General features: G+C 28.4%; 97 protein-coding genes, 5 tRNA genes, 2 other RNA genes and 1 riboswitch (1 of these 105 running past the window's edge). Of the genes, 72 read left to right on the forward strand and 32 right to left on the reverse strand.

The features are described 5' to 3' along the window. Window positions 1-374: 374 nt before the first annotated feature. A riboswitch (Lysine riboswitch) is annotated at window positions 375-542 on the forward strand. Between the two features lie 97 nt (window positions 543-639). The 10 genes from pepF to VBM90_RS00765 all read left to right on the forward strand — a co-directional run bounded on the left by pepF (window position 640) and on the right by VBM90_RS00765 (window position 15,496). Next, window positions 640-2,490 (forward strand): oligoendopeptidase F, encoded by a 1,851-nt coding sequence (pepF, locus tag VBM90_RS00720; protein ID WP_323176493.1) that lies wholly within the window; start codon window positions 640-642, stop codon window positions 2,488-2,490. A gap of 10 nt (window positions 2,491-2,500) precedes the next feature. Next, window positions 2,501-6,370, forward strand: coding sequence for an OppA family ABC transporter substrate-binding lipoprotein (locus VBM90_RS00725; RefSeq protein ID WP_323176494.1), 3,870 nt, complete (start codon window positions 2,501-2,503; stop codon window positions 6,368-6,370). A gap of 14 nt (window positions 6,371-6,384) precedes the next feature. Beyond that, entirely contained in the window at window positions 6,385-7,545 is a 1,161-nt protein-coding gene (locus VBM90_RS00730) for an ABC transporter permease (protein WP_323176495.1), read from the forward strand. Between the two features lie 12 nt (window positions 7,546-7,557). Further along, on the forward strand, window positions 7,558-8,907 hold the full coding sequence (locus tag VBM90_RS00735) for an ABC transporter permease (RefSeq protein WP_323176496.1): 1,350 nt from the start codon (window positions 7,558-7,560) through the stop codon (window positions 8,905-8,907). Between the two features lie 11 nt (window positions 8,908-8,918). Further along, the gene (locus VBM90_RS00740; RefSeq protein ID WP_323176497.1) at window positions 8,919-9,971 is read left to right on the forward strand and encodes an ABC transporter ATP-binding protein; all 1,053 of its coding nucleotides are present in this window, start codon (window positions 8,919-8,921) and stop codon (window positions 9,969-9,971) included. After that, on the forward strand, window positions 9,964-12,342 hold the full coding sequence (locus VBM90_RS00745; RefSeq protein WP_323176498.1) for an ATP-binding cassette domain-containing protein: 2,379 nt from the start codon (window positions 9,964-9,966) through the stop codon (window positions 12,340-12,342). Before VBM90_RS00740 ends, VBM90_RS00745 begins: the two co-directional genes overlap by 8 nt. Next, window positions 12,342-12,821, forward strand: coding sequence for a DUF3899 domain-containing protein (locus VBM90_RS00750; RefSeq protein WP_323176499.1), 480 nt, complete (start codon window positions 12,342-12,344; stop codon window positions 12,819-12,821). The genes VBM90_RS00745 and VBM90_RS00750 overlap by 1 nt, the downstream gene beginning before the upstream one ends. A 336-nt stretch (window positions 12,822-13,157) precedes the next feature. Then, window positions 13,158-13,241: transfer RNA gene (locus VBM90_RS00755), tRNA-Leu, on the forward strand. 121 nt (window positions 13,242-13,362) lie between these two features. Beyond that, a complete protein-coding gene (gene holA, locus VBM90_RS00760) occupies window positions 13,363-14,316 on the forward strand; it encodes a DNA polymerase III subunit delta (RefSeq protein ID WP_323176500.1) in 954 nt (317 codons plus the stop codon). Next, window positions 14,267-15,496 carry a hypothetical protein gene (locus VBM90_RS00765; protein WP_323176501.1) on the forward strand — a complete coding sequence of 410 codons (1,230 nt, stop codon included), beginning with the start codon at window positions 14,267-14,269 and terminating at the stop codon, window positions 15,494-15,496. Before holA ends, VBM90_RS00765 begins: the two co-directional genes overlap by 50 nt. Before the next feature lies 1 nt (window position 15,497). On the opposite strand, the gene VBM90_RS00770 is transcribed toward VBM90_RS00765, so the two are convergent. Then, window positions 15,498-16,433, reverse strand: coding sequence for a nucleotidyltransferase (locus VBM90_RS00770; protein ID WP_323176502.1), 936 nt, complete (start codon window positions 16,431-16,433; stop codon window positions 15,498-15,500). Window positions 16,434-16,555: 122 nt separating this feature from the next. On the opposite strand from VBM90_RS00770, the gene VBM90_RS00775 reads away from it, so the two are divergent. The 11 genes from VBM90_RS00775 to rplA all read left to right on the forward strand — a co-directional run bounded on the left by VBM90_RS00775 (window position 16,556) and on the right by rplA (window position 26,335). After that, window positions 16,556-17,035 (forward strand): hypothetical protein, encoded by a 480-nt coding sequence (locus VBM90_RS00775; protein ID WP_323176503.1) that lies wholly within the window; start codon window positions 16,556-16,558, stop codon window positions 17,033-17,035. Between the two features lie 139 nt (window positions 17,036-17,174). After that, window positions 17,175-17,375: a 50S ribosomal protein L32 gene (gene rpmF, locus VBM90_RS00780; protein WP_257088893.1), complete on the forward strand. Its 201-nt coding sequence runs from the start codon at window positions 17,175-17,177 to the stop codon at window positions 17,373-17,375. Window positions 17,376-17,466: 91 nt separating this feature from the next. After that, window positions 17,467-17,772, forward strand: a complete 306-nt coding sequence (locus tag VBM90_RS00785; protein WP_323176504.1) for a hypothetical protein — start codon at window positions 17,467-17,469, stop codon at window positions 17,770-17,772. Next, window positions 17,726-18,070, forward strand: coding sequence for a hypothetical protein (locus VBM90_RS00790; protein WP_323176505.1), 345 nt, complete (start codon window positions 17,726-17,728; stop codon window positions 18,068-18,070). The genes VBM90_RS00785 and VBM90_RS00790 overlap by 47 nt, the downstream gene beginning before the upstream one ends. Further along, window positions 18,042-18,998, forward strand: a complete 957-nt coding sequence (ruvB, locus tag VBM90_RS00795) for a Holliday junction branch migration DNA helicase RuvB (protein WP_323176506.1) — start codon at window positions 18,042-18,044, stop codon at window positions 18,996-18,998. The genes VBM90_RS00790 and ruvB overlap by 29 nt, the downstream gene beginning before the upstream one ends. 65 nt (window positions 18,999-19,063) lie before the next feature. Next, window positions 19,064-21,661 carry a protein translocase subunit SecDF gene (gene secDF / locus VBM90_RS00800; protein WP_323176507.1) on the forward strand — a complete coding sequence of 866 codons (2,598 nt, stop codon included), beginning with the start codon at window positions 19,064-19,066 and terminating at the stop codon, window positions 21,659-21,661. Window positions 21,662-21,782: 121 nt separating this feature from the next. After that, window positions 21,783-23,048: a GTPase ObgE gene (gene obgE, locus VBM90_RS00805; RefSeq protein WP_257088887.1), complete on the forward strand. Its 1,266-nt coding sequence runs from the start codon at window positions 21,783-21,785 to the stop codon at window positions 23,046-23,048. A 68-nt stretch (window positions 23,049-23,116) separates the two neighbouring features. Then, window positions 23,117-23,854 (forward strand): triose-phosphate isomerase, encoded by a 738-nt coding sequence (tpiA, locus tag VBM90_RS00810; protein ID WP_323176508.1) that lies wholly within the window; start codon window positions 23,117-23,119, stop codon window positions 23,852-23,854. 2 nt (window positions 23,855-23,856) lie between these two features. Further along, entirely contained in the window at window positions 23,857-24,882 is a 1,026-nt protein-coding gene (locus VBM90_RS00815; RefSeq protein ID WP_323176509.1) for a hypothetical protein, read from the forward strand. 164 nt (window positions 24,883-25,046) lie between these two features. Next, a complete protein-coding gene (gene rplK, locus VBM90_RS00820; protein ID WP_323176510.1) occupies window positions 25,047-25,637 on the forward strand; it encodes a 50S ribosomal protein L11 in 591 nt (196 codons plus the stop codon). Between the two features lie 2 nt (window positions 25,638-25,639). Continuing rightward, a complete protein-coding gene (gene rplA / locus VBM90_RS00825; RefSeq protein WP_257088879.1) occupies window positions 25,640-26,335 on the forward strand; it encodes a 50S ribosomal protein L1 in 696 nt (231 codons plus the stop codon). A 104-nt stretch (window positions 26,336-26,439) separates the two neighbouring features. On the opposite strand, the gene VBM90_RS00830 is transcribed toward rplA, so the two are convergent. Genes VBM90_RS00830 through VBM90_RS00840 form a run of 3 tightly spaced genes read right to left on the reverse strand, consistent with a single transcriptional unit; the run spans window position 26,440 to window position 27,822 of the window. Beyond that, window positions 26,440-26,853 carry a hypothetical protein gene (locus tag VBM90_RS00830; RefSeq protein ID WP_323176511.1) on the reverse strand — a complete coding sequence of 138 codons (414 nt, stop codon included), beginning with the start codon at window positions 26,851-26,853 and terminating at the stop codon, window positions 26,440-26,442. Next, window positions 26,834-27,340 carry a hypothetical protein gene (locus tag VBM90_RS00835; protein ID WP_323176512.1) on the reverse strand — a complete coding sequence of 169 codons (507 nt, stop codon included), beginning with the start codon at window positions 27,338-27,340 and terminating at the stop codon, window positions 26,834-26,836. Before VBM90_RS00835 ends, VBM90_RS00830 begins: the two co-directional genes overlap by 20 nt. Then, entirely contained in the window at window positions 27,340-27,822 is a 483-nt protein-coding gene (locus VBM90_RS00840) for a hypothetical protein (protein ID WP_323176513.1), read from the reverse strand. Before VBM90_RS00840 ends, VBM90_RS00835 begins: the two co-directional genes overlap by 1 nt. Before the next feature lie 66 nt (window positions 27,823-27,888). Here VBM90_RS00840 and VBM90_RS00845 point away from each other — a divergent pair, with 66 nt between their 5' ends. Next, on the forward strand, window positions 27,889-28,758 hold the full coding sequence (locus VBM90_RS00845; protein ID WP_257088871.1) for an HAD family hydrolase: 870 nt from the start codon (window positions 27,889-27,891) through the stop codon (window positions 28,756-28,758). An 86-nt stretch (window positions 28,759-28,844) separates the two neighbouring features. On the opposite strand, the gene rpsT is transcribed toward VBM90_RS00845, so the two are convergent. Next, window positions 28,845-29,105 (reverse strand): 30S ribosomal protein S20, encoded by a 261-nt coding sequence (gene rpsT / locus VBM90_RS00850; RefSeq protein ID WP_257088867.1) that lies wholly within the window; start codon window positions 29,103-29,105, stop codon window positions 28,845-28,847. Between the two features lie 55 nt (window positions 29,106-29,160). Continuing rightward, the gene (locus tag VBM90_RS00855; protein ID WP_323176514.1) at window positions 29,161-30,945 is read right to left on the reverse strand and encodes a hypothetical protein; all 1,785 of its coding nucleotides are present in this window, start codon (window positions 30,943-30,945) and stop codon (window positions 29,161-29,163) included. Window positions 30,946-31,082: 137 nt separating this feature from the next. Between VBM90_RS00855 and VBM90_RS00860 the strand changes: the two genes are divergently transcribed. Then, entirely contained in the window at window positions 31,083-32,600 is a 1,518-nt protein-coding gene (locus VBM90_RS00860) for a phospholipase D-like domain-containing protein (protein WP_323176515.1), read from the forward strand. Window positions 32,601-32,706: 106 nt separating this feature from the next. Then, a complete protein-coding gene (locus tag VBM90_RS00865) occupies window positions 32,707-32,970 on the forward strand; it encodes an HPr family phosphocarrier protein (RefSeq protein ID WP_257088861.1) in 264 nt (87 codons plus the stop codon). An 89-nt stretch (window positions 32,971-33,059) separates the two neighbouring features. On the opposite strand, the gene VBM90_RS00870 is transcribed toward VBM90_RS00865, so the two are convergent. Then, window positions 33,060-33,144: transfer RNA gene (locus VBM90_RS00870), tRNA-Leu, on the reverse strand. Between the two features lie 106 nt (window positions 33,145-33,250). On the opposite strand from VBM90_RS00870, the gene VBM90_RS00875 reads away from it, so the two are divergent. From VBM90_RS00875 to VBM90_RS00935, 13 genes are all read left to right on the forward strand, one after another. Then, window positions 33,251-34,330 (forward strand): M42 family metallopeptidase, encoded by a 1,080-nt coding sequence (locus VBM90_RS00875; protein ID WP_323176516.1) that lies wholly within the window; start codon window positions 33,251-33,253, stop codon window positions 34,328-34,330. Window positions 34,331-34,390: 60 nt separating this feature from the next. Then, a complete protein-coding gene (locus VBM90_RS00880) occupies window positions 34,391-34,636 on the forward strand; it encodes a YneF family protein (RefSeq protein WP_323176517.1) in 246 nt (81 codons plus the stop codon). 207 nt (window positions 34,637-34,843) lie between these two features. After that, on the forward strand, window positions 34,844-36,415 hold the full coding sequence (locus VBM90_RS00885; protein ID WP_323176594.1) for a potassium transporter TrkG: 1,572 nt from the start codon (window positions 34,844-34,846) through the stop codon (window positions 36,413-36,415). Window positions 36,416-36,429: 14 nt separating this feature from the next. Next, window positions 36,430-37,107 (forward strand): potassium channel family protein, encoded by a 678-nt coding sequence (locus VBM90_RS00890; RefSeq protein WP_257088853.1) that lies wholly within the window; start codon window positions 36,430-36,432, stop codon window positions 37,105-37,107. 311 nt (window positions 37,108-37,418) lie between these two features. Continuing rightward, the gene (locus tag VBM90_RS00895) at window positions 37,419-39,824 is read left to right on the forward strand and encodes a P68 family surface lipoprotein (protein WP_323176518.1); all 2,406 of its coding nucleotides are present in this window, start codon (window positions 37,419-37,421) and stop codon (window positions 39,822-39,824) included. An 88-nt stretch (window positions 39,825-39,912) separates the two neighbouring features. After that, on the forward strand, window positions 39,913-41,328 hold the full coding sequence (locus VBM90_RS00900) for a thermonuclease family protein (protein ID WP_323176519.1): 1,416 nt from the start codon (window positions 39,913-39,915) through the stop codon (window positions 41,326-41,328). A 70-nt stretch (window positions 41,329-41,398) separates the two neighbouring features. Next, the gene (locus VBM90_RS00905; protein WP_323176520.1) at window positions 41,399-43,477 is read left to right on the forward strand and encodes an ATP-binding cassette domain-containing protein; all 2,079 of its coding nucleotides are present in this window, start codon (window positions 41,399-41,401) and stop codon (window positions 43,475-43,477) included. Continuing rightward, window positions 43,461-44,528: a sugar ABC transporter permease gene (locus VBM90_RS00910; protein WP_323176521.1), complete on the forward strand. Its 1,068-nt coding sequence runs from the start codon at window positions 43,461-43,463 to the stop codon at window positions 44,526-44,528. The genes VBM90_RS00905 and VBM90_RS00910 overlap by 17 nt, the downstream gene beginning before the upstream one ends. Continuing rightward, on the forward strand, window positions 44,485-45,474 hold the full coding sequence (locus VBM90_RS00915; RefSeq protein WP_323176522.1) for a carbohydrate ABC transporter permease: 990 nt from the start codon (window positions 44,485-44,487) through the stop codon (window positions 45,472-45,474). Before VBM90_RS00910 ends, VBM90_RS00915 begins: the two co-directional genes overlap by 44 nt. Before the next feature lie 3 nt (window positions 45,475-45,477). Then, window positions 45,478-45,750 (forward strand): hypothetical protein, encoded by a 273-nt coding sequence (locus tag VBM90_RS00920; protein WP_257088842.1) that lies wholly within the window; start codon window positions 45,478-45,480, stop codon window positions 45,748-45,750. A 6-nt stretch (window positions 45,751-45,756) separates the two neighbouring features. After that, window positions 45,757-47,799: a hypothetical protein gene (locus tag VBM90_RS00925; protein WP_323176523.1), complete on the forward strand. Its 2,043-nt coding sequence runs from the start codon at window positions 45,757-45,759 to the stop codon at window positions 47,797-47,799. A 175-nt stretch (window positions 47,800-47,974) separates the two neighbouring features. Then, on the forward strand, window positions 47,975-49,780 hold the full coding sequence (locus VBM90_RS00930) for a hypothetical protein (RefSeq protein WP_323176524.1): 1,806 nt from the start codon (window positions 47,975-47,977) through the stop codon (window positions 49,778-49,780). A gap of 107 nt (window positions 49,781-49,887) precedes the next feature. Beyond that, window positions 49,888-50,631, forward strand: coding sequence for a hypothetical protein (locus VBM90_RS00935; protein WP_323176525.1), 744 nt, complete (start codon window positions 49,888-49,890; stop codon window positions 50,629-50,631). Window positions 50,632-50,672: 41 nt separating this feature from the next. On the opposite strand, the gene VBM90_RS00940 is transcribed toward VBM90_RS00935, so the two are convergent. The 5 genes from VBM90_RS00940 to gap form a co-directional block, all read right to left on the reverse strand. Further along, on the reverse strand, window positions 50,673-51,443 hold the full coding sequence (locus VBM90_RS00940; protein ID WP_323176526.1) for a hypothetical protein: 771 nt from the start codon (window positions 51,441-51,443) through the stop codon (window positions 50,673-50,675). Between the two features lie 75 nt (window positions 51,444-51,518). Further along, window positions 51,519-52,874: an asparagine--tRNA ligase gene (gene asnS / locus VBM90_RS00945; protein ID WP_323176527.1), complete on the reverse strand. Its 1,356-nt coding sequence runs from the start codon at window positions 52,872-52,874 to the stop codon at window positions 51,519-51,521. Between the two features lie 13 nt (window positions 52,875-52,887). Further along, window positions 52,888-53,349: a YhcH/YjgK/YiaL family protein gene (locus VBM90_RS00950; RefSeq protein WP_323176528.1), complete on the reverse strand. Its 462-nt coding sequence runs from the start codon at window positions 53,347-53,349 to the stop codon at window positions 52,888-52,890. Window positions 53,350-53,503: 154 nt separating this feature from the next. Further along, complete coding sequence (locus VBM90_RS00955) at window positions 53,504-54,274, reverse strand: hypothetical protein (protein ID WP_323176529.1); 771 nt, start codon at window positions 54,272-54,274, stop codon at window positions 53,504-53,506. A 94-nt stretch (window positions 54,275-54,368) separates the two neighbouring features. Then, entirely contained in the window at window positions 54,369-55,370 is a 1,002-nt protein-coding gene (gap, locus tag VBM90_RS00960) for a type I glyceraldehyde-3-phosphate dehydrogenase (protein WP_323176595.1), read from the reverse strand. A gap of 197 nt (window positions 55,371-55,567) precedes the next feature. Here gap and VBM90_RS00965 point away from each other — a divergent pair, with 197 nt between their 5' ends. The 18 genes from VBM90_RS00965 (at window position 55,568) to VBM90_RS01050 (ending at window position 73,846) form a co-directional block, all read left to right on the forward strand. Then, window positions 55,568-56,344 (forward strand): class I SAM-dependent methyltransferase, encoded by a 777-nt coding sequence (locus VBM90_RS00965; RefSeq protein WP_323176530.1) that lies wholly within the window; start codon window positions 55,568-55,570, stop codon window positions 56,342-56,344. A gap of 108 nt (window positions 56,345-56,452) precedes the next feature. After that, the gene (locus VBM90_RS00970) at window positions 56,453-57,496 is read left to right on the forward strand and encodes a heat-inducible transcriptional repressor HrcA (RefSeq protein ID WP_323176531.1); all 1,044 of its coding nucleotides are present in this window, start codon (window positions 56,453-56,455) and stop codon (window positions 57,494-57,496) included. Between the two features lie 36 nt (window positions 57,497-57,532). Further along, complete coding sequence (grpE, locus tag VBM90_RS00975; RefSeq protein WP_323176532.1) at window positions 57,533-58,429, forward strand: nucleotide exchange factor GrpE; 897 nt, start codon at window positions 57,533-57,535, stop codon at window positions 58,427-58,429. Between the two features lie 102 nt (window positions 58,430-58,531). After that, window positions 58,532-60,334, forward strand: a complete 1,803-nt coding sequence (dnaK, locus tag VBM90_RS00980; protein WP_323176533.1) for a molecular chaperone DnaK — start codon at window positions 58,532-58,534, stop codon at window positions 60,332-60,334. A gap of 211 nt (window positions 60,335-60,545) precedes the next feature. Beyond that, a tRNA-Cys gene (locus VBM90_RS00985) sits at window positions 60,546-60,620 on the forward strand. 5 nt (window positions 60,621-60,625) lie between these two features. Further along, a tRNA-Arg gene (locus VBM90_RS00990) sits at window positions 60,626-60,702 on the forward strand. Between the two features lie 94 nt (window positions 60,703-60,796). Continuing rightward, window positions 60,797-60,870 (forward strand) — tRNA-Gly (locus tag VBM90_RS00995). A 124-nt stretch (window positions 60,871-60,994) separates the two neighbouring features. Further along, complete coding sequence (locus VBM90_RS01000; RefSeq protein ID WP_323176534.1) at window positions 60,995-62,428, forward strand: hypothetical protein; 1,434 nt, start codon at window positions 60,995-60,997, stop codon at window positions 62,426-62,428. Window positions 62,429-62,532: 104 nt separating this feature from the next. Further along, window positions 62,533-62,976 (forward strand): transcription antitermination protein NusB, encoded by a 444-nt coding sequence (locus tag VBM90_RS01005; protein ID WP_257088813.1) that lies wholly within the window; start codon window positions 62,533-62,535, stop codon window positions 62,974-62,976. Then, window positions 62,976-63,494, forward strand: a complete 519-nt coding sequence (locus VBM90_RS01010; protein ID WP_323176535.1) for a hypothetical protein — start codon at window positions 62,976-62,978, stop codon at window positions 63,492-63,494. The genes VBM90_RS01005 and VBM90_RS01010 overlap by 1 nt, the downstream gene beginning before the upstream one ends. After that, window positions 63,494-64,648, forward strand: a complete 1,155-nt coding sequence (locus tag VBM90_RS01015) for an aminotransferase class V-fold PLP-dependent enzyme (RefSeq protein ID WP_323176536.1) — start codon at window positions 63,494-63,496, stop codon at window positions 64,646-64,648. The genes VBM90_RS01010 and VBM90_RS01015 overlap by 1 nt, the downstream gene beginning before the upstream one ends. Continuing rightward, a complete protein-coding gene (sufU, locus tag VBM90_RS01020; protein WP_323176537.1) occupies window positions 64,638-65,060 on the forward strand; it encodes a Fe-S cluster assembly sulfur transfer protein SufU in 423 nt (140 codons plus the stop codon). Before VBM90_RS01015 ends, sufU begins: the two co-directional genes overlap by 11 nt. After that, the gene (locus VBM90_RS01025) at window positions 65,044-66,258 is read left to right on the forward strand and encodes a DNA polymerase IV (RefSeq protein WP_323176538.1); all 1,215 of its coding nucleotides are present in this window, start codon (window positions 65,044-65,046) and stop codon (window positions 66,256-66,258) included. Before sufU ends, VBM90_RS01025 begins: the two co-directional genes overlap by 17 nt. Before the next feature lie 5 nt (window positions 66,259-66,263). Beyond that, entirely contained in the window at window positions 66,264-67,388 is a 1,125-nt protein-coding gene (locus tag VBM90_RS01030) for a nicotinate-nucleotide adenylyltransferase (protein ID WP_323176539.1), read from the forward strand. Next, a complete protein-coding gene (locus VBM90_RS01035) occupies window positions 67,388-68,107 on the forward strand; it encodes a pseudouridine synthase (RefSeq protein ID WP_323176540.1) in 720 nt (239 codons plus the stop codon). The genes VBM90_RS01030 and VBM90_RS01035 overlap by 1 nt, the downstream gene beginning before the upstream one ends. Before the next feature lie 373 nt (window positions 68,108-68,480). Beyond that, window positions 68,481-70,868: a DNA gyrase subunit A gene (gene gyrA / locus VBM90_RS01040; protein ID WP_416234925.1), complete on the forward strand. Its 2,388-nt coding sequence runs from the start codon at window positions 68,481-68,483 to the stop codon at window positions 70,866-70,868. Between the two features lie 142 nt (window positions 70,869-71,010). Continuing rightward, entirely contained in the window at window positions 71,011-71,436 is a 426-nt protein-coding gene (locus tag VBM90_RS01045; RefSeq protein WP_323176542.1) for an MscL family protein, read from the forward strand. A 556-nt stretch (window positions 71,437-71,992) separates the two neighbouring features. Further along, complete coding sequence (locus VBM90_RS01050; RefSeq protein ID WP_323176543.1) at window positions 71,993-73,846, forward strand: transglutaminase-like domain-containing protein; 1,854 nt, start codon at window positions 71,993-71,995, stop codon at window positions 73,844-73,846. Between the two features lie 69 nt (window positions 73,847-73,915). Here VBM90_RS01050 and whiA read toward each other — a convergent pair whose 3' ends face one another. Beyond that, window positions 73,916-74,788, reverse strand: coding sequence for a DNA-binding protein WhiA (gene whiA, locus VBM90_RS01055; protein ID WP_323176544.1), 873 nt, complete (start codon window positions 74,786-74,788; stop codon window positions 73,916-73,918). Between the two features lie 472 nt (window positions 74,789-75,260). Between whiA and infC the strand changes: the two genes are divergently transcribed. The 3 genes from infC to rplT all read left to right on the forward strand — a co-directional run bounded on the left by infC (window position 75,261) and on the right by rplT (window position 76,412). Continuing rightward, window positions 75,261-75,809 (forward strand): translation initiation factor IF-3, encoded by a 549-nt coding sequence (gene infC, locus VBM90_RS01060; protein ID WP_416234926.1) that lies wholly within the window; start codon window positions 75,261-75,263, stop codon window positions 75,807-75,809. 1 nt (window position 75,810) lies between these two features. Next, complete coding sequence (gene rpmI / locus VBM90_RS01065) at window positions 75,811-75,999, forward strand: 50S ribosomal protein L35 (RefSeq protein WP_257088789.1); 189 nt, start codon at window positions 75,811-75,813, stop codon at window positions 75,997-75,999. A gap of 62 nt (window positions 76,000-76,061) precedes the next feature. Next, a complete protein-coding gene (gene rplT, locus VBM90_RS01070; RefSeq protein WP_257088787.1) occupies window positions 76,062-76,412 on the forward strand; it encodes a 50S ribosomal protein L20 in 351 nt (116 codons plus the stop codon). Between the two features lie 120 nt (window positions 76,413-76,532). Here rplT and VBM90_RS01075 read toward each other — a convergent pair whose 3' ends face one another. Then, window positions 76,533-77,186, reverse strand: coding sequence for a hypothetical protein (locus VBM90_RS01075; protein WP_323176545.1), 654 nt, complete (start codon window positions 77,184-77,186; stop codon window positions 76,533-76,535). Between the two features lie 456 nt (window positions 77,187-77,642). Between VBM90_RS01075 and rplJ the strand changes: the two genes are divergently transcribed. Beyond that, window positions 77,643-78,140, forward strand: a complete 498-nt coding sequence (gene rplJ / locus VBM90_RS01080; protein WP_257088783.1) for a 50S ribosomal protein L10 — start codon at window positions 77,643-77,645, stop codon at window positions 78,138-78,140. Between the two features lie 31 nt (window positions 78,141-78,171). Continuing rightward, entirely contained in the window at window positions 78,172-78,543 is a 372-nt protein-coding gene (rplL, locus tag VBM90_RS01085; protein WP_257088781.1) for a 50S ribosomal protein L7/L12, read from the forward strand. 129 nt (window positions 78,544-78,672) lie between these two features. Here rplL and ffs read toward each other — a convergent pair. From ffs to VBM90_RS01100, 3 genes are all read right to left on the reverse strand, one after another. Continuing rightward, window positions 78,673-78,767, reverse strand: an RNA gene (gene ffs / locus VBM90_RS01090) — signal recognition particle sRNA small type. 15 nt (window positions 78,768-78,782) lie between these two features. Then, window positions 78,783-79,493 carry a pseudouridine synthase gene (locus VBM90_RS01095; protein ID WP_323176546.1) on the reverse strand — a complete coding sequence of 237 codons (711 nt, stop codon included), beginning with the start codon at window positions 79,491-79,493 and terminating at the stop codon, window positions 78,783-78,785. A 1-nt stretch (window position 79,494) separates the two neighbouring features. Next, a complete protein-coding gene (locus VBM90_RS01100; protein ID WP_323176547.1) occupies window positions 79,495-80,772 on the reverse strand; it encodes a hypothetical protein in 1,278 nt (425 codons plus the stop codon). A gap of 219 nt (window positions 80,773-80,991) precedes the next feature. Here VBM90_RS01100 and VBM90_RS01105 point away from each other — a divergent pair, with 219 nt between their 5' ends. Beyond that, window positions 80,992-82,863: a ribonuclease J gene (locus VBM90_RS01105; RefSeq protein WP_323176548.1), complete on the forward strand. Its 1,872-nt coding sequence runs from the start codon at window positions 80,992-80,994 to the stop codon at window positions 82,861-82,863. Window positions 82,864-83,035: 172 nt separating this feature from the next. Further along, window positions 83,036-83,941 carry an SPFH domain-containing protein gene (locus VBM90_RS01110; RefSeq protein WP_323176549.1) on the forward strand — a complete coding sequence of 302 codons (906 nt, stop codon included), beginning with the start codon at window positions 83,036-83,038 and terminating at the stop codon, window positions 83,939-83,941. A 57-nt stretch (window positions 83,942-83,998) separates the two neighbouring features. On the opposite strand, the gene VBM90_RS01115 is transcribed toward VBM90_RS01110, so the two are convergent. Continuing rightward, entirely contained in the window at window positions 83,999-84,652 is a 654-nt protein-coding gene (locus VBM90_RS01115; RefSeq protein WP_323176550.1) for a chromate transporter, read from the reverse strand. Then, window positions 84,652-85,299, reverse strand: coding sequence for a chromate transporter (locus tag VBM90_RS01120; RefSeq protein ID WP_323176551.1), 648 nt, complete (start codon window positions 85,297-85,299; stop codon window positions 84,652-84,654). The genes VBM90_RS01115 and VBM90_RS01120 overlap by 1 nt, the downstream gene beginning before the upstream one ends. A gap of 153 nt (window positions 85,300-85,452) precedes the next feature. Between VBM90_RS01120 and rnpB the strand changes: the two genes are divergently transcribed. Continuing rightward, an RNA gene (gene rnpB / locus VBM90_RS01125) (RNase P RNA component class B) lies at window positions 85,453-85,730 on the forward strand. A 61-nt stretch (window positions 85,731-85,791) separates the two neighbouring features. Here rnpB and VBM90_RS01130 read toward each other — a convergent pair. The 9 genes from VBM90_RS01130 to dnaE form a co-directional block, all read right to left on the reverse strand. Next, window positions 85,792-86,382, reverse strand: a complete 591-nt coding sequence (locus VBM90_RS01130; protein WP_323176552.1) for an FMN-dependent NADH-azoreductase — start codon at window positions 86,380-86,382, stop codon at window positions 85,792-85,794. Between the two features lie 164 nt (window positions 86,383-86,546). Further along, window positions 86,547-87,428 carry a GTPase Era gene (gene era / locus VBM90_RS01135; RefSeq protein ID WP_323176553.1) on the reverse strand — a complete coding sequence of 294 codons (882 nt, stop codon included), beginning with the start codon at window positions 87,426-87,428 and terminating at the stop codon, window positions 86,547-86,549. Between the two features lie 2 nt (window positions 87,429-87,430). After that, window positions 87,431-88,303 (reverse strand): cytidine deaminase, encoded by an 873-nt coding sequence (gene cdd / locus VBM90_RS01140; protein WP_323176554.1) that lies wholly within the window; start codon window positions 88,301-88,303, stop codon window positions 87,431-87,433. A 73-nt stretch (window positions 88,304-88,376) separates the two neighbouring features. Further along, on the reverse strand, window positions 88,377-89,225 hold the full coding sequence (gene fmt / locus VBM90_RS01145; protein ID WP_323176555.1) for a methionyl-tRNA formyltransferase: 849 nt from the start codon (window positions 89,223-89,225) through the stop codon (window positions 88,377-88,379). Window positions 89,226-89,232: 7 nt separating this feature from the next. Further along, window positions 89,233-90,141 (reverse strand): hypothetical protein, encoded by a 909-nt coding sequence (locus VBM90_RS01150; RefSeq protein WP_323176556.1) that lies wholly within the window; start codon window positions 90,139-90,141, stop codon window positions 89,233-89,235. Window positions 90,142-90,156: 15 nt separating this feature from the next. Next, on the reverse strand, window positions 90,157-91,119 hold the full coding sequence (locus VBM90_RS01155; RefSeq protein WP_323176557.1) for a hypothetical protein: 963 nt from the start codon (window positions 91,117-91,119) through the stop codon (window positions 90,157-90,159). A gap of 59 nt (window positions 91,120-91,178) precedes the next feature. Then, entirely contained in the window at window positions 91,179-91,742 is a 564-nt protein-coding gene (locus VBM90_RS01160) for a hypothetical protein (RefSeq protein WP_323176558.1), read from the reverse strand. After that, a complete protein-coding gene (locus VBM90_RS01165; protein WP_323176559.1) occupies window positions 91,723-92,634 on the reverse strand; it encodes a 5'-3' exonuclease in 912 nt (303 codons plus the stop codon). The genes VBM90_RS01160 and VBM90_RS01165 overlap by 20 nt, the downstream gene beginning before the upstream one ends. Beyond that, entirely contained in the window at window positions 92,627-95,542 is a 2,916-nt protein-coding gene (gene dnaE / locus VBM90_RS01170) for a DNA polymerase III subunit alpha (protein ID WP_323176560.1), read from the reverse strand. The genes VBM90_RS01165 and dnaE overlap by 8 nt, the downstream gene beginning before the upstream one ends. Window positions 95,543-95,920: 378 nt before the next feature. Here dnaE and VBM90_RS01175 point away from each other — a divergent pair, with 378 nt between their 5' ends. Next, window positions 95,921-98,167 carry a hypothetical protein gene (locus VBM90_RS01175; protein ID WP_323176561.1) on the forward strand — a complete coding sequence of 749 codons (2,247 nt, stop codon included), beginning with the start codon at window positions 95,921-95,923 and terminating at the stop codon, window positions 98,165-98,167. Window positions 98,168-98,222: 55 nt separating this feature from the next. On the opposite strand, the gene VBM90_RS01180 is transcribed toward VBM90_RS01175, so the two are convergent. The 4 genes from VBM90_RS01180 to VBM90_RS01195 all read right to left on the reverse strand — a co-directional run bounded on the left by VBM90_RS01180 (window position 98,223) and on the right by VBM90_RS01195 (window position 108,330). Beyond that, window positions 98,223-100,796, reverse strand: coding sequence for a UU173 family protein (locus tag VBM90_RS01180; protein WP_323176562.1), 2,574 nt, complete (start codon window positions 100,794-100,796; stop codon window positions 98,223-98,225). 114 nt (window positions 100,797-100,910) lie between these two features. Then, window positions 100,911-104,117, reverse strand: coding sequence for a type I restriction endonuclease subunit R (locus VBM90_RS01185; protein ID WP_323176563.1), 3,207 nt, complete (start codon window positions 104,115-104,117; stop codon window positions 100,911-100,913). Window positions 104,118-104,193: 76 nt separating this feature from the next. Then, complete coding sequence (locus VBM90_RS01190; protein ID WP_323176564.1) at window positions 104,194-106,734, reverse strand: restriction endonuclease subunit S; 2,541 nt, start codon at window positions 106,732-106,734, stop codon at window positions 104,194-104,196. An 18-nt stretch (window positions 106,735-106,752) separates the two neighbouring features. Next, entirely contained in the window at window positions 106,753-108,330 is a 1,578-nt protein-coding gene (locus VBM90_RS01195; RefSeq protein ID WP_323176565.1) for a type I restriction-modification system subunit M, read from the reverse strand. A 685-nt stretch (window positions 108,331-109,015) separates the two neighbouring features. Between VBM90_RS01195 and VBM90_RS01200 the strand changes: the two genes are divergently transcribed. The 8 genes from VBM90_RS01200 to atpD form a co-directional block, all read left to right on the forward strand. Beyond that, complete coding sequence (locus VBM90_RS01200; RefSeq protein WP_323176566.1) at window positions 109,016-109,471, forward strand: hypothetical protein; 456 nt, start codon at window positions 109,016-109,018, stop codon at window positions 109,469-109,471. 20 nt (window positions 109,472-109,491) lie between these two features. After that, window positions 109,492-110,271, forward strand: a complete 780-nt coding sequence (locus tag VBM90_RS01205) for a F0F1 ATP synthase subunit A (protein ID WP_257088739.1) — start codon at window positions 109,492-109,494, stop codon at window positions 110,269-110,271. Window positions 110,272-110,290: 19 nt separating this feature from the next. After that, the gene (atpE, locus tag VBM90_RS01210) at window positions 110,291-110,593 is read left to right on the forward strand and encodes an ATP synthase F0 subunit C (protein ID WP_257088737.1); all 303 of its coding nucleotides are present in this window, start codon (window positions 110,291-110,293) and stop codon (window positions 110,591-110,593) included. A 5-nt stretch (window positions 110,594-110,598) separates the two neighbouring features. Beyond that, window positions 110,599-111,144, forward strand: coding sequence for a F0F1 ATP synthase subunit B (gene atpF / locus VBM90_RS01215; RefSeq protein WP_257088735.1), 546 nt, complete (start codon window positions 110,599-110,601; stop codon window positions 111,142-111,144). Window positions 111,145-111,206: 62 nt separating this feature from the next. Next, window positions 111,207-111,767, forward strand: a complete 561-nt coding sequence (gene atpH / locus VBM90_RS01220; RefSeq protein ID WP_323176567.1) for an ATP synthase F1 subunit delta — start codon at window positions 111,207-111,209, stop codon at window positions 111,765-111,767. A gap of 3 nt (window positions 111,768-111,770) precedes the next feature. Further along, window positions 111,771-113,351, forward strand: a complete 1,581-nt coding sequence (gene atpA / locus VBM90_RS01225) for a F0F1 ATP synthase subunit alpha (protein WP_323176568.1) — start codon at window positions 111,771-111,773, stop codon at window positions 113,349-113,351. Window positions 113,352-113,356: 5 nt separating this feature from the next. After that, a complete protein-coding gene (gene atpG / locus VBM90_RS01230; RefSeq protein WP_323176569.1) occupies window positions 113,357-114,214 on the forward strand; it encodes an ATP synthase F1 subunit gamma in 858 nt (285 codons plus the stop codon). A 19-nt stretch (window positions 114,215-114,233) separates the two neighbouring features. After that, window positions 114,234-115,343: the 5' portion of a F0F1 ATP synthase subunit beta gene (gene atpD, locus VBM90_RS01235; protein ID WP_323176570.1), read on the forward strand. 327 nt of this gene lie beyond the right edge of the window; 1,110 of the gene's 1,437 nt are visible here — the first part of the coding sequence; its start codon is at window positions 114,234-114,236; its stop codon lies beyond the right edge, outside the window.

The following is a 115,343-nucleotide window of genomic DNA, read 5'->3' on the forward strand; positions in this document are numbered from 1 at the left end:
ACTTTTGATGATCTTAGCAAAATAATTAATGAGTTTATTTTTTGATACAATAATGGAAGAATTCAATCAAAATTAGATTGAAAAACACCCCAACAACATTGAGGTGTTATTATGTCTAATTAAACCTTCTGTCCACTTTTAGTGTCCCAGTTTAGTAATGCTATTTTTTATTTATACCTTACTCACATATATAAAAATATTTTAATTTTTAAAAATAAATCAATATTATGGTTTATAATAAAAAAATGAAAATGCAGAAAAACAGAATTATTAATATCACCAATATTCGTTGATTTCATATTAACGTTTAATTTGGTGTATTCTGTTAACAAAAACATAACAGATTACATTAAAAATGAAATCTGTTATGTGATAAATACTATAGAGGAGCTTTTAATAAAAGTAAATATTCTAGCAGGCATGCAAAGATGAATATTGAAAGGATATAAAAGCCGAAATATAGAGGTTGGCAAACTTCTATGTTGGTAGAAAAGCATAAAAGATTTCTACTCTTTGGTTTAACCATTGGTGCTATAGATTTACATCCTTTTAATAACATTAATTTATTTTAAATTTTGTATTAAAGTTTTGTAGATTTATAGTTCTACAAAACTTTTTATTTTATTATTTGGAGTTATTATGAAAGCAAAACAATACAAAAAATATGAAGATGTACCTAAAAAATATCGTTGAAACTTAGAAGACATTTTACAAGGTAAAAAATTAGACGACTGAATCAATGAGTATGTAGCACTATACAAAGAAAGAATTAAAAATAAAGATTCAAAATACGACTCAATTGAAGCATATTTAGAGGATTTAAAAGTTAGTGAGCAATTAACACTTATTAGTAACAAGGTTTCTAATTATTTAAGTAACAAGCAAAATGTTAATTTAATTGATCCTGAAATTATCAAAAAATCACAAGATGTTGAATTTTTAGATAATCAACTTGAAACTGAATTCGGTTCTGAAATTAATAGATTTTATGCAAACTTAGACAAAATGAAAGTTTGAAAAGATGATCTAAGATTAGCAGATTACAAAATGCAAATTGAAGAAACAATTGAACAACATAAACATAAATTAAGTGATGATGTTGAAGAATACATTTTACAAACATCATATGGAGAACCTGATCCACACAACATTTTCTCAATTATTACTAATTCAGAATTAGATTATGGATATGTTGATTTATCAGACAAAAAGAAAATTAAATTAAATAAAACAAATAGAAATCAATTACTTAAATCAGATAAAAAAGAAGTTAGAAAGCAAGCTTTTGAAAAGTTCTGAGATGCTTACTACAAACACAAAGATTCATTAGCAGAAACTTTATTCCAACACTTTAAGAGCTTAACCGTAGCTGCAAAAGTTAGAAAATACCCATCAGCAGTTATGATGTTAACTAATTCAGATAAAGTTACTGATGAAATCTTACAAACATTATTTGATCAAGTTGCTTCAAACATTAAAGTATTAGCTAAATATTCAGAAGCATACAAAAAATTCTATAAAGCTAAATATAAGTCAAAAATGGAAAAATGAGATACATTAAGAGAACTTGTAAATGTTAAAACCTCATACACAGTCGAAGAAGCGGTTGATTTAGTTAATGAAGCTGTAAAACCGTTTGGCGAAGAATACGCAAACGAAGCTAAAAAAGCGTTAACAGAAAATTGAGTTGATTTTATGAGTGTCCAAAACAAACGTTCAGGAGCTTACAGTATCGGTGGAACTTATGGAATTGATAAGAAGTACATTTTAATGAACTTTGATGGTCAATTAGATTCAGTAGAAACTTTAGCTCACGAATTAGGTCACTCAATGCATTCATATTTTGCAACTAAATATCAACCATTACCACTTAGCTCATATCCAATTTTCTTGGCTGAAATTGCATCAATTTTCAATGAGTCAATGTTATATGACTACTTACTTAAAACATCTAAAAACGATCTATTTAAATTTGAAATCTTATCAAAAATTATTCAAGGGTTTATTGGTACAGTAGTAAGACAAGTTGAATGAGCTTCATACGAATACAACTTGTACAAAGGTATAGAAGAAGGAAATGTTGCAGGAAGCTATGAAGCAATTTCAAAACTTTACCACGAAAATTCACTTAAATTCAAATACAAATCTAAGAAGGGTAAAAAAGCTAAATATGTAGCTAAAGAAAACTTGGGCTCAATTTATGTGCCTCACTATTACTATGGTTTTTATGTATATAAATATGCAGTTGGGCAATTAACAGCAAATTACTTCTTTGCTCAATATAAAGAAAAAGGTAAAGAAGCATTAGATAACTACATTCACAATTTCTTAAAAGCTGGTGGAAGTGATTATCCACTTGAAATTCTTAAAAAAGTTGGAGTTGATTTACTTGATAAAAACTTCTATAAACAAAGTTTTGATTACTTATCAGATTTAGTAAATCAATGAATTAAATTAGGAAACAAAATTTTCAAATTAGATAAAAAATAAGGAGGTATCCGTGAAAAAATACAAAAAATTATTATTAGGTGCTTTATCCGGTTTGTCCATAATATCACCATTAGTAATTGCTTCGTGTTCGAATACAGGTGATAAACCAAAAAAACCACCTTTGAGCAGTGAAGAGAGAGCGAATTATCAAAGATTATCTGTCCAAGAAACAAATCTTGCTAATGAAGCTTGAGCAAAATATCAAGATTATTACGCTAAAAAAGAAGCTCTTTATGAACAATTACACGATACTGAAACTGAATATAGAGCTGCTAAAAATGAAAATACAAATTCATTTAGAAAATTAGTTTCATTACAATCAGAAAAAAACTTTTATAGCTTGGTGTCTAGCTCAAACGATTTGTCTGCGTTAATTTTAGCAGTTGATAATTTACCTAAAAACAATGATGTCAACTTAGAAGTTTTAGATATATTAGGGAACTACACAAATAAATCTTATAAAGTTGTTTTAGAAGAAGGTTCAACACCTAAATCAGAACAATATAACGCAACACTTTCTAATATTGAAAAATTAAAGCAAGAGTTAGAAAACCAAAATATTAATCTTGATATTAATAAAAAATCTTTTGCAGAAAAAACTGCTGAATATAAGAAGTTAGAAGATAAAAATTCAGAAGAGGCACAAAAATTCAAATCAGCAATTAGTCAACTAGAACAAAATATTCAAGATTTAAACGAGCAAATTGAAGATATTAAATCTAAACAAGAAATTGCGAAACATACATTAGATAAATTAACACAGTTAATTAATGAAGATGTCTTAATGGGTTCAAGTTTTGCAGAACAAAGACAACAAAAGCTAAACGAATTAACAGAACAAGTAAAATCTGCAGAAGCTGAATACAACAAAACCAGCGAAAAATTCAATGCTGCTGATAATGCCTACAGAGCAAAACTTGTCGAAATCGAAAATCAATTCAATTCTCAATATGCAGAACAAATGAAGGTTGAATTAGAAAAATTCAATCTTCATAATAAATTAGCTAGAAATTATCAAGCTCAATTAATTGAAGATGATTTAGCTTCATATAGACAAGATTATGTTGATGAAAATGCTGGTCAAAATAACTTTTTAACTAGTGAGCAAGTTAAAAACATTCTTTATCCTAATATTGAATTCAATAAATCTAAAGTTAGTGATAGATTCGCTCAAAAACAAATTTATCAAGAAGTATATAACTCAGTTTATTCATCAAACACATATCCGTGAGATGTAAGTGCTGGATATGGTAATCCAGTTGACCCATTACTTTGAACAACTTATTCATCTCTTATTTCTTTAGAAAGTTCAGGTAAGGCAAAATTTATTAACACTGAAAAATCAGCACTTTCTGAAGATGGAATTACAAACAAGAAAACAGAACTTATCTTACAACCTACATTACAAAGATTTAAATTAGATTTAGCTGATGCAATCATTCTATATCTTCAAAAAGAAGAAAACGGAACTAAATTAACTGACCCAAATGGTAAGCCAATTTTAGAAGCTATTGTTTTTGATCAAGATGACGCTGGATTAGTTCCTGGACCAACTGAACACGATGATGTGCTTAATGTAGATTACTACACAACAAGTATTGTTAAAAGAACTTCATCTAATCCACGCTCTATTAACTCAGCTAACTTCTTCGAAAAAGTTGGTTTAGCTCACAGAATGGAATTTAGAATTAGAAATGGTGTATTTTGAGTTGATTCAAACGGTAATAAAACACAATATCCTGTTGTTGCAGATGACTTTTATATTTCAATTCTAAGAACAAAAATGAATGACACACTATTCAGAAGACAAAATGGTGGAAGCAAAACTGCAGATGATGATATTAGATCGATGTTATCTGAACCAAACAAACTTTTTGATGATAGACAACAATATACAAACTCTTATTTATTTGATTTATTTAATGTAAGCTTAGACAAAATATTAGATCGTTCAAATTCAGTTGTTAACAAAGATGGACGCTCATATTTCGGACTTGAACGTCTTAATGAAAACGCAGCTGCATCATTTGTAAATATTTTAGATATGATAACTAAATCATATGAATTTGCTGCAGCTCCATCTGAATTTATTAAAGATAAAAACAGAAGAAATGATCAGGACATAACTCCACAAACTAAAGAAGATCAAAGTAATGAAGTCAAAATTAACAAAATTAGACAATCAGTTCAATCGATTGATGGACTTGCAAAAGATTCAGGTATCTACTGATATGGATTTTCACAGGATAAAACTTTATTTGCCGGAAAATACTATGGTTCTAAATTTAATTCAGACACATTAACTCAATCAACATTTAAAAATATGCATTATTGAGATTCAGAGTTTGTTAATAACCCAACAACGATTAATCAGTTCTCTTCAAGATTTCAAAACTATTTAGTTGATGCTGCGATTTTTGATGATTCATCATACAATCAATATTTATTTGGTCAAAAAGCATCATATTCATTTACAGGCTTAACTCAAAAAAGAAGAGATGCAGTGTTACAAGATCCAAATGACTATGGACTTAACTCAGTTAAGTTATCAAATAAAGGTTCATTAACAAAAAACTTTATTTGATCACTTTTACCAAAAGAAGGTTCATCAACAACTTACTTTAATGATGCTTATTCATATGTAATGTGAAATATGTCAACTGCCGAAGCAATTTCTCAATCTTCTAAAAATGCAATTAAATCAGTATCTGTAGGTACAGGGGCTGAATTTAAAACAATTTTATCAGCTGCAATTGACTGAAACACAATCGGTATGATGCAAAGAAAACCACAACCTGCAGTTGGTTGAGTAAGTTACCTTGCACCTGATAATGATATTAATTCAAACGCTTTAGATAACTCAACTGCAAACAGTTTAAGAAGCAATAGCGATATTGTTAACGCATTTTTTGTAGTTGATTCACAAACAGGACAAAGAGTTGATTTCGGTGCAATTGGAAACTTAATTAATCCGAGCGATACTCAAAACATTAATACAACAGCTGATGATTCAGTTAAGAGTGTTGTTTATGAGCAACTTAAAGCAAGAATGAAAGACTTACTCGATAGAGTTTATGCTCAAAACCCTACTCTCCTAGGCAAAACAGTAGATATTAGTATCTTTTATAGATTCTTCAACTATCCAACTTTAGCCATTAATGCACTTGATTTACTTATTAAAGCTTGAAACGGTTTAGATCCTAGATTAAACATTAAATTAATCAAACCAATAGATAAAGATGAGTGAAGAGGATTCTGAACTACAACACCATCTCCGGTAGACTTAATTGGATGAGGATACGACTACAACGGAATTGGTTCAGGTATTACAGGAGTCGCACAAAGAGCTCATATAACTACTGCAATGCTTGCAATTTTAGCTGACCCTGAATATGCACAAAAAATGCAAGCTTTATATCCTCAACTTTATAAAGCAGCACAAAGACTTGGTGAATTTATCAAAATTGATGGAAATAAATTATCAATTACACCAGAGCAAGTTACATTCAATTTAACAAACAGTCAAGTCCAACATCTTTCAAACATTATGGGTATGTACAAATGAGATGGTGAAAAATTAATCAGAATGGATGAATCAGACAACTTAAGTTCATATACATCTTGAGATAACTTAAACGCAAACTTCTGATTAGATTACACACAAAATCCAGATCCAGTTACAGGTGAAATGGTTTCAAAATTAGATTTAGTTCATTTAGCACAAGAAATTGGAAACTTTGTTGGAGCAGTACCAAGTGCATTCTCATATATGAGTACATCAATACTTGCTAAAACACTTAAAAACCCTAACTATTTAGTTCCTGAATTTGAAACAGAAATTCCATATTGAGTAGATATTAGAACAGTTAATGGAAAATAATTGAAAGGAGAAAAATGCTTAAATACTTATTTAAACGTATAGGTTTTGCTATCGTTACTTTGTTTATCATTATAATGGTAGTTTACCTTATGGTTGCACAGTTTTCAGATAATCCATTTGCTAAAAAAGCACTTGAGCAAGCTGGTGAAAATAATTCTTCAGCAGTTAATGCAGGTGAGATGAAAAGGTTATTTGAAAACTCAGTTAAGTACCATTTAATACCTGATAATTTGATTTATGAGAATGTTAAAACAGAATGATTTAATATGAAACTAAATCCAGTTATCAGATTTGGTTACTGAGTTGGAGATTTATTTAGCAACCCATCAAACCCATTTGGATATCCATTCAATAATTCACTTTTAGAAAATGCAGACGTTAAAACAATTCCTGAATATTTCTTTAAGTACCTTAAATACTCTATCATTATCACATTACCTGCTTTCTTAATTTCTTCTCTTATCGGAATTACTTTAGGAATAGTTTCAGGGTACAAACGTGGAACAGTTGCTGATGCATCAATTAACTTCTTTGCACTTGTCTTTATAGCGCTTCCATCGTTTGTTATCGCGCCTATTATTATTTCAATCTTGTTCTCAATGAACTTTCCACCAAATTTCATTAACTTTAATAACCCTGCTGAAGTTGAAGCCTATGGTGTAGGCAAAATGATATTAAGTTGACTTCCACCAATCTTAGTTATCGTGCTTGGTTCACTATCAGGGTACATTACTTACACAAGAAACCAAGTTATTACAGTTCTTACATCAAACTACATTTTAATTGCTAAATCTAAAGGTTTAAGCAAAAGAGAAATTTTCTTTAAATATGTTTTAAGAAATATTTCAATCCCACTTGCTGCAATTTTAATTCCATCTTACATTCCTCTTTTAAGTGGTGGAATTGTTATTGAAACTTACTGAGGAGTACCTGGTACATCCCAAGTTATTACGCAAGCATTCCCTAATGGTGAAATTAACATCATTATGTTCTCAACAGTGTTCTTCACATCACTTAGTTTATTTACAACAATACTTGTAGATATATCATTTGCTTTCTTAGATCCTAGAATTAAATACTCTGCATCTAACCCATATAGTGTTACAAGATTTATAAGAAACTACTTCTTAAGAAATAAACAATTTAAAGAAAATGAAAAAATAAAACAATCATAGAAAGGAGCAAATATGAACGCAAGAGAATTTGAAAAGAAATATAAATTATCTTTAGATAGCATTCGTCCAGCCATTTCACAATTTGCTCCTAAAGATGATAGTACGCTTAATTCAATCGCTGGTAAACCTAAAAAACTTTTAGTTGAAATCATTAAGCGTTTCTTTACAAACTGAGTTGCAATTGCTGCATTAATTGTATTTATAACTATCTTAGTAATTTCAATTTTTGTAACTGAAACTGCAAAGTATTCAGCTACAAAACCACTTTATAATTCAGTTGGAATTTGAACAATTGATCCACAAACAATGCAAGTTGGTAAATACATTGATTCATCAACAAGTAACATCATAGGACTACCACCAATGAGCAGTCCTTGATATCCTGCTCAAGGTCACATTGATAACTATGAGACATTAATTAATACTTGAGCAAGTAGAGATTATTATGGTGGAGTTTTATGAAGAGACTTTATTTACTTTGGTGAAAATAATCCTGCTAATGCAATTAAAATTGTTGATATCTCAGATTCAACGAACAAAGTTTTAGTTAATGCTTACGTGTTTAACAAACTTCAAAATATCGGTATTGCTTTAGAAAAATCGCAAATTGACCCATCAGTTTCAGCTGAAAAAGCTAGAGAATACATTCAGGCTATCTTAAATCACAATCCACAATTTTCATTATCTACTTACTTAGGAACAAACCAAGCTGGAGTTGATATATGAACACAGTCTTGAGTTGGAACTTGAGAAGCAATTAAATTAGCTTTAATAGTTGCTACAATTCAAACAATTATCGGGGTTGCAATTGGTGCTTATTTAGGTTTCCATGTTGGAACTTGAATCGATACAACAATAATGAGACTTATTGATATTTTTATGGCACCACCAACAATGATTTGATTATTAATCTTTGCCGCTACATTCGGTACATCAAACTTAACTTTAGGAATAGCACTTGTATTTATTGGTTGAGTTAGATCGGTTGGAAGCACAAGAATGTTCATAATTACTGTTAAAGATCAAGAATACATTACATCTTCACAATCAATCGGTGCATCAAAAGCTAGATTAATTTACAAACACGCATTACCTGCAATCATTGGAAAAATTTCAACAAGCTTCGTTGCATCTATTCCATCAATTATTATGCAAATTTCATCACTTGCATTCTTAGGATTCTTCAAATCAGATAGTGCTAACTTAGGAACAATTTTATCTAACGCAGCATCACAAGCAGGGGATAACGCATTTATCTTAATCTTACCTGCATCAATCTTATTATTAATTTCAGTTTCACTTCACTTTGTTGCATTAGGAGTTCACGATGCTCTTGATCCAAAAGTTATTAAAACAAGATAGGAGGTAGATTTATGGAAAACAAAGATTTATTATTAGATGTTAAAAACCTTAAAGTCTCATTTAAATTAAGAAGAAATAAATTTATCACTATCGTACGTGGTGTTGATTTAAAAATCAGAAAAGGTGAAATAATAGGTATTGTAGGTGAATCTGGTTCAGGGAAATCAGTTACATCCAAATCATTACTCAACATAAATGAGAATTCATTTATTACAGCTGATAAAATGGAAATTGATGGAATTAACTTACTCAGTAGCGAAAAAGATAAATTCTGAGAAACAATTAGAGGACATAAAATCGGTTACATTCCTCAAGACCCACTTACATCACTTAACCCAACTAGAAAAATTGGTAAACAATTATTAGATGCACTTAACAAAAATTATGAATGAAAAAAATCAACATATTTAGAAAAAAGAGAATACTTAATTTCGCTACTTAAGCGTTTTGGAATTCGTCAAGCTGAAGCTGTTTTTGATATGTACCCACACACACTTAGTGGTGGTATGAAACAACGTGTCGTTATTACAATGGTTGTTGCACTTAAACCAAGTTTAATTATTGCTGATGAACCTACAACAGCACTTGATCCTACAGTTCAAGCTTCTGTGTTATCATTATTTGAAAATATTAGACAAGAATTCAATATTACAATTATCTTAATCTCACACAACATTTCAGTTGTTGCTAAATTCTGTGACTACATTTATGTAATGTACGCAGGAAAAATAGTTGAGAAAGGAACAAAAAAGGATGTTTTCACAGAACCAAAACACCCTTACACATGAGCTTTAATTTCAGCTATTCCTGAAAATAGAGAAGATAGATTATATTCAATCAGTGGAACACCACCTGATATGAACAACTTACCTTTAGGAGACGCATTTGCACCAAGAAACCAATATGCATTAGAAATTGATTTTCTTAAAGAACCTCCTTTATTCGAAGTTTCACCAACACATTGAGCAGCTACTTGATTATTGCATCCAGATGCTCCAAAAGTTCAATTTTCAAAAGAATTACAAGCTAGATTAGAAAGTTTTAAGAAGGTGTTTAATGAGTAAAAAAACAATATTAGAAATTATTAATCTTAAAAAATACTTTGTTAACAAAAACAATGTTAACAAAGCTGTTGATGATGTTTCTTTTGATTTAAAAGAAGGTGAAATAGTAGGTCTCATAGGTGAATCAGGTTCAGGTAAGACAACAATCGGACGTTCATTATTACGTTTATATAATGACTACAACGGTTTTGTTAGATTAGATGGAAAAATCATTTCAGGAAAAAGAATTTCTAAAAAACGTAAGAAATTTATGCACAAAAACATCCAAATGATTTTCCAAGACCCAATGGCATCGCTTAATGGACAAAATACAATTTTCAGTATTTTAAAAGAACCATTAATTGTTAATGGAATAATTAAAAATAAAATTAAAAACATTAAAAAAGATTTAAAAGATGTCACAAATAACTTCAGATACACATTTTTAGAACAAGAATTATTGTTAAGACTCGAAAACCTAAAAATAATTAACAAACTTCACATCCCATTAATTAAAAAATGAGAAAAGTTATCTGAAAACATTCAATTTGACATTGAAAACAATATTGATGATCAATTTAACTCATATTTTTCATATTTAGAAGAGAGAACAAAAATTAACTCTCAAGTTATTAACAACCTTTATAAAAATAATGAAAAGTTAATTCAATTATTTGAGCAAAAACAATCTGACTTTAGACATAGAAAAATCGACTTAGATGAAATTGATCTTGAGGAAGCTAAACTTAAATACAAAAAAGTTAAACAGCTTGCAAGTTTTAGTCCAGAGTACTTTGAATTAAAAGATTTATACAATGATCAAAAAGCCTACTACAAAGAGCAAAAAGTGAATTTCAAGGATACTGTGTCAATTTCAAAAACATCAATTAAAAACTTTTTAGCAGAAGTTAAAAACGAATACACAATGCACAAAAATGATGCAAGAAGTACAACATTTTTAGACTTATATTTTCACGAATACAAACTTTATTTAATTAACTATAGCTTATATAGACAGTTAAAACAAAATTATCGTTTGCTTAAATTTTTATCATTTGAAGATTTAGTTGAGCTCTCAGATGAGTTTAGAGATTACTCACAAGACTTTTATACAAAATTAAATGTTGATACAAGATTTAAATCATCAATCAAAGAACTTCAAAACATAGTTTCAAACGAATACAATTTTGATCTTTCAAAATTCATTCAAAGATCACAGCATTTAGGTTCTAAGTTACTTCAAAACTACAAGGAAGCTAAAAAAACGAAAAATAAAACATTCTTTAGAATGTTTGTAGAATTCTTTAAAGATCCTCAAGATGTAAGTGATCAAATCAAAGTTGCAAAAGAAGAACTTAAACAAAAACAAGAAGTGTTTAATTCCGAACTTGCAAAATACTTACAAGAATACTCAAACAGAATTTATGACATTAGAGCAGAAATTGATGAAGCATTAAAATTCCAACAAGAGTTAAGAAGTAAAGATAATGTGATTTTCGAAAACTTTAAGAAAAATCACGCTAACTTTATCAAGTTTTACAAAGAAAACTTAATTGAACCACTACTCAAAGAGCCTAAAGCATCTAGAAATAATGCTTTAATTAAACAAAGACAAATTGATTTAAATATCTATAAAACAAATGTTTCAGATAGATTAAATGGAATTGAATCATTCAAAATTGAAACTAAATATTTAAATGCAAACTTAAGTGATATTAGATTGCTTATGGGAATTTCAAGTTTAGATATGTGGCTTCAAAACAGATGATGTGCTAATTTTGTTAAATTCTTAATTGCTCCATATCGTTTCTTAAGAGTAGGTAACTTATATGTAAGAAATATAATTTACAAATCTTTGGAAGATGTTGGGTTGCTAAAACAATTTGCTTACCGTTATCCACACGAGTTTAGTGGTGGTCAAAGACAAAGAATAGTTATAGCAAGAGCATTAATTACAGAACCTAAAGTAATTGTTGCTGATGAACCTATTGCTTCACTTGATATTTCTATCCAAGCTCAAGTTGTAAATCTTTTAAAAGATTTATGTAAACAAAAAAATATTGCTATGATTTTTATAGCACACGATTTATCAATGATTGAATATGTCGCTGACAGAGTTCAGATTATGCATTTAGGTAAAATTGTTGAATCAGGACAAACTGAAGAAATCTATGCAAAACCAATTCACCCTTACACACTTAATTTATTCAAAGCAATACCTAAAATTTCAAATGCTAATGAAAAATTCCAAGATGTTAAGTTTGAATTATCATATTTAGATGAACAACAATTCCCTAATATTCCGACAATTCATACAGTTGAGAAAAATAAACATTATATTTATGCAACTGATGAACAAGCTAAAAAATGAAAAGAAGGTAAATACAATTAATGAAAAAGTTAATATATAGAAGTTTAAATAAATTAAAATTTGAATTTGCAACACTTAGATTTTATTTAATATCACTAGCTTTTCTAGTTATATACTTTGTGATAGCTGGTGCATATTTAGGAAAAAATAATGCATTATTAGCTGAGGAAAAATATCATTACAACATACTCATAAACGGTTTTTCAATTCCAGCTTATGTTACTTGTTTAGTGGCTTTATTATGTATTATTTTCAAACTTGGTTTTTTAGAAAAAAGTATTGAAAAATTCAAGATGTCTTGAACTAATCTACAAGATGCTAAAGAACAAAGAAGACTCAAGTCAATGACTAATGAAGAAAAGAAGACTTATCTTCATACAAAGGAAAAAACAAAAAAAAGACAAATAGACAAACCTGCACCATCTAAGTTTCCGTTTGTATTTAACTTTTCAATTTATTTACTTTTATCAATTATCTTCACAATTATTATTTATGCCTAATAATCCTTGCACATAGCTTTAAAACTATGTGCATTTTTTATACCCTTTCACTAAATGAATATTTTCCAAAAAGTCAAATTTACGATATTAAAGGAACATGCTTATTATAAGTAGGTAAAATGGTAATTATCTTTTTCATTGATTTTTACAAAAGAGTAAAAAGATAAGAAATTCTTATTGTTAGTTCAATTCTGAATTATAAAATACCTTAAGTCAGAAGTTTTGTTTTTACAATTCTTATTATTTATCACTTTCGGTTTAATAGTAAATTTAACAAGCTGATTATTCAGTTTGTTTTATTTTTAGATGGTTAAAAATTGATATAATAAATAATATGCCTTAGTGGTGGAATGGCAGACACCGTGGACTCAAAATCCACTGGAGAAATCCGTGCAGGTTCGAATCCTGTCTAAGGCACCAACTTACTGCACTTTGTGCAATTTTTTTATACCTTTTTAGTACTCATGCAGTAATAAAGAGCTAATAGAACATTTGAATATCTTTGTATAATAATTTTAATATTTGAATTTAAAGGAATGATATGAAGTTATATTATGGAACTGATTTAGAATACATTAAGTCAATAATTAAATCTGAGGAAAAAGATGTTCTTGAAAGAGATGTTTTTATTTTTGATAACAACTCATATTTAAGCTCGTTTGATACATTAAATGAGATTTTGTTAAGCAATGGTTTATTTTCTTCTAGAAAACTAATCATCCTCGAGAATATTAGTTTTAGCAAACCTGCAAAATCTAAAGATAATTCTAAAAATGAGTATTTATTAAATTTATTGAAATCAGTTGATTCAAATATTAGTGTTTATTTAATTTACAAAACAGAAATAATAAATAAAAGAGTTATAAGTGACGATGCATTAAAACTATGCGAAAAACCTAAAAAAATAGCTGCATTATTGCCTACACAGCTTGCAGACTATGTTATAAGTGAATTTGCGAGAAATAATATTGCTATAGATAAAACGACTGCATTGGTATTTTTACAAAAATTACCTAATGACTGAAAAATTATTAATAATGAAATTAATAAGTTGTGCTTATTAAACAAAACAATTACAGAAGATATAATTGAGCAAACCATTGCACCTTACCCATCAGATGATCCTTTTCAATTTTCTAATGCCATTTCAAGAGATGATTTTCAAGCTATGTATAAGATCTTTGAACAAAAGAAAAACGAAAACACACCTGTTATATTATTGTTTGCAAACTTTGTTTCAACGTTTACATTAGTAAATAGAATTTACTGATATCAAAGTTTAGGACTTAATATCTCTGAAATTTCACAAGCTTTAAATATGAATGAAAAAAGAGTTTTTGTTCACGTGATGATTTTAAAAAGATTTGGTTTTGATAGAGTGCAAAAAATAATTGAACAATTAGCTAAAACAGATAAATTATTAAAAACTTCAGGAGTTGATTCATATGATATTTTCGAAATGTTTATGATCCAAAATTTCGCCAAAAATAAATAAAACATTTATTTACTTGGATTCTCAAATTGTTAAATCACAAAATATTGAAGCTATTCAAAATTACTATGAGCAAGTACTAAAAGTGATTACTTCAAACATTGATGAAAAATTTGTTATTGTTCTACCTGATTTATATTCTCTATATAACTTTGATTTATTATCATCAAAAACAAATACAGAGCAAATTTTCTTACAGAAAATAGATAAGTTGAAAAGTTTTGTTTTTAATTTAAAGAAATTAAATATTGAAATTCAAGGAATTATTAAGTTTGATAATATAACTTCGTTTGCAGAATTATTAAGCAGACATAATGGTTTCGATGTTCAAAAAAATTTGAATAATGGAACATCATCAGATGAGACAAAGTATGTTGATTTATTGAACACACAAATGATGGATTTAGAATCTCTTGCAAATTCAGATAATCAGTTACATAAAGATTTTGAAAAAATTTATAAGTGACTTGAAATTGAATATGAAATTTCTAGTGTTGTCATTTCAGGTTTATTTGATTTTCTTAATGATAAGCAAAATAATATTCGTAAACCTCATATTCAATTAATCAAAAAAGCAATTGATAATTTAGCTGTAACCGTAACTCAGATTACTTTATATGAAAAGTACTACGACAAAGCTTTAAAAGTATGTAAACTATTCAACAATTATGATGTATTTACTAAGTTGGATACACATAAAGTAAGAAACATTGGAGACTATGATAAAGTTGTTTTTGCTAAAAATAATTTAAACTTCATATTCGACCCTAATTCATTCATCAATAAGTTTAATGATGTTTTAATTTACAAAACAGAATCATTATCAAACATTTTAAATTTATTATTAATATCACCTAAATTATTTGGATATCAAATTCCATTTAAGTCATTCAATAACAATGAAAATAATTTAAATTCAGTTATTAATTGAGAAGATAGATTTTTTGATTTATTCAACTCTTCAATTTTCAAAAGATACAAGATTCTAAAATACAATCCAAAACTTAAAAAGATTTTTGTCTCTACGTTTAAGACTAAAAAGTTAATTTGAAAAAAAATTATGTGCAACAATGTTACACATAATGTAATTATTAATAAAACAAATGGTTATGTAAGAATAAAATTCTTATTTAAAAAATTTAATAAGAAGAAATTAGAACCTTGAGGATTTTATATTTATTAAATTAATCTTTTTTAATATTCAAGAATATACTAAGATATGCTCTTTTTATTCTGCTTGCTGTGTATCTTTTCGATACACATGCATCAATAAATGAGTAATAATCATCATTTAAATTAACTTGTTTTTTAAATAAATTTTCCATACCCTCATCAATCATTTTAATTGAAGCTAATTGTTGAGGTGTTTTTTTATTTACTATTTTCTTAAACTTTTTATAAGTACTTGCAATATCATTTTTTGACTTATAAACTAGTCTCATAGGTGTGAACGCAGAAACGCCTTCATTGTTTTTAATCATACTTCTAATTTTTGAAGCACTTGCAAAATTAGACATAGTTTCATCTGAATGAAATGGAATTGTTCTTTGGATTGAAATTGCTTTAATATCTAAATTTGAATTAACAATTTCTTTAACATACTCTATTCCTAAAATATCATTAGGTAAAGTTATGCTTACTCCTATTAAATCAGATAAAGCTTGGGAAGCTGCTCTAGGAAATCCTGTTCCATTTTGCTTTAAATAGAACTTAATTTTCTTATTGTATTCATCAATATTATCTTTTATAGTTGTTGCGATTTTATAAAACAAATCAATATCATTTGTTTCAGAACCAAAAACTAAGTATTTTATTTTATGTTTAGCAAGCTGTTTTACACCATTTGATGCAAAAATATGAGCTGCTTGAATTGATTTTTCATCATCAAGCTTAATAACTTTATTAACTCCATATTTTTTTGCTATTTTAGCTCTTTTTCTGAATGATGTAATAGGGAATTCTCCACGTTGAGTGTATTTGTTTGTCATTCCAACAACAATATAAGCATTAGGAATATTTTCTTTAATTCAATTTATTTGATAAATATGACCGTTGTGAAATGGGTTGTATTCAGCCACAATTCCAACAATGTTCTTTTTTCTTGCAATAAAACTTTTCATGAATAAAATTATTATAATATAAATATATGAGTTTTTATAATGCTAATAAATATAACTACTTATATATGATTTAAAAAATACTTGGTTACTAAATATGTTTAGTAACCTGAAAGGAACATATTATGTTAAGTATTATTAAAGAACTCAAGCCAAAATTAGCTAAATTCAACATAGCAATTTTAGTTATTTCTATATTTGTGCTTGTTTCAGGCTTTTCATACTTTGCATTTTTAATGGCACTTACAAATTGCAAAAAATCAACTACTTCATCAAATGCTGTAATTTCACTTTTAGATTTGGGTGCACTTATGTCTCAATGATGATTAGTAACATTGATACTTATATTCGGAATTCTTAATGTAATTTGCATAGTGTTTATGCTAGATATTAGAAAATCTATTTTTGCATTAATTGCAAATAAAAAATTAGATTCAAAATATGCATCACTATTTAGAAAACATATTATTTTACAAATTATAGGTTTCTTATGTGCAGTAATTCTTCCAATCGTTACATCAGTGCTATTGAAAAAAGAATTAATCACACTTGATCAAGTGCTTCAAAAATTAGATTCTTCAACAGAAGTTTCACTTATCAAATAATTAAAAGTAGCGTTTGCTACTTATTTTTTTACATTGGAAAATATCACCAAAAAATCTAAAAATGGACTATTATTTTTTACCTTTTATACTATAATATAAAAGCTTTTAGACTAGTCAAAATATTAAAAAGGAGGTAACAATGGCCATTGTTCCAAAACGTAAAACGTCAAAACAACGTAAACACAAAAGAAACAGTCATTCAGCATTAGAATTACCTAACCTTGTAAATTGCAAGCAATGTTCAAACAAAATTGAACAACATGTTGTATGTAAATTCTGTGGATTTTATAAAGGTAAAAAAGTACAAGGGTACAAAGCTTTATTAGATCGTAACAACTAATAATTTAATTAAATTTATAAACTAGAACAGGTAACTGTTCTTTTTTTGTTCCTTTTTGAGAGTTTTTACTAAATAAGTGGAGGACAAAAAAATGAAATTATATTCAATCGGAGAAATAGTTTATAAAAACAAATCAAACATTATTTTAGAATCAAAAGGAGATGGATACATAGTAACTGTTGCTGACGAGAAAAGATGAGAAGTTGGACAAAAGACAAAATTATATTTATTTGAATACAGAACAGATTATATGACACACACTTATGGGTTCAAAGAATTTAAAGAAAGGTTATTATTTATCGACCTTATTGGTATAGAAAAAGTAGGGGCTAAAATTGCGATGAGCGTTCTTGAAAAAGGATGAGAATTATGTAGCTCACTTAATCGTTGATCATAAAACTGAAGAATTAGCATCAATTCCATTTGTTACTGAAAGAATGGCTAACTTAATTTGTTTTGAATTAGGTAATAAATGAGCAAAAATATTAACAAATGGAGATGCTAAAAAAGCTGAAAAATTACAACTGAAAGATGAGTTATATCAATCATTATTAGTTTTAGGATTTACTAAAGGTCAAATTGAAAGTGCAGTTAAAAATGTTAAATTAAATCAATCACTTGAAGATATGGTAGAAGAAAGCATTAAATTTATAGCAACTCAAAAAGATGAAGACAATAGATTTAAGACCGCGTAGTTTTGAAAAATTCATTGGTCAAGATAAATTAAAACAAACACTTTTAGCAATGATACAGAGTTCTAAAGTTCAAAATAAACCTTTAGATCACATTTTATTTTATGGAATGCCTGGTATGGGTAAAACAACTTTAGCAACTATCATAGCTAACCAAAAAGGTAGCAAAATCCACTTTGTACAAGGCACAAACATTGAAAAGAAAGCTGATTTAATTAGTGTTTTATCAGTTGTAAATGAAAATGATATTGTGTTTATTGATGAAATTCACAGCATTAATAAAAATGTTGTTGAATTTCTTTATGCTGCAATGGAAGATTTTGTTTTTGACTTAATCATAGGTGTAGATGGAAATTCTAGACCGATTAGAATGAAATTAAAACCATTCACATTAATTGGAGCAACTACAAAATTCAATGAAATTTCACAACCTCTTAAAGATAGGTTTGGTTACATTGGAAGATTAGTTAATTACACATTAAAAGATATTTGCAAAATCTTAAAAATTACTTGTTCAAAGTTAAATTTAAATTTAGATGACGAACTAATTAAGTACATTGCTTCTTATTCAAGAAATACACCTAGGTTAGCAAATCACTTAATTTATAGAGTTTTAGACTTTGCACTTTCTTCAGAAAAAGGTGAAATTACAAAGCAAATTATTAAGAAAACTTTTAAATATCTTGACCTATATGAATATGGTTTAACAAAGGATCATATTGAATATCTTCAAATTTTAAAAGATGGATTTGAAGAAAAATCAGTTTCATTAGACACTATTGTCGGTTTAACCTTACATAACAAATACGATATAGTCAATGAAATAGAACCAATCTTATTGCTCTTAAAATTAGTGCAAAAAACTTCTAGAGGAAGAAAAATAACATCTTTAGGAATAGATTATTTACTAAGACAAAACTTTTCAATTTAGTTTTAATTTCTTTTTATCTTATAGATAAAAAATAAAGCATATTTTTGGTAGAATTAATACTAATTATGAAATTAAGAAGCAGAATATCAGAATTTTTTAAGTTAAGCAATTGAAAGAGAATTGTGATAAGCACTATCACAATTATTTCAACAATCTTAGCTATTGTTTTTGGTAGTTTATTTTACATTGGTAAAAATGTAAATAAATCTATTGAGTATGGTGGAGGAATTGAAGTTTTAGTCCAAGTCCAAAAAGATAAAAAGAACGCAGACAATCAACTTACAAATCTTGTTAACACATCGTTATATAACAGACTTAATAGTACCGGTTTAAATGGAATTACAGTTAGTTCTGAAGGTGATGGAAAAATAAGAATCACTAAATCAGGTCAATTAACCGATTCAGAGAGAATTCTTTTCCAAAACGAAATTGTTGATAAACCATTATTAACAATTACTGATGGACAGTTAAGACCATTATTCTATGAAGGTTCATTTAAAGTTGGTGAGCCTATTGGAGTGGATGGTTCTCCTACAGATATACCTGCTTCAAAATGAATTCCACCATTTTTACAAGATTCTGCAACATCACAAGCAAATACATCGAATGGTAAAAACTCAGTTAGTCTAAAACTTAGGCCAGATAGTCAAGTTGAATGAACAAAAGCAACTGAATATGTTTCAAGTCAACAAGACAAACGTGTTTTAATGTGATTAAATATTGAAAAATTATTATCAATTGCACAAAATGAGTTTCCTGAAGATTGAGATCAATCAGGACATAATTTATGAAACTTTATTCACGTTACAAACCAAGCTTACTCAATTGATAATTCAACCGGTTACCCTAGAAGAGTTGAAAATGCTTTAAAAGAGTTTGAATTTAATGCAACTGCTTATATGATTTCAAACGCTTCAGTTAATGAACCATTAAATGGTGAAAGCGTACAAATCTCGGGTAATTTCACAGCTCAAGAAGCACAACACTTAGCTAACCAAATTAACTTTGGTTTAAGTGATTACGAGTTAGAAGTATTATCAAATGTTTATGTGCAACCTGATTTAAATAATTCATCATTTAACTATGCAATGATTGCTGGAATTGTTATCTTCAGTTTAATTTCAATATTTATGTTAGTTAACTATGGATTACTTGGTGCATTATCAACAATTTCAATTGCTCTTTATATTTTCTTAACATTACTAATCTTCACAGTATTAAGAGGAGAATATTCACCGGCTACATTAGCTGCCTTGATTATTGGAATTGGTATTAGTGTTGATGCAAACGTTATTACTTTTGAAAGACTAAAACAGCAAGTTTACACAGGTGACTCGCTGAAGAAGTCCTTCAGGAATGCTAATAAGCTAAGTATGTCATCAATTATCGATGCAAACGTTACAACTTTAATTGTTGGATTTATCCTATTCTACTTTGGTACAAAAGATGTGAAAGGATTCAGCATTACACTTGTATTATCTGTTTTATGTACATTGTTAATTATGTTAGTCTTTTCAAGATTTTTAGCGTCAATGTTAGTTGGAACAGGTATGTTCGATGACAAACTTTATATGTTAGGTATTAGAAAAAGATACATTAACCATAAAACTAAGATTGGTGAAATGATTGAAAACTTTGATTACTTGAAACAATCAAAATGATTTGCACTTGGTTCTGTGATATTTGTTCTTATTGGATTGATTGTGTTCATTTCACTTTCAGCATCTAATCACAATATTTGAGGAGGATTTAATAAATCACTTGAATTTGCTGGAGGAACAAATATAACTGTTCAACCATCAATTGGCTCTGCTATTACATTAGAAGATGCTGAATCTATTAAAAAAGTAATTGCAGATAATGCTGCAAAATACAATATTGAAAATGTTGACCAAATAGTTTCATTCTCAAAAGCAAGTGCTTCAGGAAATGAATATGTTGCAATGATTAAAACAAGTCAATCATTATCAGCAGATGTTGTTGAAAAAATTAGAGCTGATATTTTAAGTAATAATGCAAACGTTGAAATTATTAGTTACACAATTTCAACAAGTGAAGCTAACAAATTAGTATTAAATGCAGTTTTAGCTACTGTAATCAGCTTTGTTGGAATTATTGTTTACTTATTATTCAGAATGAGCTGAACTTACTCAATTGCGGCAATTATTGGTTTAGTTCATGACTTCTTAATGGTTATTGCTTTCATTGTAATTACAAGATTACAAGTTTCAACAATCATAGTTGCAGCTATGTTATCAATTTTAGGTTTAAGTATCAATGATACTGTTGTTACATTTGATAAGATACGTGAAACAATTAAAACTAAATTCAATGGAAAAATTCTTAAAAAAGATGATATCAAGTCAATTGTTAACCACTCAATCGCACAAACATTCAAGAGAAGTTTATATACATCGGGAACAACAATTCTAGCTATTTTAGTTCTATTATGCTTTAACAATGCTACAAATATGTCATTTAACATTGTTATGTTATTTGGAATTTCAATTGGAGTTTACTCATCAATCTTTATTTGTTCTTGAGTATGAGCAATGTTAGAAGGGCACAAACAAAGAAAAATTCAAAAGAGAATTGATACAGGTTACTGAAACGTTAACCTTCCAGATGAGCAAACATTCGCTGGAGTAAATGATTATCTTTAAAATTTCAAACTCACAAACGTGAGTTTGTTTTTTAACAAAAACAAATGCATTTGCATAACTTAATTATATTTTTAGAATATAATTACATTAATTTAAATTAATTGCCATAAAGGAGGAAAATATGGCTAAATTTATAGATGAAGTTTATGTATCAATTCAAGCTGGACGCGGAGGGAATGGTATGGTTTCATTCCGAAGAGAAGCACACGTTGATAAAGGTGGTCCAGACGGTGGAGATGGAGGAAGAGGAGGAAATGTTTACTTTGTAGGTGACTTAGGTAAAAATACTCTTTTAACTTTCTACCAAAACAAACGTATTGTTGCAAAAGATGGAGTTAAAGGTGGTCCTAAAAACCTTTATGGAGCCAATGCAGAAGACACATACGTTAAGGTACCTGTTGGGACATTGGTTTACGATGGTAAACGTTTAGTTGCTGATATTATTGAACCACATAAGCCATATTTAATAGCTTCTGGTGGTAAAGGTGGTAGAGGTAACACTAAATTCAAAACAGCTAAAAATACAGCTCCAAGAATTTCTGAAAATGGATTACCTGGAGAAAAATTTGAAGCACACATTGTGTTAAAAATTCTTTCAGATGTTGGTGTTGTAGGTAAGCCATCAGCAGGAAAATCAACATTCTTAAATGCTGTTTCAAATGCAAAAGCTAAAGTTGCTGAATACGAATTCACAACTCTTGTGCCACAATTAGGAATGGTTAAATATTTTGATGATTCATTTACAGTTGCTGACTTACCTGGATTAATCAAAGGCGCTGCATTAGGTAAAGGTTTAGGAATTCAATTCTTAAAACACATTGAACGTTGTAGAGTTATAGCTCACATTATTGACTTTGGTTCAGAAGAAAAAAATCCGGTTGAAGATTATGAAGTTATTAACAATGAACTTAAGTCATACAATTTAAAATTAGAGCAAAAGCCACAATTAGTAATTGCTAATAAAGAAGATTTACCAGCTTTTAAAGCACACTTAAAAGAATTCAAAGCTAAATATCCGGATGTTGAAGTTGTTTCAATTTCTGCAATCAAACGTGAAAACTTAGAAGAAGTTAAAGCTAAATTATGAGACTTAATTATCAATAACAAAGCTCAACCAATTGAAGAAAAAGAAGAAGAGGAAAAAGTTATTGAGTATGAACCTGATTTTGTTGTGACAAATCCATATCACGGATACTATGAAGTTTCAGGTAAAAAAGTTGAAGAATTATACAACCGTATTCCAATCAATACATTTGACAACCTTGTTAGATTTAACAATATCTTAAAGAAAATGGGTGTTTGAGAAGAGTTAATTAGAAAAGGTGTTAAATATGGTGACACTGTTTCTATTTACGGTTTCCAATTTGAATGAACAGATGAAGAGTAATCAATAATTTAATTATTGATTTCTTTTTATTTTCTTTAAATAAAATAAAATAAATAAAAGAGGTAAATATGAAAGATTTTTTAATAATCGGAAACTGAAAAATGAATAAAACTTATACTCAAACATTGAGTTATTTAGATGATTTAGTTTTATCGCTCAAAGAATTAAACATTCCTAAAAGCATTAAAGTCGGAATTGCAGCGCCTTATCCAAGCTTACCTGCATTCACAAGTGCTATAAGTAAATTTGTACTACCAGTTGCTCAAAATATGTCTATTCATCAATTCGGTGCATTTACAGGCGAAGTTAGTGCTCTTATGCTGAATGATTTAAACGTTAGATACGTTATTTTAGGACACAACGAAAGAAGATTACATCACTTTGAAACTAATGAAAGAGTTAATGTTAAGGCAAAAATTGCTATTGAACACGGAATCACACCTTTAATTTGCGTTGGTGAAAGTTTAGAAGATTATCAAAACAATAAAACTAAAGAAATCATTAAGCAACAAGTTTTAGAAACAACTAAAGGTCTTGATTTAGATAAATTCATCATTGCTTATGAGCCGATTTGAGCCACAGGAACAGGTCATTCAGCTACTCCTGAATTTGCAAATGAAATTTGTGGCTTCATTTCGCAATTGCTAGATAACAAAGTTATTGTTCAATATGGAGGAAGTGTTACAAGTCAAAATATTGAACAATTGTGTGCACAACCAAATATAAATGGATTTTTAGTTGGTAAGGCATCATTGCAATTAGATAACTTTGTCGAAGTAATCAAGCACGCTTTAAAGACTAGGTAAAAATGAATAAGAAAATAGAAATATACATTGACTTCGAAGCAATAGATAGAAGACATGCTCTTATTTATGATGAATTAAAGACATCGAAGTTTCATTCAATTCCGTTTGCATACACAATTGGAAAATATCAAAATAATGATAAAAACCAAGAAATGCAAATAAAAACAAATGTTATTAACTTTAGAAATTACGATAAAAAAGAATATTTCAAAAAATTCAGAATTAAATTGTTAGCTGATATAGCTAAATTAAATGGAATCAAGGTTAAAGATTTAACTGTTAATAATATCAATGAGAAGTTTGTGTTTTATGGCTGAAATCCCGTTTTAGAAAATACAATCATAAAAATGGTTTTAGGCAACGAAACAATTTGTCATAATGCAAATATTTTTAAGGATAAATTTACATCTAAACAAGAAATTTCATTAAAGTGAATGTCTAAAGGTTACGAAGATAAAAGCTACTTTAAAAATACAATAGAAATTCTTAAGAAAAAATCAATTCGCAAGATTACTGATGAGTCAGATCCTGGATTAATTGCCTCTTTAGCTGGTTTCGCTCTTTTTGAAGCACAATATAAGAAAAAGAATAAGAATTTTCTTAATAATGCAGAAGTCACAACAATATTAAATGAATTAAGAATTTATAATTCAGATGATATTCGCAGAATTGATTTCATTTACAAAAATTCAAAAACTCTTAATCATAGGATAAAAGCTAAAAATGTAATAACAACTGAATTAAAATCAGTTGATAAAAAAAGAATGCAGACACTCAATAAAATTAATTTATTTAGTCAAATTGATAACATTGTAATACTTGATAAAATTTCTAAATCAATTGCAAATGGGGACTTATTAGAAATTCTTAAGAAAAACTTAAGATGACTTGAGAAAGCAATTGAATTAGTTAATGAAGCAGAATTTAATGGAGAAAACATTAAAAAATATTTAGAACGTCTATCAGATGATTATGAAAATCTTTCTAAAAAAACACAGAATCTAAGAGATAAAATTAAAAACATTTAAACCATACACACAGCGCTAAAAGTCTAAAAATCAATCACATTAAAATCATTATCAAAAATGATTTTTTTTATTATAATAAAAAAGCAATATACACAATATTGCCAATTAATGTGGGAGATATAAAAAATATCGTTTGACCACCATATCGAAAGGATACAGAGTTTATGGCAAAAAAAGAAATTCAACGTATTGCTAAGTTGCAATTCCCTGCTGGTAAAGCTAAACCAGGTCCAGCTCTTGCTGGAGTTGGTGTTAACATGCCAGAATTTACAAAAGCTTTTAACGATGCTACAAGAGATAGAGGGGACGAACCAGTTCCAGTACAAATTACAGTTTACAAAGACAAATCATTCGAATTCAAATTATTCACAGCTCCTGCTTCATACAAAATTAAGCAAGCTGCAAAAATTCAATCAGGTGCTTCAAACGCTAAAACAACAATCGTTGCTACAATCTCAAAAGACCAATTAAGAGAAATCGCTGAATACAAATTACCTGACTTAAACACAGATGATGTTTACGCTGCTATGGCTACAATTGCTGGTACAGCTAAACAGATGGGTGTTTTAGTTGAAGGATACGACGACATTTTTAAAGCTAAAAAAGAAGCTGCTGCTGCAGCTAAAGCAGAAGCAAAAGCTGAAGCTAGAGAAGCTGAATTAAACAAAGAAGCTGAAGAACTTGTTGCAACAAAAGGTGAAAGAATCGAAGTTAACGTTATTTCACACGAACACAACGAAGAAGGGGCAGAATAATTATGGCTAAAAGAGTTTCTAAAAATTTAAAAGCTGCTAGAGCTGCATTTGACAGAACAGTTGCTTACGATTTAGCTGAAGCTATTGAGCTTGCTAAAAAAACTTCTTACGCAAAATTTGATGCTTCAATCGATTTAGCTTTCAACTTAAACTTAGACGTTCGTAAAGCAGACCAACAATTACGTGGAGCTGTATTACTTCCAAACGGAACAGGTAAATCAATCAGAGTTTTAGTAGCTACAAACAATGTTGAAAAACAAAAAGCTGCACAAGAAGCTGGTGCAGATATTGTTGTTGATGCACAAGCATTAGAACAAAGAATTAAAGAAGATCAATTTGATTTCGATGTTATGGTAGCTGACCCAGCTATGATGCCTTTATTAGGAAAATATGGTAAAAAATTAGGGCCTAAAGGTCTTATGCCAAACCCTAAAACAGGTACAGTTACTCCAACACCTGAAAAAGCTGTTGAAGAACTTAAAAAAGGTAAAGCTAACTACCGTACAGACAAAGCTGGTATTGTACACTCATTAATCGGAAAAGCAAGTATGTCAACTGAAGCATTAGTAGAAAATGCACAAACATTAATCTCATTAATTAAAAGATTAAAACCTGCAGCTGTTAAAGGAACATATATGTTAAACTTAACAGTTTCAGCATCAATGGGACCAAGTGTTAAAATTAAAATTGAAAAATAGTTAATTTATAAGTCATAGGGCAACCTATGATTTTTTTTATTACTATGTGCAAGGCAAATAAAAAAATGAATGAAACTTTTTTAATTCAGTTTCATTCATCCATTTTATTCAATAATTTGTTTAATAACTTCGATATCATTATCAGTTATTTGAGTTTGCTCTTTAAACTCTTTTAAGAATTCAACATTTCTTGAAATCTTATCTTTATATTCGTTTGTCTTGTTTGTTATAGCCAAGAAGCTTTGAATTGATACAAGCATTGTTATGATAACAGAGAATAAAGCAATCGCAACAAATAAGTCCATTGTTTTATCAGGCAAGATATTAAATCTAATTGAATATAAGTTTAGAACAATAATTGAAGCAGATAAGAAAATAGAAATAACGTTTAATAATGTAAATAAAGTTTTACTTGTAATGTATTTAAAATAAACTCTATTTTTGACCTTATCAATATCATTAATGTTGTTGATTTGTAATTTATTTTTCTTTTGTTCTTTAGTTTTGTTTTTGTCCATTATTAACCTCTTTTTCAATTTCGCTTGATTTATATCTATCTATTTCTAATATGCTCATTGTTCTTTTAAATAATGTAAAGTTTGCTTCTTTATTATTTAAATCCTTATATATGTGTAATTTAGATTTGTATAAAAGGTGTTCAAGTTGAATTGCTTTAATTTTTGTTTGATAAAAGATTGCTTTTTTATTAATAACAAAGAATGATAATATACCTGAAGTAAAAGTGATTATTGCATTAACAATTGTTAACAAGATAATGTAGTTACTATTTGAGTTTAAAAAACTTGTGTATGGATTAGTAATACCGTCAGGATAATAAGAAGATGCTCCTGCAAGGAATAAAATAGCTATCACACCGTTTAAAAGTGTAAACAAGATTATTGATGTATTTAGAAAATAATATAGAACTGAATACACAATAAGCTTAAGTTTCGTTTCTCTATAAAGCTTGAAATAAGCATTCAATGTAATGTTTTTCTTTTTCATTATTTCTTACCTCCTGATGGTGAGGTAATTTCATCCTGAATAACTTCTAAGATCACTAATTTCTTGAATGATTTAGCTTCAGTGTACATATAGTCAATGAATTTAATTAAGTTTTCTTCTGAAATTAAACCATTAGCATACTTAATTTCAAGATATTCTAAGCTCTCATAAACTTTCTTATATGTTGACATCTTAGTATTGCTGCGATAAATAGCTATTCCAATGTTTAAGAAGAATAGAATAATCATAAACACACAAAGTAAGATAACTGAAATGTATGATGAGTTTTTTTGTAATTCATTATTTCCATTTGTTTGTCCATGTGACACAATGATTGAAAGTGCAATTGCAGCTATGATAATTGATGAAATATTAAGCAGTGCAATTATGATAGAAAAACTGATATCAATAATCTTATAAGTAAGCAGTTTTTTCTTATCATGCTTAAGTCTTTTGTTTAAATATTTAATAATATCTTTCATGAAATATATTTTAATTGAAAATATTATTTTTAGCTATATTTTGATAGTTTAATTTATAATATTCGCATGAATAAATCATTTGCAGTTTTTAGTGATGTGGATGGAACAATTTACGGATTTCCACATAAAAAATTATCAGAAAAAGTAAAAGAACAAGTTTTAGATTTATCATCTAAAAATATTCCATTTGTAATCAACACAGGTAATCCTGTTTTAGAAAAAATCAAACGTTTAGCTAGAGAACTTAATTCAAGATATTTATCTTGTTCAAGTGGTGCGATTATTTATGATATGCAAGAAGAAAAACCATTGCACATTGAAATAATTGATCCTAATGAAGCTAAAAAGGTTTGAGATTTAGCACTCAAAGCCGATGTTACATTATATTATGCAGGTGTTAATCAATTCTACTTATACAATGTTCACGATGATATCTATGAGTTTTTAACATCATTTAATGAATATGATAAGTGAATTACAGATGGAACTATTCCTGCTGATTTACACAGAATTGAAGCTTATGGGACAAAAGAACAATTAGAAAAATTTGTTGATTTATATAATCAATCAGATATTAAATTAGACTTAGTTAATGTAGATTATTTATATATCGAAATGTCTAATCCTGGAGTAAATAAAGGTTCAGGAATGAAATGATTATGTGAAAACATTTTCAACGCTGATTTAGCTGATGTTATGACAATTGGAGATAGTCCAAACGACATTCCGATGTTTAAATTATCAGGATATTCATATGCAATGGATAATTCTGACCAATATACAAAATCATTTGCAAAATATTACACATCAGATGTGCTTCAAGATGGATTAGCTGAAGCTATTGTTGATTATTTATATCGTGGAGATTATGAACTTAAAAGAGCTGTTTCTCAAATGGGAAATATTGCAAAAACAAATAAGAAAATTATGTACTAAAAAACTTTTATAACTTGCACACTATTGTAAAAGTGTAAAAGAGAAACAAAAAAGCGGACATTAGTCCGTTTTTTATGATGTTTAAACTATTTGTTTTTGTTTACAAATTCATCTAAACGTGAACGTTTTCTAGCACCTTTGTTTGGGTGGAAAACACCTTTAGAAACAGCTTTAGCAATTGTTTTGTGAGCAAATGCAACTAATTCAGCAGCTTTTGCATCTTTAGCTAAAACAGCTTCTCTAGCTTTACGTATAGCTGTTTTAACTCTTGATTTCATAGCAGCGTTTTTAACACGAGCTTTTTCCATCTTAGCTATACTTTTAACTTTAGATTTAATGTTAGCCATAAATCCTCCCTTTTTCTAAATGTATGTGAAAAATCTTTTTTATTATACTATATTTTTAGCTTTTGAATTTTTGGTTATATGCAATTCCGATTTTTGAAGATAAGTTGTCATCTACACCATTTATCTTAGTGTGTGTGACTTTTTCGTTTGGATCATTTTCAATTTGATAAATGTATAAGGCACTATTATCTAATTCATTGTCATCTGTAATGAAGTAATTTCTTTTAACTAACTCATATTCAAATCTTGTTGGAGGAGTATAGTTAACAAAGTCGAAGTTATTAAGTTGTAAGTATTTTTTATTCATTATTTTAACAAATTTACTATTAGCAAAATCGATGTGATTTACTATAAACTCAATCTTTTTCTTAAATTCATCTTCATCATTGATATCGACTGCATTTTCAGGATCTTTATTATTTAAATCTTGAATCAACCTTACAAAAACATTTTTAGTTTCTTGAATACTAAATAATTCTTCAACTTTTGCTTTATATGAACTAAGTGTATTGATATCGATTAATGTAGCTTTATAAAGCTCGTGTAGTTGACTCTTGAAATCATTATATTTATTTAGATCTGTATAGTAGTCTCTGAACACTAAATCAATATATTCATCATACATTTTAAGTGAATAATTATTTAGACCTTCCTGAATATCATTTTTAAATTGTTTTGTGAATCTATATAACTCACCCATATTTGAATAAATTGATGAATTTAATGTTTCGTAAAGTTCATTAAGAGTTCCTTGTGATGTGTTTTTAGCAACTACTAATCCATCTATGAGTAAGATGTTTTGTGCAATTTTAAATGATTGTACTGTTCCGTTTTCAACTTCTTCATAGTTGTTATCTGAGAAGTAAGCATCCAGTGCATCACCATTATACATAACAGCTGAATCAGCTTCTGGATACTGTGGATTAATTAATTTATTTAAGATACCTTGACCATCACCATCATATGTGATGTACTTGCTATCATTTGGATTTTTTCCAGTACCTTTTTGAACAAGTGAATAGAAGTTATCGATAAACTTTGTGTAGTTATCTTTAGTAACATCGTTATTTGTGTTTAAGACTACACCGGTAGGTTTAAAGTCATAAAATGAACCATATAACATATTAGCTCTAACAGCATCTGTAATAGTTAAGTTAGAATATCCATTATTAAACAATGTATTTAATTGGTTATATAAACTAAGTGAACCGAACTCTTCAAGGTTTGTTCCATTAGCTTGTAATTTTGTTTTATTTTGGTCTAATAATTCTTTTGTGATTGGTTGTGCACCGTTAGTTTGTTTTTGTTTCTTTGTGTTAAATGCAACTACTGCATCTTGCATAAAGTATGGAACAAAGTATTCTCATAGGTGTCTTGGTTCCTCATATTTTTTACCTGATTGATCTGTTTTTAGATCTTCATCATAACTTGCTAAATGTTCAAACACAATAGGTGTGTAAATAGTTTGCAAGATGTTTTTAAGCAACTCCTTATCAGGTTTGTCTGATAAATTTAGCAACTTTTTAAAATCAATTGGTGCTAATAGGTTTTTTTTGATTAAATTAACTGCTTGGAAATCACTTCCAATTCCAGCAATTGCTTTTGAGTTTACAAGGGCAACTGTGAATTCGTTAATTTCATCAAATGTTTTGTAAGAGAAGTTTTCTTGAATTTTATCCCTATTCTCATCTGAGATATAAGACTTGTAATTAAAGAAGGATGGTTTAAATCTGTTACTCATTTTTACACCGACTAAAGTGAAGGTAAAAATTGAGACTAAAGCAATTATAATAATTGCTGATCAAGCCTTGAGTTTTCTAAGTAAATTCTGCTGTTTCATAAATCCTTTTTGTCTTAATTTTAATTATTTAAAATAATGTTTATTTTATACCAAAACCAGATTTATTTTTGTGATTAAAATATTTTTTAAGTGCTATTTTTTAGGACAAAAAGAATAAAATGATATAAAATTAAATCATGATTACTAAAAATAACTTAAAGTGATTAATTTCATTTATTATTGCATTTTTCATTGTTACATTAACGGTTGTTTTTGTATCGTTTTTAGTGCTTAATATTTATAAAGAAGTTTCATATTTTTTCATCTTCTTGTTCTATGTAATTAATGTCACTTTTGTCTTTGTTATTTACAGTCAAAAGAAGCAACATGAGTCGAAATTTTCTTGAATTTATTTAACGATGTTATTACCAATAATCGGACATGTTATTTTTATCGTTTATGGTTTCCATTGAAAAAATAAAAATGAAATTAAGGTTAATAAAAATCCGATGTACTGTTTAAAACAATATGTTCCATTGTTTATGAAAAATCAAAATCAATTAAGTTATAAAAGTAATAATTTAACAGAGCTTACAAATCTTAATAATAATGTTATCCTACCTGCGAACATTGAATTCTATGAAGAAGGATATAGATTCTATGATCACTTATTTAACGGAATCAATAATGCAAAAAAAACAATTTACATCATTACATACATAATTAAAAAATCAGAAATCTCAGAACACTTCTTAAGCTTACTACTTAAAAAAGCTAATGAAGGTGTAAAAATTAAATGACTTGTTGACGATTTTGGTGCTACGCCATCACAAAAAAGAAAGTTATCTAAATTATCTAAACATCCAAACATTGAGTTTGCCTATATCGGAAAAATTTATTATCCATTTATTAATGCAAGTAGTTTCTCAAGAAACCATGAGAAGTTTATTATTGTAGATAACAAGATGGTTTTCTCAGGTGGGAACAACATTTCAGATGAATATTCATCAATGTCAAAAAAATATGGACACTGAATTGATCTTAACTATAAGATTACAGGTCCATATATAAATACATATATAATTCATTTTATTAAGTTTTGAAAAATAATAACTAATAAAAATATTGAAATTAGAAGTTCATTATTTATTGATACTAGTGATCAAGAATATGAAAATAATTCATTTTTAATTTTAGAATCACCTAATTTTGACTATTCAGAATCAGAATTTTTATGACTAAAATTAATTGCGACTGCTAAAAAGTCAATTCGTATTTGTACACCATACTTTTCAGTTACTAATGCACTTAAAAAACAATTGATTTTAGCATTGAGAAATAATGTGAAAATCACAATTTACTTCCCAGGGTTACCAGATAAGAAGCTGGTTTATAAAATCAGTTTATCTCAACTTGAAGAATTAATTCCATATGGTTTAGAGGTAAAAGTTTATGATGACCATTTTTTACACACTAAAGCAGGGATAGTTGATGACAAAATCGCTTGAGTTGGAACAACTAACTGAGATAGTAGAAGTATGTTTTCACAATATGAAACAATGGATGTTTTTGAAGGAAAATCAGTCCAAAAACTAATTCAGATTTTTGATGAATATGATAAAAAATCTGAAAATATGAAAAAAAACTGTAAAAATAAGAAAAAAAGTAATCTATTTAAGAAATTTGTTTTTGATATAACTAAACCATTGATATAATAAGAGTATATTTTGGTTAGATAAACTACTTTTTTTAATTTTATTTTGTTAAATTTTTAAATAGCATTTTATTAAAATCAATTGCAAAGGAACAAAGGAGAAAACAATGAAAGAATTCACAGCTAAAATTATTGATCCAATTGGTTTACATGCTAGACCAGCAACTTTAATTGTTTCAACAGCTACAAAATTTAAATCAGATTCTAAATTAATTTACAATGGACGTGAAGCTAATTTAAAATCAATTATGAACATTATGGCTTTAGGAATTAAACACGGAGCTGAAATTACAGTTAAAGTGCTCGGAGAAGATGAAGAAGCGGCAGTAAAAGCTATTGAAGCTGCTTTAAAAAATCATGGTTTAATTTAATTGTTCTGAAAATCGCTGCAATAATGGCGATTTTTCTTTTTGCCTTTTGTACAAAAAGAAAATAAAAAAAGACACTTTTTAGTGTCATATGGTGCGCGAGACAGGACTTGAACCTGCATGGGTCGCCCCACTAGAGCCTTAATCTAGCGTGTCTGCCAATTTCACCACTCACGCAAATAGCAAAAATATTATAAAACAAAATTAAAAAAATTTATAAAGATTTATATAATTTAAATTATTTTTTTAATTTAAAGCCATTTTTACAAATTAGAAGGTGTTTATGAACAACGAAGAACAATTTAAAAATCAATTAATTAAATACTTGGAAATCGAAGCTATGTCAAGATATGAAGAACCTGTAGCAGATGAATTAAGAAAAAACATTTCATCAGTTTATCAAATTTCAAGAGATAAATTAGGTTCAATCATTTTCCACAAACCATCTAAAAATTCAGCTGCTCCAAAAGTTATGATCGCAGCGCATATGGATGAAGTAGGTTACATTGTAAGAAGAATTGAAAAATCAGGACAATTACTATTAAGTCCAATTGGTGGAATTTGAGCTTCAACGGTTATTGGGACAAAAGCTAAATTAATCACAGCAAACAAAGAATATTTAGGTGTATTTGGGCACACAAGTATTCACATTATGGAAAATTCTAAAGTTTCAAAAGCTATGACTAATAATGAACTTTATGCTGATTTCGGATTTAAAAACGAACAAGAAGCAATTGATGCAGGAGTAACAATTGGTGATAGAGTTCAAATGAGTGGAGAAACTATTTTATTTGATAATCCTGATTTAATCGGTGGAAAAGCAATGGACAATAGAGCAGGCGTTACTGTTTTAGAATTTATTGCAAATGAAGTTGCTAATTTAGATCTAGATGTTGATTTATATTTAGTTGGAACAGTTCAAGAGGAAGTTGGAACAAGAGGAGCAAGAAGTTCAGTTGCACTTGTTAATCCAGATGTTGCGATTGCACTTGATACAACTTCTTCACACGATACACCAGATGTAATTCCGGGATCAACAGCATTATTTAAAGGTGCTGCTCTCAGAATTAAGGATGGTGGAACATTAATGGATACAAAATTAGTCCAATTCTTTGAAGAAGTTGCTGCTAAATATGAAATCCCAGCTTACAAATTTGTTGCAATGGGTGGTGGAACAGATGCTCATGAACTTCAATTTGCAAAAGGTGGAGCTGCAACTTTAACAATTTCACTTCCACAAAGATACTTACATAGTCCTATTGGTGTTTGTTCAATTTCTGATTTAATAGCTGCTAAAGATTTATTGGTTAACTTTTTAAAAGACTTTAAAAAGTCAAACTATGATAAAATAAAATATATTTAATTTTATTATCTATATTGGTTATTAAAACTCAATTACAAAATTTATTTTAAGGAGATAATTATGGTTGAAATGTCAACTGGAGCATTCGTTGGGATGATGATAGCTGTTATAATTTTCGTAGTTGTTGCAGCTGCTTTAGTAACATTCTTTATTGCTAAGAGAATGTTTGAAAAACAACTTAGAGAAAACCCACCTATTAATGAAAAAATGATTAGAATAATGTTCAAACAAATGGGTAGAACAGCATCAGAAACACAAATTCGTCAAATTATGAAATCAATGAATGCTGAAAAAAATAAAAAATAATTTAATAAATTCATTTTAATAATGAATTTTTTTAATTTAATATAATTAAATTACATTTAATAATGTAAGTTTGGAGGAATTTTGAGTAGGACTTCTTATGGTATCAAGTTAAGGATTCGGAACTCGAAATTAGCAAAATCAATTAGAAAGTTTTGATATTGAAAAAATAACATATCAAAACTTAAGTATTTATTATTTATTTACTTATTGATTATTCTAGTTTCCAGTTTGATTTTATTCTCGCCAATAGCACAAAATCCTGAAGCTGCACGTGTTAAATATATTGATGCATTTTTCACAACAGCTAGTGCATTTAGTGATACTGGTCTAGTAACTGTCGATACATTTAGCCAGTGAAATGATTTAGGTCAAGCAATTATTGCTATCTTGATTTTAGCTGGTGGAATCGGTATTTTTGCACTTAAGTTTTTTGTTATTAACTACTTATTTGGTAAAAAAACATCCACCCTTGCTGAAATTAAAATTATGCAAACTGAACGGGGTGTATCTGATGTAACACAGACTACAAAAGTAATTATTTCATCAGTTAAATTTATTTTTATCTGTATTTGTTTATTCAGTGTTATTCTTACATTTTATTTTTATTTTGCAACACCTAAGCATACAGAAGGAATGAAACAAATTTTAACTGATGGTTCATTCAAAAATCCTCAAGGTAATTTTGTTCTTTCATTAAAATATGGAATTTTCCATACTATATCAGCTATTAATAATGCTGGTTTCGATATTATGTCAAGCTCCTCACTTATGCCGTATTATCAAAATTACTTCTTACAAATTTGCTTTATTATCTTACTTATTATTGGTGGATTAGGTTATCCAGCACTTCATGACATTGTGTCTTATATCAAAGGCAAACTTAGAAGAAAGGATACACAATTTAAATTTTCAATATTCACCAAAGTTTCACTTACAACTTATGTAATTGTATTTTTAATTGGATTTGGAATTTCCTTAGGATTTGAACTTTCATCTTCAAATCCATATTCGTTGTGAAACCAATATCACTTACCTGTGGGTGTTGGTAATGAAACTCACAAAGCTTACATTGAATGATTCTCAAAAGGTGCAAATGTCCAAGATTTAGAATTAGAAAAATTCTCAAATCTTAAGCAATACATTGAAAAAGGTCAATTATACGGAAATACATTTGATAAATTCTTTGCAGTATTCTTCACATCTCTTTCAACAAGAAGTGCTGGATTTGCTACTGTAAATATGAAACATTTTACACACGGTTCAACCTTTGTGTTTATCTTTATGATGATAATTGGTTCAGCTCCTGCATCAACTGGTGGAGGTATAAGAACCACAACTTTAGCTCTTATAATTCTAGGTCTATATAGAATTTTATTTGGTAGACCGAGAGTTAGAGTGTTCAAGAGAGCTATCAACCAAGACACTGTTAATATGTCTGCAAAAATATTAACAATTGCAACAATTATTATTCTTATTGCTTCAATGATTCTATTCAGTTCATTCCAAGATTATGGTGGAAAAATCGAAAATGCATTCTTGCAAGATCCTAATGAAGGATTCTCGATGGAGAATTTAATTTTCGAAGTAGCAAGTGCCTTTGGAACAACTGGTTTATCATCAGGAATTACAAAAAACTTAAATATAGTTTCAAAATTAACATTAATTATTGTAATGTTCATTGGGCAATTTGGAATTAGTTCAACACTTAATGTTTGAAAACGTAAAAAAGATTTTAGTCGTACCTATGAATATGTTGAAGCTGACATTATCATTGGTTAATGATTGGAGAAAATATGAAACTCAAATATGAAAATGAAATAGTAGTTATCGGAACAGGAAGATTCGGTCAAGCTGTTATCGATCAATTAATTAAACTTAAAAAAGACGTTGTTATTTTAGATAAAGATGATGAAAATGCGAAACTTTATGCAGATGAAGTTGACAAAATTATCATTGGTGATGCAGCTGATACAAGAACACTTCAAGCTATTGGTATTGACCAAATGGAAACCGTTGTTGTTGCTGTATCAGACAACATCGAAATTGTTGCTGCACTTTTAGAACTTAAAGTAAAAAACATTATTGCAAGAGCATCTACAAAACGTCATGCAAGAGTTTTAAAGCAAATTGGAGTTAACGTTATTATTCGTCCTGAGTTTGAATCAGGTACAAGAACAGCATTAATTGCAGCTAACAAAAACTTTATTAGATATAGTGAAACACTTCAAGAAATTGGAGGAAACTTTGTTGTTGGTTCAACAAAAATTAAGAACCAAAACTTATTTAACAAACAAGTTAAGGAAATTGGTTTAAATGAAAAGAGTATCACTATTGTTTTAATTCAATCAGCTGATAAGGTTTTTAAACTTGCAACAGGTGATGTTACATTACATAAAGATGACAATATTACAATCATCGGTGAGATAGGTGATGTAACAACTGCGCTTGAATGATTTAATAAAGTAGACTAAAATTTCAATTCCACGTGTAAGTTATCCACATGTGGAATTATTTTTTTCTTAATTTTTCACAAAATGTGAAAAAAATAAGTAATTTTTGAAAATATTTATAAATAAATTTATTTATTTATTTATAATAAATACGAAATCTAATATACAGAAATTAAATTGACTTTTTTTCAATTTTAGAAATTAGAAATTTCCACATTCATATTCGTAAAAAATATTTGTGTATATTGATTTCTAATAGAATCTCATAACAAAAATATCTAAACAAAACAATTTAAATTTATTCAAATTTTTATTTCAATATAGGAGATAAAATGACAAAATTCAAAAAATTATTAATTAACGGAGCAGCTTTATTAGCTCTTACAGCTCCAGTTATTTCAATCTCTTGTGGTAAAGAAGGTGGTGTAAGCGCATCTGGTGAAACATTTACTCAAGAAGAAAAAAATGGATCAGAAATTAATGGTTCAACATTAGGTGACAGAATTTTAAACAATGAAACACCTAACATGTCATCGACTGAACCTTACACAATTACAGTTGGTGACAAAATTCTTATTGGTCACACATTCTCAGATGGTGGTGTTCAACAAAAAGCTTTAGCAGCTTTAGTTGAAAAATACAATACAGAAGTTGCACCAAAACTTAAAGGTTCATTACCAGTAGGACTAAAACGTTTAGGTTCAGGATACTCAGCTGGTAAAGATATTGTTACAAAAGGTCTTTCATCAAGACAAAACTCAGACTTTATGAACCTTATCTTAAACTATAGTACAGTTGCTTCAGAGTTAGCAAAAGCAAAAATGCTTTTAAGTTTTAATGATAACTTAAAATCAGCAAGTACAGATTTATCACAATTCTCAGAAAAATTCATTACTTCTAACTTCCAAACAGAACATATTGATTTACCATCAACATGAATTTTACCTGCGTTTAAATCAACAACAATTTTCTCAATTAACGCACCGGTTCTTTCATACATTCTTGATACTTTAGTAGAAAAAGGCATGGTAGTTGCAGAAGATTTCCAAGAAGAATACAACAACATTAAAGCAAAAGGTCAAGGAGACCGTGAAGGTGTTAAGAAAATCTGAGGAGAACCTGTTGCAAACGTTGAAACAATTGTTAACGAATACAAAGGAACAGGTGGTAATGTTAAGAAATTAAGTAAAGCAATCTTTAACTCATATGCTGAATTACTTGATTTTGCAGCTATGGCACAAAAATTATTTGTAAACTCAGCTGCAACAAATTCAACATTACACGTATTTGGAGTAGACGACTATACAGCTTTATACAACCAAGCTTTATATAGTGCTTTACTTAAAGAACAAGTTGATGCAGCTAAATCAGCTGGAACAACATTAACTCAAGAAGATGCCCTTAAACAAGCTTCAGCAGCAATGATTGAATCAGTATCAAGAAATGGTGGAAAATTATCTATCAACTATGATGTTCTTAAAAAACAAAGTACAACAGCTTATGTAAAAACACAAGAAATCTTTAACAAAACAAAAGCTGCTATTGAAACAGGAGGATTAAAAATCTATCCTGGTGGTCAATATTCATCAAATGACCAAACAAAACACTACATGGCGTTTTCAATCGGTTCAACTGCTGGATATTCACACAACTATGTTTCAGGTGAATCATCAAATTTAATTAACAGTCTTAACAAAGGTGCATCATTAAAAATCGATGAAAAAGGAAGCTCATTAAAACTTTCTAAAAACAAGAGCACTCCAGGATTAGTTTTATTATCAAAATTAGAATCTGGAAAATTAGCATTCGGAAGTTACAACAATGCAATTCACAGTGCATCAGAAGCAACATTCCCTGATGGTAAAAATGCTAATTATGAACTTCAATTTGTTAATGCAGCTGAAGAAACAACATTTACTAGTGCATTAACAGATGAAGCATTACCAAAAGCATCATTAATTATAATTAACAAAGATGGTAGCGACCAAATTATTGAAAAAGCTAAAGCACAAAACGTTCCAGTTGCTGAATTGAAAAAGAAAAATGGCACAAAATACTATGGTATTTTACTTTTAGATTCAGTTGATAACAAATCACTTAAAAGCACTGACGAAGCTCTTGTTGCTAAATTAACTGCAATGGGATACACAATTAAAGTGGCTACAGCTCTTGAATTATTAGGTAAAGAGGAATTAATTTCTCAACCAGTACCACTTAGATGAACTTCTGAAGATCCATATAATGTTGTTTATGTACAAGGACCATCAATGATCGGTGTTCATACAACTGAAGCAGGTGATCTTGCAACAAAATTATTTGTAAACTGATTAATGACATCAGAAACCACATATGAAAGATTCACAATTCAAGGTAACGGTGGAGCAGAAGAAGTTATTGCTGAAAACTTAACACCACGTGACATGTTCCAAAGTGCTATGGGATACATTCTTCCTTACAAAGGATTTGAAAAGAATACAGATTTCCCTACAAAAGGAAAACTTAACCCATACTTAAAAACAGCATTCGAATTATTCTCAAACGTTGCTAAGTCAACAGATGCAGATGAAGTTCCTTATGTAACATTTGAAGAACCAGGATCAATTTTTGCTGATTCATTCAGAAGTGGAGTTCAAGGAGCATGAGACTCATTACAAGCAGGAATCGATTCAAACAAAGCAGATTCTTCACATGCAAAACCAACATTTGAGGACTTTATTAGAAACGCTACAGTTAAATAACAAAAATTCTCATACATTAAAAAAACAAATGAAAATATAGTTTTAATTATGTTAAAACTATATTTTTGCTTTTAAATTAAGGAGAAACATGAAGCTAAAAAATAAATTAATACCTTTAGTATTAGGTTCAGTATTATCATTAACACCAATTGCAATGAGTGTTTCATGTGGTTACGACAATAAAGCTACTGTTGTTAAAGTTCGAGAGGGTACTAACATAGTGGATGTAGAAGTAGGTGGTCCTGTTCTAACTTCTTTAAAATTTGAAAAAAATAAATTTACTAAAACAGCACAAGTTGTTCCGGCAATTGAATCTATAGATTCAAGAGTTGAATTCGCTAAAGCTGTTGATTCTATTAAAGATGTTATTGGTGCTGATCTTAATAATGAGATGACTTCTGGTTTCAGCATTAACCCTGAAATAGTTGCACAATCACAATATTTAATTCCTTCTAATTCAGCTGTATCATATGAAGAGTCATTCATTAATAAAGAATATACATACTTTATTAATGATATAAATGCAGGTAAAAAATATGAAGTTATTGTAAAAATAGATAAAAAAAATCCATATTCAATGGGATTAAATACAAAAAGTGATTATTTCAAACAAGATTTACCAAATAGAGAAACTTTATTACAAAATATGACATCTATTCCTGTATTAATTAACTTTAATTTCGAAGTTTCAATTAAATTAGATGGTCAATTATGAAAAGTGCCTAAATTTAGCACTGTTGCACAAGCTAGCGGTTTAAACGTTTCTTCTACAATTACGCCTAAATTCTCTGATTTCGAAGTAAAACCATCTTATACAAAAATGAAAAAATTATCTATTGATTGAAACAATAAACTCATTGATATGAACTCATTTAGAGCTAAAGTTATTAGCGTATCAGATGGTGATACAGCAACTGTTGTAGCATTAGAAGACAAGAAAATGATTAACACTTCTATAACAAAAGGATCAAAATACACAATTAGATATTCAGGAATTGACACACCAGAAAAAGCTGTATCAAGTACTTTATCATGTCCATTCGAATATGGATTTGCATTATTATCATCAAAATTTGGAAAACAAATCTTATTTAATGATGATCCAAATTCAGAATTCTATAATGTTAAAAATGAAGTTAAAATCGGATTCACATCTGGTTCTGACTCATATGGTAGATTAACTGCAGATATATTCTTTGGTGAGGATTTTGGATATTCATATAACGCAGAGATTACAAGAGAAGGATTAACATTACCATATGATTCATTCGCTAACTGAAAAGCAAATTACAATGAACCAAAAACTTCTCCAAACTACGTAAACAGCATTTATCCAGAAATTGCATTAGCATTTAACCATGCTCGTGAAAACAAATTAGGATTTTTCCACTACTTTGAACAGGCAGAACAAATTGAAAAATATGTTTATATAGCAAAAAGAAATAGTAAATGACAAGCATTTGAGGAACTTTACAAAATCTTACAAAAAAATAATGAGGCTTAGAATTAATAAAATTAACAATATTGATTTAAGCAATTTTAGTTTTTAAATTTTCTTATTAAGAAAGGATAAAATGAAACAAAAAGAAAATACAACATTTTCATCAGCTCACGAAGCAGATATTCGTAAAATTAATCAATATGTTTCAGAATTAGAAGCAACTGATGTTGATTCTATTCCTGCTATTGAATTAAAAAACTTAAACATTGACTTCGGTGAAACATTAGCTGTTGATAATGTTAGTTTTAGAATTCCAGAAGGAAAATTAGTTACATTACTTGGTCCATCTGGTTCAGGTAAAACAACAACTCTTAATGCTATTGCAGGTTTATTAACAGTTACATCAGGAAAAATTCTTTTCAGAGGTAAAGATGTTACTGACTTCACACCTCAAAACAGAAAAATTGGGTTTGTTTTCCAAAACTATGCTTTATACCCACACATGAGTGTTTACCACAATATTGCATTCCCATTAAGAAATGACTCAGAATGACAAAGAAAATTCTATTTAGAAAAAGAAGAAGCTAAAAATGGAATTCGTTCTATTTACTTAAGAAAATTAGGAGCTTCTGAAGCAGAAATTGAACACTTAAATAAAGCATTCAAAAACTATAAATTAGTTAAAACTGAAATTTCACGTCAAGTTAGTGAAGCATACTCAAGAATCAGTAACAAACTTGAAAAAGCACACACTGATTATTCAGTTTCAGTAGTTCACGAAAATGCAGAAATTTCAGTATTAACAAAGAATGTTATTAAAACTAACAAAAAAACAAAACAAGATTCAGCGACAAAAATCCAAGACATTAAATACAAGTTCGCTCATGATAAAGCTAATGGGTTAATTAATGAAAATGAATTAAAACAATCAGAATTCTTAGCTTCATATGACAAGAGCATTCTTAAATTCTCAAAACCAAAATCAGAAGAAGAGTATCAAGAAAGAATTAATAGTTTACAAGATTTCACAGCTGAGTTAGTTCAACTTGATTTAAGTGAATTAGTCTTAAAAGACAGAATAGCAATTATTAAATTAGAACAAAAAGCTATTAAATTATTAACTCGTTACAAATTCTTATTAAAACAAAAAGAAATCATTGCTAGATACCAAGTAGAAAAAGCAGAAAAAAAAGCTGCATACTTAGACGCTAAAGCAGAATACAACAAAACAATGAAAGAAGATGAAGAATACTTAGGATTAGTTTCTGATGAAAAGAGATTACCAAAAGTAGCTGAAGAACACTTCTACAGTATTGTTGAAGAACTTGAAGACAAATATTCTGTTAAAGAAGCAATGAAAAGAGAAAGAAAAACTATTGGTTTTGCTTTATTATCAGATGAAGACAGAGAACAAATTAGAGAATTATCTAAGAAAGTTATCAGTCTTAAAAAAGCTATTCACAACGAAGTTATGGAAGTTGCTAAACGTGTAGAAATCGTTCACATCTTACAAAAGAAACCTACTCGTTTATCAGGAGGTCAACAACAACGTGTTTCTATTGCACGTGCTATTGTTAAAAAACCTCAAATTCTTTTAATGGACGAGCCACTTTCAAACTTAGATGCTAAATTACGTATCTCAACTCGTCAATGAATTAGAGAAATCCAACAATCATTAGGTATTACAACAGTTTTCGTTACACACGACCAAGAGGAAGCTATGTCTATTTCAGACATTATCGTATGTATGTCAACTGCTAGAGTTCAACAAATGGGTACACCAATGGAACTTTACTCAAAACCAAGAAACCAATTCGTTGCAAGATTCCTTGGTATGCCAGAAATGGGATTATTCAAATCAGAAGTTAAAGATGGTGTAGTTACAATGGCTGACGTAAAACTTCCAGAAATCAAACTTCACGACAATAAAGACAACATCACATTAAACATTGGTGTTCGTTCAGAAGATTTCATTATTAAATCAAAAGAACAAGGTTCTATGTTCAAAGGTAAAGTAGTAGTGGTAGAAAACTTCGGAAAAGAAAGTAAATTAGTTGTTTTAGTTGAAGGAGTAGGAAGAATTAACTTCTTATTAGACAACAACTACTCATTTGCTAAAAATGATGAAATTTACTTCGATGTACCATTGAAGAAATTACACATTTTCGATGCTTTATCTGAAGAGAGAATAGAATATGATATCAAGAAATAAGTTTCATAGTTTTATACAAGAAAATTTTCCTTTCTTGTTTAATTGATCTATAAAAAAACAAGCGAAAAGAAAATCTACTTTATCACACACAATTTTAGATAAGAAAACACCGTTTTGAATTCCGATGTTATTCTTATTACCAGGTGTTATATTGTTATCATTATTCACAATTACACCTTTATTCATTAATATTTATGAATCATTAACAACAGAAACAGGATCATTAACAGGACAAAACTATGCAAGTGTTTTCACAAACCAATACTTTGCTGTTGGGGTTAGAAACTCATTTATCTATGGTTTATTTGTTCTTCCATTTGTTATGATGATTGCCTTAGTAGTATCATCAGTTATTGCTAAGCTTTACAGAAAGTGAGCTAGAGGATTTTGACAAACAGTATTCTTCATGCCTTATGTTACAAATGCCGTTGCTGTTTCTTTAGCATTCATTCAATTATTCAGTACATATGGACTTGTTAACCAATTAATCGGAAAAAATATTCCATGATTAACAACAGGTGATCCTTACACATTCAATGCTCTTGTAGCTATGATTATTAATGGTATTTGAAGTGGTCTTGCTTTCAATATCTTAATCTTCACAACAGCTATGTTGGGTGTTGATAAAAACTTATACCGTTCAGCATCAATTGATGGAACAGGTGAAGTTAAACAATTTTTCGCAATTACATTACCATCAATTAAAAGTACAATTAACTTCTTAATTACATTAGGAATTATTGGTGGTCTTAAAGTATTCCCATTAGCATTATTTGAAAACAAACCAAATAACGCTTTAAACAACGGGGGTTCATCTCTTATGATGTTCGTGTACTACGCTACATCTACAGGGGACAGACGTTTAGCCGGAGCAGCAAGTATCTCGCTATTCGTGATCGGGGTAATATTCTCATCAATGATCCGTGGAGGATTCTTCTTGATGCAGTTAACATTAAATAACTTAGGAGAAAGAAATGTTTGAGTTAAAGTTATGAATACACAAGCGCATGATGCAAAAGAAATTGCGCAAAAATCAAGAGAAGTCAGCTAGTCAAGTTAAAGAGACTTCATTTTCAAAAGTTCTTACCTCATCAGCATTAAAATTATTCTTACTTGCATTATTTGGAGTTATTATCCTATTCCCATTCTTCTACATGATCTCAATTTCATTAATGAACGATGGTGAATCTCAATCATTAAAACAACAATTTAAATTCTTACCTTCATTTGCAGAAGGAAAAACATACATAGAAGGGCACCTTGTTATTGCTTCATGATCTGAAGTTGTAGCTAACACTTATAAGAGAGCATTCTCAACAGGTTATGGTAAGGCCTTTGTATTCACAATGTTCAACGTTATTATTTCAGTTGTACTTAAAGTCTTTGTTACATTCTTAATGGGTTATGCATTCTCACTAAGAAACTGACGTGGAAAAGGACTTGTGTGATTTATTGCCCTTGCTTTACTTGTGTTACCAGAAGTTGCCTTATTATCAGGACAATACTTAATTGTTCTTAAAACAAAACTTTACAAAACTTACATTACATTCTTATTAGCAGTTGCGTTCCCATTCACAGCAAGTATTTTCAATACAGTTATGTATAAAAATGCTTTCGAAGCAATCCCCGGAAGAATTAAAGAAGTTTCACTTGTTGATGGTGCTGGAGGAATGAAATACTTATTCAAAGTTGCATTCCCAATGGTTATGCCAACAACATTAACAATCGTTATTCTTACATCTCTTGCTTCATGAAACTCATACTTATGGCCAGCTCTTATTTCTACAATTGGTGGTCAAGACTTACAAGTTATGTCAGTGTGATTATTCAAAGCCGGATTCGATCCAAGTGATCCAGAATCAGGAGCAAACACAATGCAAAACGTTAAATTAGCTGCATCACTTCTTTCAATTATTCCTGTGTTCTTATTCTTCTTAATCTTTAGAAAACGTATTATGGCATCAATCAGTAGACAAGGTTCAACAATTAAAGGATAGTATATGAAAAACGTTAGAACAAAAGTTGTTATTTGAGCAATATTAACAGTGGTTGCATTAGTTGCAATTATTGGTTTATCAATTTTAATTAATAATGTTCAATCATTACTTGATATTAAAAAAACTACCTTAGATGCTAAAATTTTACAATCATATCAATACACAAAAGCTTATTCAATAGGAGGTTTAGCATTTTCATGCTTATTATTCTTGATGGGTTCAGTCATAACATATGCTGGAATTAAATCTTGAAGATATTCTGAAATGCTAGGATAGTTATTTATGAAAAAATTATTCTCTAAAAAAGCTTTCCCATTTTTACTAGGAACAGCTGCAGTTGTAACAATGCCACTTACAGCAGTCTCATGTTTATATGAAGATGATGTTACTGTAAAATTTGCTAAAAACTATGATGTCAATAACTCATTTGTAAAAAGAACACAAGAGAGAAGTAAAGATGCTGATGTTATAGCTAAATTTAAAGAATGAGAACAAAAACCTGCTTTAATTCAATTATTTAAAGAACTTGATAACAGTAATGTTATGACTTATACATTCACATACTGAGATTTCTTATTCAAAAATTCATTCGATATTAAAAACGATGATGTAAAAATTGTTGCTGATAAGTTATATACAATTAGCGAAAACCACAAATCAATTTCAGTAGATGAAAAAGTATTTTCAGAAACATTAAAAGATGCAAATAATGATGCAAAAGATAAGGCACGTACATTAGTTGGTAGTGTTGCAACATTACTTAATGACTATTACGCTTCAAAAGATACAAACACAAAACACCCTACTGAAAAAGTTGAAGATTTCGAAAAAGTTGCAATTCAAAAATTAGCTGCTAAAGAGTTAGAAGCTGCTGGTTATTCAGAAAAACAAATTGCAATCATTTCAAAAATTGATTCATTAATGAAAGTTGTTTTCTTCAACGAAGATCCTGCCAAATTCATTTCATTAGAAGATGTTAAAGAAGCTCTTAAAATTTACTTTAAAAATTCTCCATTTATGGATGCTATTATTGAAGATGAAACAAGAGATTCAAATAACAGAATTCTTAAACAAAATGCAGCTGATAGAAGTTACACAATCAATTTCTCAGTAGTTAACAAAACTAATTCAGGTATTTCTTCATCACTTTTCCAATCATTCTTTAAAACAATTCAAGGTTCATTATTAAACTTTGATTATGATTCAACAATTTCTAAAGAACGTGATATGGTTTCTAATATTGTTAACTTATTAATACAAAAATCGCAATCATTCACAATTAAAAGAGATAAAGATGGAAACATTATGACTCAATCATTAATGGGAGTTGGAGGAGGATTTTCACCTTTATACTTCATTGATGGATTAAACCCAGATACAAATGAACCATCAGATGATTTCAAAATCTTCAAACAAATTTCAATTGATAACATTAATAAGATAACATCTCATAATATTACAGAGTTCAATCAAACAGCTCTTACACCTGAAGAGGCATCTGAATTTAGTGGTGACCCACTTAAATTCTTCCAAACACACAAATATTTAGCTTGATTTGGTACAGAACCTCTTACAGCATATGGATACTTCACATCATTACAAGGACAATACCAAAATGCTAGAATGAAATTAGAAGCATCAACAACTAAAGCCAAAGATAGAGAAACATTCCAAAAGTATCTTGATCACTGTCAACCAATTTATGACCAAATGATGATGGATATTGCAAGATTAAAAGAAATTGAGCTTCAAAAAATTGCTTTATTAAAAGCAAATAATGGTGTTGAAAATGATGAAACTAAAGCTATTGATAAAGAAATTGATGCAATCATGACTCATCAATACAAGTTACCTAGAAGAGCAACAAACTTAGAAGCAACAATAGATGTAACTTTACAAGAAGGTTATGAACAATCATTCAAAAAGTTATTACAAGGAAAAGCTAAAGTTGGTACAAACGTTCAATCATTTGCAGAATTATTTGCAAAAATTGGATTTACATTAGGTATCACAAACATCCAAGTAATTCGTGGAAATTCACCAGAACTTGCAAATAGTTACTGATTAGAATTCCAAAATAGAAAAACAGGTGAATGATACTTCTTAGATGTATTTAAACTTTACACAGAATTCTATTACACAAGCAATGAATATGTAAATGAAGGTGAAGGGGAAAATGCAACTAAGAAATTAGTTAACAGTATTGGTTCAAGAAAAGATATTTCAAACTTATCAGTTGAATACATTAATAGTCAAATTCAAACTTCATTACCAACAGGATACACAGTATCAGCTGAGTATCTTCCATATGCAAATATTAAATAAGAATTCAAAAAAGTTGAAAAACAAAGGCAAAATCTTAAAAAGGTTTTGCTTTTTTAATTTTCACAAAATGTGAAAAAAATTAATTAAATTTGAATTTAACCTTAACAAATTTCGTAAATTTATTACAATTAAAAGTATGTAAAGTTCATATTAAATTAAGTTAAGGAGGCACAATATGCAAACTAAATTTAAATTACTTTTAACTTCACTTATTTCAATACCAACAGTTGCCACTGTCGCTGTTTCATGCAAGTCAACAGAATCAGATAAACCAGCAACTCCAGTTGATGGACAAAACCCATCTAATCCAGAACAACCTAAACCATCATTATCAGTTCAACCTCTCAGTGTTTCAGTTTCATTAGATAATACAAAAGAAACATTAACAAACTATGTAGAATCATTAGATCAAAACAACACAAAAGAAGTTGAATTTGATTTAACATTAGATGATGATGGTAATGTTTTTGTTAAAAAAGGAACTGTTAAAGAATTTGTTTTTAGATTCGACAGAAGAAAACATGACTTATACAGAAATGAAACGGATGCTAACAATAAAAGATTAAGAACAAAGAAAATTAGATGTAGATTTAACAAAAAGGATAAAAAGGTTACTCTTCGTTTCTGAGATAAACTACACAACAAAGGTGGAGAACAAGTCTTCTTATTTGGAGAAGAAACAACTACAACTCCAGCAGAACAACCAACTACTCCAACAAATAACCCAGGTACTCAAAATCCTCCTGTAGAACCAACAAATCCACAACCAAACAATCTTAATCCAGGAAATGAGAATCCTAACCCTCAACCTGATCCTGAAACTCAACCAGAACCTGTTAATCCAGAAGAACCTGAAGGATACATTATTAATAGCGAAAAAAGAACAGTATATGTTAGACCACCTTTTGGAGCACAATTTAAACTTAAAAATGACAATACATACTTCACAACAATTTTCGCCCACTTAGACTCTCCAGGTGTTGCTAAAAATGCTAAAGATGAACAATCAATAAATACAGACTACTTCAATATTAAAACAGCAAATGGTAAACCAAAATCAGCAGGAGCTCAAGAAGTTTCTGAATTTTTAGGATTACCAAATGTAGCAAGACATTTTGAATCAATTTCACAAGATAATAGTTTTGTTATTTTTGGTGGTGATACAAACATTAGTGCTGATTTCTTCAGTATTCAAAATCTTTATCCAGAAAGCTATAAATTTACAATTACTAATTTAGGCGAAGCTGACGATAAGACTCACTACACATCATTAGGTAGAACAAATGGTGTATATTCACAACCATATGATAAAATGTTCTTTAAGAACAAAAATAAACAATATTTAGAAACATTGACACAAGTTAATACGCCTGAATTAGCATTTAAATTTGATATTTGAAGTTCATTTAGAAACAATGTGCTTGCACCTGAAGATATGAACTTAAATTACTACACAAGTAATAAACCTAAAGAACCAATTAGAGCTAGATTATCAGATCATGCCCCTGTATGAACTGATGTTAAAGTTAAAAATAATGTTACTTTACCACATTCAAACCATTCTATAGATTTACATAGAAAAGATGCTAACGCACTTCGTATAGCTCACTGAAATGTGTTAAACTATGGAACATCTGATGATTATGAAACATTCCTAAGTACCAGAGATTTCAAATATATAGCAATCTCAAAAATTATTAAAGCATTAGGATTTGACATAGTTGGTTTAACTGAAATTAACTACGACAGGGCAGATAAAGTTCAAGCTATATTAGATGAATTAAATAAAGATGGTTCAAATTGAAAAATGATTGCTCAAGATAGAGAAGAGGCAGTATATCCCCAAGATAGTAAATGAGCTAAATATGACTCACAAAAAGAGCAAGTTGTAATTATCTATGATGCAAATATCTTTGATCCTACAAGTTTTAAAAACAACAAAATTGGAGATTCATTCAAAGCTGAAATTCCATTAATATAATGATTATATAAATTTGAAAAATAGCTAGATTAATCTAGTTATTTTTATTTTAATTTTAATAATGTAAAATTATTAAAATAAATATCATTAAACCAAAAGGGGGTCTTATGTCAAGTGTATTTTTTTGATTAGCAGTTGCATTTAGCAGTACAGGACTATTGCTGTTTGCATCTATTGCTATTATTTATGGAAACTTCATTAATCATACAAAAATGAATGCAGTACATTTTCAAAATAATGAAAAATTCTTTAATTCTTACAAAATTGATGAAAGAATGAATAAATATTGAAACTTTCATTACATTATGTTAATTATTTTAATTTCGCTGCAATTTATTTTTAATGTATTTGCAATTTGTCTTGCATCAGTATATTTTTTAAAAGATTTTTTAGGAACAAATACTGACAAAGGTATTACTAGAATAACAAACTTACTTATTATCATTGCTTTAATCTTAATGAACGGATACTTCTCATATTTATTATTTAAAAACTTCATTGTAGTAGCTCGTGTATGACATAAAACAATGAGAGGTTGAGAAATTATTGATATAACAGAAGAACATAAAGATCTTGCAGATTATTTCTATTCAAAAATTTCAACTAAAGAATTTCCTAAAAAAATGAAATTAGACAAATTAATAATCAAAAACAGAGCAACAACACTCTCATATAGACTTCCAAATTTCACAAAATTATATAAAAACGCAATATTACCTAAATGATTTAAAGAGGGTAAGGTTCTATACTATGCATTATTTGACACTCAATATGTAAATGTTGATTCAATGCATGTTGATGATACAAATGTTATAGAATCACTTTACCAATTAATTAAAAAGTTTTATTAATTAAAAAAATCAACTAGAATTTTTATCTAGTTGATTTTCATTTACTTTTGATTTAATTCTTTTCAAGTTTTAACATATGAATCATTTTCATTAACTAAAAATTCTTCGATATCTTCAAAATTAAATACAAAATATGTAATATCGCTGTAAGTTTCTTTGTTTCATTTTCACAATTTAGGAGCAAACAACTCTCTTGCACCTTTGACAGCTAATCCTATAACACCATTATTCATAAATTTATTGAAGTCGCTATTTGCGCCAATATTTTTAAGTTCAAAGTCGGTTGAGCTTCCATTATTGTCATATGCTTTAGTGAATAGTTTTGCATTTTCTTTTCATTGTATTTTGCTATTTTTAATTTGTTTAAGTAATTTAACAAATTTTTCATATTGTATAGAATACATAACAATATGAAAAATGAACATTAATGTGATTATTATGCAGCTGCATGCTATTATTAATGTATATAAAACAGATGTATCAAGTGAATCACTAATACTTAATTCTCTAGCTGAATATACTATATCCATAATAGAAAAGACAAGTGAGATAAAAATTCAAGCAGAAAGCATAACAAATGGTATAGTGATATATTTAAAAATCTTTTTAGCTCCATCTAAATACTTTTTATTCACAACTTTATTTTCTTCACTTCATTTTTGAATTTGTACTTGTTTATATGAATTTGTTAATCTTACAGTTTTTTGAATGAAAGAATGTGCAAAAGTTAGTATTACAATTAAAATTGCAAAAAATACGGCTAAGATGAGTAAGTGAGCTCCAATTGGCAAATCGTTAAATATTAATTTCATTAAACTCCTTTATTTAATTATTATATTATTTACACGTCTTTTTTAAAATAAAAACACTCATAAAGAGTGTTTAAATTACATTTTGATGCTTCCGTTTGATCTTGGGTATGGAATTGTTTCTCTAATGTTTTCTGTACCAGTGACATACATAACTAATCTTTCAAATCCAATTCCAAATCCTGAAGTTAACATATGCCCAAATCTACGTAAGTCTAAGTATCATTGTAAGTCTTCTTGGTCAATGCCTAATTCTTTTACACGTGTAACTAATTTATCATAATCAGATTCACGTTCAGAACCACCAATCATTTCTCCTACACCAGGTACTAATAAATCAAATGCAGCAACTGTTTTATTATCTTCGTTTTGTTTCATATAGAATGCTTTGAAATCTTTAGGGAAGTTAATTACTGCAACAGGCCCTTTATAAAGTTTATCTGTTAAGTATTTTTCGTGTTCTGAAGCTAAATCTAAACCGAAGTAAATATCCTTGTTTTCAAATGTATCTGCAACTTTTTTAAGTTCTTCTATTGCTTCTTTATAATCGATGATTTTTAAAGGTGTTTCAACAAAGTGTTCTAATCTTTTGATTAAACCATTGTTTGTTACTTTATCTAAATATTCAATTTCAGTTTTGTTTTTAGCTAATGTGTTTCTTACAACAACTTTAAGCATATCGTCTGCTAAATGAATAACATCTGATAAGTTGTAGAATGCAACTTCAGGTTCAATCATTCAGAATTCTGCTAAGTGTCTTTTTGTGTTTGAGTTTTCTGCTCTAAATGTAGGTGCAAAAGTATAAATTTTGTTCATTCCAACTGCGTAACTTTCACCGTGTAATTGTCCAGTAACACCTAATGTAGCTTTCTTAGATTTTCCAAAGAATGGATCTTTTGATTCGTTATCTGAAACTATAAAAGTTTCTCCAGCTCCCTCCCCATCGTTACTTGTAATAATTGGAGAAGCCATTAAGAAGAATTCTTTTGAAATAAAGTACTTGTGAATTTCGTGAGCTAATGTTGATCTAACAAGCATAATTGCTTTAATTAAGTTTGTTCTGTGTCTTAAGTGTGGAATTTCTCTTAATGTTTCAAGGTTGATTTCTTGGTTTTGAATTGGATAATCTTCATCAACTTTTTTTACTGTAACTTCTGTAGCTACTAATTCAATTGGTTGAGGTGCATTTGGAGTTGCATGCAATGAACCTTTAATAATGATTGCTGAACCAGGTTTAGTTTGGTCTAATAAGTCAAAATCAAAAGCTTCGCCTTTGAAGACAACTTGCAAGTTTGAAATAGTTGAACCATCGTTTACTTCGATGAAACGAATTTTTTTGTTTCCTCTGTTTGATGAAACTCACCCTTTAATAGTTACATCAGTTCAACCGTCAAAAAACTCAGGTCTTAATAATATTTTTTTAATTGAGTACATAAATTTCTCCTAATTAATTATTGGTCTTAATTTTAATTATTATCTTGTCTTTTGGACTATTTTTGTCTAATAAATCAAACATATGTGTCTCATTCTCAAAGAAAAGAACAAACTCATTTTTGTTTAACATTAATTTATTATCGTATGAATTCATTTGAACGAATTTAACATCATTATCTTTATTTTCATTCAAAATTTCATTGTTTATATTATTTGGATTTAAATCATAATAAACAATTTCTTTTCTATCAAGTAAATTAATATGAATATCAATAGTGCTATTATGAATTTCACCAAATAAATGGTTATAAAATGGTGTGTAATTAAGTTTCACTATTCTAATATTTTCATCAATATTAGTTACACCATATGGTAAATTATCAAAATCATATGAATTAATTAAATTCATGGCTTTACTTAAACTACTATTGCCGTAATCATATTTACCTGCGTTGACAAACTTGTCATATATCATTTAACCCTCCTAATAATATAATATTTTAATATTATATTATTTTTTACAACTTATGAACTTAAAGAAAATAAAAAGTGTTTTCAGTTAACTTGATAATAAGAAAAACTAGTTTTAAGCTAGCGAGCAAGCTTTAAAAGTAGTTTTATAGTTTAATTTATAAGAAATTTTGAGTTTCAAATAATGCTCTATATACTTTAACATAAACTTGCTTATCTTCTGATTTGAGCCAATCTCCAATTGAATCGAAGTTTAATAAAAAGTATGATAATTTTTCAATGTCAGCTCTGTTTTTCATTTTTCTTGAAACTATATTAATAGGGAAAATTGAACTAAATGATTTGGCTTTACCATAGAACACAATAGGTTTTCAAATAATTAATCTAGGGTTTTTATCATTAAATTTGAATAAGTTTATGTCAGACATTTGTGGTTCAGTTAATTCAACTCCTTCAAACATTTCTACATTAGGACTAAATCTAACTTTCTTAGCTTTCTTGAATTCATCATTTAACCTTTTCTTGAACACAAAAAAGTAAGGAATAATAAACAATGAAAAGAATTGTAAATAACTAATTGGTATAACAACTATCGGGGATAATGTTTTATATGTTTCATTAAAACGATCATTGCCAGGTAGTAAAAATAGTTCTAAAAATAAAACAACATATAAAGCTACATGAACGAAAAATAGCACTATTGCAGGAATAATAACCTTGTTTTGGATAGTTTTCAATAGATAATCTTTACCTTCAAGATATTTTATGTTTACCACTTTGTTTTGTTTATTTCAAGTTTTAAGTTGTTCAATTTTTGCATTAGTTAATTTTAGAAGTGATTTGTAGAATAAAAGACCAGATTTTTCGAAAATAACAAATCAACCTAAGATAACTTGAATTATAGAAATTGCGATTAATGTAAAAGGCATATTTTTTCCTTAATATGATTAATATATCATTAATTATATTAAGTTTTTGAGATGAGTAACAAAAAACACAGCTGTATAGCTGTGCCATTGATTATTATAATTTAGCGAAGTGTTCTACTGTTCTAACTAATTGTGAAACGTATGACATTTCGTTGTCATATCATGAAATAACTTTGTAAAGTCTTCCATTTTCTGTTTCTAAAACGTCTGTTAATTGAGCATCAAAGATTGAACCATATGTAGCACCAACGATATCTGAAGATACTAATGGAGCTTCTGTATATAATAATGTTTCACTTGCTGCTGCTTTAACAGCTGCGTTTAATTCTTCAACTGTTGGTTGTTTGTCTAAAACAACTGTTAAGTCAACTACTGAACCTGTAATTGTAGGAACTCTAAGAGCTGAACCACTTAAAACACCTGTAGCTTCTGGAACTACTAATCCGATAGCTTTTGCTGCTCCTGTAGATGTAGGAACAATGTTTTGTGCTGCTGCACGTGCTCTTCTTAAGTCTTTGTGAGGAGCATCTTGTAATCTTTGGTCAGCTGTGTAAGCGTGAACTGTTGTCATGAAACCACTTTTAATTCCAAAGTTGTCAACTAAAACTTTAACAACTGGAGCTAAACAGTTTGTTGTACATGAAGCAGCTGAGATTAATTTGTCTTCGCTTGTTAAGATGTTGTGGTTTACGTTGTAAACGATTGTTTTAACATCTTTATCTGATGGAGCTGAAACAACAACTTTTTTAGCACCTGCTTTTAAGTGTTTTTCTGCACCTTCACGTTTTGTGAAGAATCCTGTTGATTCAACAACAAGGTCAATTCCTAATTCTGCTCAAGGTAAGTTTTCAGGGTCTCTTTCTGATAAAACTTTAATTTCATTTCCATTAACAACAATAGCACCTTCTTTAACTTCAACATCAACTGGTAATGTGTGGTATGCTGTATCGTATTTTAATAAGTGAGCTAATGTAGCTGGATCTGTTAAGTCGTTAACAGCAACAACTTGCATATCTTTTGAGTTTGTTTGTAATAATCTACGTAAGAATAATCTTCCGATTCTTCCAAATCCGTTAATAGCAACTTTTTTCATAATTTTGCTTCCTTTCTATATCTAAACTAAACTTTTGATAATTTATAAAGCTATTTATAAATTGCTTATATATTATACTTTTTTTAAAAAAGTGTATTTATTTAATTTTGTAAATTAAATATTAGCTTTTTATCTTTGTGCAGCTTATGAATTAGTCTAAAAATCGAGCGTGATAATCTAACTTTTAATATAATTGCTTTATGAAAAATTCACAAACTATTACTATGTCTGTTAATGAGTTAACTTCAGTTTATGATACTGATAGTTCACTGAAACATTATTTTGAAGCTATTGAAAATGTTGGTATTTTAAATGCTGAAAAATATTGACTAAAAAATCTAAATATTCCTAAAACTGCAAACATTGCAGATTTAGGAACAGGTACTGGACGTTTTATATTTGGAGCAATTGATTTGGGATTTTTAAACATTGATGGCTATGATATTAGTAAAAATTCAATTAAAAAAGCTAAAGAATATTTAACTCAAAATCATTCAAACAAAACTAACATAAATGTGAATTTTTATGAAGTTGATTTATCAAATTATAAATATCAAAAGCAATACGATTTTATGATCTTCACATTCAATTCATTAATGTGCATTCCTTATAGAATTAATAAAATTAATGCATTAAAAAATGCTTATACTGCACTAAAACCTAATGGATACATGGTTTTTAGTGCTCACGAAGCTAAAGGTGATATTAATAGAGAAAAATTAATTAAGCAGCAAGAAAAAGAAATTAAGTTTAAAAATATTTCTAACTGAGATAAAGGTGACTTTATTTACTATCAAGAAGGACAAAAAGGTGTTTTATCTTATTATGATTTTCATGAAATTATGTCGCTTTTAAATGAAGCTGGAATTAAACAAATTCATAAATATGCACATAGAGATAGTTTAGGAAAAGAAACCCAAAATGCATTAGATTTTAGTGATAATGCTATCTATTATGTAATTAAAAAACAAAGTTAATTGTTAATTCAGCAAATGACTTCTTTATTAAATTAAAGAAGAATTCATTTTGTAAATAATTTTAGCAATTAACTTTGTTTTTTGCTAACTTATGCTAAAATATTTTCTATGGAAACAAAAAAAGAAACTTCAGATTACACAAGATTAAAACCAAAACACGAACCAGTTTTAAGATCTACAGTTCAAGCTTACATTGAAACAGGGAACGCTGTAAGTAGCGCATATTTAGTTGAAAAATATAGTAAGGTACATCCTGAATTAGATTTTTCAAGTGCTAAAATGAGATACATTTTAGGTGAGCTTGAAGAGTTAGGTTACCTTATAAAAGAGTCAGGAACAAGTGGAAGAATTCCTACTTTATTAGGTCTTAATTATTATGCTAAATATCTTGCTAAACCACAGACATCTGAATTTGAAAACAAAATTGAAGCTATATTAGCAAACAAAAAAGTTGATATTGATAATACAGTTGAAAAAGCAGCTCAAATTATTGCAGATATGTCAGGTTATACAATGATTACAACTAATAATATCGATGATCAAACACTTCTTAAAAGTATTGATTTAGTTGTATTGTCACCTACAAAAGCAACAATTGTATTAGTTACATCAAATGGTGATGTATTTTCAAGAATTTTAAATATTGAAAATAACGAATTTAAAATGACTGATGTTAAAACAGCAGTAAGAATTTTCAAAGAAAGATTAGTTGATAAACCACTTTGTGAAATTCCTGAAACTGTTGCAATTTTAGAACCTATTTTAAAAGAAGCGGTTCAAAAATATCAAGAGCTTATCAACTCATTTGTTAGAAATGTTTTTGGTAACTTCAAGACTAGAACAAGAAATAAAAATAATGTTTATGGAAAAAATAACATTATCTTGAGTCAAAATATTCAAAGAGAAGACCTTTCAAAAATGATTGAGTTGATTGAAAATCACTCAATTTGAGAAAGTATTGAATCTCAAATTGAAGATGAGGAAAACATAAGAATTCAAATTGATAATTCAGGAACATATATGTCTAAGAAAATTAGCAATCATAATCAAATCACTGAAATAGCTATAGTAGGTGCTACTACTTCAAAATATGATGATATGAAGACTGCGCTTGCGATGTTGGAAAGAATTTTAAGCAATAAGAAAAAATAATCTTGATTTAAAAAATAGGAGCAAAAGAGGAGAAAAATGAATAATTATTTAACAAAGGGAAAGATTTTTGAGGGTAATAAAATTACTGCTGAATTTGAGCTTTTCTTAGATTCAAAAGAAATTATTGAATTTAAAGGTAAAAAAACAATCACAGTTGGCAAAAATGAATACTTACCTGATTTTGACAAATATTTAATTGGTCAAAAATTTAATAAAAAATTAACTATCAAATTAGTGTTTCCAAGTGATTACGTTTTTAAAGACTTCCGTGCTAAAAAAGCTTATGTTAATTTAAAAGACATAAAACTTCAGATTTCACACATTAAAAAAGAAGAATCAAAAGCTAATGATAAAGAGAAAGAATTATTAGCTGCAGAAATTGAAAAACTTAATGCAGAAAAAATTCAATTATCTTCACAAATTGATTCTTTAAATGCAAAAGTTAAAGAATTAGAAAATAAAATTCAATTAGATCAATATACATACAAATTAAAACTTCAAGAATTAGATGCAAACTTCAAGCAAAAATATGAAGAATTAGTTACAAAAACTAATGAAGCAAAAAAACAAGAAGTTTTAGAAAACAAAAAATATGCATTATCTAAGTTTTTAGAAGAATTTATGGAGCCATATAACAATTATATGGGTGCTATGAATGCTGGTTTAAATTCAGATAATGAAGTTGTTAAAAACTACTGCTTTGGATTTTCAATTGTTGCAAAACAATTTGAAAATCTATTTAACGAAAATGGTGCTCAATTAATTGACCCAATTGTAGGTTCAGAATTTGATGCTCACACTCAAGAAGTTGTTCAAATCGAACACGATAATAATAAAGCTGACAATTCTATTATAAGAGTAGTTAGATATGGTTTAAAAATTGGTAATAGAGTAGTTAAACCTGCATCAGTTGTTATCTCAAAAGTAAAATAAAAAAATTTAGCAAATAAATTATTGTTTTGCTAAATTTCTGTTATAATATATTCACATTAAAAAGAGGATAAAAAAACATTTTATTGCAAAAGGAGATTAAATATGGCTAAAGAAATAGTATTAGGAATTGACTTAGGTACAACAAACTCTGTTGTTACTGTTATTGAAAATAAACAACCTGTTGTTTTAGAAAACCCTAATGGGAAAAGAACAACTCCATCAGTAGTTGCATTTAAAGGAGATGAAATTATTGTTGGTGATGCTGCTAAAAGACAAGTTGAAACAAACCCAAACACAGTTGTTTCTATTAAAAGATTAATGGGAACAGATAAAACAGTTAAGCTAAATGGAAAAGATTACAAACCTGAAGAAATTTCAGCAATGATCTTACAATATATGAAAGATTATGCAGAAGCTAAATTAGGTAAAAAAGTAACTAAAGCTGTTATTACAGTTCCAGCTTACTTTGACAATGCTCAACGTGAAGCTACAAAAATCGCAGGTAAAATTGCTGGATTAGATGTTCTTAGAATTATCAACGAACCTACTGCAGCTGCACTTGCATTCGGTTTAGAAAAAACTGATAAATCAATGAAAGTTCTTGTTTATGACTTAGGAGGAGGAACATTTGATGTTTCTGTTCTTGAATTAGAAAACGGAACATTTGAAGTTTTATCAACTTCAGGAGACAACCACTTAGGTGGGGATGACTGAGATCACGCCATTGTTGAATGAATGATTTCACAAATTAAATCAAAATACGATTTTGATGTAAGAAGCGACAAAATGGCTATGTCAAGATTAAAAGAAACAGCTGAAAAAGCAAAGATTGATTTATCAAACCAATCAACAGCTGCTATTAACTTACCATTCTTAGCAATCACACCAAACGGACCATTAAACGTTGAATTAGAATTAAAACGTAGCGAATTCGAAGCTATGACAGCTAACTTATTAGATAGAACAAGAAAACCTATTGAAGATGCTTTAAAAGAAGCTGGAATTACAGCTAACGACTTACACGAAGTATTATTAGTTGGTGGGTCAACAAGAATGCCTGCTGTTCAAGAAATGGTAAAAAGAACATTAGGTAAAGAACCTAACCGTTCAATTAACCCGGATGAAGTTGTTTCAATCGGTGCTGCTATTCAAGGTGCTGTTTTAGCAGGAGACATTGATGACATTTTATTACTTGATGTTACACCATTAACATTAGGTATTGAAACACTTGGAGGTATTGCTACACCACTTATCCCAAGAAATACAACAATCCCAGTTACAAAATCTCAAATCTTCTCAACAGCTGCAGATAACCAAACAGAAGTTACAATTACAGTCGTTCAAGGTGAAAGAGAAATGGCTTCAGACAACAAATTATTAGGACAATTCAACCTTTCAGGTATTGAACCAGCTCCTAGAGGAATTCCTCAAATCGAAGTTAGCTTCTCAATTGACGTTAACGGTATTACAACAGTTAAAGCTAAAGACGTTAAAACAAATAAAGAACAATCAATCACAATTCAAAACTCTTCAAAATTATCAGAAGCAGAAATTGAAAGAATGATTAAAGAAGCCGAATTAAACAAAGAAGCTGACAAAAAACGTAAAGAAGAAGCTGAAACAATCGTTAGAGCTGAATCATTAATTGACCAAATTAAGAAAGCTAACGCTGAACAAGGTGACAAATTAGATGAAAAAGCTAAAGCAGAATCTGAAAAATTAATTAGTGAATTACAAGAATTAATTAACAAAAAAGACATTCCTGCTCTTAAAACAAAATTAGACCAAGTTGAAGAAGTTATTAAAAACTTTGCTAATGCATCAGCTCAACAAAATGCTCAAAATGCACAACAAGCATCACAAAATAACTCAGATGAAGATGTTGCTGAAGTAGTTGAAGAATAATTTATATAGATATTAAGACACTATAGTGCAAACTATGGTGTTTTTATTTGCTTTTGTAATTAAAAAAACTTAATAAAACCAATTTATTTCTATATTTATTGTTAATAAATATATGTTTTTATCAGATTTATAAATAGTGCATTAAATTGTTTAAAAATTTAATAAAAAAATTTTCATAGTATAAAAAATATACTATAATAAGTTAGCACAAGGCACCATAGCCAAACGGCCAAGGCATGAGTCTGCAAAACTTTGATTACGGGTTCGAATCCCGTTGGTGCCTCCATAAATGCGCCCGTAGCTCAATTGGACAGAGCGTTAGGTTACGGCCCTAAAGGTTACGAGTTCGAGTCTTGTCGGGCGCGCCAGATGTTGCTTTGCTTTGTGCGAGAAAATAAAAAATTTAAAAAATTTCGTTATAAAAATTAATTGTGTGTTATAATATTTACACCAATAACGAATGCGAGTGTAGTTTAATGGTAGAACTTCAGCCTTCCAAGCTGACTGTGAGGGTTCGATTCCCTTCACTCGCTCCATATCAGCGAGAAATCGCTGACCTCATTTGTTTTTTTGTTATGAAAGACAGCTCCCTTTTGGGAGTTGTTTTTTTATCTTTTTTACTTACTAAAATTTGCTTATTACTTATAATATAAAAAAATTATGAAGACAAAAATATATGAAGACAAAAATATATGAAGACAAAGAACTATTAAGCCAAAATTTATAAAAATATTAGAATATAAAGGTGATCATTGATATATCAATGATTTATTTAGAAGTCTTTTAAATAAAAAGATGATAATTAAATCAATTTCTCAAATAATAACCTTTTTAATAATTGTTACATTTGTTGTTTTAGCAATTTTAGGAAAATCAAATGTAGTTGAGAATAATCAATGATATACATACTTAATTTTTGCTCCAATAATTTGGGTTATTTATTCTCTTAAATCGCTCTACGATACTAGTGAGCTAGCTAAAAAAGTTAAAAATGGTTATTACACCTTTAACCCGAGAATGCATTTTGTATTAAGTAATAAAAAACACCTTATAAATTTACTTTATCTAACAGCAGTAATACCACTTGTTGATGTTATTTACAAAATTCTCTTTATAAACACCTTATGCCTTTCTGATAAGGAAAGAAATTCAATTGAAAAAGTTGATGAATTAATTTATTTAATCAATTCAGAATCTGAAAACAAGTTTTCAAGATTAAAAAATGTTGAATTTAAATTTGATGTTTATGAAATGTCAATTGCCGGAATAACAATGGGACTATTTTTAATAGTTCAGACACTTGTTAAATTTACAGCACTTTCAAAAGTTGGATTAAATTTTGAATATGTGTTTTACATTATCTATGCAATCTTTTTCACAACTTATAAAGCAGCACTTTTAGGAGTTGCATCAGACTTTTTTGCACTATTATTTAATGGTGGAGTTTGATCTTGATATTGAATGTATGCAATAGTTCCAATTGCAGTTGTATTGATTGCAAAACTATTCATTTTTATGTATAAGACAAAATCAATAAAAGCAGTTATTGCGACATTTGTAATGATACTTATTTCACTCTTTTCTACCTTCCTTACAGTGGTTTTAGTATCAAATTCAGATAATCCAAAATTCTTTTTTAAGAATAAAAAAACTAAGTTAATTGAAGGTCTTAAAATCAGTAAAATTTTTGGAGTTGGTGCTCTTACAGATGCAACTTTATACATAATAATTGCAATTTCATTTATTCTAACTTTTGTTCTATTGTTCATAATGCTTTATGTATACACAAAACAAGATCAAAATAAGAGAATTGCAAGTTATTTCATAAACTTATTTATGATTATTGGAATTGTTCTGATTGTTATGATTGTATGTAGATGAATTTATGGGCCTTATGTCTTCATTAATTATGCAAACTTATTCTTAAAACGTAATTACACAGTAGGAAATAATTATCTAATCATTATGATACCAATCATATTCAGAACCTTAATTTCAATTCCGATTTATGTACTTATTTTATCTACTTTATTCTCACTTCTTGAATTAATCAAAAACAAGATTGAAGCAAGAAAAAATGTTAAATATATCTAACTAAAAGTTAGATATTTTTTAAACTTTCTACACCATAGAACTAAAAGCAAAATACACAAAAACATTTTTTTAATATAATTAAAAAAATATTTAAGGAGTATTTTATGAGCAATAAAAAATCAAGAAGAGAAATCAGATTAAATGTTATTCAAGTTCTTTACAAATACGAACTTTTAAATGAAGCAATCGATGTTCCTGCTGCAGTTACTGAATTTGATTTTATTGATATTGAAGAAACAAAAAGATTAAGTTTAATTGCATCTAACTACAAGTTTTTAAGAAAGACTTTATCATCACTTTTAAACAGTGACTGAAGTTGAGAAAGACTTTCTCCAGTAGTTAGAGCAATCATTTTAAACGGTGCTTTTGAGTTGTTCAATAATCAACCTAAAATTGTTTTCAATGAGTCAGTTGAAATTACAAAAATGTTTTTCCCACCAGCATTAGACCAATCAAACGTGACACAAGAAGAAAGTTACTACAAGTTTGTTAATGGTATTTTAGAAAACTATTACAAATTAATTCAGTTAATGGATAAAGCAAAATAATGTCATCAATCAAAATTAACAATCTTAAATTTGTAATTGCATACAACTCACATCTAAAAAAGATTATCAAGCAATTTTATTTTACAATTGAGCAGTTTGCTAACTACAAGTTAATCAAAAAGCAAGCAGATAATTCAGCTTACAGTAAAAAAGAAATGAGTATTTCTTCAAATACACTTAATGAACTTATTGATAAGTTTTTAAGTCACATTGAATTTGAAGAAACTGCAACTAATACTCAAAAACAAATGATTAGCAACTTTTATCATTTTATGTTCTATCAACTAATTGCTAAATATTACAACATTGATAATTTGACTTTTGATATTGAGTATTTAGAAAATAACCAAATTAAGTTAGTTAACAATAAGTCATTATCAAAAAAAGAAACTAAACACGAGTTTGATCTTTTAGTTAATAAAGTTAAAAGAACATACTATTATGACTTTTTAGATGAGTTTCAAAAATTACCAAATTACAACACTGTTTTACGTTCTATTCTAAGGAAGGTGCTTTAATGAAAAATAAAGAAATTAGAGAACAATTTCCAATCTTAAAGTCTATTGTTTATTTTGATTCAGCTGCCTTAGTTTTAAAACCTCAAACTGCAGTTGATGCTTTAGTTGATTTTTATTCTAATAAATCAATTTCATCACGTACAGCAGATACACCAATCGGTAGTGAAGTTAATCAAACAATTTCAAGAGTTCGTTCAAAAGTTGCTGATTTAATCAATGCAAAAGAAACAGAAGTTATATTCACATCAGGAACAACTGAATCAATTAATATGTTTGCTCAAATGATGGGACAAATTCTAAAAGATGGTGATGAAATTTTATTAAGTTCATACAATCACTCTTCAAACATTATTCCTTGATTAGAAATTGCTAAAAAAACAAATTCAAAAGTTGTTATGTCAAATGACATTTTAAGTGACATTAATGAGAAAACTAAACTCATTTCATTTTCTAACGAAACTAACAACTTTAATATTTCGTTAGATATTAATGCAATTTGTAAGATAGCAAAAGAAAAAAATATTGTAATTTTAGCTGATGCAGCACAAGCTATTAGTCATAAAAAAACTTCCTTAAATGATTTTGATGCAATAGCATTCAGCACAAATAAATTTTATGGACCGACAGGAATGGGTGTCTTAGCAATTAAAGATACATTACTTTCACAATTTAGACCAGTTAAATTTGGTGGTGGTTCAGTTGATGCGATCGGTAAAGATAATAATTGAACTATTAAAAAGACAATTTCAAGATTTGAACCAGGGACACCTGATTTAGGTGGTTTCTTTATGTTTGATAAATCACTTGATTTTTTCAACTCAATTGGATATGAAAAAACTCAAGAAATTCTTAAGGATTTATCAACTTACTTACACAATCAATTAGCTACATTAGATAATATTGAAGTTTTCTCAAAACCAGGTGACAACATTGCGCTTATTAATGTAAAGGAAATTAATCCTCAAGATGTTGCTACTTATTTAGGTTCAAAAGGAATTTACACAATAGCAGGAATTTTCTGTGCTCCTTATTTAAGAAACATTCAAGATAATTATTCATTTTTAAGAATTTCACTTGGAATTTACAATTCATATGAAGATATTGACAAACTTATTGAAGAGTTAAAAAATGGAGGTGACTTTTATGCATTTTAATCAAAATGAAGCTCGTGAAATGATTATGGAGCATTATAAAAACCCAGTTAACAAAAAAGATTTAGATGATAAATTTCAAACCCATTACAGCAATACTTGTTCTGACAAAGTTCAATTAGACATTCAATGAGAAAATGACAAAATCAAAGAAGCAAACTTTAACGGAATTGGATGCGCAATTTTTGTTGCTTCAACTGATATGTTCTTAAGTTTAATTAAAAATAAAACTAAAGAAGAAGTCTCAAATCTTATTTCGCTTTTTGAAAAGTTTGTTAATCAAGAACAATTAAGCCATGAGCAAATTACAAAATTAGAAAACCTTTGAGTTTTCTATAATGTTAAATCACACTTAAATAGAGTTAATTGTGCTCTTTTAATCACAAAAGCTTACCAAGATGAGAACAACAGCTAAAAAACCAATTATTTTCCATATTGACTTTGATAGTTACTTTGCATCAGTAGCAATATTAAAATATCCACCACTCAAAGGAAAACCAATTGCAATATGCAAAAGTAAATCACATGCAATAGCTGTATCTATTAGCTACGAATTGAAAAACACAAAATTGGTTCGTGTAGGAATGAAAAAAGAAGAAATTAGAAGACTAGTTCCTGAAACAGTGTTCGTTGATGTTGATATGGATTTATGCATTAGTACATCTAACTCTATTTTTGGTTTTTTAGGTAGAAAATACACTGAAAATATTCATATATCCTCAATTGATGAATGTTTTTTAGATGTAACTAATTTAGTTTATAAAACAAAAGTTTCACCAAAGTTTTTAGCTAGACAAATACAACAAGAAATCTTAAGAGTTTTTGATATTCCGATCACAATCGGTATATCTCACAACAAATTTTTAGCTAAGATGACTACTAACATTTCAAAACCATTTGGAATTGGATTTACTAATGAAGCTAATTTCAAAGAACAATTCTTTCACTTACCAATTGGTGAATTTCACGGAATTGGTTGAAGGTCTGCTCCAAAACTTGAAACAATGGGACTAAAAACAATTGGTGACCTTTACAAAGCATCTACAAATATGTTGCTAATGCAAACATTATTTGGTAAGTATGCTGAAACAATACTTAAAAATTTACAACCTTATTATTATGAAAATATTCAACATCACGAAGAACAACTTCAAGGGTTAGGGAACGAAATTACTTTTAAAGATTACTATATGGATGAAGAAATTAAAATCAAATACTTTGATGATCTAATTAAAAAAGTTTCAGGAAGAGCTATTAAACACAATTTAGTCGGAAATGTAGTTTCTGTTTTAATTAGAACCAAAGAGAAAAAATGATTTACAAAGCAACATAAAATTTCCAAATATATCAACACATATGAAGATTTACATAGAGTTGCTTTTGATTTATTTGATAAACACTTCAGGGATAAAGAATACATTGGTATAGGTGTAAGAATATCAGGTCTTAGAGATGTTTTTGATATTTACATACCAGTTCCATTATTCCAAGAAGCGACTGAAATTAAAAAGTATGAAAACATAAATATTAACTTTGCAAACATTGGTGTAAATAAAAATGTAAACAAAGAAAAAAACAAATTCACCTTACAAGGTAGCTTATACAGAAAGTAGGTATTATGAAAATAGGAATTTTTGGTGGTTCATTTGATCCGGTTCATAAAGGTCATTTAGAAATTGCTAAATATGCAATTAATGAACTTAATTTAGATAAATTAATTTTTGTTCCTACATATTCATCACCATTTAAGACAAATAAAAAAACTGCTTCAGGTGAGCACAGGATTAAAATGATTCAATCAGCTACAGATGGAGAAGATAAAATCGAAGTATCTGATTTTGAAGTTAAACGTGGTGGAGTTAGTTATACAATTGACACACTTAAATACTTTAAAAACAAATACAAAAATGACCAATTATTCTTGCTCATTGGTTCAGACAACTTAATGTCACTTAATAAATGAAAAAATATTGATGAAATTTGTAAGCTTGCAAAAATTGTTGTTTTCAAAAGAAGTAACAATTTCAACAAAATTTATGCAAAAAAATATAATGCTTTAATTTTAAATAACCCAATTAGACCTGAATCATCCACTTTATATAAAAAAGGTGAATTAAACTTTGTTCCAGAAGTTGTTGCAGATTACATTGCAGAACACAGATTATATATAGAGCAAATTATTTTCAATACACTTACAGCACTTAGAGCAAAGCACTCTATGTCTTGTGCTGAATTTGCAGTTGCACTTGCAAAAGCACACGGACTATCTGCTAGAGACGCTTATTTTGCAGGTTTAGTTCATGACATTGCAAAAGAAATTGATCCCGAAGTTTCAATGCAGATAATTAAAGAAAATGAACCTGAATTATTAGATAGTTTTGAAAACCATATGCTGCATCAATACACAGGATACATAATTCTTAAACACGCTTTGAGAATTAAAAATGAAGATATTTTAAATGCAGTTAAATATCACACATCTATGAGAGAAAATATGACGCCACTTGATATTGTGGTTTATATAGCTGACAAAATTTGTCAAGGAAGAAAGTATCCTGGTATCCAAAAAGTAAGATCTCTAGCTTTAAAAGATTTAAAAGCAGGATTTTCACAAGCGGTTCAAGATGCTTATGATTACAACATTAACAAAGGAGTTGTCTTTTCAGATAAGCAACTTGCTTTATATAACAAATACAGAAGTGGTAAATCGCCTTTAGATATAGATTTGAAAGAAGGTAACTAATGGAAATGCAAGAAAGATTACAAAAGATTCTCTCTAAAGCAGGAGTTGCTTCAAGAAGAGAAGCTGAACAAATGATTTTAGATGGAAGAATTTCTGTTAATGGTTATATAGCTAAATTAGGTGACAAAGCTTCATTTAATGATGAAATTTTAGTTGATGGGTCACCAATTAATGGCGAAGAACAAAAAGTTTATTTTGTTCTAAATAAACCACCAAAAACTGTATGTACACTTAAAGATAATTTCAATAGAGCAAAAGTTACTGATTTAATTGATACACCTTACAAAATTTTTCCTGTAGGTAGATTAGATTATGATACAACCGGAGTTCTTATTCTTACAAATGATGGAGATTTAGCTAATAAATTAATGCACCCATCATATGAAGTTGTAAGAGTTTATAGAGCAAGATTAAATGAACCGCTTGATAAAAAAGAATTAGCTAAATTAAACAAACCTGTAATTATTAACAAAAAATTTTCAAACCAACAAGTTATTCACATTGAATCAAAAAGTTATTTTGTTGTTTTAACACAAGGGACTTACCATCACGTTAAGGAATTATTCAAATTAGTTGATAAAGAAGTTATCAATCTTAAAAGAGTTGAATATGGTGGAATTACAGTTGAAAACATTCCTGTAGGAAAATATAGACCACTTACAATCAAAGAAGTTAAAACTTTAAAAGCATGAGTAAACAAACCAAAGGCTAAAAAATAGTCTTTGTTTTTTTACTTTTAAAGCTTGCACACTATTGTAAAAGGTAAAAATAATGTATGTATATAAATTTGTAAAAAATATATAATATATTTAAATTACATTTAAATATATCCTGTTAGGAGTTTGTATGATAGACAATAAAGACAAAGACAATAAATTAATTGAAGAAATTGATGTTACATTAAAAGCTTCAGACGATACAGAATTTGAATATGAAGAAAATAACAAAATGATCTTCAAGAAAAAACAACCAGTAGTTGAGCAAGTTGAAGAAGAGGAAGAATTACCTCAAAACAATGATGAATATCAAGTTCAATCTCAAATCATTGAGTCACCAACAGAAGGATTAATTCCAATTGTTATTGATAACGAAATGAAGCAATCATTCCTTGAGTACTCTATGAGTGTTATTGTTTCACGTGCTCTTCCAGATGCACGTGATGGACTTAAACCAGTTCACCGTAGAATTCTTTACGATATGTCAGAATTAGGAATTACACCTGGTTCACAACATCGTAAATCAGCTCGTATTGTAGGGGATGTTTTAGGGAAATATCACCCACACGGTGATTCATCAGTTTATGAAGCTATGGTTCGTATGGCTCAAGATTTCTCAATGCGTTATCCACTTGTAGATGGGCATGGTAACTTCGGATCAATCGATGGTGACTCTGCTGCTGCTATGCGTTATACAGAAGCAAGAATGTCTAAAATTGCTTCTGAAATGCTAGAAGGAATTAAAAAAGATACAGTTGATTTTGTAGATAACTATGATGGAAGTGAAAAGGAACCTACAGTATTACCTTCAAGATTTCCTAACTTACTTGTTTCAGGTTCATCAGGGATTGCTGTTGGTATGGCAACTGAAATTCCACCACACAACTTAGGCGAATCAATTGATGCAGCTATTGCTCTTGCTAAAAATCCTGAAATTACAGTTAGAGAATTAATGCAACACATTAAAGGGCCTGACTTCCCAACCGGTGCAATTATCCTTGGAACAAAAGGAATTTTAGAAGCATACGAAACTGGAAGAGGAAGTATTCCTGTTCGTTCGAAATGCGAAGTTATTGAGCAACCTAATGGAAAATCAAAAATTATTATTAGAGAAATTCCTTATGCAATTAAGAAAACTACAATCATTGAAAAGATTGCTGAATTACACAAAGCAAAAGTTGTTGAAGGAATTACTGACTTAAGAGATGAATCGAACAGAGAAGGTATTCGTTTAGTTATCGATGTTAAAAAAGGTGTAAATCCACACATTCTTTTAAACAAGTTATTCCAAAAATCAAATATCCAAACATCATTCAACTTTAACTTAGTTGCTATTGTTAATGGAGAACCTAAAACATTAAACTTAAAACAAGCTCTTGAAGTGTTTATCGAACACCAAAAAGATGTTGTTTCAAGAAGACTTAAATTTGATTTAAATAAAGCAGAAGAACGTGCTCATATTTTAGCTGGATTAAAAATCGCTGTATCAAACATTGATGAAGTAGTTAAAATAATTAAACAATCTAAAACAGATGCTGAAGCTCAAGAAAAATTATCAAGCAGATTTAATTTAACTGAAAGACAAACAAAAGCTATCCTTGAAATGCGTTTAAGCAGATTAACAGGATTAAACATTGAAAAAATGGATCTTGAAATTAGTGAATTAAATGTTGAAATCGCTCATTACAAAGACATTTTATCTTCAGAAGAAAAATTAATTAACCAAATTGTTTTAGAACTTGAAGAAATCAAAGAAAAATTCAATGACAAACGTAGAACTGTTATTGATGAATCAGCTGTTGGTGTTATTTCAGATGAAGATTTAATCCATGAAAGAGAAATTGTTATTACATCAAGCTCAAAAGGTTATGTAAAGAGAATCGACTTAGATGAATACAACACACAACGTAGAGGTGGGGTTGGTTCAGTAAGTATGAAAACTTACGAAGATGATGATATTGCAATGATTATTCACGCATCAACACATACAAACTTATTATTATTCTCAAACATTGGTAAAGTTTATGCATTAAGAGGTCACCAAATTCCAGAAGGTTCAAAACAATCAAAAGGAGTTCCTTTTGTAAACATCCTTTCAGGATTAGATGTCGAAAATGGAGAAAAAATTATCTCAATTCTTAATGTTGATAAATTCTCAGATGATCAATATTTAGTAACTGTAACTAAACAAGGTATGTTTAAAAAATCTGATCTTAAATTATTTGCAAACATTAGAAAAAATGGACTTATTGCATTCAAATTAAAAGAAGGTGATCAGTTAGTTAGAGCATTTGTGATTGGAAATGAAGAATCTGTATTAATCGCAAACAACTACAGAAATGTATGTATGTTCAAATCTGATGACATTAGACCACTTTCAAGAAATTCATTAGGAGTTAAGGGAATTAAACTTGATGATAATCAAGAAGTTGTATCAGCTTCATCAGATAGCGAAGGTTCATTAATCCTTACACTTGGTGAAAAAGGATTTGGAAAACTTACAGACAAAGAACAATTTAGATTAACAAGAAGAGGTTCTAAAGGAGTTGCTGGTATTGATAGTAACAAAGCTGGAAACTTAGTATTTGCTAGATTTGTTAATACAAACGATGAGCTTTTAGTAATTACATCATCAGGTTCAACAATAAGAACTCAAATTAACCAAATTTCTGAAACAGGAAGAAATGCTAAAGGTGTAAAAATTATTAACTTAAAAGACAACGATTCAATCGTTGCTGTTGAAGTTATTTCACAAGATAATTAAGAAGTAAAATGATGCTAAAATAAATTAGCATTATTTTTTTATTGCTTGCATTAAGTTAAAAAAGGGTATAATAGCGTCGTTAATTTATTAAAATACAAAACGACAAAAATATATAAAAAACTTAATTTGGAAAGGAATTGAAATGTCTAAAAAACCTTCAATTTTCAAAAAGTCATTAGTTGATGCTAAAAACAATTTAAAACGTGGAAACATTTTATTATTAGCTATTGCTTTCATTTTAGGAGCAGTATTCAGTGCTTTAGTTGCTTCATTAGCAAACGATATTATTATGAACCCAATTTCTAAATTATTAGGATTTGACGAATTAGCAAAAATGGAATCAAATGGTGTTCTTTACGGAAAATTCTTAGCTGCATTATTAACATTTATTATTGTTTCATTTGTTGTATTTGCAATTTTATTAGGATACTTCTTAATTGCCAACGCTATTGCAGCTCACAAAGCTGCCAAAAGACCAGCAGTTGCTGAAGCTCCAGCTAAACCTACAACAGAAGAATTGATCTTAAAAGAATTAGTTAAACTTAATGACAAAATGGATAAAAAATAATTTATTCAAAAATCAAAAGCTACCTTTTAATTAACAAGGTAGTTTTTTTCTGACTTTTTCAAATGAAATTCAAATTGAAAAATAAATAATGGTCAATAGATATTTTCGATATTGAAAATTAGAGTTTATATCATTCATGTTTTTTATTATTTTCAATACTTTTAAACCTATGACAGTGACGAATAGTTGTTTAAACCTATGTGACGTGGGGGTAAGAAATAAATCTTCGCAATAACCAACGGTCTATAATTAAATTGAGGATGAATTTAATAAGAAAATTGAAGATTTAAGAATTAATAAATGTAATTATTTATGTTCTGCATTTAAAGATGTTTCCAAGACTGGTCATTTTAAAAAAACGTTTAGATTTTGAGACTGTAAGGAAAACGATCAATTCAATATAAATCCATGGATTTAAATTTCTTTATTTTTATTAATTTATTAAGTTTTTAGAATAAATTAATTAATTAGGTAAAAATATAATAAATGTTATATCATTTAATTATATAAAGAGTAAGTAAAGTAATTATTTGTTTTTACTTACAGATGGAGACTTATGAAAAAATCAAGTTTATTTAAATTATTATTTTTAGCACCTGCAACAAGTTTGTTGATTTCAGCAATTTCTTGTGGTAATAAAAATACTGAAGAGCCGACGCCTGCTGAGTCAGAAAAACCTACGCCAATACAACCAAAACCTGTAAATCCTGCTCCTGCACTAGATCCAGAACCAAATCCAGTAACACCAGAACCGGATGCTCCAGAAAAATTAAATAGTGTTGAATCATATAAATCACAAATTGAGCAAACAAGAGTTGATTTTAACAATTACTTGAACAATTATGCAAATGTTTATAAAGGACGTGCTGAATCATTTGTATTTCATATGGCTAGACCTGAAGGAACTGATGAGCAATATGGATCTTACAAAAATTTTGCCGATGTGATTTTTAGCAAAATTAATACAGTAATTGATGGGTGAGATACTGTAGTAGGAAATAATGTAGAGTCTGCAAAAGAAGAATATGCAAAAATTAACAAAATGTTTTCGACATTTGTTAAAGGTTTTAATAAGCAATTAGCTGCGATAAATCCTCCTACTTATTCATTAAAATCTGAAATGACAATTGATGAAGTTAGAGAACATTTCAAAGAAGTTGTTCAAAGAGTTGTTGCAGATAAAAATGAAGATCATTCAAACGATGAAAACTACAAACAATTAAATGGAAGAATCAATTATGATAAAAATGGATATTTAATTCCTGCTGATACATATTATGAAGTTGTTAAAGATTTCTTAAAATCAGGTTTTAGAAATTTCAAACAAATTTCGTTAGTTGCAACATCAGCAATTTCATTTGAAGTTACACCAGAGAATAAAGTTTATGGAATTTTAATAAATGCAAATGACTTTAGAAGAAATGATATGAATCAAGTTGTTGATAAATATGTTGAAAATGCGCTTAGTTTAGTCGATAACTCAATGAATACTTATGAAAAAGTCTATGTGCTAGGTAAATACGTTTTAGAAAACTTAATTTATAAAACTAAACCAGGTACAGAAACAATGAACTCACTTGACTTTGCTTACATAGAACATAAAGGTGTATGTAGACATTATGTTGATCAAATGGCATTACTTTTATCTAATGTAAATATTTCATACAAAGTGATGCAAGGTGACTACCACACTTGATTGAATATCCAAAATGAAGATGGTAAATGGTTCTCAACTGATCCAACACATGCAGATACAGGAAAAGCTGAAAAATACTTCCCTCTAGGAAAATCAGGTGAAATCGATTTAGATTTTGAAATGAAAAACTTTTTTAATTATCAAAATGCAGTTACAACAGATTTCACATTATTTGATTTAAAACCAAATGATGGTTCAAATGAAGCAATTAACTTTATTTCTCAAGAAATGCATAATTCATTATTTAATAAGTGAGTTTACAAACTTAAAGATATGTATGCAAATGGAGAAGAAATTTCATCATTAAACTATAACGATCATAAGTTGTATTTTGTTTCGATAAAAGATAATCAACCTAAATTGCAATACGTTGAAACAAACAAAACTATCCCAATTGAAAATATTGAAAACTCAATTCATACAGTTGATGAATTTGGTTCATTAGTTAGTGGACTAAGTTTAAAAGTTTTACCAAAAGCTGCTATGCATGGGGATAAAATGTTCTTTATGGCTCAAAATGATAATGGAAATTATATTTATTCATACAATATTAAAACGTCTGGACTTAAAAAAGAATTTGTATATAGTGGAGACTACAAAAACTTCTTTATCTTCCTGAATAAAAATGAAAACAAACTTGAGTTTTCATTTGGAGATCAAAATTCAGAAAACAAATTAGTTAAGTTATTTGACTTAAATTTACAAGATCAATAGAAATTGAAGCAGACTAAAATGTCTGCTTTTTGATTAAAAAAACATCTCAAGTTACTGAGATGCAAAACTCTATTTTTTAGCATTCTTGTGCTCTGAAACAATTTCATTAAGTTTTCTAAATCAGTGATTTATTCCACTTTTTGAAACATACACATTATGTTCAGTGTTAAGTAAATTTGATAATTCAGGGAGTGACAATCATTTGTTTTCAACTTTTAATCTAAATAAAACAAGTTGATTGTCTGTGAAATGAATATCTAATCCATTTTCAAACATATAGTTAATGTTTTCAATATGCTTAATTGTACTCTTTGCAATCTTATTAATATTACTCATATCGATATTATTAATACGGTTAACAACATTTTCAAAGTCACGAGCAATAATTATGTTTTGAAGCTTGTACCAAGACTTTTTAGCATCAATAGCTGCTAAAAAGTCAATAACTTTTTCCTTATTTTTAAGGTAAATTATGTATTTATTATTTCTATTCAAGAAGTTGAAATTAAAGTCATATTGATTTAGTTTTTCTTGAATTTTTACTAAGTGTCCAGGATTATGTGAAGAAATTTCTAAGTGGTATGAAGTTGATGATTTTCCTGAGATGCTACCACTACCAAAGAATACACCAGCAAAAAAACTTGTAAGTGAATCTTTAAAATCAATTTTCTCAATCATTTCAAAGTCAGAAATCTTAATTAAGATTTTAGTTTTTCATTTTAGATTAATGATTGGTTTAATATTAATTTTTTCAAGTTTTCTAAGCAATTTTGAATAAAGATATTCATTTTTAATTTTGAGAACATAAAACTCTTTTTCAACTTCTGCAGCACAAAAAAGTAAACCACTTAAAAACCTCTTAATTTCGTGTGGTTTAGATAAGTTGTTTATGACTTCTTTTTTTAACTCTCAACTAAACGATGTTTTATGTTCTTTATTCATAGTTTAATTATAAAAAATATAATATTTTATGTAAGTTATTTTTTAACAAATAAGCAATATTTTTAGTTCATAAAAATGCATATAAAAGTTGGATTTAGACATTCAAATAAAATAAATTTATTTATAATTACTTGCATAAATGAAATTGCTAAAACTTTTTTACCTTACACATAGGTATATTAGTTAAAAACTAACATATAACATAGTTATATGTAAGGTTAATCAAAAAATATTTTTTTGATAAAATTAAAAAGCAATATAAAAGTTTAAATTGCAGAAAAGTAGAAGACACTTCTCACCTGATGACCATAGTCTTGGGTTTAGCTACAATTAAACGTATCAAAAATTCTGATACCTTTTTTAGTAGAACAAGGAAGTGGGTAACCACTTTTTTACTTAACATTTATTTAAGGAGTATATTATTCAAGCAAAAGGAAAGAAAACACCTTCAGAACATTACGTAAATTCTGATATTCCATTCAAACAAGTTTTTGTAATCGGAGCAGATCAAGAAAAAATTGGTGTAATGTACACATCTGAAGCAATTGAATTGGCAAAAAGCCAGAGAATGGACTTAGTTTTAATAAGCGTTGAACCTAAACCAATCTGTCGTATTCTTGATTACGGTAAATTCAAATATGACCGTAAAAAGAAAAATAAAGAACTAAAAGAAAAACAAACAATTATTCAAAATCGTGAAGTTAGATTAACTGCGATGATTGGAGAAAATGATTTACTTACAAAAAGTAGAAAAGCTAGAGAATTTCTTTTAAAAGGTGATCGTATCAAAGTTTCATTAAAATTAAGAGGACGTGAATTATTGATGAAAGATTTAGGAATCAAGACTTTAGAAAAATTCTTCGCAACATTAGAAGATATTGCTGAAATCACATCAGAACCTAAATTAATCAATAATCGTTTCCTTGACATGAATCTCCAACCAAATAAACAAAAAGTACTTAGATACCAAAAAGAAAAGAGTCTTGAATCAAAAGATCAAGATGCTAAAGAAGGAGAATAAAATGCCAAAAATGAAAACTAAAAGTGCGTTAAAAAAACGTATTAAAGTTACAGGAACAGGTAAAATCTTAAGAGAACAAGCTTACCGTTCACACTTAGCACAAAACAAAACTACAAAACAAAAACGTCACTCACGTAAAGCTGCTCTTATGTCTAAATCAGACCTTAAAAGATTTAAAGCTTTAATCTAATCTTGTTAAGTTAATTCATAAACAAGATAATAATTAACATTATTTAAGAAAGGAATTAAATTATGGCAAGAGTTAAAGGTGGAACAGTTACAAGAGCAAGACGTAAAAAATGAATAAAATTAGCTAAGGGATATTTTGGACACAAATCAATCGGTTACAAAGTTGCTAAACAAGCAGTTGTAAAATCTTGAACATACGCTTTCAGAGACCGTAAACAAGTTAAAAGAAACTTCCGTAAATTATGAATCGCTCGTATCAACGCTGCAGTTAGAGCAGAAGGAATGAGTTACTCAAGATTTATTAACGGTTTAAAAAGAGCAGGTGTAACAATTAACCGTAAAATGCTTTCAGAATTAGCTATCAACGAACCAAAAACATTTGCAGTTTTAGTTGATATTGCAAAACAAGCTTAATTTTAAATTGCTATTCACACATCCGAATGGATGTGTTTTTATTTTGCTTTTTTTGATGTCTTAAAATTGCAAAATAAAATCTCAGAATAAACATCCGAGATAGTATATAAGCTATATAAATTAATTTTGAGGTTTGTCAACAAAGTTTCTAATGATACTTTTAGCTGTAACATCAACATTAGCAAAGATTGGTTTTCATTCTCAATCTATTAATGTATTTTGAGGAACAATATGATCGAAACTAATGTTTACTAATTTATCAAAACTTGTTTCAGTTGAGTTGTCATCAACACCTTTAACAAATTTTTCAGGGTCAAAGTATTTTTCAATTCTGATTGAAACAATTTTAACTTCATCATCAGGTGAAACCATTTCTCTAACTGAATTAATGTTTCCTTTGAAGTATTCTAACTCATTAGGGAAACGTAAGTCGTCAATGATGAATAAACTGCTTTTACCTGCTTTAGAAGATTCGCTAGCAATTGATTTAATTTTTTCAAAAACTCTTGAACATCAAATGTTTGTATCGATGTTTCTTCCAACTTCCCCCATAGCGATCCAAAGTGGTCTAACAATTTCTTTGTCTTGACCATTTCAATTAATTTCATCTAAGATAGGTTGAGTAATTTGTTTAATTGGTTGTGCAAAAGATAAAATGTGTGTGTTATCTTCAAATTGAGGTTTTAATTGTTTTGAAAGTTCATTACTTAATAAACCTTTTCCACTACGTCTTTTACCATTGATTAAAATAATAACGTGTTTGTTTTTGCTCATATTGTCTCCTTGTATCTATATAAATTTATTGTTAATAGTGCATTAAATTATGCATTTTATGAATCTAAATTTGAAATAAAAACAACGATAGAAATTGATTAATTTCTGATTGCTGTAAATGAATTATAAAGACAAAATTTAAAAACAAAAAGAAATAGCTGAAATTTTCACAAAATGTGAAAAATAGGAAAATTACAATTTTTTTGATTAGCAAAATTTACCAATAACATTAGAAAATTAAAAATTTAATTTTATTTCATAAAAATACTTTTATTACTATGCTATAGGTATAAAAGTATCAAAAGTATTATTCTAATTTTTAAGTTATGCTATATAATATAAAAGCAATACATATAGACAGTAACTGTATAAATGCTTATACTTAATTTGTTACCGAGTGTATCTCATTCCTGTTCAAATTGTATTGCGTAATAGATTTTGAAGGGAGGCACAAGTATGTCAGAATCAAAATTAAAAGCAGCTAAAAAAGAAGTTGTTTTAGAAATTGTTGATAAAATTCAAAACTCTAAAGCTGTTGCTTTTGCTGAATACCGTGGTTTAACAGTTTCTGAATTAGAAGATTTCAGAAAAGAAGCTAAAAAACTTGGTGTTGACATCAAAGTTTACAAAAACCGTTTATTCAACTTAGCAGCACAACAAACAGGATTTGCTGACTTAGCAGAATACTTAGTTGGTCCAAACATTTTCGCATTCTCAAACAATGACGATATGTCAGCAGCTAAATTACTTACAAAATATGCTAAAACTCACAAATTATTAGTTGTAAAAGCTGGAACATTTGAAGGTAAAGTTATCAACGCTGCAGGTGTTAAAGAAGTTGCTACTCTTCCAACATATGAAGAAGCACTTGGAATTCTTGCACGTTCAATGATGGCACCATTACAACAAATTTCATTATCACTTAAATTAGTAAGTGAAGGTAAAACAGAATAATAAAAATATTTAGTTTGAAAGGAAACATATTATGGCTAAATTAACAAAAGAAACATTCATCGAATCATTAAAAGAAATGTCAATTAAAGAAGTTATGGAACTTGTAGACGCTATGAAAGAAGAATTCGGAATCGACCCTACAGCTGCTGTCGCTGTTGCTGCAGCTCCTGCTGAAGGTGGTTCAGAAGAAAAAACAAGCGTTAAAGTTGTTTTAAAAGCTGACAACGGTAAAAAAGTTGCAATCATTAAAGTTGTTAAAGACTTATTAGGTGTTGCTTTAATGGATGCTAAGAAAATCGTTGACACATTACCAGCTGTTGTTAAAGAAAACATTAAACCAGAAGAAGCTGAACAAATTAGAGCAGCTTTAGTTGAAGCTGGTGCAGATGTTTCAGTTGAATAATATAACTTCAATTAATTCAAATTTATAATTAAAAAACCTTACAAAATCTGTAAGGTTTTTCTTTTTTATCTCATTAACTATAAAAAAAGTGAGAGCTCATGGCTGTACGTGAGACTCTCTTTAAAAATATCTAAACAAAACCACCAGACACAGCACTTCCTCATGTGGCTGCTACATTTCTGTCCTGACCAGGTTAGTGGGTTACTGTTCTGATGGCTTAAATATTATAACACCATTTTTTAATATTCTCTATTTTTTAATTTTAAAATTTCATCTTCATTTAAATATCTAAACTGACCTTCTTGTAGTGTTTCCTTTTTAATATCCAAGAAAGCAAATGAAATTCTTTGTAATTTAGTCACTGTTAAATCAAAATGTTTAAACATTCTTTTAACTTGATGGTACTTACCTTCATTTATTGTAAGATTTGCAGAATTATCTGAAAGAATTTGAAGTTTTGAAGGTAAGACTATTTCATTATCTCCTATATCAAAACCTTTTTCGAATTCAGTTATTAAGTTTTGGTGAATTTTGTTATCAACTTCAACGTAGTAAGTTTTCTCAACATGTTTTTTAGGTGAAAGCAAATCGTGAGTTAATTGTCCATCATTTGTTATTAATAGTAGTCCTGTAGTGTCTTTGTCTAATCTTCCCACTGTATGAATATCTTTATATGAGTTAATGTTTTCATCTAATAATTCAAAAACAGTTTTATTTAAGTTATCGTAATTTGCACAAACGTAGTGAGCAGGTTTGTTTAGTAAAACATAAATAAATTCTTGTTTAGGAACAATTAATTTATCATCCAAACAAACTTCTTCATTAATTATATTAATAATTGATTTAACCACTTTGTTATCAACTTTAATTCTTTTAGAGGAAATTAACTTTTTAGCATCAGTTCTACTGATGTTTAAGTTAAATGAAAGTCATTTATCTAATCTGGTCATATTATTTTAGTAAAGCATTATAAATGTTGTGTTTATAAACTTCTACCCCTGGTTGAGATAATGGGTCAACTCCAAATAACAATGAAGATAAGATTGCAACAAACTGGAAGAAAGCAAATAAATGAGCCAAATTATTGATTGAAATTTCATCAAATTCAATAATTAAATCATCATTGTCAAATGCATTATTTTTGATATTAAAATTAGGTTGATTTTCACCTTTTGTGCCTAGGAGACCTAGCTGATCGAATTTTTTATTGTCTTGATTTAAGTTGTATTTTTTATTGTTAAATACAATATTTGTTGTGATTGAAAAATCACTATCCAAACTATTTGTATTATTAACAGAATCCTTAATTGTTAAATAACCTTTTTTTTCTTTATTTTCACTTGAGTTATATAATGAACAAATGTATTCAACAAAGGAATCTAATATAAAATCATTATCATTAACAACTTCAACAGTCTTGTTATTGTATCTTGCAAAAATGTATCTAAAAATAGCTGTAAGGAACACAATATTTTCTTTTATTGGTGTGTTCAAGGTCTTTTCAATAATTGAGACAAATGTCTCGATTAATTCTCTTGAATTAAAATTCAAGAATTCAAGTACAAATAATGATGATGGATCAAATATTGAAACATATCTTTCAGGTATGTTTGTAGGTAATTTCAAGAATAAATAATTATGAATTTTAGCCATCTTATTAAGTATATTATCTGCTTCAGTGCTTGCAACTGTAATAAGTGCATTTAGCATTTCAATACTATCGATTTTTTTTAAGTTAGCTTCAAGTAGTTTTCTATATTCTCTAAATGAAACAGAGCTTTCAATAGAAATCGCACTCTTTGAAATGTAATAGATAGCAAATTTTTGCCCTATTAATGAAGAAAGTTGATTTGTTAAAACTTCAGGAGAAATGTTGTTTTGTGTAAAGATAATATTAAAATCAGGTTTATTATTTAAATAATTATTAAAAATAAAATCATAAATCGCTTTAGTAGTTAAATATGATTCTCCATCAGCAATCACAACTAATGTATCTACTTTGCTAGATTTTAAAAATTCAACTTTAGCTTTAATTAACTCTAAGTTAAATTCAAGATTATCATCAATATACTTAAGCACATTAGTTTCTTCATCGTCAGTGTTTTGAAAATTTAAAACTAAGTTGTTATGAATACTGTTAACTTTTTTAATAATTTCATTAATTTTGCTGTGTTTTAATATTGAATTCACATCCTTAAGTTGGATATTTAGGTTACCGAATTTATACATTTTTCTCCTTATTAATAGTGTTAATTAAATTTTATATTTATTTTTAGAGTTCGCTATCTTAAAACACTTATTTTTATAATAAAATTCGATATTGTCATGATATAAACTAATAATAGTTTATAATATAGCAAGCAAATACATATTTATATGTATTTAACATTATTTTATTTAAATAATTTGATTAAAAATTACATTATTTATTCATATTTTGGAGGTAATATGAGAGAGAAACAACCGACTTACATATTTGGTTTAGGTGGCGTTGAAGAAATTGGTAAATCCACATTAGTTGTAGAACATATGAACCATATTTTCTTAATTGACTCAGGGATTAAATTTGCAGACACTTACAACACTGGTGTTAAAGGTATTATTCCTGACTATTCATACTTAAATCAACCTGGAAAAATAATTGAAGGTTTATTCATTACACACGGACATGAAGATCACATTGGTGGTGTTGTTTATTTAGTTAAACAAACAAAAATCAAAAAGATTTTTGCTCCAAGAATTGCAATTCAATATTTAAAACTTAAATTTGAAGAGCACAAAATTACAAGAAAAATTGATTTTATTGAAATCAATAAATCAGATGTTTATAAGTTTGCAAATGGATGTAGAGCTGACTTTTGAACCGCTCAACACTCAATTCCGGATGCATTTGGTGTTAGATTAACTACCCCAAACGGTTCACTTATGTGTACAGGAGACTTTAGATTTGACTATACACCAATCGGAAACTATACAGACTTTGCAAGATTAGATGAAATTGGTAAAGAGGGACTTACAGTTCTTTTATCAGATTCAACTAATGCTATGAGACCTGAGCATTCACCTAGTGAATCAGATATCTTAACTGACTTAGAACGTCATATGCGTGCTGCAAAAAGAAAAATTATTATTACTTCATTTGCTTCTAACTTAACAAGAGTTAAAGTTATTATTGAACTTGCTGCTAAATTAGGTAAAAAAGTTATTCCATTCGGTCGTTCAATGATCCAAGGGATTAAAATTGGTAGAAAATTAGGTTACATCAATGTTCCGAATGGTGTGATTGTTGATAAAAAAGACTTGCCTAACATTAAAGATTCAGACCTTGTTGTTTTAACAACAGGTTCTCAAGGTGAAGAACTTGCTGCATTATCTAGAATGAGTTATGGTAAGCATGCGACAATTAAAATTGTAAAAGGTGATATGGTTATTTTCTCATCAAGTCCAATCCCTGGAAACAGAATGGTCGTTGAGTTACTTACAAACAGACTTTATAAATTAGGTGCAATTATTAAAGAAAATGGTGTTGATGGTTACTTACATACATCAGGTCACGCTTATGAGTGAGAGCATGATAAAATCTTTAAATTAACTAGACCTAAATATTTCCTTCCATACCACGGTGACTACAGAATGTGTTTGGTTCACGGACAAACAGCTATTAAAAATGGAGTTAATCCTAAAAATGTTTTAATACCTAAAAAAGGTCAAGTGTTTGAAATGTACAATAACGTTATTAAGCCAACTAATAAAACGATTAACTTTGGACCTATTTACATTGATGGAAACACAGTTTTAAACATTTCAGAAAAAATGCTTCAAGAAAGAGCAAAACTTAAAGATAGTGGATTTGTTAATATTGTTTTCTTAATTGATAGAAACAAAAATGCTATCGTTAATAGACCTCAAATCGTAACAAGAGGAAGCTTCTTTGTAAAAACTTCAAAACAATTAATTGAAGAAACAAGGAGAGTTGCTCACGGTGCAGTTCTATACTACATTAAAAATAATCCAGAATGATCTGTTAAAGATTTGGAAAAATTAATTCAAGATAGATTAAGTACATTATTCTACAAGGAAAAACGTAGAAATCCTATTATTATTCCTACAATTATGTTCCTTGACGAACCGACTGATGAAAAATTAGCTAAAGTTAAACTTAACTTCGGTAAACAGATAGATATTGATGAACAATTAAATGATCCTACAACAAAGAATTTAAGCAAATCACTGAAGAAACAATTACTTAAGGTTAAAGAATCAATTTTTGGTGAAGTCGAAAACGATGAATTAGAAATTGATGAAGAAGATGAAATTTAACCAATAACACTTGAGCACATGGATAAACACTCTATGTGCTTTTTATTTTGCAAAAGTAAAATCCTAAATTTTTATGTAAATTTTTCATATTTTTAAGCAAACTTTTCAAATAATATAAGGTAGTAAAATCAAAGGAGTATAATTAAAATAACCAAATTATTAAGGAGGTTATATGTCAGGTATTATTATTGCTGTGATTATAATTGTTGCAGTGCTTGCTGTAGTAATGCTTGTGATTACAAGTTGTCTTTCAGTGAGAATTGTTAGCGAAACTAACTTCTGCATTGTTGAAAGACTTGGTAAATACAAGAAAACAATGACTAAGGGTGTAAATTTTATGGCTCCTTACATTGATAAAATCAGAGTTAAAAATAACTTTAAGGAAAAAGTTTTTGACTACCCTGCTCAACACGTTATTACAAAAGATAACGCTACTATTCAAGTGGACACAACAGTATATTTAAAAATCTTTGATCCAAAATTATTTGCTTATGGAGCTGAAGATCCATTTTTAGCTATTGAGTTTTTAACATCAACAACACTTAGAAACTTAATCGGGGAACTTGAACTTGATGAAGCATTAACATCTAGAGAAATTATTAACGCTAAGTTAACTAAAATCTTAGATGAAGCTTCAGATGCTTGAGGAATTAAAGTAAAAAGAATTGAAATTCAAAACATTATTCCACCAAAAGAAGTTCAAGAAGCTATGACAAAACAAATGCAAGCTGAACGTATCAAGAGAGCTCAAATACTTGAAGCTAGCGCTGAAAAAGAAAGTAAAATTCTTAGAGCGCAAGGGGAATATGAAAGTACAATCTTACGTGCGAAAGCAGAAAAAGAAAGTATGATTGAAAGAGCAACAGGTAAAAAACAAGCAATTGAACTTATTACAACTGCAAACATTTCGACTGAATATTTACAATTACAAAGTATCGAACAATTAGAAAAACTTGCAAATGGTCATGCTACAAAAATCATCATTCCACCTAACTTAGCAGATATTGCTAAATCAATGTCAGTTGCAAAAGAAGTTTTAGATTTACCTTCTAGAGAAGAAGCTAAAGGAAACAAATAGAAATTAAAAACGAACAGTGTAATCATTAAAAAAACACTGTTCGTTTTTTGATTTTAATTATCCAGCATAAGGAGCAAATAAAATAAGTGAAATTGCTATATTTATAAGAATAATTCAGAATAAAGAAATTCTTCTTTTAGCTAAGTAATATGAACCTAAAATACCTATTGGTACATAGATTTTTAACAGAATATTTTTGTATCCCACAAAATAATTATTGCTTGTCCATCCTGCATAACCTTTAGAAGATGAATTAAAGAAAATTTCAGGTACATAAATAGAGATGAATAATTGAATCGCAAGAGCAATAATTATTCCTGAAACAATTGGTTTCATAATGATTAACATATTAGCAATGAAAGTATTAGTTTTAAATTTTTTAATATACTTCATTGCAATTACCATAACGATAATAGCTGGTAAGCAGAAAATTACATAAGTTAAGAAAACTGCTATATAACCTCATCATTGACCAGATGCAACTAGGTAACCTGTGAAAAAGGCGAATTTAGTTGACACAACACCAGGTGTAGTATTTGAAATTGCAAACACATTATTGATTGCATTTTCATCAATATTTGCACCAAAAACTTGTGCTAAAAAGTTTCACAATCATTGGAATATTGGCATAAAAACTTGACCACCACCAAAGATTGAAAGCGAAATTAAAATTAAAAGAGGTAAGCAAACTAATAAAGCAGTAAGTAGCATTATTTACCTCCTTTTTTAATGAAGGTAATCCCATTTTCCTCAAGTGATTTATTTAATGATTGCTTATTGATAAAGTGCTTTTTATTTACTAAAAACACTACAGCAAAGACAAATAAGATAATTACAATTGAGAAAATTGGTAAATTGTAAGGTGATGGAACAAACAAGGAAATACAGATTGAAAAGAGCATAATAATTAATCAGACTGGTAATTTGAGTGATTGTTTAGATTGCTTTATATATCTTTGTGCAAATGCAATCAAAAAAGCAATAATTGAAACAAGTACACCGACTGAAATTATTTTTAAGTACTCGCTAGGTATGTATTTAGTCAAGATAACTAAGAAAATAAATGCAAATATTACGTGAGGTAATATTCCTAATAAAGTAACTAATGTTCCCTTAAATTTACCTAAAAGACTTATAGATATATATGAAATTGTTTGAATAACCGAAGCACCTGGAAGCATATTTGTAACAATTACAATATCATCCATTTCTTCGTTAGTTATTCATTTTTTATTATCAACTGCTTCTTTTTTAATAACTGGTAAAAGAGCATTACCTCCACCGAATCCAATAAAAGTAACTTTGATAATAAATCAAAATAATTCTCAAAAACTAACTTTTTTATTGTTTTTATTCATTATGTCTCCTATTTATTTAGCAATATTTTATAGTTTTTTCAAAATAACTAAACAATAATAAAAAGTTTAATGATTTTTCTCATTAATTTAGACGAATTTAAGAATTTTTAAGATTTTTATGACTATAAAATAAATAAAATGCTATTATATATTTGCATCAGTCGACAGCTGCATTTTATGTAGAGGAAAGTCCGTGCTAACACCATCTGCGATGATGGTAGTGATCGTGCTAAGCCAAATAAGCTTAGGTTATGCATTATGTGTATAAACGACTAGTGCCACAGAGACGAGAAATATGAAACGGGTAAACTCCACGAGTTAGAAACTCAAATTTTGGTAGAGGAATCATTATTTTAGAACTGAATAAAATAATGGAGTGACATTAAGTCATTAGATAAATTGTCGACCTAGACAGAACACGGCTTATAGATGCAAGCATTCAGGCAACTGAATGTTTTTTTATTTAATATAAAAAATCCACCAAATGATGGATTAGTTAAATATTTGATTTACTTGTTCTTTGATGTGTTCATCAACGTGATTTGGTTCAGTTTGATTAATTGGAGAAACTTTTGTTCCAAAGTATTTAATTTCTTTTGAATCATTACCTGTTAAGAATTTAAATGTTCCTTTTAATCAATCAGAGTGATTACCTCAAGTGTATCAACCCTGTGGTGCACCTTGAGTTGAAACTATAACTGTATTTAAGTTAGTTAATAAAGGAATTGCGTCACCTTGCTTTGAGTATTTGTAACTAAATGTTTTATTAGCAACTGAAATAGCATCGATGAAATTTTTAACTATGACACTAGGTCCAAAGTTAATCATTGGGTTTGAAATGATTAATAAATCAGTTTCTTTAAGTTTTTGAATTCATCTATCTGACTCAACATCTGTGTAATAAGTAGTAAATGTTTGCTTAGTTAAAAAATGTTCATTTAGCTTTGTAGTTGATAAGTCCACTCTTTCGATTAATGCATTTTCTTTTGATTTAAGTGCTTCTTCAATGTAATTTAAAATGTTAGTTGAGTATGATTTTTCATTTTGTAAAAGATTTCCATCTAAAATTAATACTTTTTTCATATTTCCCCCTTAAATTTTATAAAAAGTTAATATTTAGTTATTTTTTAGCTTAAAAAATCACTTTTTATATTAGTATATTTTAGCAAACTTTTAATAATAGGTATGATAAAACACAAAAATAATATAAAAAGTTGGTATTAATTAACAAATACCAACTGTAAAAATTATTTAGTAGAGTAACCAAATTTTTCAAGTGCATCTGCATCATCGATTCATTTTTTAGCTATCTTAACTTTTAAAGTTAATGATGTAGGAATATCGAATTGATGCGCAATTTTCTTTCTAGCAACTGTACCTATTTTTTTGATTTTTTCACCGTTTTTACCTATAACCATACCTTTTTGAGAAGCTTTTTTAACATAGATAATTGCATCAATATCTAATCTATCTTCAGATTCTTCAAATTCTAGAACTTCCACAGCAATTGAGTGAGGTAGCTCTTCATAAAGTTCATTAATTGCAGATTCACGAATGATTTCTTTCGCTATAAAACGCATAGATTTGTCTGTGATGTATTCAGGATCATATTGAGCTTCACCATCGTAAGCGTATTTTTCAATTTCAGTAATTAAAGCACTAATTGATTTAGGATCGTTTACATCAGTAGACATAATTGTTTCAAAACCGTGTTCTTTAAGCTCTTTGATTTTATCAAGTAGCTTTTGAGGATCTTTTTTAATTTTGTCAATCTTAGAAATAACAGCAATCTTGTTTTTTACGTGCTTGATTTTTTCTAAAATCATTTCATCACCTTTGCCAATTGCCTCATCAGCAGGTGATAAGAATAAAAGAACATCTATGTCTTTGGTTGCATCATAAGCGTTTTTGTTTAAAGCTTCTCCAAGTTTATTTTGTGGTTTATGGATACCAGGTGTATCAATGAAAATGATTTGTAAATCATTTTCTGTATAGATACCTGTAATTTGGTCTCTGGTTGTTTGAGCTACATTAGTAACAATTGCAACATTGTAGCCGATAATAGCATTAAGAAGACTACTTTTACCTACGTTTGGTCTTCCTAAAATACTTGCAAAACATATTTTCATAATTATTTAATTGTAATTTCTTCAGCTCTAATGCTGTATGGAACTATTTCTTCAACTGTGTTAACTCTTAATTGTTTTCCATCATTACTGTATTGGTAAACTTTTGCATCAAGAGGCATAAATTCAGTCATAACTTGTCTACATCCAGCACAAGGACTAATGATTTCATTTTTTCCACTAATAATGTGAATTTCTTTAAATTTTCCAACTTTTCCACCGTATGCTACTGAACCAAACATAGCACTTCTTTCAGCACATAAACCTGATGGATAAGCAGCGTTTTCAACGTTAACTCCGTAGTATTCTTTTCCATCTTCAGCAACTAAAATTGCAGCTACTGGGAATTTTGAATATGGCACATAAGAGTATTTAAGTAAATCTTTTAATTTTTCAAATGTCATGTCTTTTCCTTCTTTTCTTGTTATTTTTAAAGGATTAAAAATATCATCAACTATTTTATTCATTTGAATTCTTTCTTCTTCAATTTCATGGTCATATCCAGCTAAGTGGACTAATCCGTGAGTGAATAAGTAGCAGAATTCTCTTTTAATTGAGTGTCCAAAATATTTTGCTTGTCTTACAACTTTGTTTCAACAAATAACTAACTCTCCAAGATGAATAAATGGAAGTTCATCATACATAGAACTATCATCAAATCCAAATGAAAGGATGTCAGTTACATAATCTTTGTTTCTGTATTCTTTGTTTAATCTCTTAATTTTTTGAGGAGAAACTAAAGAAACATCAACAATTATTTGTTTTTTGATACCGAAGTATTCTGCAAAATTTTTGATAATCTGCTTCATTTCTTTTTCGAAAATAATTGCATCTTTGATTTTCGAATTAATAGTTAATGATACTTTTACCTTTTTCATACTTTATAATTATACTTGAAATATGTAAACATATTTAGTTGAAGAAAATAAAAAAACTTGAAATTAATCAAGTTTAGTAATTTAATTTAACACGTTTTTTAGTTTCAAATTGATAATCAACTGCTCATAGTTTTCCATCAGTGAATTGAAGTGGTAATCCATTTGGAACTTTGTGTTTTGCAGCATAATAAATTTTGACTCTTTTGTTATCTAAAATAACATAAGCACCCGGGTTAGATGAGAATGCTCTGATTTTATTAAATGCTTGTTCAACTGTTAAATCACTTGTTAAGAGTGCATCTTCTTTTAATAATTTTGGACTCAAAACGACTTTATCTTCATCTTGAACAATTTCCTCAAAATCACCTTTAACGTAGTCTACAAGTCATTTTGTGATATTTTCAGTAGCTAATTTTGATAATTTTACAAACAATGTATCAGATGTGTCTGTGTCTTCAATTGGAATTGAAACCATTTTAATAATGTTACCTGCATCCATTTGTTTTGTCATATACATTAATGAAAGTCCGGTTTCTTTATCTCCATAAAGAAGTGAATATTGAATAGGCGCAGCACCTCTATATTTAGGTAACAGTGAACCGTGAATATTAATTGAAGCTAATTTTGGAAGTGCTAAAACTTTTTCAGGAACATATTGACCAAAAGCACAAGTTAGTAAGATATCAAAATCTAATTCTTTAAGTTCGTCATAAATTTGTCCGATTTTTTCAGGTTGAAAAAGTCTAATGTTATATTTTTGAGCTAATAATTTTGTAGGAGTAGGTAAAAGTGCATAACCTCTATTTGCTGGTTTATCAGGTTGCGAAACAATTCCTACAACGTCAAAGTTTTTGATAACTTCTTCAAAAATAGGAACCGAGAACTCCGGTGTTCCTGCTAATAAAATTTTTGTTTTATTCATTTTTCTCCTATCCGATTGTGATTTCCTTGTAAATTAGCTCTCTCATAACTTCAACAATTTTAGTAAGCATTTGTTCGGTTAATTTAGTCGTTGATTTACTATTTTCATTAATTTCTTTTAAGTGTGTAAACATTTTTTCAGATGTAAAGTATGTTCCAAAGAAAGTAATTTTATTATTGATTGATCTTTGTTCTAAAATTTCCATAATTACTGAATCTCAGAATCAAATACTTAAGTTTTTAAGTCCAATTTCATCTAAAACTAACAAATCAACTTCACTAAGCTGTTTTTTAATAAAATCAATGTCATTTGAGTTTTTCTTATCAAATGTTCTTTTGATTTCTTGGTCTAAATCGTTTATATTGATGTAAGCAACAGTTTTGTTATCTAATGCAAAAGAGTTTGCGATTCTTGAAAGTAAATTACTTCTTTGAGATTTTCTTACTCCAGAAATTAAAAGACCCTTCATTGACAGTTCATTGTGTTCTTTTAATTTTACTTTTAACTCTTCTACATACTTGTGTAAGTCAATATAGTCATCATCATTTATAACTACATTTTCAATAACTTCATCATTAATCGGTTCACTGATGTCTGTGAAAATTAAGTGATTTTCTAATCTTAATTTTCTACCTTCATCATTATTTGCTATTTTTCTGACTAACTGCAATTTACCATTTTCATCTCTTAAAAAATAATTTCTAATAGGTAGATTTTTATCGATAGTTCTTTGTTTATAGTAATCAATTAAATGAACAAAATAATCTCAAATTTCCTTATCTGAGATATTTAATTCATCAATTAGTTGTGCTAATATTTCTTTTTTCTTAATATCAGCAATAATCTGTGCAGGATCTATTTTCAAGTTTTTATCTAGAAAAATTCTTCAATCAAGATTTTGATTATTCTTTGTCATTAATTAAGTCTCCAATTAATGTTTAAGAGCATTCTTAAAAGCTTCTTTTTCATGGAAAATTTTTTGTTCTTTTTGATCTTTAAATTTTCCATCAAAATAAGTTTCGATTGTGTCAAATCTCATAAGACCTGCATTTTTAATTTCAACCATCATTGAGTTTGCATGTTTAAATCACTCGTTAGGAGTTGAAGATTTTTCTTTAGAAATATATAAAACATAGTTAATGATTTTTGAATCAGCAAATTTACTGATTCATTCATCTAATTTGTTTTCAATTTTTTCATTTCTAAAACCATATGAAATTGATTTATAGAAATCTCTTGTGCTTAATTTAATTAAAGCTTCATATTTATTTGAATACTTATATTCGTTTAATAAGCTAATAGGCTCTAACATAGAAAAATCTACTGGTGCAAAATCGGCATTTTGTTGTCTTAATTTACCTAAATTAATTAAATTGTCAACAAATTCATTATTTGGATATTGAGCTTGCTCATTCTCATTATTAAATACATCAAAGAAACTTGCTGAAACGTCTTGGATGTGTGGTGTTTCAATGATGTTTGATTTTTTCAATCTATTATTAACTTTAATTTTGAAGTATGTATCACCAATTTTAGATTTCAACATTTCTGAAATTAAATGGTTATTTTTAATACCAGCTGCATTAAGTGGTTTTTGAATACTAAAGATAGTGATTTTTTGTTCATCATCTCTCAAAGTATCAATTAAACCAACGGCTTCAAGTTGTAATCTAGCTTGATTTAATCTGTTTTCGTGCATATTTAAGAATGTAGTTAGAGTTAAAAAATCATAGCTACTTCTTTTGTATTTGCTATCTTTAACAATATCTAATAAATATTGGTAAAGAAAAACAGGGTCAGCACCTAAAAATGGACCGTAAAATTCACGTAAATTACTAAGGTCCTCCATTGTTATTTCGTTAACTTTTTCAACTGCGAAATATTGATAAATCATCGGTGCTTCCTCCTGTTTTTTCTTGTGTTTGAAATTTTTGGTACTCTAATTTTACTTACTTATTTTTTTAGCTCCAAAAATTCTTTTATTTTTTCTTTACTATCTCTCATATTAATAGGGATATGCACAACCTTTTTTGACCTAAAAAAATCTTTTGTGTCTCAATTGTAGTTGTTTTGGTTGTCTAAAATTTCTTTTGTGAAGTTATCCACACCCCTAATTTTTAAGAATTTTGACCTATTTTCTTCATCTATTTGCATATGATAGACCGTAGAGAAAAAGATTGAAAAATCGACTATTTTTGTATATAAAATTGGTATTTCTACAAAATCGTACTGATTTGATTTAAGGTGCTCAAAAATTACTTCAAAAACATACTTTTCAAGTATTTTTAAGTTATTTGGATTTAAACTTATCCATTGCTTAATAAAAGGTTTTCAAACTTGATTATTTTTGATTAAAAAACTACCGATTTTATTGTTAATTTTGTTGATAAAATCAGTATTTTTTTCATATAAATCATTTACAAATTCATCAAGATTTAATGATTTGTAACCTAATTCTCTTGCAGTATTTAAAAAGTAAGTTTTGCCAGAGCAAATTCTACCTACTATTGCTATCATAATTTAGCATACTTTCTTTTAATCTAACTAATTCAAGTTCATCAAGAATAGACATTGCATTTTGTAGATTAAGTTTTAATAAGTAGTTATCTTTTGATTCATTAAAATCTGGAACATTTGTATATAACTGAGCCATTTTATAACAGAATAACCCTTGGTCATATCCGGATTCTAATTTTGTAATAATTGATTTTGTAAAATTATCAGCTCAAGTATCTTTTTGTTCATATAAATTAATGAAACTTTTGTATTTATCAAGAATACTGATAGCGGTTTTTTTTCCAATACCTTTAATACCTGGCAAGTTATCACTGCTATCTCCTGCTAAACCTTTATAATCAGGAACTTGATTTGGATAAATTCCATATTCTTCAGGATAAATATCTAATGTTAATAAATCAAATTTATTTTTTTTAGGTCTCTTAACAATAACTGATGTGTGTTCATCAATTAATTGATGTAAGTCTCTGTCTTTTGAAAAGATAATTTTCTCTTCTCCTTGAGCGACATTTTTAACATAAGTTCCGATTAAATCGTCAGCTTCATAACCGGTTTGCTCTTTTCAAGGAATTTCTAAAAGAGTTAACATTTCTTTAATTTTGTCCATTTGAACAAATAATTCAGATGGAGCTGAAGCTCTACCGCTTTTGTATTCATCAAAAGCTTCGTGTCTGAAAGTTTTTCCTTGACTATCAAAAGCTATAAAAATGTGTGTTGGATTAAATTGGTTGAATATTTTTAGAAGTTGATGGAAGAATAAGTTGATTGCATTAGTAGGGAAACCTGTTGAAGTTCTTAAAATGTCATTAGGATTTCCATAATATGTTGCATAAAATGATTGAAAACTTAAGTAGTTTCCATCAACTAATAAATGTAAGTTTTTGTTATCCATTATCTACCTCTCTTCAATCACTAAAGTTATAAAATCCTTTACTAATTTTGATTAAAATCAACATTTTTCTAGGTCTTGTATCATTAAGAATTTCAATAGCTCTATTATTAAAGCCAAAAACTGTTACAGATTTTGTTGAATCTGTTACCGATAATCTAGGTCTACCTTTAGCATCCTTAGTCACTTTAGTTAACATAACTTCAATTCACTCATATTGATCTGTAAGCTGATCTAATGTTAATGTATTGTGTTTGTTTGAAATATTTGAATTTAAGTTATAAATGCTTCCTAATAATTGAGATTCATATTGAATTTGTTCATTTAAATCACTTGGTACGAGTTCAAATTCAATTTGCTCAATATTTTGCATTTTAATAAACTCTTGGAGTTGTTGTTTTTTATCGCCTTCAATTTTCTTATATGAAGCAACAAATAAATCATTAAGTTGCTTGCAAATGATCAGTCCATTTAATAAAGTTTGCATTCCATAAAATTCTCTAAATGCATTAGCTTTAATAAGTGTTTCAATATTTGACTCAGTTACATTTCCTAAATTTCTTAATCTAAGATATGCGACTATAAAGTTTTCATATTGGCCATTTTGATTTCTTTCTTCAAGTATTTTTTCAACAGCACTTTCACCAATTCCTTTAATCATATTTAATGGTAAATAAAGTTCATTATCAACAATTTCAACCATATTTGATGAATTGTTAATTTCAGGTGATTGAACTTTTATATCTTGGTCACTAGCTTCAACGGTGTATTTTTTGATATTTTGCTGGTCTGATGATGAATTTGAAATTAACACTTTATAGAAAATAAGTGGGTAGTTTGCTTTATAGAAAGCTAACTTATATGAAATTAATGAATAAGCAACAGCGTGTGATTTATTAAATCCATAAGCAGCGAATTTTTCAATATTTGAATAAATTTTTTCTAATAAGTCTATAGAAATATTGTTTTGTAATCCACCTTTGAAAAATTCAGCTTTATAGCTATGTAATAGCTTTTCATCTTTTTTAGAAATTGCTCTTCTAAGTAAATCAGCTTGAGCAAAAGACATATTTGCAACTTGCTGTGCAATTTGCATAATTTGCTCTTGGTAAACAATAATTCCAAATGTAGGTTTAACAATTTGATCATATAGTGGATGAATTGTTTCGATTCTGTTTTGGTTTTGTTTATTTTTACCATATGTACCAATAAATTCCATTGGACCAGGTCTAAACAATGAAACAATTGCATAGATATCATCAAATGAATCAATTTTAACTTCTTTAATTGTTCTTTGCATTCCTATTGATTCAAGTTGAAAAATTCCATTTGTATGTGTGTTATTAAGTAATTTTTTAGTTTTATCTTCTAATTGAACTGAATAACTATCTCCTATGACTTTTTCAAAAGTCTGTTCAGGTTCTAATAAATCTTCAATTTCTTTGAGAATAGTTAAGTTCTTAAGTGCCAAAAAGTCAATTTTAATAAGACCATATTTTTCTAGATGGTTTAATGTAAATTGAACTTGTTGAATTAATCCGTTATTGTAAATTGTGGGAATAAGTTTATTAATTTGTTGATCACAAACAATAATACCAGCAGGGTGTGTTCCGATTTGTCTTGGTAACCCCTCAATTTTTGAAGCATACTCGTGTAAGTTAGGATATTTATCTACATATGATCTATATTTTGGATTAGTTTCATAAGCATCAACAAGACTTAAGTCAGTTGACTTAATTGCATTACAAATTTTTTCAACTTCTGAAAGTGGTACATCTAAGTATCTAGCAACATCTCTGATGCTGTTTTTTAGTGCTAAAGTTTGAAACGTTGTAATTAGAGCAACATTTTCTTCTCCATATTTATTTTTAATGTATTCTAAAACTTCATTTCTTCTGTTATCTTGAATATCAATATCAATATCTGGAAGAGAAACTCTGTCAATATTTAAGAAACGTTCAAATAGCAATCCAAATTCTAGTGGATTAATATCCGTAATTCCTAATATATAAGAAATAATTGACCCAGAAGCACTACCTCTACCTGGTCCTACTTCAATTTTATTTTTCTTAGCTCAAGCAATTGCATCTTGAATAATCAAAAAGTAGTTAATAAAACCTAATTTAGCAATAACAGAAATCTCATAATTAACTCTATTTACAACAACATCTTCACCGAATTTGTAAATAAGTTCTTTGGTTCTATCATTAATTAATAATTTTTTAAATTCTGCTGCTGCATTGTCTGAAAATTTAGCTAATTTAATTGAATTATTAGGTTTAGATACGTTGCAATTTTGTGCAATGTATAACATATTTTTATATACATCTTCGTGAAGATCTTGTCAATCTTCTTCATCTAAATATTCATTATATGTTTGAGTTTCTTCGTTAATTGAACCAATTTTTTGAATAACTCTGAGGATTTCATTATCCTCAAAATTTAAAACTTTTTTAGCTGGTGCATAGACAGTTTGATATTCAAGTGGAGTTTTATTATTTAAATAAAAATTACTTAAATATTTATCAACTGCAATACCTTTAGATCTATGTCCTAGGTATTGATGGTCAATAATGAAAATATCTGAATTATCAAGTTCATGGTATGAAACTACTTTACCTTCAGATTTAGCATAAATAAGTTGATTAATAAAAGCGTATCCATTATTGTTTTTAGCTAATACAATAACAGTAAATCCTTCTGACAAATCAAGTTCAATACCAATAAGGGGTTTGATATTAAACTTATCTTGCATATTTCAATAATATTGCAATGCATATAAGTTTTCCTTATCTGTTAAAGGTAAGAATTCTAAATTATTTTCAACTGCTAATTTAATGAGTTTTTCAACTCTGATAGCAGAGTTTAAAAATGAATATTCAGTATTTGTGTGAAGATATATTTTTTTCATATTTAAATTATATTTTTCTTTTATCAAACTAACAGAAAATACCTGATTTTTTTAATTAAATATATCTACTAAATTCATAAAAATTTCGTTAATCACCCTATTTTATGACACTACAAAAATCATTTTTCTGTTTTAGAAGCAAAATGTGTAAGAAAATATGAAAAATATAGTTTTTTATAAAAAAATTACATAAAAATAAGATATTGAGATTAATAAGGAGTACAATCAAGATATATTAGATATTTTTTAAATGTCAGTCAGGGTGAGAAATGTTGAATTTTAAGAGAATAAAGAATAAACCTAACAAAATGTAAAGTTTGTTGAATAGATTTTTACATAATATATTAGTGAATGATTATGTATTGGGAGATGTTTATTATGCATAGAAAGTTTTTATTATTAGGTGCTATTTCAGGTATATTGCTTTCTTCATTGACAATGGTAAGCTGTTCAGAAGAAGATGAAAGTAAGTTTTTCACAAAAGAAGAAAAAAAGATAATATGAGGGGGTGAATATAAACCTGAAGAATTTTTTAATGAGTCTTATTCGCTGATAAGTGAAATTAATCAAACAAATGAACTTCAAACAGAAATTAAAAAGATTATTGAAAATATATCTATATATTTAAAGAATTTGTTGTTCATAAATTCTAATGATAATAAAAATGAATCGTTGATCAATTTTGTTAATGAAAGAAATAAAATTCAATTTTTGATTTCATCAACATTAAATTCAATTGAAGAAAAATATGCGTTATTGAAACAATTAATAGATACAAATACCGAAAAAGAGCAACCAAAATCTGAATACGAATCATTTAAAATTGAAAAGTTAAATGAACTAAAATCTAAATTATCTCAATATGTGGTTGAAACTAATTTTAATGAAACAATTTTAAACAATTGGTTGGATATAATTAAAAAAATAAACAATGAAAAAACTCAAAAATATAACTTGAGCAGAAAATTTAAAATTAACTTAAAGTCTTTTAAGAATTTTTATAAAAATTTTGAATGAACATTTGGTAGCTCTATATCTAAGTTTGAAAAAGATATTTTCCAAAACAGAAGTGATCAATTTTGATTTTCTGATATCTTATTAACAACATTAAACGATAAAGTTGTGAATAGAATATTTTCAGAAACAACAAATAGTAAAACAAAAGAAGAATTTGTCAAATTAGCAGGTAAATTTATAAATTTCTGAAAATTCAACTATGAAGAAGATAAATTTATTAGTGATCCTAATTTATTAAGATTAATTAAAAATGCAAATATTTGATCAATTAATTATTGGGACTCACTAAGCATAAGCAATGAATTAAGCAAGAAGGTTGAAGTAGATTTAATAAACAATAAAAAATACTTTTTTGATCAATTGATTTTTAACGACTGCGATTACAATAAAAATGAAGCTATTCAAATAATTAAAAAAGTATTGCAACTTATGCCGTCTGAGAAAGAATTTGAAGTCGATTCCTCAGGAAAAGATGATTGAAATATTTTCGCTGATCAGATAGTAGATAGAAGTCATATTTGAGTTAAAGAGTGAGCTACTACTGAATTTTGAAATTATTACAATAACATATATTTAAATGATATCTCTAGAAAATGAGAAGAATCAAATTTTTGATCTTTAAATACACTAAATACAAATGGTTTCAAAAATCCACAAAATAGAAAATCTAAATTCTATAATAATGTAATGAATAAGCGTTTAGATGATCTTAACCAAAATATCACAACCTTATCAATTGCACTTGATTGATTTAATCCTGATGAAGATATTTTAATTTGGTATGATCCAGAGGATGGTATTGATAATTGGGTTACTAATTCTAATATAAATCCATTTAATAATTTATATGTAAAAAATAATAAAGGTAATAAAGTTTTTATTAAAACTCCTAAAAATATTTATTCAACTTTTATGAACAAATTTTTGAGAATATGTCAGTTTATATTGAGGTTTTATCGAATGTCTCCATGATCTATTTTGAATCTTGAAGATTTAAGTCATTATGAAGAATTAATTGATTTAGCTAAAATACCAAAAGAATTACTTGAAAAGTCATCTGAAGATATGAAAGAAATATGAGCTGAAATACAGAGCAAGCCAGACTTTACTAAAGAAGATATGGAATGATTTAAAATATCTTATTACTTATCTACTTATGGAGAAAATGTTGAATATTTAAAAGAACCAGGATTGGAAGGTTTCAAAATAAAAATAAGACAAGGTGACTATTCGCATTTGGGCAATTTATATAATATTTCATATTCATTTACAGAAGATGAAATAAATAATATCAAGCAAAGATATTTCACGGCTGACGAAATGATGAATTCAAACAATAATAACAGCAAATTCTATGAATTAATTGAGCAATTGCAACATATTAAAAATGTAATTGAGACAAGTAGGAACAACAAAAATTCAAATCATAAGTTTTTCAAACACTTGAAAAATTATGCTGCTAAAAATATTAATTTTAATGAATGATTAAAATTAAAAGAAAATCAAAACAATTATTTTGGTAATGATGTTAAATCTAAAACTAATTACCAAATTGATAGAACAATTGAATTTCTAAATGAATTAATCGCCATTCTTAAATCTAATTAAAAAATACAAGCAAATAATTACAGTTTCAGTCGTAATAATTGCTTGTATTTTTATTTTAATCTCTTGGGGCTAGTGTTATTTGCTCATTTTCTATCTTGTATTCATACTTTTCTGAATCAATTTTGTACTCATATTCATCAAGTTCTGGGAACTTAAGTCTAAGAATGTACATAATAAGCTCATAAACCATTATCATAGCTCTAACATCGTTTTCACAGTACTTTTTAAGTTCAGGAACAATGTCATTTTCTCAATGTGAATCCCCAATTAGTTTTGCGTGTCTAATTTGCGCTTTTTCCATTGCCATAGTACCTTTTTGAATAACTAATTCTGAATAAGGTGTAATCAATGTTTTGAGTTTTAAATTGTTATGTGTAATGTATTTTTCAACTTTCTTAATGCTACTAAATCTTAGTAGTTCATTAATATAACAAATTCTATCTAATGCAAATTTTTCAGTATCGCTATTAATTAATTTAACTAATTCTAATGTTTCATTGCTTGTATTTTCTTTAAATACGATGAAATATTTATCTGAAATTAACCTAGATTTAAGTTCTGTTGATGTTGATTTAAAAATATCATTTAAGTCGATTGCTAAATTGTTGATTTCATTAATTGCTTGTTTGAAGTTTCCTAATGTTTCAAAATGCAAGTGAATTTGCTCTTGAATTTTTTCATTATTATTTTTGTATTCAATTTCAATTAAATTAAGAATTTCTTTGTTTCTTGTATTTTCATATGTCTTGTTATATACAACATAACCTTTAGCATCTTTATCGTGAATTATCTTAAACATATATATTGTTTTAGATAAATCGAAGTTTTTTGTGTCTATGACAAAGTTCTCTTTGTAAGTTTCTTTGCCATTTTGAGTTTTGATAACAGATACTTGGTTAACGATTTGCTGATATGATGATGTACCGGGGATAACTGGATAGATTGATGAAAAACCTTCATAGTCATATCAAACAATTACTGAGTCTTTTAAGTGAATTTTAAAGATTTTATCAAGAGCCGCTTTAACATTTATTGCATTTATTTTTTCATATTTGTTAATTAGCTCAAGTACTTTATCTTCAGATTCTTTAGTTATTCTACCGAATGAATAAGGCATAAAATCTTTTCCATAAAGATATGCTCTAATAACTAATTTATCAGGTGATTTGAATACATCTGTAGGTATATTAATAAGAGAACTATTTGAAATCTTTGAGTTTTTGTATGCATTTATATAATCATTTAAACTATTTATTAATTCAAAATTATCTTCAGCATCTTTGCTAAAACAATATCTAAATAAGTTGTAATCAATATTAGATAATTCGGGTGCTAAATAATAAGAATTGATGATTTTGTCAATGTAACTATCAAATGGTTCGTAGTAAACATATGACTCAGGTGAACTTCCTCTCTTGTCTTTTGTAAGAAAAACACCATTTGATTTTTCTATTAATGAATTAACTGATTTATAGATATCATGAGTTTCTTTTATTTGGTCTATAAATTCACTAAATATCTTAATTACATTAGGTATTGCTGCAAATTCTTCTAAATTAAGTCCTAAACTTCTATCGCAATAATATCCTCTTTTAGCACTCAAAATAAAGGAATTTGAATTTTTTGTAAAGTTATTTAAGTAGTCTTGTTCATTTCACGAATCATACAATGTAAGTGTTCCTGATTTTAATAATCCGTGTTCGATTAGGGTGAATAAATTATAAAATTCATCTTCGCTCATTCAATCTAATTTATCAGATTTATTACTTGGTTTTGAAGGCGATTTTATCTTTGTCATTGCTGAAAAGACTTCGTAAAAGTCAATCTTGTCTTTTTGAGTTAATCTAAGTTTATTAACAAATGGATTAATAATAATTTCGCTAATAGATTCAAGAGGAATATTTTCTTTTTTTAGCACGTTGTAGTTATAAAAGTTTTTTTGATATAAATCTTTCTTAGCTTTATCGACATATGATAAACCTACATATTTTTTAAGTTTTTTATCATATATAAGCGCTGATGAAGTTAAATAAAATACATCATTTTGATTCTCGATTTTATAAGCAAATACAGGTTCAATAATTACTTTGATTTTGTCATCATTTAAGTAATTAAGTGTTTGTTGCAATTTAATTTCTAAATTATCAATTTGTTTAATATAACCAACTTCATTTGGTTTATAGTTGTGTTTATTTAAATATCAATTGTATGCATCCAATTTAAATTGCAAGAATTCAGAAATGTTAACTTTAATAAATTCAACTTGTTCGCTGTTTTCTTGTTTTGCAAAAATTGAACCTAATTCGTGTAAGAAATTATTGCTTCAAACAAGTTTGTCTGAATTTGTATCTAGTTCCATTTGCAAGTTTTGTTCAGACATAAATTCAGACACTTTATTTGCATCAATTGCATTTTCACTAGATTCATCCTCATCGTCATCTAATTCATCAATATTGCCGAATTTAATATTGCTTAAATAATCATCCATTGATACATTATATTTATCAAAATAAGCTGATTTTTTAATTCAATCAACTAAGTTATTTGAATGAAAAATCAGTAAAGGATTTTTGAAAAAAACTTTTAGAAAGTTGTTTGCAGTTATCTTAATAATATTTTTTTGCTCCATATTTACACCCCTTATTTTGATTATATCAAGTTGTAGATATTTGATTGTAACTTCTGTGTTTGAACCATAGGGATAAATAAAAATATCACCAGAAGAATCTCTGGTAACATTGAATTATTTATCATTTTTTAAAGTATTCTTGAACTTTTTGATATTAAGAATATCCTTGAATTTGTTAAAGAAGTTTTGGAAGATTGAGAACACTTTTTTCTTAGTTTCGTATCTATTTGATGAATTTGCTCCACGTGGAAATAATGGTGCTTTGATAGCTGAATCGAAGTCTTGACCATCAAATTTTAAGCTTCCACTTTCAAGTGAGTTAAGAATGTAGTTTTTAGCTTGCTCAGCTTGAATGTTTTGGCTATTAATAATTGTGTTAATTTCTTGTCCAGCTCTTTGATGAACGAATTTTTCTCATTCTTCTCAAGTGTTAGTTTCGATTTCGTTTTCAGTAGCAGTATTTGAAATATCTTGAATATTGTATTGGTCAATGAATTCTAAAATAAGATCCTTTTTGCTTCTAAGAGAAGTGCTTGATTGTACAAGTTTAGTAACTTCTTTTTTAACTTTTTCAGTATCTGTTTTTTGAGCAAATCTAGTTGCAATTAATCTAATGATGTATTCAACATTAATTTCATCTTGTTGAACTAATTCAATTTCAAAGACAATATCATTGATGATATTTTCTTTGTAACCATCATTCTTTTCTTTATCCTTAAATTCATTTCAAATATTTAAGTAGTGAGATTGATAATCTTGCAAGTCTCTGTCAGGAATAATTTTATTAGCATCTTGTTGGAATTCATCAAAGACCATTAATGTATTCTTACATTTTAAGATTTTTCCAAATAACTTAGCAAATTCTTTTTTCTTACTTTCAGGGAAGTATTCGATTCTTTGATCTAAATTCTCAAGTGGGAATTTTTCTTTTATTTCATTAACATAGTCAATGTAACCCTTTAAGTAGAAGTTATAATCTCTAAATAAAGCTGTATTAGAAGCTTCATTATCGTTAAGAGCAAATAATGCAATAGCATCTTGAACTTCTTTTCTTAAATCTCTAAAACAAACTATGTTCCCACATACTTTAACAGAGTTTAAAATTCTGTTTGTTCTTGAAAATGCTTGAATTAAACGGTGATATTCAAGTTTTCTATCAACTCATAAAGTATTTAATGTAGGTGAGTCAAATCCAGTTAAGAACATATCAACAACTATTAAGATATCAATATCTTTGTTTTTCATTCTTAATGAAACATCTTTATAGTAGTTAGCAAACCCTTCAGCGCCATCTAATGAGAAGTTAGTTTTGAACATTTGATTATAATCATCCATAGCTTGTGCTAAGAATTCTTTATCAGTCGAATCATAAGTTACATTTGTAGGGATATCAATATCTTCTTCCTCAAAAACTCCTGATTCAGGATCTGGATTAGGTGCATATGTGAATATTGTTGCAATTCTTAAATTTCTATGTTGCTCTGCTAATTGTTTTTTGAATTCAAGGTAGTATTTTTTAGCCATCAAGATATTTTCAACTGTAAAAATAGAGTTGAAACCTTGAAGGTTTGTGTCAACTTTTATTTCTTTAGCAGTGTTATCTTTGCTTTTAACCATTTCATCATAGTTAACTAATTTAGAAAATGAGTAACCATCTTTTGCTCTAGTTTTTCTATCAAAGTTTTCAAGAATGTACTGAACATTCATTGCAACTCTTTTGTCTGATTCCTTGATACTTTTCTTATCGATTCCATATATTTTCTTATCTTCAACACCAGAAGCAGATTTAAATGTATTCAAGAAATCAACTTTAAATTTAAGAACATTATGGTCTCTAATACCATCTAAAATTGTGTAAGTATGAAGTTGGTCTTTAAATATATCAGTTGTTAGCATTTGACCATTTGTTGTATTTGCGTTTTCAACAAATATAGGTGTTCCAGTAAATCCAAATAAGAAGTATTTTTTAAACTTCTTAACAATTCTTTTATGCATCTTACCGAATTGTGAACGGTGGCATTCATCAAAGATAAAAACAACTTTTTTATCATATATAGTTGATTTAGGCGTTTTTTCAATAAATTTTGAAAGTTTTTGAATTGTTGTGACTAAGATTTTAGATCTTTCATCTTCAACAGTTTCATTTTCAAGCACTTGACTTAAAATGTTTGTTGATTGTACACCTTTAACACTTCCTTTTTCAAAACGGTTATATTCATTAATTGTTTGGAAGTCTAAGTCTCTTCTGTCTACAACGAAGATAACTTTTTCAATATCATCTAATTCTTTTGCTAATTCAGCGGTCTTAAATGATGTAAGTGTCTTACCTGAACCGGTAGTATGTCATACATATCCAGTTGCGTCTTTTTTACCTCAGTTGCCTAATGAAGACATCATTTTAATTTTTGAAATGATTGCTTCTGTAGCTGCAATTTGATATGGACGCATTACTAATAGTTGTTTATTTGAATCAAAGACACAATATTTAGTAAGAATATTTAATAATGTGTGTCTTGAAAAGAATGTTCTAGTAAAGTCAATAAGATCAGTTATTTTTCTGTTCTTACCATCTGCTCAATATGATGTATATTGGAATGATTGTTTACTTTTCTTAACAGCTGAACCAGATTTGTTTGATGAAGTTTTTAAATCCCTAGTTGTATTTGAGTAGTATTTTGTTTCAGTTCCATTACTAATGACAAAGATTTGAATAAATTCAAAGAAACCATCATCAGATCAGAAGCTTTCACTTTGGTATCTTTCAATTTGATTAAAAGCTTCTCTGATGTCTACACCTCTTCTCTTAAGTTCAACGTGAACTAAAGGAAGACCATTTACTAAAATAGTTACATCATATCTATTTTTATATTTACCGTGATTAGCTTCATATTGATTAATTACTTGAAGTATGTTGCTTTGTGGATTTTTAAAGTCAATTAATCTAATGTTTTTAGTTTGAAATTCACCATTAGATAATTCTCTTCTAAGAGGGATAATGTTGTTTTTTTGGATAATTTCAGTTTTTTCTTTAATACCTTTACCTTCTCCTGAAACTTCAGAGAGAATGTGTTTTCATTCACTATCTGTAAAAGTAACTTGATTTAATCTTTCAATTTGCTTCTTGAAATTATTTTTAAGTTCTGTTGAATTTTTGATTTGAATATACTCATAACCTTGACTAGTTAGAAGATTAATAAACTCTTTTTCTAAATCTGCTTCTGACTGATAATTTGTAGGTCTTTGTCTTTGTTTTTCAAAATCAAACTCAGCAATAACTGTGTTTTCAGGAGTATGTAATATTGCGTGATTTTCTTTTGCCATAGTAAATCCACCTTTATTTGTTGTTATATGTTGCTTATAATTAGTTTTATACAGCTTGGATATAGGTATTAAAGTGTTAATTATTTTTATCTGATAATTTATCAAATATTAAATTTCTATAATATTCATATTGTTGTTGTCTTCTTGCTTCTTCAGCCGGAAGACCTATTTTTAAATTGTTGCACATAGTGTCAAAAGTATCTAGAATCTCGACTATTTTGTTTTGAGTTTCTAGTGATGGTAATTTGATTTGTAGTTTTCTTAAATCGCTCAAGTTTATCGAAGATAATGTACCACTGTTAGCCAAATTCTTTAATTTTTGTTCATTATTTTTTAAGTAATAAAACACATATTTGTTATTTACAATTGATTCTTTCGGTTGTATTAAAGCAATACAACTATTGCTTAATCAGAATTTTTCCTCTATTAAATCAACATAACCCGTTGAACCAACTTTTGCAATAGTTATTGCATTTTCGCAATTGTAGTCATCTGTATACCCGAGAACGTTTTTACCACCATTAATAATTTTAAATTCTCCAAAACCAGGATTTTTTACAATGAATTCTCCTGTGTAAATTTTTTCAAATATATCATTCAGAGAAATTAAAATTGTGTTTCCAAAGATATATTGAATTAACTTAATTAAACCTGTGGTTAAGTTATCTTCTCTCTCTCTCTCTCTCATTAATTTTTCAAATGAGTTAGTTTCAAGATATTCAAAGATTGAATCTCTATAAAATTCATATTGTTGTTGTCTTCTTGCTTCTTCTGCAGGAAGACCAATTTTAAGATCTTTACAGATTAATTCAAAATTTTCTAGTGTATTAACTATTTTATTTTGTATTTCCAGAGAAGGAACTTTTACTTCAATATCAAAGATATCTGAAGTATTTATATTTGGTTGTGAAGATTTTAAGCAAAACTGTTTAATTCAATTAGGGATTATATTATTTAGATAAAAGTAAATGAATTTTAGGTTAATAATATCTAATTGGGTTTCAATTTTTCCGACCCTTTGATTTATATAGCAGTTTAATTCTTCACTTGAATAATAAGTTTTACCAATTGTATTTCCTGACATAGCTATTAATATGCAATTTTTATTAACTTTGTATTTAGATAAATCATTGTTAGGATACGAAGTAAAATTAAATTTTTCAGCATTATTAATGTTTAAATTGTTGTTTTTGTCAATGTTTGCTATTTTTATGATTGATGCTGCAGGTTTGCTATCATCAAAATTTGCATTTGTTAGGAAGTTAAATCCATTTGTAAATTGAATTAGTTTAGATAATTTTAATGAAATAGTTTGATCAAAGATATATTGAATTAACTTAATTAAACCTGTGGTTAAGTTATCTTCTCTCTCTCTCTCTCTCATTAATTTTTCAAATGAGTTAGTTTCAAGATATTCAAAGATAGAGTTTCTATAAAATTCGTATTGTTGTTGTCTTTTTATTTCCTCAGCAGGCAGTCCGATTTTAAGATCTTTACAAATTGATTCAAAGTTATCAAGAACTTTCACTATTTTTTCTTGATTTCGAATTGAGGGGATTAAAACTGTTAATGAAGATAAAGATGTCTTTTTTAGGCCTGGTATTCCACTACCTTGAACCAAATTGAATATTTTATCTTGATTAGATTTTAAATAGAAAAATAAGAATCTATTCAATATCTGTTTAGAAGTAACTTTTAATGAATAACAATGGGATCCTTGGTAAAAATCTTCATACATTCATTGAACATAACCGGCATTTGATCCACCTTGACTTACAATGATTGTATTTTTAATATTATTAAAGTTTTTAGCGTTAGAACTTTTGCTAATACCACCATTCATATATGGATATAACCCATTTTCTGAAAGATCTTCTTTAGAAGGCTGTTTACCAATATTTATTTCTGCGATTTCGCTTAATTTTTTGCTAAAAAAATTAATGTCATTTGACAAATTGTTGTTTGATAACAATTTGTCTCTGTAGTATTCATACTGTGTGGATCTAGCTTTCAGCTCCGCTTTCAGCTCCGCTTTCAGCTTTTCTGCGTAACTAGAAAAGATATCTAATATATTAACCACTTGGGTTTGAACTTCGATTGATGGAATAGGGATTTCAATTTCTAAAATCTCAGGCATATATGGGTGTTTAATTCCACTGCCTCTAAATGCTTTGGCAATTAAATCGTTTTTAGATTTTAGGAAGTAATATACATATTTTGTTAATAGAACATTTTTATCATATGATGTTCCGATTATGTTACCTGCATTAATAAATTTACCATTATAGTATTGAACGTAAGGGTTACCACCTGATGGGATATAAACAATTTCTTCTTCATAAACATCTCCATCTCAAATATCTGTAGATGTAAACATATCAGATGGATATGTTGTAAGTAGTTTTATATCTCCATTTTCTACAACTAATTCTTTGGCTTCTTTTGAAAGTATTGACTTATAGTTTATTTCACTTTTTAAGAGTTTAGTTTTGTCAAAATTAGCGAATGATTTGCTTCAAATTGTTACTTCATAAAGTTTCTTAATTTGTACATTTTTTATGTCGTTTGCTGAAAGGAAGTTTTCAATAGAAAAATTAGTTTGATTTTCATTTTTCATAATATTTAAAATCCTTTTCTACAAGTCTCCAAGACTTTTAGCTAATCTTTCAACAATTTCATCAATTTTTGCTCTAAGCACAGCTTGCTCTGCAACAATTTCTTTGATTTCTTGATTTAACTTCTTAATATCAATAACTTCTCTTGTGTCTTCTTTTTCAACATAAGTGTTTACAGAAAGACTGTAATTATTATTTGCTATATCTTCTGTTCTAACAATTTTAAGGACATTTACTTTATCTTCGTCTGAATTGTATAAGTTGATAATGTTTTGAATGTTTTCATCGGTTAACTTGTTGTTATTTGCAATTTTAATGAACTCCTTACTTGCGTCAATGAATTTAACTTCATTGCTTGTTTTATTTTTCTTAATTACAAGGATGCAAGTTGAAATACTTGTTCCATAGAATAAGTTGTCTGGTAATTGAATAATTGCATCAACAAAGTTGTTATCTACAAAGTATTTTCTGATTTTAGCTTCAGCTCCAGCACGATACATAATTCCAGGGAAACAAACGATTGCAGCTGTACCATCTGCTGAAAGTTTGTGAAGTGCATGTTGGACAAATGCTCAGTCAGCTTTAGATTTGGGAGCTAGCACACCAGCTGGTGCAAATCTAGGATCAGCAATTAATGTTGCATTAGCATCGCCTTCCCATTTAATTGAGTAAGGTGGATTAGAAACGATTACATCAAATGGTTCTTCCTCATCTAAACCGGGATGAGTTAATGTGTCATCACAAATGATTTTAAACTTACTGTAGTTAATATCATGTAAGAACATATTGATTCTACATAAGTTATAAGTAGAAACATTAATTTCTTGTCCATAAAGACCTTCTTTAATGTTGTCTTTCCCGAGCACTTTAATTGATTGAAGTAATAGAGAACCACTACCAGCACACATATCATAAACTTTTCTAACTTCAGTTCTATTTCCAAGAGCAAGTTTGAAAAGTAATTTACTTACTTCTTGTGGAGTAAAAAATTCACCACCTGATTTACCTGCGTTTTGAGCATACATAGAAATTAAAAACTCATATGCATCACCAAATAAGTCAATAGTGTTGTCTTCAAAGTTTCCAAGTTCCATTTTTTTAACACCTGTAAGAAGTGCTCTTAATGTAGCGTTACATTTTGCAACTGTGTTTCCTAATTTGTTGCTGTTAACATCAAAATCTTCGAAAAGTCCTTTAAGGTCACCTTCGCTTGAACGACCCTTTGCAGAATTTTCAATGTTTTTAAAGATATTTTCAAGTGTTTCATTTAAGTTTTCGTCGTTGGTTGCATTAGCTTCAACATTTGTAAAAAGTTGTGAAGGGTAAATGAAAAACCCTTTTGCAGAAATAATAGCTTCTTTGATGTTATCTTTAATTTCGTCATCACTTAAAGCTTCATAATTAAAATCTAAATCACCACTTTCGTGTTGAATGGTATTTACATATCTTGTGATACTTTCTGAGATAAAACGATAAAAAAGTGTTCCAAGTACATAGTTTTTGAATTCTCATCCATCAACTTGACTTCTTAATTGATCAGCGATGTTTCAAATTGTTTTGTGCAATTCAGCTCTTTGTATTTCTTTTGTATTGTCCATAAAAATTCCTTTCATTTACACCTAAATTGTCGTTATTTTAAATTATATTAAAATATTTTATATTTTAAGATAGATATATGCTATTATGCTGTTGATTTTTTATTTAAAAAACTATTTAACACTTAGTTAGTTGATATAACTATTTTTTATAATAAATTGATAACTTTTGCTATCTAAATTTATTCTAAAAAAAAAAAAAAAAAACAAAGTAAATAGCCAAAATTACAAAAAAAATAGATATGAGAAACTATTATTTCTAAATAATAAAAATATATTTTCTTATTAAAATTCATTTCTTAATTAAATATTCTATGTGTTACTAATTTAGCATTATTATCGTAAGTGTTGGAATGCAATGTTTTATTTAAAATTATCAAATTTACATTAAAATCGATTTTAGTATGTAGTATAAAAAATGTATAAAAAATTACCAATTAAAATTGATAATCGAACTCTTTATTAAAAGAAAGCCACCTCTGTTTGAGGTAAAGATTAACACATTTATTTTGTATGATTCAAATGAAGAATCCATAAAATTCAGGTATGTGGATTTACCACCTCACTAAATATTCCATTTTATGGTTTCTTTTTTGTTGTCTTAGTAGCTTATTTCGCTAATTTTAGCAACCTAAAAAAATATTGTAAAAAAGGTGATATAACTTTCTAAAAGTATTAAAATAGAAACATGCTACCAATTAAAAAGGCTATAAAAAAAATGACATATATGCAAATGCATACTTTTATATTTGCAATCTTTTTTTTATTAATTTCTGTAGTGTTTTTATCTCTTATAGGAATTAATCGTGGTCTATTTTTTGGGTATGCATTAGGTGGTCTACTAATTTATTTTTTATTTAAATTAAACTGACTTTTTGCGTATTTATTTCTAAGAAATAAAAAAACAAAATTGTATGCTTTATCGATTTTAAAATCAGTTTTATTTTTCTTAATTTTAGGTGCGATCGTGTACTTAATGTTTTTTATTAATACTGAGTACCTAAAACAAATCCAGATTACCGAATATTCAGTATTGCAAGTATTAGATAAACCATTTAATTTCTTTGCATTTGCTGGAGGAATATTAACTAATATTTTTGTGATTATCATCACAGAAATAGTTAATAAAAAAATAAGAAACTAAAAAGAAAGGAGATGAGCAGGATGGATACATTTTTAAAAGGTCTTTGAGTTTGAAATCAACCACAAATGTTATCGCTTGTAGTTACTGTTTTTATAGTACTAATTATTTGTTTAGTTGTCTATTTCAAAGTATCAAAAATTAAACCAAATGAAGCTCCAAAAGGTGTAGTACTCATTGCTGAAGGTTATGTTAAGTTCATTGACAAAACTTTCGATGATGCAACTGGTGGAACACAAGTGCAAAATTCAAGATACTATATTTTGACTTTAGCTACTTTTATTCTAATTGGTAACCTTACAGCTGTCTTTGGTTTAGAACCGATCGTAACATCTTATTCAGTTCCGTTAACATTAGCTTTAATGAGCTGACTTGGTATCTTTGTTTGTGGCGCAGTGTACCGTAAGTGAAGATATCTAAAATCATTTATCAACCCACTTGATTTACCTGGTAAAGTATCTCCTCTTATTTCTCTTAGTTTTCGTATTTATGGAAATGTTATAGGAGGATCTACAGTTATTTTCTTATTTTATTCATTCTGTGGATGAATATGGACAAAAGTAACAGGATCAAGTAATCAACAATTCTTCTTTGGATTGATTTTATCACCTGCATTACACTTTTATTTTGACTTATTCGGCTCTACCTTACAAGCTTACATATTTTCACTTTTAACACTTGTATACTGAACTATTGAGTCAACTGCAGAAGAAGTTAAACCTAAAAAACTTAAAAAAGGTAAATCAAAAATTGTAAGAAGTAACAAAAACCTTAATTCACAATTATCACAAGCAATTTATTAAATAGAAAAGAGGATTAATTATGATTGAAACAGTAACAAAATTTCTAGAAGAAACTGCAAATAACACTACTCAAGCAGCTGCACAAAATGGTGGAGACATCAAATCAGGTCTTGTTGCTATTGGTGCAGGATTAGCTGCAATTGGTGTTTTAGGAACAGGTATCGGACAAGGCTATGCTGCTGGTAAAGCTGCAGAAGCTGTTGGAAGAAATCCTGAAGCAGAATCAAAAATCCGTTTAATGTTAATTATCGGTGTTGGTATTGCTGAAACAGCTGCTATTTATGCATTTATTATTGCTTTATTATTAATGTTCATTAAATAATAACTATGGTTCAAAATTTAATTTATCTTAAGCAAGAATCATTGAATCAACAAGTCCAAGAAAAATTCAATGGACTATTTCCGAGTGTTCCAATGATGATTGCTACTATCATCGCTTTTTTAATTGTGTTTTTATTACTTACATATCTTTTATATAAACCAGTTAAAAAGATGATGAAAAATAGAACAAATTTCATCCAAGAAAATATCAACAGTGCTATTAAACAAAAAGAAGACAGTTTACAAGTTTTAAACGATGCAAACGAAAAACTTAAAGAAGCTCACAAGCAAGCAGATAGCATTGTTAACAAAGCAAAAATAAAAGCTGGTGAAGTTTCTAAAACTTATATTGACAAAGCAAAAGCTGAATCATATAGATTACTTGAAGAAACTAACCAAGATATAGCGTTGCAAAAGAAAGAATTTGATGCTAATGCTAAAAAATATGTAATCCAAGTAGCTACAGAATTAGCAGAGAAAATCTTACGTAAAGAAATTTCTCCACAAACTCAAGATGAAATTATTAAAAACTATCTTGAATCAAGTGAGTAATTAACTTTTACAGCTATATAACTACTATAAAAGTAAAATAGCAAAACTTTTAAGATTTTATTATGTACAAAAAAAGAAATACATCTGCATATGCAGTAGCAATTTATGACTTGGTCAAAAAACAAGATAAATTTAAATTAATTCAACCTCAATTTGAGGCTGTTAAAGATTTAATTGACACAATTCCAGGTTTTATCGAATATATAGGAAACGACTTAATTCCTGAAGCTGAAAGATTCAAAACAATCGATATGGCTTTTGATAAAAATCAATTTGACTATATTGTAATTAACTCAATTAAAGTTATAGTTCAAAGAAAAATGGTGTCTCAATTAAAAAACATCATCATTGAATATTTAAAGTTATCAAATGATGCATTAAGAATTCGTTATGTAGTAGTTGAATCAGCTTTCCCATTAAGTGATGAGCAACTTCAACAAATCAACGACAAACTTCAAAAAGTAACAAGACGTACAATTGAAATTCACAATGTAATTAACCCGAATATTATTAGTGGATTTAGAATTGTGTCTAAAACCGAAGTTATTGAAATGAACATACTACATGACTTAAACAAAATCAAAAACGAAATTATTTTTAAACAGAAAGAAAAGGAGGTGTAATTTATGGCTATCAAATTAGATGATATTTCTGCAATCATTAAAGAAAGAATTCAAAACATTGGTAAAGTAGCTGACAGATCAGAAATTGGTCAAGTTATCTCAATTGGTGATGGTATTGCTGTTGTATCAGGTCTTCAAAAGGTTAAAAATGCCGAAATCGTAGTTTTTGACAACGGTGTTTATGGACTTGCTTTAAACCTTGAAGAAGAAACAGTTGGAGTTGCTTTATTTGGTGATGCTAACTCTGTTTCTGAAGGAGACATTGTTAAAAGAACAGGTCAAGTTATTGACGTAAATGTTGGTGATGCTCTTTTAGGTAGAGTTGTTAACGCCCTTGGAGAACCAATTGATGGTAAAGGTAAAATTCAAGGAACAATTAAAAGTGAAATCTTCAAAATTGCTCCTGGTGTTATGACTAGAGAAGAAGTTAACCAACCACTTGAAACAGGTATTATTGCGATTGACTCAATGATTCCAATTGGTAAAGGCCAAAGAGAGCTTATCATCGGTGACCGTCAAACTGGTAAAACAGCTATGGCTATTGATGCTATCATCAACCAAAAAGGTAAAAACGTTAAGTGTGTTTACGTAGCAATTGGACAAAAGAACTCAACAGTTGCGCAAATCGTTAACAAACTTAATGAATTTGGTGCGCTTGATTACACAGCAGTAGTTGTTGCAGGAGCTTCAGAATTAGCTCCACAACAATACATTGCTCCATATACAGGAGTTACTATTGCAGAATACTGAATGTCTCAAGGACAAGACGTATTAATTGTTTATGATGATTTATCAAAACACGCAGTTGCATATAGAACGCTTTCACTTCTTTTAAGAAGACCACCTGGTCGTGAAGCTTACCCTGGGGATGTTTTCTACTTACACTCTCAACTTTTAGAGCGTGCAGCTAGACTTAACAAAGAAAATGGTGGAGGTTCAATTACTGCACTTCCAATCATTGAAACACAACAAGGGGATATTTCAGCTTACATTCCAACTAACGTAATTTCAATTACAGATGGTCAAATTTTCACAAAAGAATCACTATTTAACTCAGGACAAAGACCTGCTGTTGATATTGGTTTCTCAGTTTCTCGTGTTGGTTCAGCTGTGCAAATTAAAGCTATGAAACAAGTTGTCGGTTCACTTAAACTTGAACTTGCTCAATACAACGAAATGTTAGCTTTTGCTCAATTTGGTTCAGACCTTGATGAGTCAACTAAATCAATTTTAGAACACGGTGCTAAAGTATATGAACTTTTAAAACAAGAACAATACTTTGCGATTCCACAAGTTACACAAGCTATTATTCTTTTAGGAGTTAAAGAAAGAATTATTAACCCACTTCCAAAAGAATACATTAAAGAATACAGAGATAACGTTATTGCATTTGTAAACAAAACAGCTGAAGGTATGGAACTTTTCTCAAACATTGCTTCAAAAGGTTTATTCACACCTGAAGACTACCAAACAACAGAAAAAGTATTAGTTAAGATAGTACAAAACATCATCGCTACAATTCCTAACTATGATCCTAAGTTGCATAAAGCATTTCCTAAAAAATACAATGACTTACTTAAATAATTAAAATGGCAAACTTAAATTCAATTAAAAATAGAATTAATGTAATTAACAATACCAAAAAGATTACTAATGCTATGCAATTAGTATCAACTGCTAAATTACGTAGAATTAGAACTGAATTTGAAAGTATTGAAACATATTTAAATTCACTAAATGAAATGTTTAGAGAATTAGCATCACACGTTGAACCGAGAGAGTTTTACTCAATTTTCCCTAAAAACACTAATGTTGATTCTGATTTACACATCATCATCACATCTGATTTAGGATTATGCGGTTCATACAATACTAATATTGTTAAATTACTTAAAGAAACTCTTAAACCAAGCGACAAAATCATTGTGCTCGGAGGAAAAGGACTTGCTCTATTGCATTCATTTAAATATGATGAACAAGTCATTTCTAAATACACAGAACTAGGAGATAAAATCTCTTATGAACTTGGTTCTGTTGTATCTAAAAAAGCTTTTGAAGAATATTCAAACAAAAGAGTTGCTAACATTTACATCTATTACACAGAATTTATTAACAACATTACACAGGAAGCTAAAAAACTTAAACTTTTCCCACTAGACATTGAATCTGAAAATGCTAGTGTGCAAGCTAGAAACACAATTGAATTTGAACCTAACTCAGAAGTGGTGCTTAAAAACTCAATTCCACTTTACTTAGCAAGTATGGTTTATGGACTTGCTACAGGTTCAAAAGTTTCAGAAATCGCTTCAAGACGTAATGCTATGGAAAATGCTACAAATAATGCAACAGACTTAGTTGATGAGTTAAGATTACAATTTAACAGAAAACGTCAAGGTAACATAACTCAAGAAATCAATGAAATTGTAGCTGGTGCAGATGCTACTTAATTAAAATAAGGAGGAATGAATGGTAAAAAACAAAGGAATTATCGTTCAAATCTTAGGTCCAGTTGTGGACGTTAGATTTGAAGAAGGAAAATTACCTCACTTACTTAATGCTGTTGAATTAGAACATGATGGAAAAGTTTACACATTCGAAGTTGCTCAACACATTGGGGATGATACAGCTCGTACAATCTCAATGGTTTCTACAAATGGACTTCAAAGAGGAATGGTTGTAACTGACACAGGTGCACCAATTTCTGTACCTGTAGGAAACGTTGTTTTAGGTAGAATGTTTGACGTTTTAGGGAACCCAATTGACAACTTGCCTTTACCAAAAGACATTGAAAGAGATCCTATCCACGCACTAGCACCTTCTTATGAAGAACAAAAAAGTTCATCAGAAGTGCTTGAAACTGGAATTAAAGTTATTGACCTGCTTATTCCTTATGCAAAGGGTGGAAAAATTGGTCTTTTTGGTGGAGCTGGAGTTGGTAAAACAGTTCTTGTTCAAGAACTTATTAACAACATAGCTACAGAGCACAATGGACTTTCAGTATTTGCTGGAGTTGGAGAAAGAACACGTGAAGGAAATGACCTTTACTATGAAATGAAAGCTGCAGGAGTTTTAGATAAAACTGCACTTGTATTTGGACAAATGAACGAACCACCTGGGGCACGTATGAGAGTCGCTCTTACAGGTCTTACAATGGCTGAATACTTTAGAGATAAACAAAATCAAGACGTACTTTTATTCGTTGACAACATCTTTAGATTTACACAAGCTGGTTCAGAGGTTTCTGCTCTTTTAGGACGTATGCCATCAGCTGTTGGTTACCAACCGACACTTGCTACAGAAATGGGTGCTCTTCAAGAAAGAATTACTTCAACACGTAGAGGTTCAATTACATCAGTTCAAGCTGTTTATGTGCCTGCTGATGACTTAACTGATCCAGCACCTGCTACAACTTTCACTCACTTAGATGCTAAAACAGTTCTTGACCGTGGAACAGCAGCACTTGGAATTTATCCAGCTATTGACCCACTTAACTCTTCATCAAGATTACTTGATCCATTAATTGTTGGATATGAACACTACGAAACAGCTCAAGAAGTTGTTGCAATCTTACAAAGA

Origin of the sequence: Mycoplasma sp. 2704 (assembly GCF_034863285.1) — a bacterium.
In the GTDB taxonomy this organism is placed as follows: Bacteria; Bacillota_I; Bacilli_A; order Mycoplasmatales; family Metamycoplasmataceae; genus Mycoplasmopsis.